General features: G+C 54.5%; 99 protein-coding genes and 1 tRNA gene (1 of these 100 running past the window's edge). 32 read left to right on the top strand and 68 right to left on the bottom strand.

What is annotated here, in order from left to right:
* Together JIN87_RS05170 and JIN87_RS05165 are read left to right on the top strand one after the other, a co-directional pair.
* On the top strand, positions 1-563 hold the 3' portion of the coding sequence (locus tag JIN87_RS05170; RefSeq protein WP_200354463.1) for a hypothetical protein. Its footprint begins 40 nt before the window's first position; only the last 563 of its 603 coding nucleotides appear in the window; its start codon lies beyond the left edge, outside the window; the stop codon is at positions 561-563.
* Positions 564-679: 116 nt separating this feature from the next.
* Positions 680-1,855 carry a LamG domain-containing protein gene (locus JIN87_RS05165; RefSeq protein WP_200354462.1) on the top strand — a complete coding sequence of 392 codons (1,176 nt, stop codon included), beginning with the start codon at positions 680-682 and terminating at the stop codon, positions 1,853-1,855.
* A gap of 32 nt (positions 1,856-1,887) precedes the next feature.
* On the opposite strand, the gene hypE is transcribed toward JIN87_RS05165, so the two are convergent.
* The 15 genes from hypE to JIN87_RS05090 form a co-directional block, all read right to left on the bottom strand.
* Positions 1,888-2,922, bottom strand: coding sequence for a hydrogenase expression/formation protein HypE (gene hypE / locus JIN87_RS05160; RefSeq protein ID WP_200354461.1), 1,035 nt, complete (start codon positions 2,920-2,922; stop codon positions 1,888-1,890).
* Between the two features lie 9 nt (positions 2,923-2,931).
* Positions 2,932-4,047: a hydrogenase formation protein HypD gene (hypD, locus tag JIN87_RS05155; protein ID WP_200354460.1), complete on the bottom strand. Its 1,116-nt coding sequence runs from the start codon at positions 4,045-4,047 to the stop codon at positions 2,932-2,934.
* A complete protein-coding gene (locus JIN87_RS05150; RefSeq protein WP_200354459.1) occupies positions 4,044-4,298 on the bottom strand; it encodes a HypC/HybG/HupF family hydrogenase formation chaperone in 255 nt (84 codons plus the stop codon). Before JIN87_RS05150 ends, hypD begins: the two co-directional genes overlap by 4 nt.
* 85 nt (positions 4,299-4,383) lie before the next feature.
* Positions 4,384-6,666 carry a carbamoyltransferase HypF gene (gene hypF / locus JIN87_RS05145; RefSeq protein WP_200354458.1) on the bottom strand — a complete coding sequence of 761 codons (2,283 nt, stop codon included), beginning with the start codon at positions 6,664-6,666 and terminating at the stop codon, positions 4,384-4,386.
* A gap of 44 nt (positions 6,667-6,710) precedes the next feature.
* Entirely contained in the window at positions 6,711-6,971 is a 261-nt protein-coding gene (locus tag JIN87_RS05140; protein ID WP_200354457.1) for a hydrogenase maturation nickel metallochaperone HypA, read from the bottom strand.
* A gap of 49 nt (positions 6,972-7,020) precedes the next feature.
* Positions 7,021-7,479, bottom strand: a complete 459-nt coding sequence (locus JIN87_RS05135; RefSeq protein WP_200354456.1) for a hydrogenase maturation protease — start codon at positions 7,477-7,479, stop codon at positions 7,021-7,023.
* A gap of 2 nt (positions 7,480-7,481) precedes the next feature.
* Entirely contained in the window at positions 7,482-8,822 is a 1,341-nt protein-coding gene (locus JIN87_RS05130) for a Ni/Fe hydrogenase subunit alpha (RefSeq protein WP_200354455.1), read from the bottom strand.
* On the bottom strand, positions 8,812-9,594 hold the full coding sequence (locus JIN87_RS05125) for an NADH-quinone oxidoreductase subunit B family protein (RefSeq protein ID WP_200354454.1): 783 nt from the start codon (positions 9,592-9,594) through the stop codon (positions 8,812-8,814). Before JIN87_RS05125 ends, JIN87_RS05130 begins: the two co-directional genes overlap by 11 nt.
* Positions 9,594-10,436 (bottom strand): FAD/NAD(P)-binding protein, encoded by an 843-nt coding sequence (locus tag JIN87_RS05120; protein WP_200354453.1) that lies wholly within the window; start codon positions 10,434-10,436, stop codon positions 9,594-9,596. The genes JIN87_RS05125 and JIN87_RS05120 overlap by 1 nt, the downstream gene beginning before the upstream one ends.
* Before the next feature lie 22 nt (positions 10,437-10,458).
* Positions 10,459-10,911 (bottom strand): Crp/Fnr family transcriptional regulator, encoded by a 453-nt coding sequence (locus JIN87_RS05115; protein WP_200354452.1) that lies wholly within the window; start codon positions 10,909-10,911, stop codon positions 10,459-10,461.
* Positions 10,908-12,053, bottom strand: coding sequence for a 4Fe-4S dicluster domain-containing protein (locus tag JIN87_RS05110; protein WP_200354451.1), 1,146 nt, complete (start codon positions 12,051-12,053; stop codon positions 10,908-10,910). Before JIN87_RS05110 ends, JIN87_RS05115 begins: the two co-directional genes overlap by 4 nt.
* Positions 12,054-12,175: 122 nt before the next feature.
* Positions 12,176-14,911, bottom strand: coding sequence for a pyruvate, phosphate dikinase (gene ppdK / locus JIN87_RS05105; RefSeq protein WP_234033240.1), 2,736 nt, complete (start codon positions 14,909-14,911; stop codon positions 12,176-12,178).
* Between the two features lie 261 nt (positions 14,912-15,172).
* On the bottom strand, positions 15,173-15,640 hold the full coding sequence (locus JIN87_RS05100) for a cupin domain-containing protein (RefSeq protein ID WP_200354450.1): 468 nt from the start codon (positions 15,638-15,640) through the stop codon (positions 15,173-15,175).
* A 105-nt stretch (positions 15,641-15,745) separates the two neighbouring features.
* Positions 15,746-17,782: a sodium-translocating pyrophosphatase gene (locus JIN87_RS05095; RefSeq protein ID WP_200354449.1), complete on the bottom strand. Its 2,037-nt coding sequence runs from the start codon at positions 17,780-17,782 to the stop codon at positions 15,746-15,748.
* Between the two features lie 15 nt (positions 17,783-17,797).
* The gene (locus JIN87_RS05090; protein WP_200354448.1) at positions 17,798-18,574 is read right to left on the bottom strand and encodes a hypothetical protein; all 777 of its coding nucleotides are present in this window, start codon (positions 18,572-18,574) and stop codon (positions 17,798-17,800) included.
* 402 nt (positions 18,575-18,976) lie between these two features.
* Here JIN87_RS05090 and JIN87_RS05085 point away from each other — a divergent pair, with 402 nt between their 5' ends.
* From JIN87_RS05085 to JIN87_RS05065, 5 genes are all read left to right on the top strand, one after another.
* Positions 18,977-20,422: a sulfatase-like hydrolase/transferase gene (locus JIN87_RS05085; protein ID WP_200354447.1), complete on the top strand. Its 1,446-nt coding sequence runs from the start codon at positions 18,977-18,979 to the stop codon at positions 20,420-20,422.
* 503 nt (positions 20,423-20,925) lie between these two features.
* Positions 20,926-21,675: an energy transducer TonB gene (locus JIN87_RS05080; protein WP_200354446.1), complete on the top strand. Its 750-nt coding sequence runs from the start codon at positions 20,926-20,928 to the stop codon at positions 21,673-21,675.
* Between the two features lie 162 nt (positions 21,676-21,837).
* A complete protein-coding gene (locus JIN87_RS05075) occupies positions 21,838-23,397 on the top strand; it encodes a DUF5060 domain-containing protein (protein WP_200354445.1) in 1,560 nt (519 codons plus the stop codon).
* Between the two features lie 27 nt (positions 23,398-23,424).
* A complete protein-coding gene (locus JIN87_RS05070; protein WP_200354444.1) occupies positions 23,425-25,539 on the top strand; it encodes an alpha-L-rhamnosidase-related protein in 2,115 nt (704 codons plus the stop codon).
* Between the two features lie 49 nt (positions 25,540-25,588).
* Entirely contained in the window at positions 25,589-26,464 is an 876-nt protein-coding gene (locus JIN87_RS05065) for a DUF1295 domain-containing protein (RefSeq protein ID WP_200354443.1), read from the top strand.
* 110 nt (positions 26,465-26,574) lie between these two features.
* On the opposite strand, the gene dcm is transcribed toward JIN87_RS05065, so the two are convergent.
* Entirely contained in the window at positions 26,575-27,594 is a 1,020-nt protein-coding gene (dcm, locus tag JIN87_RS05060) for a DNA (cytosine-5-)-methyltransferase (protein WP_200354442.1), read from the bottom strand.
* 342 nt (positions 27,595-27,936) lie between these two features.
* Between dcm and JIN87_RS05055 the strand changes: the two genes are divergently transcribed.
* Positions 27,937-28,998: a glycoside hydrolase family protein gene (locus JIN87_RS05055; protein ID WP_200354441.1), complete on the top strand. Its 1,062-nt coding sequence runs from the start codon at positions 27,937-27,939 to the stop codon at positions 28,996-28,998.
* Between the two features lie 137 nt (positions 28,999-29,135).
* Here the strand turns inward: JIN87_RS05055 and JIN87_RS05050 are convergent, their stop codons facing one another.
* The 4 genes from JIN87_RS05050 to JIN87_RS05035 form a co-directional block, all read right to left on the bottom strand.
* A complete protein-coding gene (locus JIN87_RS05050) occupies positions 29,136-30,479 on the bottom strand; it encodes a S41 family peptidase (RefSeq protein ID WP_200354440.1) in 1,344 nt (447 codons plus the stop codon).
* Between the two features lie 184 nt (positions 30,480-30,663).
* Positions 30,664-30,855, bottom strand: coding sequence for a nitrate/nitrite transporter NrtS (nrtS, locus tag JIN87_RS05045; RefSeq protein WP_200354439.1), 192 nt, complete (start codon positions 30,853-30,855; stop codon positions 30,664-30,666).
* Between the two features lie 161 nt (positions 30,856-31,016).
* Positions 31,017-31,811, bottom strand: a complete 795-nt coding sequence (locus tag JIN87_RS05040) for a hypothetical protein (RefSeq protein ID WP_200354438.1) — start codon at positions 31,809-31,811, stop codon at positions 31,017-31,019.
* A gap of 26 nt (positions 31,812-31,837) precedes the next feature.
* Complete coding sequence (locus JIN87_RS05035; RefSeq protein WP_200354437.1) at positions 31,838-32,887, bottom strand: SAM hydroxide adenosyltransferase; 1,050 nt, start codon at positions 32,885-32,887, stop codon at positions 31,838-31,840.
* 304 nt (positions 32,888-33,191) lie between these two features.
* On the opposite strand from JIN87_RS05035, the gene JIN87_RS05030 reads away from it, so the two are divergent.
* From JIN87_RS05030 to JIN87_RS05015, 4 genes are all read left to right on the top strand, one after another.
* The gene (locus JIN87_RS05030) at positions 33,192-34,688 is read left to right on the top strand and encodes a TolB family protein (RefSeq protein WP_200354436.1); all 1,497 of its coding nucleotides are present in this window, start codon (positions 33,192-33,194) and stop codon (positions 34,686-34,688) included.
* Positions 34,689-34,995: 307 nt separating this feature from the next.
* Complete coding sequence (locus JIN87_RS05025) at positions 34,996-36,078, top strand: hypothetical protein (RefSeq protein WP_200354435.1); 1,083 nt, start codon at positions 34,996-34,998, stop codon at positions 36,076-36,078.
* 41 nt (positions 36,079-36,119) lie between these two features.
* Positions 36,120-37,937: an SUMF1/EgtB/PvdO family nonheme iron enzyme gene (locus tag JIN87_RS05020; protein WP_200354434.1), complete on the top strand. Its 1,818-nt coding sequence runs from the start codon at positions 36,120-36,122 to the stop codon at positions 37,935-37,937.
* 127 nt (positions 37,938-38,064) lie between these two features.
* Positions 38,065-39,219: a hypothetical protein gene (locus tag JIN87_RS05015; RefSeq protein WP_200354433.1), complete on the top strand. Its 1,155-nt coding sequence runs from the start codon at positions 38,065-38,067 to the stop codon at positions 39,217-39,219.
* A 12-nt stretch (positions 39,220-39,231) separates the two neighbouring features.
* On the opposite strand, the gene radD is transcribed toward JIN87_RS05015, so the two are convergent.
* The 20 genes from radD to JIN87_RS04915 all read right to left on the bottom strand — a co-directional run bounded on the left by radD (position 39,232) and on the right by JIN87_RS04915 (position 63,072).
* The gene (gene radD, locus JIN87_RS05010; protein ID WP_200354432.1) at positions 39,232-40,974 is read right to left on the bottom strand and encodes a DNA repair helicase RadD; all 1,743 of its coding nucleotides are present in this window, start codon (positions 40,972-40,974) and stop codon (positions 39,232-39,234) included.
* A 211-nt stretch (positions 40,975-41,185) separates the two neighbouring features.
* Positions 41,186-43,252, bottom strand: coding sequence for a carbohydrate binding domain-containing protein (locus tag JIN87_RS05005; RefSeq protein WP_200354431.1), 2,067 nt, complete (start codon positions 43,250-43,252; stop codon positions 41,186-41,188).
* A gap of 955 nt (positions 43,253-44,207) precedes the next feature.
* Entirely contained in the window at positions 44,208-44,696 is a 489-nt protein-coding gene (locus JIN87_RS05000) for a hypothetical protein (protein ID WP_200354430.1), read from the bottom strand.
* A 172-nt stretch (positions 44,697-44,868) separates the two neighbouring features.
* On the bottom strand, positions 44,869-45,594 hold the full coding sequence (locus tag JIN87_RS04995) for a hypothetical protein (RefSeq protein WP_200354429.1): 726 nt from the start codon (positions 45,592-45,594) through the stop codon (positions 44,869-44,871).
* A 12-nt stretch (positions 45,595-45,606) separates the two neighbouring features.
* A complete protein-coding gene (locus JIN87_RS04990; protein WP_200354428.1) occupies positions 45,607-46,323 on the bottom strand; it encodes a hypothetical protein in 717 nt (238 codons plus the stop codon).
* A 46-nt stretch (positions 46,324-46,369) separates the two neighbouring features.
* The gene (locus tag JIN87_RS04985) at positions 46,370-46,684 is read right to left on the bottom strand and encodes a hypothetical protein (protein ID WP_200354427.1); all 315 of its coding nucleotides are present in this window, start codon (positions 46,682-46,684) and stop codon (positions 46,370-46,372) included.
* A gap of 51 nt (positions 46,685-46,735) precedes the next feature.
* Positions 46,736-47,383 carry a CatB-related O-acetyltransferase gene (locus tag JIN87_RS04980; RefSeq protein WP_200354426.1) on the bottom strand — a complete coding sequence of 216 codons (648 nt, stop codon included), beginning with the start codon at positions 47,381-47,383 and terminating at the stop codon, positions 46,736-46,738.
* A 1-nt stretch (position 47,384) separates the two neighbouring features.
* The gene (locus JIN87_RS04975; RefSeq protein ID WP_200354425.1) at positions 47,385-47,837 is read right to left on the bottom strand and encodes an NUDIX domain-containing protein; all 453 of its coding nucleotides are present in this window, start codon (positions 47,835-47,837) and stop codon (positions 47,385-47,387) included.
* Positions 47,838-48,033: 196 nt separating this feature from the next.
* Positions 48,034-49,212 carry a Rid family hydrolase gene (locus tag JIN87_RS04970; RefSeq protein WP_200354424.1) on the bottom strand — a complete coding sequence of 393 codons (1,179 nt, stop codon included), beginning with the start codon at positions 49,210-49,212 and terminating at the stop codon, positions 48,034-48,036.
* A gap of 59 nt (positions 49,213-49,271) precedes the next feature.
* Positions 49,272-51,620 (bottom strand): PPC domain-containing protein, encoded by a 2,349-nt coding sequence (locus JIN87_RS04965; RefSeq protein WP_200354423.1) that lies wholly within the window; start codon positions 51,618-51,620, stop codon positions 49,272-49,274.
* Between the two features lie 16 nt (positions 51,621-51,636).
* The gene (locus tag JIN87_RS04960) at positions 51,637-52,968 is read right to left on the bottom strand and encodes a DUF1501 domain-containing protein (protein ID WP_200354422.1); all 1,332 of its coding nucleotides are present in this window, start codon (positions 52,966-52,968) and stop codon (positions 51,637-51,639) included.
* 48 nt (positions 52,969-53,016) lie between these two features.
* Positions 53,017-54,576, bottom strand: a complete 1,560-nt coding sequence (locus tag JIN87_RS04955) for a DUF1553 domain-containing protein (protein WP_200354421.1) — start codon at positions 54,574-54,576, stop codon at positions 53,017-53,019.
* A 204-nt stretch (positions 54,577-54,780) separates the two neighbouring features.
* The gene (locus JIN87_RS04950; protein WP_200354420.1) at positions 54,781-55,725 is read right to left on the bottom strand and encodes an alpha/beta hydrolase-fold protein; all 945 of its coding nucleotides are present in this window, start codon (positions 55,723-55,725) and stop codon (positions 54,781-54,783) included.
* A 183-nt stretch (positions 55,726-55,908) separates the two neighbouring features.
* Positions 55,909-56,316, bottom strand: a complete 408-nt coding sequence (locus JIN87_RS04945; protein ID WP_200354419.1) for a Dabb family protein — start codon at positions 56,314-56,316, stop codon at positions 55,909-55,911.
* Positions 56,317-56,393: 77 nt separating this feature from the next.
* Positions 56,394-56,885 (bottom strand): GlcG/HbpS family heme-binding protein, encoded by a 492-nt coding sequence (locus JIN87_RS04940; protein WP_200354418.1) that lies wholly within the window; start codon positions 56,883-56,885, stop codon positions 56,394-56,396.
* A gap of 95 nt (positions 56,886-56,980) precedes the next feature.
* Positions 56,981-58,183: a lactonase family protein gene (locus JIN87_RS04935; protein ID WP_200354417.1), complete on the bottom strand. Its 1,203-nt coding sequence runs from the start codon at positions 58,181-58,183 to the stop codon at positions 56,981-56,983.
* Between the two features lie 66 nt (positions 58,184-58,249).
* Positions 58,250-58,888 (bottom strand): response regulator transcription factor, encoded by a 639-nt coding sequence (locus JIN87_RS04930; protein ID WP_200354416.1) that lies wholly within the window; start codon positions 58,886-58,888, stop codon positions 58,250-58,252.
* Positions 58,885-60,972 carry an ATP-binding protein gene (locus JIN87_RS04925; protein WP_200354415.1) on the bottom strand — a complete coding sequence of 696 codons (2,088 nt, stop codon included), beginning with the start codon at positions 60,970-60,972 and terminating at the stop codon, positions 58,885-58,887. Before JIN87_RS04925 ends, JIN87_RS04930 begins: the two co-directional genes overlap by 4 nt.
* A 157-nt stretch (positions 60,973-61,129) precedes the next feature.
* The gene (locus JIN87_RS04920; protein WP_200354414.1) at positions 61,130-61,453 is read right to left on the bottom strand and encodes a hypothetical protein; all 324 of its coding nucleotides are present in this window, start codon (positions 61,451-61,453) and stop codon (positions 61,130-61,132) included.
* A gap of 113 nt (positions 61,454-61,566) precedes the next feature.
* The gene (locus tag JIN87_RS04915; protein WP_200354413.1) at positions 61,567-63,072 is read right to left on the bottom strand and encodes a nucleoside hydrolase-like domain-containing protein; all 1,506 of its coding nucleotides are present in this window, start codon (positions 63,070-63,072) and stop codon (positions 61,567-61,569) included.
* 376 nt (positions 63,073-63,448) lie between these two features.
* Here JIN87_RS04915 and JIN87_RS04910 point away from each other — a divergent pair, with 376 nt between their 5' ends.
* Positions 63,449-64,216, top strand: coding sequence for a hypothetical protein (locus JIN87_RS04910; RefSeq protein WP_200354412.1), 768 nt, complete (start codon positions 63,449-63,451; stop codon positions 64,214-64,216).
* 109 nt (positions 64,217-64,325) lie between these two features.
* Here the strand turns inward: JIN87_RS04910 and JIN87_RS04905 are convergent, their stop codons facing one another.
* The 8 genes from JIN87_RS04905 to JIN87_RS04875 all read right to left on the bottom strand — a co-directional run bounded on the left by JIN87_RS04905 (position 64,326) and on the right by JIN87_RS04875 (position 71,549).
* Positions 64,326-64,721, bottom strand: coding sequence for a hypothetical protein (locus tag JIN87_RS04905; RefSeq protein WP_200354411.1), 396 nt, complete (start codon positions 64,719-64,721; stop codon positions 64,326-64,328).
* A gap of 16 nt (positions 64,722-64,737) precedes the next feature.
* Positions 64,738-65,976 (bottom strand): hypothetical protein, encoded by a 1,239-nt coding sequence (locus tag JIN87_RS04900; protein WP_200354410.1) that lies wholly within the window; start codon positions 65,974-65,976, stop codon positions 64,738-64,740.
* A gap of 38 nt (positions 65,977-66,014) precedes the next feature.
* Complete coding sequence (locus tag JIN87_RS04895; RefSeq protein ID WP_200354409.1) at positions 66,015-67,514, bottom strand: sulfatase family protein; 1,500 nt, start codon at positions 67,512-67,514, stop codon at positions 66,015-66,017.
* 131 nt (positions 67,515-67,645) lie between these two features.
* Complete coding sequence (locus JIN87_RS04890) at positions 67,646-68,689, bottom strand: nucleoside hydrolase-like domain-containing protein (RefSeq protein ID WP_200354408.1); 1,044 nt, start codon at positions 68,687-68,689, stop codon at positions 67,646-67,648.
* The gene (locus tag JIN87_RS04885) at positions 68,686-69,180 is read right to left on the bottom strand and encodes a GNAT family N-acetyltransferase (RefSeq protein ID WP_200354407.1); all 495 of its coding nucleotides are present in this window, start codon (positions 69,178-69,180) and stop codon (positions 68,686-68,688) included. The genes JIN87_RS04890 and JIN87_RS04885 overlap by 4 nt, the downstream gene beginning before the upstream one ends.
* The gene (locus JIN87_RS28540) at positions 69,181-69,306 is read right to left on the bottom strand and encodes a hypothetical protein (protein WP_267909354.1); all 126 of its coding nucleotides are present in this window, start codon (positions 69,304-69,306) and stop codon (positions 69,181-69,183) included.
* A gap of 193 nt (positions 69,307-69,499) precedes the next feature.
* Complete coding sequence (locus JIN87_RS04880; protein WP_200354406.1) at positions 69,500-69,880, bottom strand: VOC family protein; 381 nt, start codon at positions 69,878-69,880, stop codon at positions 69,500-69,502.
* Between the two features lie 181 nt (positions 69,881-70,061).
* A complete protein-coding gene (locus JIN87_RS04875) occupies positions 70,062-71,549 on the bottom strand; it encodes a pyruvate carboxylase subunit B (RefSeq protein WP_200354405.1) in 1,488 nt (495 codons plus the stop codon).
* A 302-nt stretch (positions 71,550-71,851) separates the two neighbouring features.
* Here JIN87_RS04875 and JIN87_RS04870 point away from each other — a divergent pair, with 302 nt between their 5' ends.
* Positions 71,852-72,607 (top strand): class I SAM-dependent methyltransferase, encoded by a 756-nt coding sequence (locus tag JIN87_RS04870; protein WP_200354404.1) that lies wholly within the window; start codon positions 71,852-71,854, stop codon positions 72,605-72,607.
* Between the two features lie 9 nt (positions 72,608-72,616).
* On the opposite strand, the gene JIN87_RS04865 is transcribed toward JIN87_RS04870, so the two are convergent.
* Together JIN87_RS04865 and JIN87_RS04860 are read right to left on the bottom strand one after the other, a co-directional pair.
* On the bottom strand, positions 72,617-73,810 hold the full coding sequence (locus JIN87_RS04865; RefSeq protein WP_200354403.1) for an ABC transporter permease: 1,194 nt from the start codon (positions 73,808-73,810) through the stop codon (positions 72,617-72,619).
* A gap of 73 nt (positions 73,811-73,883) precedes the next feature.
* Positions 73,884-74,648, bottom strand: a complete 765-nt coding sequence (locus JIN87_RS04860; protein WP_200354402.1) for an ABC transporter ATP-binding protein — start codon at positions 74,646-74,648, stop codon at positions 73,884-73,886.
* A gap of 590 nt (positions 74,649-75,238) precedes the next feature.
* Here JIN87_RS04860 and ribB point away from each other — a divergent pair.
* The 4 genes from ribB (at position 75,239) to ftsY (ending at position 78,316) form a co-directional block, all read left to right on the top strand.
* The gene (gene ribB, locus JIN87_RS04855) at positions 75,239-76,321 is read left to right on the top strand and encodes a 3,4-dihydroxy-2-butanone-4-phosphate synthase (RefSeq protein WP_200354401.1); all 1,083 of its coding nucleotides are present in this window, start codon (positions 75,239-75,241) and stop codon (positions 76,319-76,321) included.
* A 102-nt stretch (positions 76,322-76,423) separates the two neighbouring features.
* On the top strand, positions 76,424-76,894 hold the full coding sequence (ribH, locus tag JIN87_RS04850; RefSeq protein WP_200354400.1) for a 6,7-dimethyl-8-ribityllumazine synthase: 471 nt from the start codon (positions 76,424-76,426) through the stop codon (positions 76,892-76,894).
* 1 nt (position 76,895) lies between these two features.
* A complete protein-coding gene (nusB, locus tag JIN87_RS04845) occupies positions 76,896-77,345 on the top strand; it encodes a transcription antitermination factor NusB (RefSeq protein ID WP_200354399.1) in 450 nt (149 codons plus the stop codon).
* Positions 77,346-77,383: 38 nt separating this feature from the next.
* Positions 77,384-78,316, top strand: coding sequence for a signal recognition particle-docking protein FtsY (ftsY, locus tag JIN87_RS04840; protein ID WP_200354398.1), 933 nt, complete (start codon positions 77,384-77,386; stop codon positions 78,314-78,316).
* 104 nt (positions 78,317-78,420) lie between these two features.
* On the opposite strand, the gene JIN87_RS04835 is transcribed toward ftsY, so the two are convergent.
* Complete coding sequence (locus JIN87_RS04835; protein ID WP_200354397.1) at positions 78,421-78,669, bottom strand: toprim domain-containing protein; 249 nt, start codon at positions 78,667-78,669, stop codon at positions 78,421-78,423.
* Positions 78,670-78,750: 81 nt separating this feature from the next.
* Complete coding sequence (locus JIN87_RS04830; protein WP_200354396.1) at positions 78,751-80,562, bottom strand: SulP family inorganic anion transporter; 1,812 nt, start codon at positions 80,560-80,562, stop codon at positions 78,751-78,753.
* A 206-nt stretch (positions 80,563-80,768) separates the two neighbouring features.
* Here JIN87_RS04830 and ispH point away from each other — a divergent pair, with 206 nt between their 5' ends.
* The 6 genes from ispH (at position 80,769) to JIN87_RS04800 (ending at position 87,896) form a co-directional block, all read left to right on the top strand.
* Entirely contained in the window at positions 80,769-82,481 is a 1,713-nt protein-coding gene (gene ispH / locus JIN87_RS04825; RefSeq protein WP_234033238.1) for a 4-hydroxy-3-methylbut-2-enyl diphosphate reductase, read from the top strand.
* 163 nt (positions 82,482-82,644) lie between these two features.
* Positions 82,645-84,258 carry an SLC13 family permease gene (locus tag JIN87_RS04820; protein ID WP_200354395.1) on the top strand — a complete coding sequence of 538 codons (1,614 nt, stop codon included), beginning with the start codon at positions 82,645-82,647 and terminating at the stop codon, positions 84,256-84,258.
* 21 nt (positions 84,259-84,279) lie between these two features.
* Positions 84,280-84,777 carry a response regulator gene (locus JIN87_RS04815; RefSeq protein WP_200354394.1) on the top strand — a complete coding sequence of 166 codons (498 nt, stop codon included), beginning with the start codon at positions 84,280-84,282 and terminating at the stop codon, positions 84,775-84,777.
* 10 nt (positions 84,778-84,787) lie between these two features.
* Complete coding sequence (locus JIN87_RS04810; protein WP_200354393.1) at positions 84,788-86,227, top strand: sensor histidine kinase; 1,440 nt, start codon at positions 84,788-84,790, stop codon at positions 86,225-86,227.
* 83 nt (positions 86,228-86,310) lie between these two features.
* Positions 86,311-86,850, top strand: a complete 540-nt coding sequence (locus JIN87_RS04805) for an FmdB family zinc ribbon protein (protein WP_200354392.1) — start codon at positions 86,311-86,313, stop codon at positions 86,848-86,850.
* A gap of 344 nt (positions 86,851-87,194) precedes the next feature.
* Entirely contained in the window at positions 87,195-87,896 is a 702-nt protein-coding gene (locus JIN87_RS04800) for a class I SAM-dependent methyltransferase (protein WP_200354391.1), read from the top strand.
* Positions 87,897-87,926: 30 nt separating this feature from the next.
* Here JIN87_RS04800 and JIN87_RS04795 read toward each other — a convergent pair whose 3' ends face one another.
* Positions 87,927-88,994 carry an AI-2E family transporter gene (locus JIN87_RS04795; RefSeq protein WP_200354390.1) on the bottom strand — a complete coding sequence of 356 codons (1,068 nt, stop codon included), beginning with the start codon at positions 88,992-88,994 and terminating at the stop codon, positions 87,927-87,929.
* A gap of 375 nt (positions 88,995-89,369) precedes the next feature.
* On the opposite strand from JIN87_RS04795, the gene JIN87_RS04790 reads away from it, so the two are divergent.
* The 3 genes from JIN87_RS04790 (at position 89,370) to JIN87_RS04780 (ending at position 92,698) form a co-directional block, all read left to right on the top strand.
* Entirely contained in the window at positions 89,370-90,071 is a 702-nt protein-coding gene (locus JIN87_RS04790) for a hypothetical protein (protein ID WP_200354389.1), read from the top strand.
* A 99-nt stretch (positions 90,072-90,170) separates the two neighbouring features.
* The gene (gene hisC / locus JIN87_RS04785) at positions 90,171-91,271 is read left to right on the top strand and encodes a histidinol-phosphate transaminase (RefSeq protein ID WP_200354388.1); all 1,101 of its coding nucleotides are present in this window, start codon (positions 90,171-90,173) and stop codon (positions 91,269-91,271) included.
* A 50-nt stretch (positions 91,272-91,321) separates the two neighbouring features.
* Complete coding sequence (locus tag JIN87_RS04780; protein ID WP_200354387.1) at positions 91,322-92,698, top strand: hemolysin family protein; 1,377 nt, start codon at positions 91,322-91,324, stop codon at positions 92,696-92,698.
* A 154-nt stretch (positions 92,699-92,852) separates the two neighbouring features.
* On the opposite strand, the gene JIN87_RS04775 is transcribed toward JIN87_RS04780, so the two are convergent.
* Positions 92,853-93,836: an L-threonylcarbamoyladenylate synthase gene (locus tag JIN87_RS04775; RefSeq protein WP_200354386.1), complete on the bottom strand. Its 984-nt coding sequence runs from the start codon at positions 93,834-93,836 to the stop codon at positions 92,853-92,855.
* Between the two features lie 67 nt (positions 93,837-93,903).
* Positions 93,904-94,095, bottom strand: coding sequence for a 30S ribosomal protein S18 (gene rpsR, locus JIN87_RS04770; protein WP_200354385.1), 192 nt, complete (start codon positions 94,093-94,095; stop codon positions 93,904-93,906).
* A 140-nt stretch (positions 94,096-94,235) separates the two neighbouring features.
* Here rpsR and JIN87_RS04765 point away from each other — a divergent pair.
* A tRNA-Arg gene (locus JIN87_RS04765) sits at positions 94,236-94,307 on the top strand.
* Between the two features lie 476 nt (positions 94,308-94,783).
* Complete coding sequence (locus tag JIN87_RS04760; RefSeq protein WP_200354384.1) at positions 94,784-97,285, top strand: sulfatase-like hydrolase/transferase; 2,502 nt, start codon at positions 94,784-94,786, stop codon at positions 97,283-97,285.
* 24 nt (positions 97,286-97,309) lie between these two features.
* Here JIN87_RS04760 and JIN87_RS04755 read toward each other — a convergent pair whose 3' ends face one another.
* The 5 genes from JIN87_RS04755 to JIN87_RS04735 all read right to left on the bottom strand — a co-directional run bounded on the left by JIN87_RS04755 (position 97,310) and on the right by JIN87_RS04735 (position 102,668).
* Complete coding sequence (locus JIN87_RS04755) at positions 97,310-97,693, bottom strand: VOC family protein (RefSeq protein WP_200354383.1); 384 nt, start codon at positions 97,691-97,693, stop codon at positions 97,310-97,312.
* 12 nt (positions 97,694-97,705) lie between these two features.
* A complete protein-coding gene (locus JIN87_RS04750) occupies positions 97,706-98,350 on the bottom strand; it encodes an SGNH/GDSL hydrolase family protein (RefSeq protein ID WP_200354382.1) in 645 nt (214 codons plus the stop codon).
* A gap of 2 nt (positions 98,351-98,352) precedes the next feature.
* Positions 98,353-98,685, bottom strand: a complete 333-nt coding sequence (locus JIN87_RS04745) for a low molecular weight protein tyrosine phosphatase family protein (protein ID WP_200354381.1) — start codon at positions 98,683-98,685, stop codon at positions 98,353-98,355.
* Positions 98,686-98,872: 187 nt separating this feature from the next.
* Complete coding sequence (locus JIN87_RS04740; RefSeq protein ID WP_200354380.1) at positions 98,873-100,756, bottom strand: ABC transporter ATP-binding protein; 1,884 nt, start codon at positions 100,754-100,756, stop codon at positions 98,873-98,875.
* Between the two features lie 46 nt (positions 100,757-100,802).
* Positions 100,803-102,668, bottom strand: coding sequence for an ABC transporter ATP-binding protein (locus JIN87_RS04735; RefSeq protein ID WP_200354379.1), 1,866 nt, complete (start codon positions 102,666-102,668; stop codon positions 100,803-100,805).
* A 381-nt stretch (positions 102,669-103,049) separates the two neighbouring features.
* On the opposite strand from JIN87_RS04735, the gene gluQRS reads away from it, so the two are divergent.
* A complete protein-coding gene (gene gluQRS / locus JIN87_RS04730; RefSeq protein ID WP_200354378.1) occupies positions 103,050-103,874 on the top strand; it encodes a tRNA glutamyl-Q(34) synthetase GluQRS in 825 nt (274 codons plus the stop codon).
* 168 nt (positions 103,875-104,042) lie between these two features.
* Here gluQRS and ybeY read toward each other — a convergent pair whose 3' ends face one another.
* The 4 genes from ybeY to JIN87_RS04710 form a co-directional block, all read right to left on the bottom strand.
* A complete protein-coding gene (gene ybeY, locus JIN87_RS04725; protein ID WP_200354377.1) occupies positions 104,043-104,522 on the bottom strand; it encodes an rRNA maturation RNase YbeY in 480 nt (159 codons plus the stop codon).
* A complete protein-coding gene (locus tag JIN87_RS04720; RefSeq protein ID WP_200354376.1) occupies positions 104,479-106,839 on the bottom strand; it encodes an HD family phosphohydrolase in 2,361 nt (786 codons plus the stop codon). Before JIN87_RS04720 ends, ybeY begins: the two co-directional genes overlap by 44 nt.
* 123 nt (positions 106,840-106,962) lie before the next feature.
* Complete coding sequence (locus tag JIN87_RS04715) at positions 106,963-107,925, bottom strand: PhoH family protein (RefSeq protein ID WP_200354375.1); 963 nt, start codon at positions 107,923-107,925, stop codon at positions 106,963-106,965.
* Between the two features lie 76 nt (positions 107,926-108,001).
* Positions 108,002-108,493, bottom strand: coding sequence for an HIT family protein (locus tag JIN87_RS04710; protein WP_200354374.1), 492 nt, complete (start codon positions 108,491-108,493; stop codon positions 108,002-108,004).
* Between the two features lie 248 nt (positions 108,494-108,741).
* On the opposite strand from JIN87_RS04710, the gene JIN87_RS04705 reads away from it, so the two are divergent.
* Entirely contained in the window at positions 108,742-110,034 is a 1,293-nt protein-coding gene (locus JIN87_RS04705) for a 3-deoxy-D-manno-octulosonic acid transferase (RefSeq protein WP_345780784.1), read from the top strand.
* A gap of 48 nt (positions 110,035-110,082) precedes the next feature.
* Positions 110,083-110,319: a ferredoxin gene (locus JIN87_RS04700; protein ID WP_200354372.1), complete on the top strand. Its 237-nt coding sequence runs from the start codon at positions 110,083-110,085 to the stop codon at positions 110,317-110,319.
* 264 nt (positions 110,320-110,583) lie between these two features.
* On the opposite strand, the gene JIN87_RS04695 is transcribed toward JIN87_RS04700, so the two are convergent.
* The 4 genes from JIN87_RS04695 to JIN87_RS04680 all read right to left on the bottom strand — a co-directional run bounded on the left by JIN87_RS04695 (position 110,584) and on the right by JIN87_RS04680 (position 115,198).
* Entirely contained in the window at positions 110,584-111,360 is a 777-nt protein-coding gene (locus JIN87_RS04695) for a class I SAM-dependent methyltransferase (protein ID WP_200354371.1), read from the bottom strand.
* Between the two features lie 45 nt (positions 111,361-111,405).
* Positions 111,406-112,881 (bottom strand): TrkH family potassium uptake protein, encoded by a 1,476-nt coding sequence (locus JIN87_RS04690; RefSeq protein ID WP_200354370.1) that lies wholly within the window; start codon positions 112,879-112,881, stop codon positions 111,406-111,408.
* Positions 112,882-112,903: 22 nt separating this feature from the next.
* The gene (trkA, locus tag JIN87_RS04685; protein ID WP_200354369.1) at positions 112,904-114,265 is read right to left on the bottom strand and encodes a Trk system potassium transporter TrkA; all 1,362 of its coding nucleotides are present in this window, start codon (positions 114,263-114,265) and stop codon (positions 112,904-112,906) included.
* 102 nt (positions 114,266-114,367) lie between these two features.
* A complete protein-coding gene (locus JIN87_RS04680) occupies positions 114,368-115,198 on the bottom strand; it encodes an HAD family hydrolase (RefSeq protein WP_200354368.1) in 831 nt (276 codons plus the stop codon).
* Positions 115,199-115,343: the final 145 nt, after the last annotated feature.

Below are 115,343 nucleotides of genomic sequence, written 5' to 3'. Positions count from 1 at the left end.
TAGGGGTGGTCTTTGCTGCCTATCTTTTTCTCCTTCCTCAGGCGGAAGAGCCGCGTGAGAAGGAGTCTCCCTTGCCGACTTACGAGGATGTGTCGCCGGAGGATGCGGTCGAGGAGCAGGGGATTGAGAACAAGAACTTTAAGCCAGAGGTTTTCTCATTCCTCGAAGCAGGTGATCACGTTGAAGACGAGAAAAACCCACGATTGCTGCGGCATTATGGTGGGGAAGGGAGAAGCGGCAAAGACGATCTCCGATTGGTGCAAGGCGTTATTGAATTGTTTTGGCGGATGACTAAGGATCCCGATCAGCTCGTGCTCGGATCGAATCAGGATCTGTTGCGAAACCTGAGTGGGGCTAACTCGCTTGGCGTTCAGTATGTTTCACCAGATAATGATTATTTGAATACGTCAGGCGAATTGCTGGACAGGTGGGGGAGTCCGCTGTTTTTTCACGCGAACTCTGTAACCGATATTGAGATTCGCTCGAACGGTCCAGATCGCGAGCGCTACACCGAGGACGATATCGTGGTGCGGGTGCAGACGCCGATCCAGCCCAAGCGATGAGTCAGATAGGAAAAGGGGGATTATTTTAAACCAAAAAATGTCACCCTTTCACATAAACTGATTAAGAGATGCTTCGCTTGTTCTGAATGGAATAGTTTGGGAGTATGGGGAAACCAATGAAGAGACTCCCGATCTACACTCTTGCTGCCGCTCTTTGTGCAGGTACGCTCATGGCGATTCCACCGCAACCACCCGAAGGATATCGATGGGTGATCAACGAGCAGTTCTCCGACAATTTTGATGGAGACAAGCTCGATTCAAGTAAATGGATGGACCACTACAATGGCGGTTGGAAAGGGCGAGCTCCAGCCTGGTTCAATCCAGACGCGGTGTCAGTCGAAGGCGGCTTGCTTCGGATTCGTAGTGGAACATTGGATAAGCCGAAGGGAAGAAAGGGCGAGTTCACCATGTATGGTGGCGCGGTCTCGTCCAAGACTCGGGGCGCGCATTTCGGGTACTACGAATGCCGGGCCAAGGCGTCGCGTATCGGAATGTCGACGACCTTTTGGTTGTCCAATCAGAAGGAACCTTTTACGGAGAAAGGGGATTGCAAGACGGACACTTACAGCCAGGAGCTGGATATCCAGGAAGCTGTGGGCGGAAACGCAGCCTTCCCTAAATTCGAGTCGAGCATGAATTCAAACACGCACTTCCGCTATGTGAAGTGTGGAGCAAAAAAGGAGGAGTTTATCTCGGAAGGTTTGAGTGTGGAACTCGATAGCCCAGTCTACGCGGACTACCATGTCTATGGAGCCTGGTGGAAGAACGAGAACGAGGCCGCCTTTTATGCGAATGATAAACACACGGAGACGGTAGCGTTTCGTACAGATGTGTCGGATCGCCCCTTTGATCGTCCGATGCAGATCAACATGGTGGTTGAAACCTATGATTGGCAACCACCCCCAACCGCGGAAGAACTAGAGAACGCAGAGATCAACACCGCTCTCTACGATTGGGTTCGGAGCTATGAGCTCGTGCCGATTGGTGAAGAGGCGAAGATGACTCCTGAATTTAAGGTATTCGAAGAGACCGTGGAGTTTTCCACTGAGGCGGAAATAGATCGCTTGTCTATCGCCTATTCCTACAAGGCGAACGAGGATTGCTTCCTCGATTTAACGCTTGAAGCAGTAGATGGTGATGTCTTGCGCCACAGGAAAATTTCGGCGTATCAAGGATTCGGGCACGATACCTATTTGGAAATGATTAAGCCCGAACTTGTGGAAAGCATCACGATAAAGTTGATCTCCAAGAGCTCTGGTAGAGTTCTAGCCACGGCCAATACGGATAGCTAACTCTTCTTGGCTATCCCCTCCCTGACAGTCGCTTAGCAAATCCGCGGGAGTTGCTCGCCGCTTAGCATTGTTAGGATGCGGTGAGTGCCAATCGAGGTTTTAACGGTGACGAGTCCAGGGTCGCCGGAACTGACTTTGCCAATTATGCGAGCGTCATTTCCCAGCGGGTGGCTTCTAAGTGCCGCCAGTGCCTTGTCCTGTTTGGTCGCGGGTACGATTGCGATGAATCGTCCCTCGTTGGCGGTGTAGAAAGGATCGAGCCCGAGTATTTCGCAAACGCTACGCACGGATTTGCTGATGGGGACGGTCGATTCGTCTATTTCCATGGATAGGGAAGCAGTATCCATAATTTCGATGACACCGCTTGCTAGCCCACCTCGAGTGAGATCCCTAAGGCAATGGAGTTCGATCCCCGCGTCGATCAATGACATCACAGCCTCGTTGAGGAGAGCGCAGTCGCTCTTCAAAGTCGTTTCGAGCTCGAGTCCTTCTCTTGCTGCCATGATGGCGATTCCGTGGCGGCCGATGTCGCCCGAGAGTATGACAACGTCACCCGCTTGCACGCGAGTAGGAGCAGGTGGGGGATCGCATTTGATGACACCGACTCCGGAGGTGTTTATGTAGATCCCGTCTCCTTTTCCTTTTTCGACAACCTTGGTGTCACCCGTTACGATTTGCACTTTCGCATCGTCGGCAGTGCGTTTCATGGATTGCAGGACCTTCCAGAGATCATTGGTTGGGAATCCCTCCTCCAAGATGAAGCCGACGCTCAGGTAGCTTGGCTGTGCTCCGCACATGGCGATATCGTTTACCGTGCCGCAGATTGCGAGATGGCCGATGTCTCCCCCTGGGAAGAAAATGGGAGAGACCACGTGGGAGTCAGTGGAAAAGGCGAGCGAGTCGCCAGGGGTAATAAAGCTCGCTCCGTCATTCCTCTGGTCGAGTAAGGGGTTGCTGAATACGGGAGAAATGAGTTCGTCGATCAGCTTTTTGCTCAAGCTGCCTCCACCACCATGGGCCATGGTGATGTAGGGGTAGTCTGAGATTGGAAATGGGCAGGAGAGCATGGAGGAAGGTTACGGGTTACAGATACTAGGTGTGGGGGCTGTGTGGCGGCGGTGGATGTAGTAGGCGGAGCAGGCTCCTTCGGTGGAAACCATGGGCGCTCCGAGCGGGTGTTCTGGGGTGCAGCTCTTTCCGAAGGCAGGGCATTGGTGAGGTTTTATCGCTCCCCTGAGAATGTCGCCGGAGAGGCAGTCCGGACTTTCCTCAGCTTCGATGCTTTGCAGGGAGTATCTTTTGTCAGCGTCGAATGCCTGATATTCCTCTTTTAGCCCTAGTCCGCTCTGAGAGATCGGACCGATGCCACGCCATTTGCGAGTGACGACTTCAAACACTTCTCGCACCACCTTTTGAGCATGTGGATTTCCTTGTTTGGGAACGGATCGAATGTATTGATTTTCGACTACATGCCTCCCTTGTTCGAGTTGTTTAACGCAAAGATAGACTCCCTCTAGGATGTCGAGGGGCTCGAAACCTGTGATGACTATCGGGACTTTGTATTTCTCGGCGATTGGGTGGTATTCTTCTTCCCCCATGATTGCGCAGACATGGCCGGCAGCGAGGAAACCTTGCACCCTGTTGCCTTCAGCAGAGAGGAGCGTTTGCATGGCGGGCGGGACGAGAGCGTGTGATGTAAGAATCGAAAAGTTGTCGATCTTGTAGTTTTTTGCTTGGTACACCGCCATGGCGTTCGCAGGTGCGGTTGTCTCGAATCCGACGGCGAAAAAGACGACTTCGGAATCTGGGTTTTCTTTGGCAATTTTGAGCGCGTCGAGTGGGGAATAAACAACGCGGACATCACCGCCTTGGGCCTTGGCTGAAAGCAGATCCAAGCTTGAGCCCGGGACTCGAAGCATGTCGCCGAAGGAGCAGAGGATTAGCTTTTCGCGTTGAGCAAGAGCGATGGCTTTGTCGATGAGTTCGATCGGGGTAACGCAAACCGGGCAGCCCGGCCCATGGGCCAGAGTGACCTCATTGGGAAGCAAAGCGTCGAGACCGAAGCGTACGATCGCATGGGTCTGGCCGCCGCAGATTTCCATTAGCGTCCAAGGACGAGTGACGATTTTCCGAATCGCTCGGGCGTACCGCTTTACGGCTTCGGCGTCTCTGTATTCGTCGATGAACTTCACGGACTCTCCTCCTTTAGGTCTTCAAGCTCATCCATTTCGCGTAAGGTCTCGAATACGCTGTTCGCGTGTTCTTCGTTGATTTGACTGATGGCGAAGCCCACGTGCACGAGAACGTAGTCGCCATTTGTTGCCTCAGGAAGAAAGGAGAGGTTCACGCTATTTCGGATACCCTCGAAGTCGACGATGCCTTGTCGGTTGATGGCATCTTCTTCGGTGATCGAGACGATCTTTCCTGGAATGGCGAGACACATGGATTGGTGTTGGGTTCTGTGCGCTAGATTGTAGGGCGGGGCGGTGACCCGCCGGTATTGTCGCCTCGGCGCGGCGACTTACAGTTTAGGTTGTTAATTTAGAGTATTGGGTGGCGGCGATTTGGCCGAGGGCGATGCCGCCGTCGTTGGGCGGTACCTTCTGGTGCCAGTAAGGAGTAAAACCGGATTCTTCGAGTTTGCGAACCGTGAGCTCGCTTAGCAGTCGGTTTTGGAAGCACCCACCAGTGAGAACGACTTGCTTGGTTCCAAGCCGATTTGCGAGGTGAGCGGCTAGGTTCGCGAGTGCGTTGTGGAACTTTCGGGCAATTGCTTCTTTCGACTCACGGTTATTTATGTCCGCTAGAACTTCGTGTATAGCGGGTGCCCAGTCGATGATAGCGGGAAGCTTGTCGTTTTCTGGATCGTTCAGCCTGAACTGATAGCTGTCGCTTGTTTCAGAGTTCCTTGCGAGCCACTCCAGCTTCATGGCTGCTTGTCCTTCGTAGGTGGATACTTGTTGGAAGCCGAGAAGGGCGCTGATGGCGTCGAAGAGACGTCCCAAGCTGGAGGTGAGTGCGGTGTTGAGTTGCTTCTCAATAGCCTGGTGGAGAATCCTTAATTCGGATGGGGCGTAGTTGAGATGCTTCCATTCATGATTTTTCCCGGCCGAAAAGAGCAGGCCTAGTGCGGCTCGACGTGGGGCTTTGGCGGCCAGATCTCCGCCCAGAAGTGGGAAGGGGCGTAGAGTCGCGATCCGCCTCGCGGCTTCCTTGGATATCGCGAAACACTCTCCACCCCAGATCGTGCCGTCGGTTCCGTATCCGGTACCATCCCAGGAGAGTCCGCATACGTCTGGTTCGAGTTTGTTTTCCGCCATGCAGGAATAGACATGGGCGAGATGGTGTTGAACGGATTCTACTGGGATTCCCGACTGCTCCGCAAACTGAGTGCTGTGATAGTCGGGATGTTTGTCGCAGATGAATGCAGCAGGACTTAGCTCGTAGAGTCTCGGCAGGTCTTGTGTTGCATTTTTGAATACTCGGTACGATTCCTCGGTTTCGAGATTGCCAATGTGTTGGCTGAGGAAGACCTGATTGTGTTTCGCGATTGCTACTGTATTCTTAAGATGGCCGCCCACTGCTAGGAGGGGGTTGCAAGGCCTTCTGAGTTCAATGGGAAGGGGAGCGTAGCCACGAGCGCGACGAAGAACTTGCGGGAGTCCGTGGATGACTCGTGCTACCGAATCGTCAACGGGGCGTGCGATTGGCCGGTCGTGTAAGAGAAATGCGTCGGCAATGTCTTTAAGGCGATGAAGGGCTTCTTCGTTTGTGATGCAGATCGGCTCTTCGGATAGATTTCCACTTGTTGCGACTACGGGGAAATCGAGCGACGTCATGATGAGATGATGCAGCGGTGTGTACGGTAGCATCACACCCAGTTCGGGATTCCCCGGGGCGACACCTTCTAAGGTATCCTGCACTTTCCTGAGCAATACAATGGGGGCTTGAGAGGAAGTGAGGAGTTTAGCTTCTTCATCGGATATCTCACAGTGTGCTCGTGCTGAGTTGAGACTTGGGAATAGGGTGGCGAAGGGCTTTTCGCTGCGGTGCTTGCGTTTTCGCAATCGAGCAACCGCTTGGGCGTCTCTGGCGTCGACGAGGAGTTGGAATCCTCCCAAGCCTTTTAGAGCAAGGATCTTGCCGGCTTGGAGGGTTTTAACGGCGAGCGTGAGAGGTTCTTGATTTTGTTCTGTATGAGAAAGGGAGGAGGAAACGAAACTCAACATTGGACCGCAGTTGGGGCAGGCGGTGGGTTGAGCGTGGAAGCGGCGGTCGAGTGGATTTTCGTATTCGCGTCGGCAGTCTTCGCACAACTCGAACTCCCGCATCGTGGTGTTGGGGCGATCGTAGGGGAGTTCGTTGATGATGCTGAATCTGGGGCCGCAATGCGTGCAGTTGGTAAATGGATACAGGTAGCGACGGTTTTGGGGATCTAGGATCTCGGCGAGGCATTCGGGGCAGGTGGCGATGTCGGGTAGTATGAGGGCTGACTTCTCGCCGGAGTGGGAACTGGATCGGATTTCGAAGGGGGAGGAGGAGGAAAGGGGTTGGGGAGTGGACTGGACTGAGTTGATTTGGGAGTGGGCTGGGCGTTCGTTTAGAAGGCGGCGAGTGAAGGATTGGATCTTTTTCTGAGGACCCTCCACTTCGATGTGAACGCCTTCTGAGCAATTGGATACCCAGCCCGAGAGTTGGAGTTCGGTGGCGAGTCGGTAGATGTGGGGGCGAAATCCGACGCCCTGGACCGTGCCTTGGATTGTGAGCCGCTTTCGTTGGCGACGGGTCGTTTCTGTGGGAGCGATTGGCACAAGTTGTTTGGTTGTTCGGCAATTACGGAGTATTGCCCTCCTGTTTATTCCAATTCGATGGTTTGGAGGATCATTTCTTGGGCGTTGGGATCGTTGGGGTCGTCGTTTTGGAAAACGTCTAATTCCGCGTGTTCTGCGACTGTGCCAACTTTGGCTTCGTCGAAGTGTTCACGGAAGTGGCCTGGGGAAATGTGGGACAGCGCTCCGAGCTCCACGGAAATGTGGGTGGCTCGCTCTGCGTTGTTTTCCACCACGATCTGGTGAACCTTGTTCATCATATCGGCGAAGAGTGAGAGTTCGTGCATTTTTTTTGGTGGGTATTGGGTTGTGCGGCAACGACGGAGCGTTGCCCTCCTATGAATTGGAGAGGATGAGCTCGATAGCTGGCCTGATGGCGTCTTCGACTTCGGGGCTTAGGTTTGTGCCCATTTCGAAGCACATGCCTTCGATTCCGATGATAAGAAGGCTTTGGGGAAGTTGGCCTAGGTTTCGGGCGAGCTCGACTGCTTCGGCGAGGCCGAAGTCGTGGGTCGAGTATTGGCTGAACCAGTCTGTGGGGATTGGTTTTTCAATCGCATCGATACAGTGGATACAACCGACTTCTTGGCCAGAGCATACGGCATCGACGACGATGATCTTGGATGCCTGACCGAAACGTTCGATCAATTCCGTTGCTTCCCCTGAAGCTTCGATTGCGGTGATTTTGTCGGGCGACCACTCCTTGAGCTTTCGAGCGATGACAATGCCGATGCTGTCGTCCTGGCGTTCAGGATTTCCGATACCGATAACGAGAGTCTGTTCAGCAGCGACCATCGTTAAACCTTGGAAACCTTTCCATCTCGATCGACTGTGACTTTCAGGAAGTGGCAAGAGCAGGAAATGCAGGGATCATAGTTGCGCACGGCTTGCTCGCATTTCCACTTCAGGTCTTCGTCGGGGAGTTCGGTGTACTTTTCGGCGAAGTGCCAGAGGTCGTCCTCGATCATCTTTTGATTTTGCGATGTCGGAGGTGTGATAATCGCATCGGTGATCAAGCCTTCTTCATCGGTCTTGTAGCGATGGTAGAGAATACCCCGCGGGGCTTCCGTACAACCGTGCCCGGTGCCAGCCCTCGGGCTGTGCTCGATGTAGTCCTTTTCCGGTTTGCTGTAGTTGTCGATAATGCGAAGCGCTTCCTCTACGGCCCAAAGCGTTTCTACACTGCGAATGATGATGCTTTTGAAGGGATTGTAGCAGGTTTCTCCGAGGCCTGCTTGTTGAGCCGCTTCTTGAGCCAGCGGGCTGAGGCGATCGAAGTTTAGGCTGTACCTGGCCAATGGGCCGACGTGGTAAGCTCCGCGTTCTTTGATGCGAGCGTGGAGAGAAGTCGAGTGTTTGACTTGCTCTTCTTGGAAGTGGTCAAGGAATTCGGATACGTCGATATCGATCCCCTTGTTCGAAACGATCCGCCCCTGGTTGAGCGGATATTCGTACGGATGGCGCAGGCACACGTACTCGTAGTCCTGTTCGAATTCAGGGAACTCCAGTCCAGCGGTAACGGTGACCATTTCCTTGGCCAACTCCAGAGCCTCTTCTAAATGATTTTGTAGTGGGATCAGTTCCTTTTTGGTGGGGAGCTTGTAGAAGCCGCCGATGCGGACATTGATTGGATGGATTTCGCGTCCGCCGATCGTATTGACGATCTCGTTACCGATCTTTTTTAGGCGGAGTCCTTTCTTCACCAGATCGGGGTGGTCTTTGGACATGCGGATGGCATCCTGATATCCGAGGAAGTCTGGGGCATGAAGCATGTAGACGTGGAGAACATGGCTTTCGATCCATTCTCCACAATAGATCAATCGACGTAGCTCGCGAAGCGTGTCGGTGGGCTTAATGCCTACGATCGACTCGATCGCGTGAGTGGAGCTCATCTGATACGCGATGGGGCAGATTCCGCAGATTCGAGCGGTGATGTCGGGTGGCTCGGTATAGGAGCGTCCGCGTAGGAAAGCTTCGTAAAAGCGGGGCGGCTCAAAGATGTTGAGTTTAACGTCTTCGACTTTGCCGTTTCGGAAACGGATATCCAGACCCCCTTCGCCTTCGACGCGTGCCATGTAGTTGACGGTGATCTTCTTCCGTTTGCTTGGACCGCCTGGGTTTCGTTGACTATGGCTCATGAGTCGTCGCCTCCTTTTTAAATGCTTCGGCGTAAGCGTTGAAGGTTCGATAGGCATGAACGATGTCGCGATCGCTTGCTGAGAGGCCGTTGCTCCACTGGTGGCTGAGTGAGGACGTGTTGGGAGTTTCCTTTGGACCGAAGCAACCGAAGCAGCCACGATTGTATGAAGGGCAGAGTGCATCACACCCTGCGTGTGTCACAGGCCCTAGGCAGGGAACCTTGTTCGCGATCATCACGCAGGTGTTCCCACGAAGCTTGCATTCCACACATACGCTATGCGAGGAGATGTTAGGTTTCCTGTTGCCTAAAAAGGCGGAGATTAGCTCAACGAGCTGAACCTTGCTAATTGGGCAGCCTCTCAATTCGAAGTCGACGAAGACATGATCTGCGATCGGAGTCGAGTGAGGGAGTGTATCGATATAGTCAGGGCGGGCGTAAACGATCGATAGAAACTCCCGAACGTTGCGGAAGTTTCTCAGAGCCTGGATTCCGCCAGCGGTGGCGCAGGCTCCGATGGAAACGAGAAACTTGGATTGTTTTCTGATTGTTCGAATCCGTTCCGCATCGTGTGGGGTGGTGATCGAGCCTTCGACTAAGGATAGATCGTAGGGGCCTCGGGCGACTTCGCGTGACGCTTCAGGGAAGTTTGCGATTTCGACAACATCGGCGACAGCGAGGAGTTCGTCCTCGCAATCAAGCAAGGTCAGTTGGCAGCCGTCGCATGAGGCGAACTTCCATACCGCGAGTTTGGGTTTACGCCGGGCTTTCATCAGATTTCCACTAGGTTGAAAAGATGTTCGATTTTGTCGTATCTGAAGACGGGTCCATCCTTGCAGGTGAATGCGGGACCGTATTGGCAATGGCCGCAATGGCCGATCGCGCATTTCATGTTCCGTTCGATGGATACGTAAATGTCTTCGGCTTGGAGACCGCGAGTGCGGAGCTCTTGAACAGCGTAACGCATCATGATCTCCGGACCGCAGATCATGGCGATTGCATTGTCGCGGTGGAAGGGTGCCCGTTTAACAAGCGGAGTTACCACGCCTACGTTTCCTCTCCAGTTGCGGGTAGCCCGATCCACGGTAATGTAAACTTCGACATCGAAACGAGCCCTCCATTTCTCAAGGTGTTTGTTGTAGAGGATGTCCTCTGGGGTTCGAGCTCCGTAGAGGAGGATGATTCGGCGGTACTGTTGCCGGTGGGCGAGAAGCTTGTGCAGAGCAGGGCGGAGAGGGGCGAGGCCGATTCCTCCCGAGACGATAATGACGTCCTTACCTTTCGCTTGCTCGAGAGGCCATGAGCTTCCGTACGGGCCGCGGATTCCGATGGACTCGCCTTTGCGTAGCGCGCCCATCGCTCTTGTAACCGTTCCAACAATACGGGTGGTGTGACGGAGGCGTTTGGGTTTGGCGGGGTCGCCACTTATCGAGATCGGAGCCTCACCCACGCCAAAGACGTAGAGCATATTGAATTGCCCCGGTTCGAAACGGTAGGGAGATGCTTCGACCTCACTCGCTTTTAGATCGAGTGTGAAGGTGTCTTCAGTCTCTTTTTCGATTCTGGTAATGGTCCACGGTGTGGTGACCATCGGTGCCTGTGTGGGGGCGATCATCTCAAATAATTGGGCTAAGGTCCTAACCGTAGAGATCGAGGAGTTGCAGACGAGTGGCGACGAGCCGGTCGAGCATTACTTGGGCGATACGTTTCATCAGCTTGTATCCAAGTTCGTGATCCTGGTCGCACTTTTCGCGGACGCTTTCGGCGTCGAAGGCGATGACTTTGGTGGGTGAGGTGGCATGAGCGTCGAAATGCCATGCGTAGGGCGGGAATATCCAGGACCATCCCAAGGTATCTCCTTCTCCGAGAGTTAGGATAGTGATAGGGGAGTTATGAGGGGGCTGCACCTGGATAGAGACTGTGCCTTCGAGAATGATGAAGAAGGTTTCCGCAGAGCTGCCGCTTAAGGTGAGAAAGGATCCCTCTCCGTATTCACCTTCCTGGGCGCAGGATGTAAGCGCTTCAGTGTACTCGAGCGGGATACCTTCGAAGAGGGGATGATCGGCTATCAGTTGAGAGAGCTCTTTCATTTTTCGACGGAGTTGGTTGTTTTTTGAGAGTGGCTGTTTTGAAAGGCTGCGACTTCTTCGGTGATATCGATTCCTACTGGACACCACGTGATGCAGCGGCCGCATCCTACGCAGCCGGATACGCCGAACTGGTCGTGCCAGGTCGATAGCTTGTGGGTCATCCACTGGCGGTAGCGGCTCATGACGCTGGAGCGAACGTGTCCGCCGCTGATGTAAGTGAAGTCCATGGTGAAGCAGGAGTCCCATTGCCGCCAACGTTCCGCGTGATCTCCGGTGAGATCGGTGACGTCTTCCACGGTGGAGCAGAAGCAGGTCGGGCAGGCCATAGTGCAGTTGGCGCAGCTGAGGCAGCGCTCTGCGACTTCTTCCCAACGTGGATGGTTCGGTTGGCTTGCTAGAAGGGATTGGAGCCTATGCGTATCCATTGAGCGTCCCATCTGTGAAATGGTTTCCTGAATACGTTCATCTACTCTTTGCGAGTCTTCTGCTTCGACTGGGCGGTGTTGGAGCTCTTTGAGGATCTCCTCGCCACGTTCGCTGCCGCACTCGACTACGAATTCATGGCGTTGTTCGTCTATGATTTCCGTGAGAGCGAGATCGTAGTCCGACTCAGCTTTGGGTCCTGAGTTCATCGATGCGCAGAAGCAGGTCTCGTTCGCCTGCGTGCAGTTGACGGCCACGATGAATGCCCCCTCCCGGCGAGATTGATAGCATGGGTCTTTGTATCCACCGAGGAATACTTTGTCTTGGATGAGGATGGCTTTGAGTTCGCAGGCGCGGACTCCGATGAACGCGTATTTGGAAGGCGCGTAGTCCTCGGGATCGACTGTGAATCCGCCGCCCTCGGTTCGTTGGGCTTTCCATAAGCGTATGCGTGGGGGATTCAGATAACGCTTCCAGGATTGAGGGGCGGTGTTGTAGGCGAAGAGCGCTTCGTCGTCTCGTTTTATAAGCCGATAGGAGCCGGGGGCTTGGATATCGGTCCATCCGATTGGGAGGTCCTGCACGGACTCGATTTCGTCGTATACGATGGTATTGTCGCGAAGGGTGGGACCGATCGTGATGTAGCCCTTTTCGGTAAGGACGCTTAACAGCTGCCCTATGTCGGCGCGCTGTATAACTCCACCGGAATTGTTGCGCATGACGCATTAAATATGGCGCGTTTTCGACGGAAGTCGAACCGCTGAAAGGGAATTCGGGGAGGGGGAGTGAGCTGTAGGTCGCCGCGTTGAGGCGACATGATTTGGCGGGTCAAAGCCCCGCCCTACAATTCTGGGAGTTTCAGCGCGGCGTGGGCGGCGGCTAGTCGGGCGATGGGGACTCTGTAGGGCGAGCAACTGACGTAGTTGAAGCCTTGTTGATGGAAGAATTCGATGGAGGCCGGGTCGCCGCCGTGTTCCCCGCAAACGCCGATCTCCAGCCCATCCGTTGCGGCCCGGATCTCATCCACCGCGAGGTGGATCAAGCTGCCAACGCCTTCTGTATCGAGGCTTTGGAAGGGATTGGTGGGAAGGATTCCGTGGTCGAGGTAGTGGGGCAGGAAAGTACGCTCTGCATCATCGCGAGAGAACCCGAAGGTCATCTGAGTCAGGTCATTGGTGCCGAACGAGAAAAACGCGCTCTCTAGGGCCAGCCCGCCGGCGATCGTGCAGGCTCGGGGGATCTCGATCATGGATCCGATCGTATAGTCGACGGACACGCCAGACTGCTCGCAGCATTCACGTGCGACTCCCTCTATGATTTCCTTGGCGGCTCGGAATTCCTCCAGATGGCTGGTGAGAGGAATCATGATTTCCGGCCTTGCGTGGATGCCCTTGCGTTTCGCATTCACCGCTGCCTCGAGCATCGCTCGCACCTGCATGCGAATGATCTCGGGGTGGAGCAAGCTCAAGCGGACTCCGCGCAGGCCCATCATAGGATTACTCTCGTGATGGTGTTCGATCTGTTTGAGCAGTTTTTCCTTGGAGGAGAGTTCGTCGGATCTTCCGAGCACCCGCAGGTCGAAGATCTCGTCCGCTAAGGATTGTCGATCTGGTAGAAACTCGTGCAAAGGCGGGTCGATGAGACGGAAGACAACAGGGAGCCCGTCCATGGACTGGAACAAGCCCTCGAAGTCTTTGCGTTGGAATTCGAGGAGCGTGCGCAGCGCGTCGTCGCGCTCGGCCTTCGATTCGGTCAAAATCATGCGTTGCACATGCGGCAGTCGCTCGGGATCGAAGAACATGTGTTCGGTGCGGCACAGACCGATCCCGCTCGCTCCGTAGCGTCTGGCGATCTTTGCGTCGTGAGGTGTGTCGGCATTGGCCCGTATCTCGAGACTACGATAGGAGTCTGCCCAATCCAGCAGCTGTTTCAGGTAGCGATGTTCGTCCAGCTGGGTTTCGATTGTGGGGAGCGATCCTGAGATCACCTCGCCTGTAGTGCCGTCAATGGATACGAGTTCGCCTTCGGTGATACGAGTCCTTTGAGAAGTGAGGCAGCGGTTTTCGAGATCGATTTCTATTTGGCTCGCCCCGACGATGCAGGGCACTCCGAACTGGCGAGCGACCACTGCCGCGTGGCTGGTGGCGCCGCCTTCGCAGGTGACGATGCCTCTCGAGGCGAGCATACCATGAACGTCGTCCGGACGCGTGAAGGGCCGGACCATAATGACGTCGAGACCTTGCTTGCTGCCCCATTCTTCAGCTAGGTCTGCGTCAAAAGCTATTTTTCCCACCGCGGCTCCAGGAGAGGCGTTGATCCCGCGGGCGAGTAGTCGTTTCTCCTCTAGAGCTCTTCGCTTCGATTTGTGGTGGAAACGAGGATGGAGCAGGGCGTCGATCTGTTGTGGCTCGACGTGCAATACTGCCTCGCGACGCTTAATGGCTCCCGCGTTTGCCAAGTCGACTGCGATTCTCACGGAAGCTTCTGGTGTGCGTTTTCCGTTGCGCGTTTGCAGTAGCCAGAATTTTCCATTCTCGATTGTGAACTCTAGGTCCTGCATATCCGTGAAGTGCTCTTCTAGCTTCGCGCATGCCTTGAGAAAATCCTGATAGCAGGCCGGCATCTCGGTGGCGAGGCGTTCGATGGGCTTGGCATTGCGAGTCCCGGCTACGACATCCTCGCCTTGGGCATTGGTGAGGTACTCGCCAAAGATCTTCTTTTCTCCGGTGGAAGGATTGCGGGTAAAGGCGACGCCGGTCGCTGAGTTTTGTCCTAGATTTCCGAATACCATAGCCACCACGTTGCAGGCGGTACCGAGATGGTGCTCGATGTGGGTGGCGTTGCGGTAGTCGATCGCCCGCTTTCCATTCCAGCTTGAGAAGACGGCTTCGACCGCGCTGCGGATTTGAATGAGTGGATCATGAGGAAAGTCTTCTCCGGTCGCGCTACGGTAGATGGACTTAAATTGGTCGGTGATGAGTCGCCAGTCCGCCGCTGAAAAGTCAGCTTCGTTGCCGCCTTTTTTACGTCGTTGGGAAAGCGTCGCCTCAAACGGTTCGTCGTCGAGCCCACGGACGACGGTAGCGTACATCTGGATGAGGCGCCGGTAGCAGTCGAATGCGAAACGCGGATCTCCGGTGGCTTTGGAGAGGCCTTCCACTGTTTCGTCGTTAAGGCCAATGTTCAGCACGGTGTCCATCATTCCGGGCATTGAGTATCGCGCTCCGGAGCGGCAAGAGACCAGAAGTGGATTTTCGGGATTGCCGAGCTCCTTTTCGGTACGTTCTTCAAGATGCAGGATCCCTTCCTCGATCTGATTCCACATGTCTTGGCTGAGCTTTTTGTCCGTTTTCAGGAAATGCATGCAAGCCTCGGTCGTCACGGTGAAGCCGGGAGGGATTAGCAGCCCGATGCGGGCTATTTCCGCGAGGTTGGCTCCCTTGCCTCCTAGCAAGGTGAGTACACGTTCCTTGTCGCCGTCTAGCTTCTTGTAGACGGCTTCGACTTCGTCGAATGCCCACACCCATCGCGCCTTTTCATCAACAGCAATGGGGCCATGTCGTGTGTGCATGCTCATGTTGCCTCGAGGGTCGTGAGGTTGTGTCGCGGGCTTGGACGCGTGGGAAATAGGGGTGCGTGCGCTTCCTATAAATGTGCCACATGGGTGCACATTTTTCAATTTGGAGGGCGAGTTCGCTCCCCTCGGGACGAACTCTTTTTAGGAAGGCTAATCGAGCTTTAGAGAAACTTATCGATTCACAAATGAAGGGCGAAAAAGGGAGTTTCTGCTATAACGTCGAGGCAAGTTTTGATGTATAGAAAAAGTAGATACGAAAACTCAGTCGAACCACTCGTCCTCCGGGTCGAAGGCGGGTATGGGGATGTTGATTATTCTCATTTTGCCGACTGCACGATGTTTGCAGCCGGGTTTGATCAGAATGCTGGTCATCGGCTTTACCGGAATGAGCTCGCCATCGAGTTCCATGTGCCCCTCTCCCTCGAGGATTAAGTAAATTTCGGTCAACTTTTTATGGTAGTGAGTTCGGCTATCCTTGGAGATATCGACCATGTGAATGGATGCCACCGGGTTGTCTGGTTGAATGAAGGCGCGGCGTGTCGAGCCGCAGGGGCAGCTCGTAGGAGGTATCTCGGAGAGGTTTTCGATGATGTAATTTTTCACTCGGTTGCAGGGATCGAAGTTGAAAGGGGGCGTGTTGTAGAGATCTATCGGAGGGCGATTCTCTTTGGAAGTCCCGATTGAATCAGGGCTCGGCTTCGCGAGTCGCGACTGCTTTGTGGGCTGCATGGCGGAGACCCTCAGCTTCTCGTTCGTTGAGGCTCGCCGGAGCAAGTAAATGCTTCTCGGTTCCGATTCTTCGATACCGTTAAATGCTCGCGTGGATTCTGGGGCTCAGGTGCTTAGCATGGGAGCGATCACGAGGGAGACGATGGCCATCACGTTGATCAAGATGTTCATGGATGGGCCGGAGGTGTCTTTCAACGGGTCGCCGACAGTGTCTCCCACGACGCATGCATGATGAGCGTCGGAGTTCTTGCCTCCGAAGTTTCCTTTCTCGATGTACTTCTTAGCGTTGTCCCAGGCACCTCCGCTGTTGGCCATCATGAGGGCGAGCAGGACGCAGCCGAGCAGGGCGCCGACTAGTAGTCCTCCGAGAACTACGGGTCCCAATACGAAGCCGACGATGACTGGAAGTAGAACCGCGATTGCGGCGGGAAGAAACATTCTTTTGAGCGCGGCGTTGGTGGCGATCTTGATGCAACGTTCACTATCAGGATCGGCGTCGCCATCTAGCAGACCGGGGATTTCGCGGAACTGGCGGCGAATCTCTTCGATCATTTCAGCGGCTGATTCGCCAACCGCGTTCATGGTGATGGAACTCACTAGAAAGGGAGCGAGCCCTCCGAGGAAAATGCCCGTTAGCACGAGGGGATCGGAAAGGAGCAGGACGAAGTCAGGGTTGTTGGCGCTCACCACTTTTACGTAAGCGGCGATGATGGCGAGACTTGCGAGGGAGGCTGCCCCGATGGCGAAGCCTTTTCCGATGGCGGCGGTCGTGTTTCCGACTTCGTCGAGCTTGTCTGTAATCTCACGCGTCTTGCTGCCCAGACCAGACATTTCGGCGATGCCGCCGGCGTTGTCGGCGACAGGGCCGTAGGCGTCGATACTCATGGTGATGCCGATCGTGGCGAGCATTCCAACCGCTGCGACTGCTACACCGTACAAGCCGGCGAAATGGCTAGCGGCTATCAGAATTCCGGATACGGTTAAAAGAGGAAGAACGACCGACTGCATGCCTACGGCTAGCCCACTGATCATGACGGTGGCGACTCCAGTTTCGGAAGACTTTGCGATGTCGCGCATGGGTTTGCCGCCGGTGTAATGCTCTGTAGCGGCGCCTATCAAAACACCTCCACCGGTTCCGGTGAGAACGCAGAACCAAACGGAAGTCGAGATACCGAGCAGCTGAATCACTAGCAAAGATGCGAGCACGAAGGCGCTGGCTGCGCTTATGGTTCCGATACGCAGGGCCTTCTCAGGGGCGGCTGAGGCGAATCGATTCACGATCGCGACTCCACCAAGGGAGCAAATTAAACCGGTGGATGCGAGGGCGAGAGGGAGGAAGATGAGGCTGCTTGCGGTGCCGGAGTCGTGTATCAGCGCTTGTAGTACGCTTTCTCCTCCGACCTCTGCGGATAGGGAGGCGGCTATTGCCATGGTGGCGATCATGGAGTTGCAGTAGGATTCGAAAAGGTCGGATCCCATTCCGGCGACGTCACCTACGTTGTCGCCCACGTTGTCAGCGATTACGCCAGGGTTTCGGGGGTCGTCCTCGGGGATTCCGCTCTCGAGTTTTCCTACTAGATCTGCGCCCACGTCGGCTGCTTTTGTGAAGATGCCGCCGCCGACACGGAAGAAGATGGCGACAAGGGAGGCTCCCATGGCGAAGCCGTGGATCACATGCGTATCCGCTTCTGTCTTACCGAAAAAGACGAAGAGTCCACCAACGCCGAGCAGTCCCATGGAGGCGACGGTAATACCCATGATGGAACCGCCGAGAAAAGCGGTGGTTAGGGCTTGGTTTGGACCTTTTTCGTGAGCGGCGAGGGTGGTGCGTACGTTTGCTTTGGTGGCGGTGTACATGCCGATGAGGCCGGCGATGGAGCTAGCGATCGCTCCTAGGAAGAAGGCGAGGGACACCCAAGGGTCTTGAAAAAGCAGGAAGACTCCTACGACAACTGCGAAGATGGCGATGAGTTGGATCTCGCGGCGCATAAAGGCCATCGCTCCGTGGTGGATTTGATTGGCGATGGCTGCGACTTGCCCGTCCCCGCCGGACTGGCGTGTGATCACGCGGTAGATCATGAACGCGAAGAACAAGCCTGCTATGCCGAGAAGGGGAGCGATGTAAACTGAGAGAGAGTGCATGGGCGGTGGTGGTTGCTAGTAGCGATGGCTTTTGGTTGCCGAATTGAACCACCGTCGGTGTTTCGTTTCTCGTGATTCGTGGGACGGGAGCGGGTAGTAGGCGAAGTCGTCCTGATCTCCTACGAAGAATCCGTTTTCCATGACGGGATAGAGCCTTGAGGTGTCCATGTCTCGGGTGACGATCTTGGTCATCTTGTCGCTCTTGTGCTTGAGAACCGTGAGACACTCTCTCAGGTGAAGCAGGTTGCGATAGGGGAGGTTTCCGGCTGAGCTTCCTTCGGGATCCTGGGCGAGGCCGTTGATGCGAAGGTCGCAAAACGCGGCCCGGGGCAAGAATACAGGGTTGGCCGGATCGGTTATGTATTTGGCAAATTTCTTGGGGCTCAAGGGGCTGGCGACGCGCGGCTGAACCGGACAGATTTCTTGGTAGAGGTGAAGGCCGGGGTTGTTGGGAGGCTCTTTTTCGCTTCGTTCGATGGCGAGGGTCAATCCGTCGGATGTAGTTAGATAAAGAGTACCCAGATTTGATATGGGCACGTTCGCGAGCACCATGTAGACGCCTGCGTAGCTGGAGCGTCGCGGAGTCCCGTCGGGGTGACGTACGCACTTCTTGCGAGCTTCCTCCATGTTGAAGACATCGGTATCGAAATGGGAGTCGATCTCGAAGAAGATGGCGGGCCCGCTGGCGAGACGTTTGCTGCCGATCGACAGGTGTCTGCCGAATTGCTTCGGCGGTAGTTGCGAGAAGATGAGGGCTTCCGGGATCAGGCTTAGGTATAGGTGAGTTGACATAAGCAGGCCTACCTTGGGGTGAGTGAATCGCGTAGAGGGGTGAAGTTGGAAACTAAATCACGATTTCCGCTTTCGCAACTTCTTGAAGCTAAAGGTTGAGGAACGGGGCGGTTGGAGATTTCCGCTTTCGGTTTTGCTGAAGCCCTCGGTGGGCGTTTGGATGTACCTGTCTTTGAGAAAAATCCAGAAACTGAATACTGAAATATTGGATCTTCATCGTCTGGCCGTAGATTTGGCCGCTATTGAAAAATGGAATCCTTTCGCATGGGGATGTGGGGTGTACTGTTTAAGCGAACCTTTGCTCTGAATCCTGTCTCGTTTTGAGGATGAAGCGTTGCCTGATGTTTGTTGGACGGGTTTGATGGCTCGATGGATTGCGCAGTTTCTCTTCCCCGTTTTATCATGCGTTTGCTTGCTTGGGGCCCATTGCTTTTGTCGTTCGCGGGAACTGCTGCCGCTGGGCAGCGGCCGAATGTGGTGTTTATGATGCTCGATGATTTAAGCGCGGTGGAGCTTTCGAGTTATGCGACTGAGGAGCATCCGGCTGGAAACGAGACTCCGCTGATTGATCGCTTGGCTGACGAGGGACTGCTGTTCGAGACCTGCTGGGCGACTCCCTTGTGCAAGCCGACGCGTTGTCTGCTGATGTCGGGGAAATATGGGTACCGAACGGGCCAATTTGGAAATAGGCTCGGAAACGAGGATCGGTCGTTTTCGGAGGAGCATGAACTGTTGCCGGCGTTGATGCAGGAAGCCGGGTATCGAACTGGCATCGCGGGCAAGTGGCATTTGCCGGGTTCGCCTGAAGATGATGGCTGGGGCTGGGACGAGTATGCTCTTTTGGGCGGGTACCTGAATCACTATGGGCCAAACTTGTATTGGGATGGTTTGTGGTTTAGTTGGGAAGACGCGGCTAACGTGTTTCCCGAGACGGGATACATTGGGAAGGAGGCTCCTCGCTATCCGGCCATGTTTTGGAACGCGTGTGTCGTGCAAAACGGGAAGCTGCTGCCTAGCGATATGGAAACTTATGGCCCTGACCTCTGCCATGAGTTCGCGATGGGTTTTGTAGAGCGAAACAAGGACGAGCCGTTCTTTCTCTACTATCCGACGGTTCTGACGCACGACCCTTGGTTTGAGACGCCGGATCCGGAGAGTCCGGGCCAGAGGATTGAGCCAGGGATGGCTTCGCAGGTGAGCTATGTGCAGCGCCATATCGACGAGCTTGTGGTGCGGCTGAAGGAGCTTGGCCTTTATGAGAATACAGTTTTCTTCCTGACGTCTGACAATGCTACGCTTCGATACGGAAAGGGGTGTGTATCAGAAATTGGGGTACGCGTGCCATTGCTTGTTTTCGGTGGACCGGTAGAGGGACGTGGGCGCACACGGGCGTTGGTGGACTTTGCGGATATGCTGCCCACTATCTTGGAGGTCGCTGGGATTGATTCCGAGGAGGTGGATGATCTTGATGGCCGAAGCTTCAAGGCGGCCTTGGACGGCGATGCGGGTTTTGAGGGGAGACCGTATATCTTTAGCTATCTCGATGCGGAGCGCACGGTGCGGACTCCTGAGTTCATGATGGATGGCGCGGGTGGGATTTGGAAGTGTTCGCCATCCGGTAATCCGCAGGACCATGAGCTCTTGCCTGAAAAGGAGCAGGTTAAGGCTTTGCGGAGTGAGTTGTTAAGTTTGATCGAAGACTATGAGCTGCCGGATCCGAGCGATTTCCCACATCGTACATTTAAAGTGAAGGATGTGTCGGCGGCCCCAGGTATTCACAAAGCGACGAAACACTATTTGAATCTTGGTGACGATTGGATGGATATCCCCGAGCGCCGTGAGCCGTGATTGCCCCGGCTTATGCGTCGAATACGTGTATGAATTGAAGCTGAAGTGCAAATGTTGCCTACCTTCACGCTAAATTCTCTTCTCTTGATCATGCGCGAAGGGTTCGTTTCGAATAAATATCCCGCTAATTTTATAAATGCCTATTCGGAGCTAGATCGCCCCTCTACGAATTGACTGCTCTCGAGTTGGCTTAGTTCGTAGCGGAGACCCGGGCCAGTTGCTCTCTACAGGGCAAATTCAGGTTAGTGCTCTGCCGATGAAGTGTTTAGGTCGAGGCTAACTCTGATCAACTCGCTCTGAAGATATGAGGGGTCGGTCGTTTTTATGCTTTCTGCTCTCTCGGGCGGGTTTGTGAGTAACGCGCACTTCGGTGCGACTGCAGGATTCTGCAGCAGATCCACCTGCTCTTTCCTGAGTGAATTCTTAATTCTTGGTACGCTCGTTGCTAAGTTTTGAGTAACCAATCGGCGAGGAGCTGAGTATACGGAAAGAGGATACGACATATGAAGATTTTGAATGACATTACGAAACGGATACTCTTTGGCATCACACTGATAAGCGCCATGCTTTCTCCATTGGCGGCTTCTCCTGATGATGCTTTCGAGCCGGTTGCGGTTAAGCGTCAGATAGAGCCGAATTTTCCCAATAGGGCCTATTCAGAGGGGCTTAGTAAGGGGTATGCAGAGATCGCTTTCTATGTAGATGAAAAGGGTAAGGCCTCAGAGTTTTTGCCGGTAGAATATAGCCATGAGGCTTTTGCCGCTGAACTCGAAAGGGTGGTCAAAAAGTGGAAATTCGTTCCTGCCCATTACCATGGTCAAGCAGTTAAAAGTGTATGCCACGCCAAGTGGGAATTCTTGCCGGATCGTCCGGTCGTTATGCACAGCTTTGCTGGACTGGAAATGAGTCATGCTCGAAAGGGAGAAGAGGGATTTCGGAAGGTGTCTCTCTGTGATGAGAGCAACTTGGACTTCAAGGCTACGATGCTAGCGTTTTCGCCGATCTATGACGGATCAGTGGAGTCAGATAGCGATATCTCCCTAGACTACATCGTGGCTCAGTGTACGTTTTATTTGGATACTGAGGGTGGTGTGAAGTTGCCTGTCGTGGAGGCCTCCACAAATCCCGAGCTTGATGCGCTTGTTGTGGATTCGCTCAAGCGCTCCGCCTTTGAGCGCCCCACGTCTGAAGGTAGGCCGACCACTGTGAAGGTTCGTAAAACCTACAAGTTTCCAGTCGTCCGCGGGACGTGAAGAGTACTCGCCAAATGATGGTGGCTTTTCTTAGGAATTGGCGATGAATGCTAGCTAGTGGAGCCAACTTAGGCGTGGAGCCGGAGCGTTAACGGATTGAGTTAATTGCTTAGAAATTGTGTGGAGCCGCCTCGCTTACGGGTGTGTGCTTGGGGTAAAACCATGAAGCAGTATCTATTGCCCCTCTTTAGCTTTTGTTTGGTTTGGCAGAGTTTTGCCGGCCACGTTTTCGACGAGCGACACACTCGTGTTTTCGGACCTTTTCTTGAATGGGAAGTGGAGGTCGGGGCCTATGAAGGGAACCCCTTTGACTTAGAAGGAGTCGCGGTATTTAGGCACGAGGGGTCGGGCGAGCAGATTAGGACTGGCCTGTTTCACGCGGAGGAAGGCCGGTGGAAGTTTCGTTTTACGGCGACTCGTGCCGGGACTTGGCGATTTGAGACGTATTCGGATCATGGCGACATGAATGGCCATTTGGGGCAGGTTCGGGTTGCGGAAAGAGAAGGGGATACGGAGGGATTTATTGCTCGACTCCCGGAAGACAAATGGGGACGGGAAGGCACTTTGCGGGCGACGATTCCCAACTATCTAATGATTCCGAGGGATCCTAAATCCTGGGATGAGGAGGAAGAGATTGAGTACTGGCTGGATACCTTTATCGATGGGCACGGCTTCACTGGCTTGCATGTCGCCAACGTAGGCGCGGCGTGGTTCGATTTTGAGGTCGAACGTGGACGTTGGTCTGAGAACCAGCATTTGAATTCTCCTGATATTAATCCGGATCCTCGCACTTTCGACGCTCTGGAAAAGCTCATCCTCATGACGGAAGAGCGTGGTGGGCTCGTGCATTTTTGGCTCTGGGGGGACAAGGCCCGGACGCAAACGCTCAATAGCTGGGCGAGCTCGAAAACCGGGGGAATCAATGGCGTCGCGGACAAGCGTCTTCAGCGTTACATGGCAGCCCGACTCGGACCATTGAAGGGCTGGTCCGTGGGGTATGGTTTCGATTTGTTCGAATGGGTTAGCGACGACGAGCTTGATGAGTGGCATGGGTACATGCATGAGCAGATGGGGTGGCCCCATCTTTTGGGCGGACGAGGAAACAAGAATGAAACCTACCGTTCCCAGATTTCTGACAAGCTCGATTACGTTGCCTACGAGCATCACCCGCACCTGATGGACTACGCCGGATGGTTGGGAGTGATGCAGGATCGACCCGGTCGACTCAGTTTTTCAGAGGATCGATTCCGTATTCGCATGACGGATGCGCAGCCGAAGGACCTGAGTGGTACTGAGGAGACGAGACGATTGATGTGGGACTTGGCTATGGCGGGCGGGATCGCTGCTATTTGGGGTAATCTTGAACCTCGGCCGAAGCAATACGCGTCGCGTCCCTACGCGAACCCGGAGCAGCTGAAAACCTACCATAGGTTTTGGTTTGAGGAGGGGCGTTTTCGAGTTGGGGTCAATCCCAAGCCAGGTATGGTCAAGACTTCGGGAGCTCGAGCGATGGCTTCAGACGACGGGGATTTTCTGATTCTGACGATCAATGATGCGGAGCGAATCGAGTTTCGCGTAGATGGCCCGACTGAGCCTCTCCCGGCTATAGCGGTCGATATGGCGAAGGAGTATGCTGAGATTCCTCTCGGAGAAACGTCGGATGTAAATACTGTATTCGAGTTTCCATACAAGTCGGATTGGGCGGTGGTGGCTGGTCGCTAGGTCTCTGGCGTGTTAACCTTTACATCTATGACTGATCGCGAACCCCCGTCTTTCTTCCGTGCGAAGCCTGTTTGGGTGCGTGGTTTGCACGAACGGATGAATTCCACGGTCGGGTTTCATGTGTCTCTCGAGTATTTGGGGGACCCGCTTGTCCTGCGTCTCGCAGCGGCGAATACGTATCGGATTTGGTTGAATGGAAAGTGGTTCGCCTACGGGCCGGCGCGTGCAGCCCATGGGTATTTGCGGGTCGATGAGTGGGACTTGGCTTCGGCTCTAGTGGATGGGGCGAATAGCTTAGCGATCGAAGTCGTAGCCTATCGGGTGAATTCGTTTTCGGTGCTCAATGCACAGGGGTGCTTGATGGCAGAGGTGACGCGGGGAGAGGAGGCGGTGGCGTGGACCTGCGCTCGCACGGGGCGTTTTTGCCCGGGAGTGTTGGAGCATCGCGTGAGGCGGGTGAAGCGCTTTAGCTATCAGCGTCCGTTTGGTGAAGCGTATCGTTTGACGCCTCAGAGCGATACCTGGCGTGTTGAAGGTTGGGGGCAGCGTGATTGGCCACCGTATCTCGATAATTTGGAGGTTGTTCCGAAGTTGTTGCCGCGGCGTATGCCGTATCCAGAATTTCCATTGCGATCGCTTACGGAGGTGGGGCAAGGTCGGTTCACGATCGATGAGACGATCAAGGAATCTAAGAGCCTCGCTCGCTCGAATGTGGGGCTGAATCTGCTAGGCTTCGCGTCGGACGAGTTGGAGGTTCGACAGGGAGTCGATTGGGACCAATGTCGTTTTGGCCCTGTGGAATCGGGAGCGGACGTGCTTGGTGTTCTCTTGGAGCAGGGGACGTATGTTGACTTTGATTTGCCGGCTAATCTAACAGGCTTTTTGCGAGTGGTGGTGAGCTGTGAGGTGCCTGTTCGTCTGCTCGCCGGCTGGGCGGAGTTTAAGGAGAGCGAGCATCTTGATGTTTACCAGCAGGAGACGGATAACATTATTTCATGGGAGCTTGAGCCTGGGCGTTATGAGCTGGAGGGCTTTGAGGCCAATACGTTTCGTCATTTGAGGCTAGTGGCTAGAAAGGGCGCGGTGCGAATCCACTCGGTGGAACAGAGAGGCTATGAGGCGCCGGCGCGTTTGAGTTCTTATTCGGAAGATCCGGAATTGGCCGCGATCCAGCGAGCCGCGGTTTCGACTTATTGTCAGAATACGGTGGATACATTTATGGACTGTCCGTCGCGTGAGCGGGCAGGATGGCTGGGCGACAGCTTTTTTATTGGTCGGGCGGCTCAGGCTCTAGGGGAGTCGCTTGGGGCGGAGACGGCGTTTCTGGAGAATTACCTTTTGGCTCCGGATCCGTTTTTCAGTCTGCCGGATGGAATGTTTCCGATGTGTTATCCGAGCGAGCACTATTATCCCGAGTTTATTCCTCAGTGGTCGCTATGGTTGGTGATGCAAGTGGATGACTATCAGAAGCGAGGCGGGGATGCGGAACTGGTTGCTCGATACGAGTCGCGGTTAAGACGCTTGTTCGCTTGGTTTGCCAATTATGAGAACGGGATGGGCTTACTTGAGAAGCTGCCGGGGTGGAACTTCGTGGAATGGTCGAAGGCGAACGAGCTTGTCCAGGACGTGAACTTCCCGACGCAGTTTTTGTACGCGGCAGCTTTACGGGCATTCGCCGGCCTCTTTGGTGATACGGCCTTCGCGGCAAGGGCGGACGCGGTAGCGAAGGAGTCGTTGGCGTTTTCTCGATCGGAGGGCGAGAGATGGTTTCGCGATCGAGCTTTGCGCAAGGAGCGCGGGCTCGAGGTAACGGCGGACTCGACTGAGATCTGCCAGTACTCGCCATTCTTCTTCGATCTGATAAAACCCGAGGACGAACCGGAGCTTTGGCGGCGTTTGTTGAGCGAGTTTGGTCCTGGGATTGAGCACCCGGAAGTGCATCCGGCGAACTTGTTGTTTGGCTGGATAATGCGATTTGATTTGCTGAAACGCTACGGCCAGCGGGAGCAATTGCTTAAGGAAGTGAAGGCGATGTTCGGGCCGATGGCGCAAAAGACCGGGACGCTATGGGAGCACGACCAGGCGAAGGCGAGTCTTTGCCATGGCTTTGGGGCCTATGTGCTCGCTCTTATCTCTGAATAGGCGCGTTCGTTTGCATCTGAATGTGGGATCTAGTCGTTCCCATCTAAGTATGAATGCCGCTGAGAAGAAAGCCCTGAAGGGAACCCTGTTTGTGATTGTGTTGGGGATGGCGTTCGCTTTTGCGGGTAGTGACTCGGGGCTTACCGCCGGGGGCGTTTCTGTTTTCGCGATCTGCGTGATGATCGCGTTTGTGATGCAATGGATCGCGTTCGTGCCTGCCTACTTGCGGCAAACGGAGACGTTTTTCGATCTGACGGGAGGGCTGACCTATATCGTGACCGCCGTTGCGGCGTATGGCTTGAGCGGCACGTTTGACCTTCGTTCAACGGTGTTGTTTCTGATGGTTCTGATTTGGGCTACGCGATTGGCCTCGTTTCTTTTCAAGAGAGTTTTGCGCTCTGGAAAGGATGGTCGCTTCGATGAGCTGAAGCCTTCGTTCCTTAGATTTTTAGGGGCTTGGACGCTTCAAGGGTTGTGGGTGACCTTCACTTCAGCGGCAGCTTGGGCGGCGATGACGTCTGCTTCGGCTGAGCCTGCTGATGGGTGGCTGATCGTTGGTGTTGTGGTTTGGGGAGTTGGCTTTGGCATCGAGGCAGTCGCGGACTGGCAGAAAAAGCGTTTTTCGGCGAAGCGGGAGAACGAAGGGAAGTTCATTCAGGAGGGGCTCTGGGCCTGCTCTCGGCATCCGAACTATCTGGGGGAGATCGTTTTGTGGATCGGCGTGGCGCTGGTGGCTTTGCCTGTGCTCGAGGGGTGGCAATGGGTGACCTTGAGTTCGCCTTTCTTTGTAGCTCTTCTTCTGATACGCGTCAGCGGAATCCCTTTGCTAGAGAAGCGGGCTGACGAGAAGTGGGGAGGCGACGAGGAGTATGAGCGTTATAAACGGGAGACGCCGGTTTTGCTTTTCAAGTTCGGGAAGCGGTAAGGCTGCGGGAGCTTTGCGAGTGGTTGGGGGTTCTCGCGGGCGAAGCGTATATGGCCGTTGGGGACCCGCCTTTGCGTTAAGCTTCGGCGAGGCGAGCAACGGCCGCTAGCTTAGGCGCAGGCTGCGGGGCGCTCGACTTGTTCGAAGAGGTTTTCCAGCAGGGAGAGAACGACGTCTACAGTGAAGGCGTTTCCGGCTTGGTGTAGCAGATCCGATTCGGTGACGTTGTAGATGCGCTTCTGGTAAGGAGCTCCAAATCCTTGTAGAGCGAGACCCTCGAGCCCGGAGAGCTTTCGGAGCTCGCCATCTTTCACGTAGAGAAGGCCATGGCGCCCGGAGCGCAGTGTCGGACAGATTTTTTTGAAAACGCGAAGGTCGGACTGACGAGTGTCGATTACGGTGAAGTTGGGGAGCTTTTTGAGGTCTTCAACCGTTACGCCAGACTCTTTGTTGTATTTGTTGTTTAGATACTTTTCGAGATAGGCGTAACCTTCGTTTGAGACTGCGAACTTCGGATCCTTGGATTTCAGGTAGCTACGGAGGTGTTTGGTGCGCTTCACCTTTTCCGGGAACTCGAACTCGAAGTCGTCCGCTACCAGATCCTCGCGTATGCCGACGAAGTAGACGCGCTCTCTCATTTGGGGAACTCCGAAGTCGACCGAGGAAACGAGCTTCCAGGTGACCTTGTAGCCGGCTGAGCGGAGCTCGATTAGGATCTGACGAAGGGTTTCGCCTTTGTTGTGGCTCATCAGCCCTTTTACGTTTTCGAGGAGGAAATAATTTGGTTTCTTGGCGGCCAGGATGTCGCTGAGGGCGAAGATTATCTGGCCTCTGGGGTCCTTGAAGCCCTCGCGTCGACCGACGATTGAAAAGGTTTGGCAAGGGAAGCCGCCAAGCATGACGTCGAAATCCGGAACCTCTTTGGGGTCCATTTTGGTCAAGTCGCCAAGGTCCAGGAGAGGCTCCCAGAGAGTTTCGAGATCGTGGAGCATGCGGTAGGTCCGCTTCGCCTTCGGGTCGATCTCAGAGTAGCCAACGCATTCTCCACCAAGCTTTACCGCTGCGGCGTGGCCTGCTCCTATGCCGGCGCAGAAGTCGAGGAAGCGAAAGGTAGGGGAAGGGTGCATCATGTTCTAAGTCTATCGTGTGTGTCGGAGGTCGGCGTGCATCCAGATTGGGATTGGCTGACTGAGAGGCGAGGTTGTCTCTTGAATAGCGAGGCGGCAAGGCAGCATTTTCTGGATGTGCTGTTCCGACCATGAAAAGGAGATGGGGAAAGCTTGGCCTAGGGCCGATCTCAGGCGGATTCTGCGGCAAAAGGAGCGCTCTGTCTTTCTAGTCCAGTTGGCTGGTTAGGGGCGTTGATGGTCTATTTTCGTACTTTACTAAATGTAAAATGTTTAAGCTCCCTTGGGTGCGATTGTATGCAATATATCATTGGCTTTGATGGGTATTAGGTGTTGTCTTGTGACGTGACCTATATCCTACGCATCTGTTTGTCTGGTGTGCTTCTAACCGCTTTGGCCAAAGGGAAAGACACTGACGATTTTAATCTCTCTGCGATCATGCAGCCGGTCTCCGAGGAGAATATCTTCTACAACGAAGAGTTCTACAACTGGGGCTCTGGGATCGTTAAGGACGATGACGGAAAGTACCACTTGATCTACTCTCAGATGCCGAAGAAGCATGGGTTCTTCTGCTGGCTTACTGATGGAATCGTATCACGAGCGGTGGCGGATAAACCGACTGGTCCTTGGGAGCATGTAGAGGTCGTGCTCGAAGGGCGTGGCGATGGGCATTGGGACCAGTACACGGTGCACTGCCCGAAGGTCTACAAGTTTGATGGCAAGTACTACATTTACTACATGTCGACCAATACGGGAGATCTCGATCTCACGCCCGAGCAACTCGAGGAAGCGCGTCGAGCGAAGTGGAACAAGAGCGATATCCGTGGCATGATGCGATTGAATCAACGCATCGGTGTCGCGGTTGCGGATAGCATGGAGGGGCCTTGGAAGCGTTTTGATAAGCCTGTTTTCGAGCCACAGCTTCCAATCGCCAACATGTCCAACAACGTGACCGTGACCCAGCGTCCGGATGGAGGCTACTTGATGGTGATCCGCGGGGATCAGCCAGATCAGCCAGAAGGAACTATCCTTCGGATGCAAGCGGTCCTGCTCGCTGACCACCCGCTTGGCCCATGGGAGATGCAACCCAAGCCGGTCGTCATAAACTACAATTCCGAAGATCCGGAAGTCTGGTACGACGCGGAGCGTGAACGCTATTACTCCCTGTATCATGCATTTGGTTACATGGGGATGATTACCTCGACGGACGGTCTCAATTGGGAGCGGGCAAAAAACTACAAGGTTTCGGACAAGGCCTACACCAAGACCGATGGTACTACGGTTAAGGTCCACCGTTACGAGCGCCCGACCATTTATCACGAAAATGGTAAACCGCTCGTGATGACGGCCGGAATCAAACAGCTAGATGGCGATACGCACTCGCTGTTTATCCCGCTTCAGCAGTGAGGGCATTTGGTGCGCACCGTGCCTTATTGATGGGGTGTAGGCACGTTTGTTGACTGCGAGTTTCGATCGAAAGACCGAGCCAGTAGGATCGAAGCCAGAATGATCTTCGGCTCCACTATTTTTTGGTTTGTCTTCGGCTAGCCGTCGTTGACCAGTATGTCTCTCGTGACGGTTGTCGTGCGTTCCTCCATTTCGCCTGTATCGGGATTGCGACGGAGGTAGCGGATTTCGACTTGCGATCCTGGCGCTCCGCGGAGCGCTCCGATGGATTCTCTGAGCGACTTCCCGTAGAGGCTATGCGAGCCTCCATCGAGTTCTCTGGCTTCAACAATAAGGTCGCCGGCTTGCACATCGGTGTTTCTCAAGGCCCCTTCGGGCATGATTTGGTCAACCCGCAGGAAGCCGGATTCGATACCGACCTTTGCTCCAATGCCCTTGGGGGTAGCGTCGTATATTGATTGATAAGCGATGTCTCGTTCTGCGGGGTCGGCGAGTGAGTCAGCCCAGTTCATGGCGTCTAACGTTCCGCGCCTGGCGAGACTGCGGGAAAGGCTCTGGATTGCTGTTTCCCTCTGCGGACCGAGATCTATTTGATCCAGTTGCTCCAAGAGCCTATCCGGATTTCGGCTCGCCCAAGTTTGTATGATGAGGTCCGCTTGAGACTCTTCAAGCTTGTCACCACTGTTTTGATACCATTTCCATGCTTCGGCGGGTGCCTTTTGTGTCCATTGGAAGAGAAGGCTTTCGGAGAAGTTGCGGCGTTCCCACTCGGTCCAGTTTTGCGATTCGGCGAGGGCGGCTTGGATCTCTTCCGGACTGCCTCCGGCTGCCATGCGGGCTCTGATTTCCGAGCGGCCTGGGTGTTGGGAGAAGGTTTGTATCCAAGAATCCTTTACGGATTGAGGAACGTTGTCAGCGGAGAGGTAGGAAGATAGGGCTGCCTCGGTGCCGACGGGAGAACCTCGCCGGCCGAAGATTTGATCGGCCCGTGCTTGTGCCTCCTGTGAAGAGAGTCCGTTTGGTGTGCTCCACGCCGCCACGAGTGCGCGGAGGGCGATACTACGGGTCCTAGGCTCTTGCAGATTGGCCAGCTCGAGACTGAGCTCGGGTGTTTGAACGCTGGCAAGGTATTCGAATACCCCTCGGGTGTATTGGATTTGTTCCCGGCCGTTGAGAGTTTCAATCTGTCGAAGCGCAGACTCGATATCTGCCGCAGCTGCCTCAAAACCGCTTTCTTGCGGCGATCGTGTAGGAGTGGGTTCTTCTCTTTGAGGACTCTCGATCGGTGTCGACGTTTCCGGTACTTCTGGCTTTTCCGCTAAGGTCGCGACTTCTGTCGTCTCTGGGATCTCGGGGCTTTGTTCTATTTCGCGATCCTCTGACTTTGAGCTCCCTTGTTGGTAGCCGATTGCGAATGCTGCTCCTGCAATAAGGCCTGTGGCAGCGATTCTGATTAGTATCTGTTTAGCTTGATTCTCCATTTCTTCCCTCTGTCTTGTTTAGGTATTACGAAGAAAGGAGCTGTTTGGTCTCAGGGGCTGTCTAATAATTGTGGAAGCGTGCTTGCCACGCGATCGCTGGCTAATCGCGTGACAAGCACGCTCCCACCTTTTGGACAGTTTCTCGGAAACTGGATCGTCTATGGCCGCTGGATGGTGGCTGAGACTACTTCCTAGAACGAGACGCGTACATGGAGACGAGGAAGGGGACGAGGTAGCTCAAGAGCGATTTCGCTAAGCTGAATCCTTTGTCCCCCCAGATGGCGTCGTACTGGTTGATCAACGTTAGGATGCTTCCGACTACCAGAGCGGTGCGAATCGCATCTTTGAGGCGACGTTTCAAGAGAGACGGGTTCATGTAGGAGAGGCTGCTAGCAGTTGTTCCGCATTGCTGCAAAGCGTTTACGAAATAGACGTTCTGGCATTCGACTGCCGTCTGAGTGTACTGGAAGAGCTTATGGTAATCCGGGGCTGTCGTTTCGAAGTAGATCCTGCAGTCTGCTAGAAACCTTATGTTCGCTAAACACTCTTTTCCTTTGAATCAATCAGCTCGGCCAAAGTGGTCATTTCGCTGATCAACAGGCCCAGGCGACCACGGTGCATGGTAAAGAGTTTCTCTTCTTTGCTATATGGTCCTTCCGTGTATAGGAGCTTCTTGTTGGTGAGGCTCAGCCAGCCGTTTTTAGTCAATATTGGCGGGTAGTCGCGGTCGAAGTTAGATAGCGCTTCGACTCGTTCCTGAGTTAAGAAGGCTTGAACCTCGGTTTTGTTTGATCCCTTAACCTTGTAGCGAGCATCGAAATAGGCTGAGCCTGTAAGTATGTCGCCGATACGGCCGGGACCAAGATACCAGAAGAGGAGACCGAGCTTATCCCTTCGGGAAATACTGAACACAGGCAACGCGGGATTCTTGAGTTGCATTTGCGTTTTGTAATAGAAAACGGGCACGCCGCCACCGTGTCCACCGCGGGAATATGTATCCCAAGTTATTTTGAATTCGGTGTCATATCCGTTGATCGAATCCCGGAACGGTTTGAGCTCGTGAAAGTCCTTTTGTGCAAGCTCAGTCTTTCTCGCTCGATATAGAATGATATATCCGAGGTAGCTGCCATAACCCACGAAACACCAGCCGATTGTCTTGGCTGCTTCACCTTTGATGGGGGTTGACCCGCTTCTGCCCTTGAACTCGCCGTCTCTGACAATTGAGACTCCGAGGAGGATGAGCATTGCTGCTAGAAACATCCATCCGTAGGCGCTTCCAGTGTACTTGAGGTCTGGGTGAGGGGATGGTTTCGGGGGGCGTTTTCGTTTCAAATTGAGTTAGGCTTTGTTTGGTTTGCCTACCCTTCGGCAAGGGTCAGTTGAATTGTATCGCCCAAGCTGATACCTAGCGTAGATGCCGCATCAGCGAAGTTTCGGGATAGCAGATAGTAGCCGTCTGCTCTTTGAAAGAGGACCCATTCTCCCACCTTTACATCCCCATAACTTGTCCCAATCAAGCAGGCGTGAGATTGGTTTTGATAGGTGACTTTCACTCTGTCCCCGAGCTTTAGTCCAATCGCCTCTAAATCGCTACGAATTAAGTCGAGCGTTAGGTTTCCGTAGCTCTTTCTGATTTTTCTGATGGGAACATTGAGAACTCCATCGATGAGTTCAGTTCCCGATTTCTCCGGTGACATGTCGATGGTGCCGTCTCGGGTGAGCTCTATCTCTCCTTTTGCAAGCCACAGTTCTAATGCTTGGTTCGCCTGGAAACGTTCCTTTGTGTTGAGATTGACATGCCCATCTCGATCGACCTGCCAGAGCGCGGCATTCTTTCCGTTCTTGAGGGACTTTTTCTGGTAGGCGGCAGGTCCTTTAATTTCGCTACGATTGCTCAAGAAGAGCAGGGGAATGAGTGGCTGGTGTTTTAATGCTAAGGGGTTCTTTTCTTCTTTTAGGCGAAGAGCTGCTCCGGTTGCCAAGGCTGCATCAAACCTGCTTTGGTCTTGCTCGGCTATGAGTGATACAATCATGCCACCCATCGAGCTGCCATGCACGATGGTCAGCTCTGGTCTGTCGTATTCGTCTACTACCCAGTCATAGAGCAGCTCCAAGTCAGTAATCGCATCGCGAATGATCAGGCCATTTCGGCGGTAGCTCGTCGCTGCGACCATCCACCCCGATTCCAAGAAGAGTGCGAAGTGCTGGTCGTTCTTATTTAGCGGATCGAGTAAGGGGCGATCACCTGGAACGTAGCCGTGGGCGACTACGATGAGTTTCTTGTTCCAGAGTTCAGGATCGACCAAAACAGAGGCCTTGGCTCCTTCGATGACCGTTTGTTTTTGTTCGATTGCTCCTCTTGCATTTTGGTTGACGAAGAGGAGGAGGGTAACGAGTAACAGGCGCATGGTTGGAACTTTACTCGGAGTCACCGTCAATGCACGCAGGTTTTTGAAAAGATTGTGGGATTAGGGTAGAAGATTGTTTGAGGCTGTAAAAGAGAAGCGAATACAAGATTTCTTGTTAGGCTCTTTATTGAGGGAAATCCAGGGTGTCCGGTTGTTTCGGGATATGTCTTCACTCGATGGTAAGAGCTGAAATGTGACTGGCGTCACCTCCGATTCAGTGTTGAGTTTCTGTTCGGTCTTGGGGCTGTCTTTTCGGAGAGAGCCTCGTGGAAACCTAACCCCACCTTTCAGCGGAACTCTAGCTATGAACCCCTTCTTGCTTTCTTGTATCGTGATGACCTCGCAACTTCTTTCTTCGAATCTTTACTCTGCGGAAAAAGCCTTCTCAGCCAATGTTGATGTAGGGAGTCCTAAACTACAAGGGGCGCTTGCTTATGATGTTAGGGCCGACGAGTATACTCTGAGCGGCGCGGGTGAGAATATGTGGGCTGGCGAAGACCAGTTCCATTTCGCCTACAATAAGATGAAGGGTGATTTCATTGTGCGTGCGGAGATCGAGTTTAAGGGAGAGGGAAGTCATGAACATCGAAAGGCGGGTTGGATTATCCGAGAGTCTTTGGCAGGCGACTCTAAGCATGTGGCGGCATCGGTCCATGCGGGGGATGGGCTCACCTCGTTGCAGTTTCGTCGGGCGAAGGAAGGCGAAACTGAGGAGGTCAAATCTAGCGATCTCGGACCAAGCGTCGTCCAATTGGAACGGAGGGGTGGACGCTACATCATGTCGACAGCGGTATTTGGGCAGACGTTTGCGACTGTGGAGTCTAGCGAGATTGAGCTGCCCGATGAGGTTTATGTGGGGCTCTTTGTTTGTTCGCATGATGCGGATGAGCGGGAGTCTGTCGTTTTTCGGAACGTGCGAATCGTGCGTCCGGCCCCTGTCGATTTGGTTCAGTATGAGGAGTACATCGGTAGCCGGTTGGAGCTGCTCAATGTTTCGACCGGAAAGCGAACTGTAGTGCACACGGAGGAGGATTCGCTGCAGGCCCCGAATTGGACGGTCGATGGAAAGCACCTGATCTATAATCGAAACGGTAAGCTGTATCGGATGAGTCTATACACAAGGGAGGTTTCGTTGTTGGACACGGGATTTGCGGACTCGAACAATAACGACCATGTATTGTCGTTTGATGGGAAGTGGATCGGGATCAGTCATCATGTAGAGGAGGAGAACTGGAACTCGACTATCTACACACTTCCTGTGAGCGGAGGAGAGCCGAGGAAAGTTACGGACGTGAATCCGTCTTATCTTCATGGTTGGTCGCCAGATGGAACGTTTCTCATCTATACTGGGGGACGAAACGGAATCTATAACATCTATAAAATCCCTTCGTCTGGAGGAGAGGAGATCCAATTGACGGATACGCCGAGTTTAGATGACGGATCTGAGTATTCACCGGATGGGAAGTATATCTATTTCAATTCCGCTCGAACGGGGACGATGGAGATCTGGCGTATAGATGCTGATGGAGAGAATCCGACACAGATAACCAACGACGAGTTCAATAATTGGTTCCCTCACGTATCGCCCGACGGGAAGAAAATCGTCTATCTCTCCTATTCGAAAGAGGTGGCCGCTGATGCTCATCCATTTTACGAACACGTATACTTGTGGCTGATGGATATTGAGACGGGCGATGCAAAGGTGATCGCATACATCTATGGCGGGCAAGGCACGATCAATGTGCCGTCATGGTCGCCAGACAGTGAATACGTCGCTTTTGTTAGTAACAGCATCCTCTGAAGACGGCTTTCGCTGCCTCGGGTGAAGGGGGGAGCGTATGTGGTTTGGAGCGGCTTGGTGTCCGTTGGGGACAACGGACGCTACCTTAATGGCTAGTGCTGATCATCGTGTTGTAGGTTGCTGCCTGGATTCCGCTAAATGGTGAGGGGCCTTTGTGGCTGCTCGGGCGGTAGTACGTGATAGCCGTCAGGGCTGGAAAAATCGCTTAAGAAAACGGAGGTGCGGACGTCGTGAATTAGGTGAAAACTGCAGTGAGCGATTTGATGTTATGAGTTTGATAAGTAGATGCGCTAGATTGGCCGTTTTGATGGCGGTACTTCTGTTGGGTGGGCTGGGGCTTCGTGCGGATGTGAATATTCCAGTGGTGGACAAGTGCATGGCTGCTTTGAGAAGAGGAGAGCTCCCGACTTACACGACTCAGCGAGTGTGTCACCGGGAGTTCACCAAAACGTTCGAGATGTTGTGCGAGAAGTATGGCGTCGATGAAAACAGACTCTTCAAGGAGCCGGATCGAACGGACTTCTATCTCTATGCGGTCAAGATGTCGATGATCTACCCGGAAGAGCATGATGGCTGGCCGCTTTTTTCTAATCTTTCCTATATTTGTTCCAAAGTCTTGGAAGATCGCCTCAAGGTGAGAGAGGACCTTTTCAGTCGCTACAGCCTTTTATTCCGTGCGTTGGATGGAGGTAGAGGGGGTGTTGCCTTTGATCAGGTGAAGCGGCTCTGGAGCGAGGATCGCTTTCTTGCGGTGCAAGCGATTCGGTATCTAACCGTTGCTTACGAGGATTACTTTTGGGTGGCTGATTGTTTCGCGTATAGGGAGGCTTATGCGGACGCTTTGACTGTGGCGGAAATTGTTTCCAGCGTTGACGAAGTTAAGGGACTTCATGTGAAGGCTGACGTTCTCGCTAAAGCCGGTCGCCATGCTGAGGCTGAGCGGTGCTATATGCAATTGGCTAAGGAAAAGGGGCAATTGTACCCAATTGCTAGATACTACAGGAGTCACCCTGAGATTGTAGGGCTAAACGGGAAGTCGTATGGCACCCTTTTTGAGAACCTATACAGGAATGTGAACCCAAGGAGGGCTAAGCAATCGGCTGCAGTGGATACGCCTCCCAAGGAAGGCCTTGTCGTTGCCAACTCTGAGCCGACGCTCCACCAATCTCGGGTTTTTGATAGCTATATCATTGTGGCGGTGGATGGCTTTGAGGTTGGGAACTTGCACGACTATGCGGTCGTAGTTGCGAAGGATTACCAAAAAGAGACGATGGTGGTCACTTGCTGGAATGGTACGGAGTATGTCACTAAGACGGTCAAAGCGAGTGAACGCCGGATATTGGGGTGCGACTTGTTTGAGTATCGCGCTCCGAAGGGGCGTTCTGCGTAAGCCTCTGTTTTCGAACTCGGTCTAGCGAAGGAATTTTTACAATGAGTGTATCAAGCAAGCTGTTTTGGATCCTTGCCTCGATTGCGTTGATGCTGGTGAGCATCAATCTGAGCAATACTCTCGTGCAATCTCAGCAGGAGATACTGGCGGGTGGTTTGGCATTTGATGAGCGGAGTTCCTATCTCTTGCTCGTTGCGGACAGGCTACGTTATTTGGGTTTTGCTCTCTGGTTGTTTTTCGAGTCTAGGCATAGGGAAAAGCTGAGCGTTGGCTGGTTTGTGTTGGGTTTGTTCCTGGGGCCAATTGGGGTGGCTATCTTTTTTCTGGTGCGGGTTTCGGTGGGGAAAAGGCAAGGAGGGAGTTCGGCGACGCTAGAGGAGTCGGATGAAAGCGAATCTGAGAAGGCTTCGACTCGTTGGCTTAGACTGGGTGTTTTGTGCCTGGCGTTGCTTTTGGTAGGTGGAGCTGCGGTGTATAAGGTCGTTTCGAGAAAGGATGGAATGGCGAACGGGCGTCCAATGCTTGAGGCCTTGGAGCGTAGCTTTTCTGAATCTGAAAAGGACGAGCCTCAGCCAGGCAGTCGGCGTTCGATTTTTGGGAAGGGACGCGGCGCGATTGGGATTCGAGTGATTCCGGATGAGGCGGAGATTTTGGTAGGGGATGAACTGAAGGCAGTCGGCCAGATCAAAAACGAGTCACTTCCGATGGGGACTTACACTATCTCGGCGGAGGCTGAAGGCTATCGAGATCTGAACCTCACGGCGACGGTGGAGGAAGGCCGGATCACAAAACTGAATTTGGTTCGCATGGAGCGACTTACTGGAACTGTATCCATAAATAGCGTACCAACTGGCGCTAATGTGGTGATGGATGGTGAAGTGGTTGGAGTGACTCCGTACGAGATGGAGGAGGTGCCCACAGGTGAAGTCGAAGTGGTCCTTCAGTCCGATACTCACGAAAGCGTGCGGTTGAGCGGAGTCGTCTTGGAGGGCGAGAACCTCCAGCTTGCGGGCGCGATGAAGGAGCTAGATCGGATGGTCGAGAGGAGTGATTGGACGGTTCCGAATTTAGGGATTGAGATGAAGTGGATCGAGCCAGGCCGTTTTAATATGGGTAGCCCCAAGTGGGAGCCCGGACGTGATGGAGATGAAAGCCCTCGCCACGTCGTGGTGCTGAGCGACGGGTATTGGATGGGGAAGTTCGAAGTATCTCAGCGTGAGTGGAGTTTGATGAACGGAAAGCATCCGGCAGTGTTCAGGAAGGCGGGAGAGAACGCTCCGATTGAAAATATAACTTGGGAGCAGGCTAAGCGATTTTGTGAGGCGTTGACGAAACGGGAAAGAGAAGCGGGGAGGCTTTTGCCGGGGTACGAGTATACGCTTCCTACTGAAGCTCAATGGGAGTTCGCGTGTCGGGCGGGAAGCTCTAGTCCGGTGTATTCGGGGCCGATTAAGATTTCTGGCAAAAACAACATTCGGGAGCTCGACACAATCGCTTGGTACTCGGGGAACAGTGGTGTCGAATACAAGGGGGAAAGCAGTTTTAACTGGGAGGAAATGCAATACGCGCAGCCTTACAAGGGGACGCATGAAGTCGGGCTAAAGCAGCCCAATGCGTGGGGCTTGTATGATATGTTGGGCAATGTTTCGGAATGGTGTCTCGATTGGAAAGCGGACTACAAGCCGCACCTGCAGACGGACCCGAAAGGTCCGGAGATCGGATGGGAGCGCGTACATCGGGGAGGGAGCTGGCATCGCTATGCTCGATTCTGTCGGGCGGCTTATCGTGAAAGCGGAAATCCTGTAACTGAGCGTTCGGGCTTTATAGGAATGCGTCTTTGCCTTTCCAAGAAGAGTTGAGGGATTGAACGAGGTCGTTGAATTTCCAATACGCCGCAGCTGAATTTGACTGATTGCTTGATTGAGCCTATTTTGGCTTCGAGCTCGTGGTTGGACGCGTTTTTTGACCGCTTCTCTTGTTTGTCATATGAGATCTTTTGAAGACGTCTTTTCGGAGGAGGTTAGCGGTTTGCAAACTGCTATCGCTTCCATCCCGACGGAGCAGGCCCATATCGAGCGCTGTATGGAGCTCGCTCGTGCGGTGGTGTGGAGCGGTTCGAATGAGGGAAATGAAATCGGGAGACTCTTGGGCGGGAAGGGGGTGGCGATTTTCGATCGGGTCACGCAGCGCATTGATGCTTCGCTCTCATTGGAGAACGGCGAAGAGTTGCGGGATGCATCCCGGTTCTTGCTTTGGCTCATGCGTGTCCACGACATTGGGAAGTGTGACCGGGAGACTCTTCGCTATGTTGGTAGCGGGCATGAGGAACGCTCGGGAGACTATGTCTCGAATAAGGCTGCCGTACTGGTGAACGAACTACGATGGAGCGAGGAGAACGCTACCTTGCTTGTGGGGTTGAGTCGGTATCACAGCCACCTAGGGATAGCCCGCTTGGGAGAGGTTTCAAATGTGTTTCTCGAACCTGTCCTATTGGAGCTTCTCAAAATGAACACGCGGCGTAGGCGCTTGTTTTTGGATCTTCTGGTGGTGATGACTTGCTGCGATGCGGGAGCCAGCGGGGATTTCGGATCGCGAACGTTCTATCTGGATGAAAGCCGTATCGTATTTTACGCGGAAGTTGCCGAAGAGCTTTTCGGCATTGCAGAACGGTTTAGTGACGGCGATTCAACTGTAGCTCCTCAAGCCATCTTGGAGGATGCTGCTTCCTTGGAGCGTACGATCGTGCGTATCAGGAGAATGGTCACGGCTGATAATCGCTTAGAAACGCAGAGCAGCGAAGTGTCTCTTGCGCTCGAAGCTGTGATGGATCGGTCTTTGTTCGATCTAAAAGCGTTTGCCCTCACGCAGTTTGACCATGGCGCCTATGTGTTCGCTCCTCTTTTGGCTCGGCTGTTAGAAGAGGAGGGTTCGGTTGATCGAGCTGTAATGGAAAGGTTTCTCATCTTCCTCGGTCAACTCTGTACTAGGGATGGTTCTCGCAAAACGATCCAGTTTCGCGGCAGTTTCTCCATGAAAGCTGACTTGCAGGCTGCTAACGGTGAACGCTTTCGCCGTCTTTGTACGGCTGTGAAGAGTGGGGATCCAGTGAAGATTCAAGTCGTGCTCGAGCAAGCGGATTGAGGGTGCCGAGCCTTAACGTCCCAACTCTTCGGCGAAGATCTTTTCGGTGATCTTCCAGAATTTGCCTTGCTTGCGAGCGATGACGAAAGAGGGCATTCTGAGGTGTGGTTGAATTTTTAATACGTCGTCAACCGATCTGATGGGCACTCTTTGCTCGGGGGTTCTGAGATGAGATCTGAGAAAATTGATGTCGAATTTTTTTAGGGCGGTTGCGTTATTGAGATAGTGCATCTCTGAGAGGTAACGGGCGTCGTAGTCGTAGTACTTTACTTGCAGGTAGGGATTCCCGTTTTTGTCGCTTCGCTCTAGCATCTCGATTGAGTCGGGTGTTAGGACGTGGGCGTCTTTGGAGAGCTTGGCTTGCTTGAGCTTGGTGTCGGGGTCGATGAGTGTGTATCCACAGCGGCAGCACTCGCGAGCGGTGATGTCGTTCTCTGAGCCGCATTGATCGCAGATCTTGTAGCGGAAGCGATAACCGCAAGGTGTGAACTCGTAGGTTTCCGGTTTTTGGATCGCTCCGCGACATTTGCGCCCGAAGTGTTCGACTATTTTTCCCATCTCGTCGACGATACCCCAGAAGTCGTTTACGAAGCCGCACTCAGGACAGGCTACTTCGACGGGCACGGATTCGCGGGAGGGTTTCTTTTCGCCGACTTCAGGGGTGTAGATATTGTGACCCATACCGGTGTAGTCCAGGACGAGGCAGTCTTTTTTGTTTGTATCCAAACGGAGACCACGGCCGATGATCTGCTGGTAGAGGCTAACGGATTCGGTGGGGCGGAGGATGGCGATGACATCGACGTGCACGGCGTCGAAGCCGGTGGTCAGAACGGATACGTTTACCAGGTATTTGAATTCCTTGTTTTTGAAGGCTTCGATGATCTGGTCGCGTTCGCTGTCTTCGGTGTTGCCTAGGACGAGTCTGGCTTGCCCTTCGGGCAGGCTCTGCATGACTTCTTGAGCGTGATTGACGGTGGAGCTGAAGATCATCACTCCCTGCCGTTGATAACTCTCGGTGATGTCGACGATGTTCTTGATGATGAGGGGGGTGAGGCGTCGCTGCTGTTTCAGGACTTCCTCGAGCTGTGCCATGGTGTAGGATCCGCTGCCCTCGGTGAGCTCGGAGAAATCGTATGAGGTCACCGGTATGTCTACCTTCACGGGGGGCGTGAGGTATTTGTTTTTGATCATGTACTCGAGCGGCAACTCGTAGACGCAGTGCTTGAAGAAACGCATCTCGCGGGTCTTGAGTTCGCCGCGATGGGAGAAGTTGTAGATCCAGCCTAGGCCGAGGCGGTAGGGGGTGGCTGTGAGGCCGAGGATGGCGATCTTCTGGTTGTTTAGCTTTAGCCGTTTAATGACTTGGGCGTATTGGCTGTCAGGCTCGAGGCCGACGCGGTGGCACTCGTCGATGACGAGGAGGGTGAAGTCTTGGAAGAAGCTGTCTTCGGCGTTGGCGACGGATTGGATGCTGCCGAAGATGACCTTTTGGGTGCTGTCTTTCTGGTTGAGTCCGGCGGAATAGATGCCTGCTTCCAGTCCGTAGCTCTCGTACTTGAGGTGGTTTTGCTCGACCAGTTCCTTGACGTGGGCGAGGACGAGGACGCGTCCTTTGGCGATCTTGGCGAGTTCCGCTATGACCAGACTCTTGCCAGCTCCGGTAGGCAAAACGATGACTGCGGGCAGGCGCTTCTTCCTGAAGTAACTGAGCGTGCTGTCGACCGCTTGCTGTTGATAGGACCGGAGTTTGTACATAAGCCGGGAAAGCTAGATGGCAGGCGGGAGGCTGCGCAAGACGAAGTGCGGCAAAATCGTCCGTACGCCTTCTCGAAGAGGAGCTTCAGCTCTGGAATGGTATCCGGCGAGTCGATACTGTTGAGGCCCACGCAGGGAGCGTTTGGGCTCTGCCTGCGTGGGCCTCTGGAGTGGGGCGGGGGCTTTGGCCCCTGAAATGTTTTGTGCGACCCTAGTTCGCTTTGGAGAGGTTGACGTGGTCGATGTAGTACCAATCGCCCGCCTTGGCGTCGTCGGCGAACCAGAAGTAGAGTCTTCCGTCTGTGACTGGCGAGCTGAAGTTCTTGGTCGTGAAGTTGATGGTGAAGGTCTTCCAGCCTGTGGTGAGGTCCACTGGTACTCTGTTGAGGCCGTAGTTTTTGTAGGGCGATCCGTGCTGGTTGAGAGCCACTTTTAGATCGTGTCCGGAGTTCGAATAGGCGGCGAAGGTGAGCACGTATTCAGTGTTTGGTTCAAGCGGGACGCCGGATTGCAGCAGCTGTATGTTCGAGCCGGCGCTTCCGAGGGCTACCAGGAGCGCGTTGCCTGAGCCGTTGTAGTTCGAGAACGTTGTCTTGGTATAGCCGGATCCGCTCGTGTAGAAGCTCCAGTTTGCCATTCCGTTTTCGAAGCTGCCGTTTTGCAGGTCGTTTGAGCTCGGGGTGGGAGTGGGTTCAGGTTCAGGCTCTGGTTCCGGCTCTGGCTCTGGATCCGGAGTTGAGCCCGCGCTCGCTTCGGCGATCACGATGTTGTCGAGGCAGTACCGATCGCCGTTTTTCGCATCGTCGGAGAACCAGAACGAGATGCGCCCGTCTGAGACTTCGGAGCTGAAACCTTTGGTCGTGAAGGCGAGGGTGTGCTGAGTCCAACCCGATTTGATATCCACTTTCACCCGGTTCAAGCCGTAGTTGGTGTAAGGGGAGGTGTGCTTGTTTAGGAATATGCGCAGGTCGTTTCCGACGTTTGAGTACGCGAGAAAGGATAGGACGTATTCGGTGTTCGGTTTGAGAGGAATGCCGGATTGGTACAGTTGCGTGTTTGATCCGATCGAGTCGATTGAAACCTGGGCTACCTTGCCGGTGTTCCTATCCGATGGGGTCGTTGTATTCACGTCTCCAGACCCGTTGGTGTAGAACTTCCAATAGGATAGTCCGTCTTCGAACCCGCTGTTTTGCAGGACGTTGTCAGAAGGGGTGGGCTCTGGTTCTGGTTCTGGCTCCGGTTCCGGCTCAGGTTCTGGTTCCGAGCCCACTTCGACGATCTCAATGTTGTCGATGCAGTAGCGATCGCCATCTTTGGCGTGGTCGGCGAACCAGAATGAAATGCGGCCGTCCGATACGGTTGAATCGAAGCCTTTGGTGGTGAATTTAAAGCTATGCAGCTTCCAGCCGGTTGTGATGTCCACCGTCTTGCGATTGATACCGTAGCTGTTGTACGGAGGCCCATGCTTGCTGAGGGAGACGCTGAGGTCGTTTCCTGTGTTTGAATAGGCGGCGAAGGAGACCTCGTATTCGGTGTTCGGTTTGAGCCAGATGCCTGATTGGAAGAGTTGCGTGTTCGATCCTAAGCTATCGATCGAGACTTGGGCTGCGGTGCTGGAGCTTGCGTGACCCGGTGTTTTCGTTTTCGCGGTTCCGGTTCCGTTTGTGTAGAAGCTCCACGACTTCATGCCCGATTCGAATCCTCCGTTGGCGACGGTGGGACCGTCCGGCACTGGTTCGGGCTCTGGATTTGGCTCTGGGCTTACCCCATCGATGTAGTTGTGCCATCCGGAGAAGGTGCTTCCTTTCGACACGACGACGACGGTGTATCTGATGTCGAGTGGATACCACTTCTTGGGATCCTCTCCGTTCCAGTTCCACCCGAGGTAGTTGCTGACCGGGAGGCCTGAGCTAGTCTTTACGGCTACACCGTTTCGGTATCGAGCCCGCCACCATTCGATGGGCTTCCCGTCTTTTTTCCACATGTCGGATATGGCTTGGGAGGTGGTTACGACGGTGCCGGGAATGCCTTTTACGATTGGCATCTCGTCGGTACAGGTTTCCAGCTCGTAGTTGTAGCCGTCTTTCGCCTGCCAGACGCAAAATTGCAGATTCATCGACTGGGCGACGGGCTGGCTTTTGACTTCGATCCTGATGTGGAAGGTGCCGCCGGCGTAGTTTATCGGACTCACCCAATTGCCGTTTTCCATGGGTGGCGTGTTATGAGGGAATCCTCTGTATTTCTCGGTAATCGGCTCGTTCCAGTCGAAAACTTTCATTTCGGCTGCCGAAAGCAAGCCTGATGCGAAAAGTGTTAGCAGTATAATACTTAGTGATTTAGATAGGGAGGATCTCATGGTTCAGAATCAATAAAACGAGGGGCTTATATGATATAACGATGAATCGTTTACGTTTGTTAAATCAGTTGGATCCGCTTGTGTAAACAGGTCGGGCAGCTTTGGCTAGGCTCCCTGTTTCACGTTGGTGTTCGTTATCATATTTCGGGTTCTGTTCCATAATTATCGTGGAATGTGAAAAATAAAATAAGCCAATATTGAGTGGTGTGAAATATAGCGCTGAAGCGCTTTTTACGATAGTAGTAATGCTGCGATATTCGTGAGTATTGTATGTCGGGGTGACTCAATTCTTCTATATAGTATTTAACACTAAAGAATGTGTTAGGAGGTTTTAGATTAAACTCATTAGGGTGATTCGGAGGACGACTCCTTTTCAGGGGCTTTCTCGCAGCTTGATCGGGTTAGGGCTCTTGCTTGGAGTTTCGCTGTTGTTCGCTTGTTTAGGCTTGTTCCGGCATTGAGGCGTTCAGAGGGAGACTGGGGTAGAGTCCTCTTAGGCTGTCTGAGGAATTTGTTCTCGCTCATTGTCTTTTGCTGACGCGCTCGAGGGGAAATGTGAGTTACCGAGGAATAGCGGACTTACTCGATGGCAAATGGCAGTTCAGCTGCTGTGGGTGCTCAAGAGTAACGCGAAGGCTCCGGGCGAGCGCCTCAATTTATCGATCGAATCCCGCTTAAGCCTATCTACCAGTGAGGCCTGCGTCTTTGTTGAGGTTCGCCGGTTTGACCGTGTCCTGGGGACCTCGTAGGGATGCCCAAGGGCGGTTTCAGACCTTTGTCCGGTAAAGCCGTTTACAGTCTTCGCATTTGTAGCGGCGACCTCGGGTCTTGATGAGGTACATGGACCATAGGATTGGCAGGATCAGGATCCAGGTGATTAATACCACACGCAAAAAGCTTTGATTAAGTGGCGGAGGCTGAGATGCCTTGCAGCAAGGCGTCTTGTCCCCGAGCGGGCTGAAGCCCGGTGGGGACAAACAACGCCGCTGCAAGGCATCTCAGCCCCGTCCCCAAAGGGGATGCGTACGAAGCAAGAGCAGCACCACTTGATCAAATCTTTTTGCGTGTGGTATAGGAACCATGGCGAGTCTGCGTAGCTGTACCTCTTGCCATTCGTGCTGTTGCATACTGGGCACTTGGTTAGTGAATCGTAGTTATCTGCTATGGGACGAGTTAGAAGTTCCTGAGCTTGTTCGAGGTGCTGCTCGTCCACCTGGACTCCGTAGGATTCGCCTTTGCCTTCTGCAATGTCCCATACTCCTTGTGTATTGCGAACTACAATACAGTCGATGCCCGCTGCTAGCAGGGTGATTTGCGCGTCGTTGGCCTCTTCGTAGCCAGGGTAGGTCTCTGCCAGTCGTTTCAAGCTTTGTTCGTTTGTTGCACTGAATGGGTCTATCGACAAAAGACGTGAAGTTCTATCGGAATTTGGGATCTACACAGTTGTTGACTCTTGGATCTCTCTTGGAGTGATGAATGATCGGGAGATGGGTGTATTGGAAAAAGGAATACTAATAGAGAGTCGATTGGTGAGCTTGCTAAAGGTCGTGATTGTGTGGAATCGACTCTTTGTTGCCGCTCATTATCTTGTTGGGGTTCTCGTATCTGGGATAGCTCTCTAGTCTTCTCTGGAATCGTTGAAAACTGAGTTTCTTTCCGTTAATGTAAATGAGTCCGTCATAAACCGGATATACTATAACTCCCGTATAGTGATAGGAGAGTGAAATGAGCATATCAGGTTGCGTTTTTCTTTGAGGCAAACGCTTCTTAAATGATCGGGCACTCCTTAACTCCTCGTCGAGAAGCTTGTAGCCGATCCGTCCTCTCTGCCTATGGTAGGTGGACCTGTTTTCGGTCAATTCCCCGGATTCTTGGTCTATCGGGTAGACGCTTGTGAATAGAGATGAACTCTGCATTCGGAGAAGCCCAACCATTCCGTTGGTGTGTTTGATCATTGAGAGCTCTTCTTTGTGGTATGAATACGCACTATCGTTGTAATAGCAAAGTACTGCTGAGTCCTTTATTTTGCTCAGATCCCTATCGCTGTCTTCGGCCTTTATTTTCGAGATTTGCTCCTTAACCCTTGCGTGCGCTTCTTGATTCTGGAGGACGATCATAAGAAAGGGCTCAATGTACGTCACCTTCTTGACGCCATCTAGGTCCAGTATTTTTTCAAAACTCTTTGAGTGAGCATCTGGATTTAAGAAAGTTGAGCAGGCTAGCGATAAGACAGCTACAAGGAGGTTGAGGTGCGTCGTTTTCATGTCGTCAAGGTACTACGAGGCGGGCGATGTTGTTTCTGGAGTTAGGTCACCTTGATGTTTCATTTGCATCTTTAGCCTGCGAGCTAGGGTAAGAGCGGCTCCTTCCTCAAGGGCATCTCGTGGGAATGCTACTTGCTTATGGTTGCTGAACCAGATCGAAATCCTACTTTCGTCGATGGTATGCTTGTCGATCTCGGAGAATGGAATGAAGCGAGGCTTGAACAGCCATCTTTCGACGAGCAAGCCGTCGCTTTCCTCTTTGATCTGCTTGGGCGTATTCAAGGCTATGGAGATGAGCCTGCCTAGTAGGAGGCTACCTAAGATTGATGCCATGATCGCTCTGGTTTGGTTTGTGGAAAAGTCGGAGAAGTAGATGCAAATGACTAGAGCTATCAGGTAGCTCATCCCGAAGTAGGAAAGGACGAACAGCCATAACGCTACCTTGTAGAAGGGGGCGGATCTCCACTGGAAACGTCCTTTCTCGTCCTCGAATTGGGTCTCTTCCTTCTTCTTCTCTGTAATGAGGAGTCGAATACCGGATCCTCCGATTATCGCGAAGATCCCTATCAAGGTGCTGAACATTATGGGGTTTTGTTCGATCGTGATGGTTTCTGTGCTTCCAGTGTCGTCGCTGTCTGTGAAGGTAAACTCTCCATCTGAGAGGGCGTTCCACAGCAAAACGACAGACAGGGCGATATAGATGAGTCCACCTGCTTTTCTTCCGTTCATTTATAGCGAATTGGTAAGGTACTGCTTTGGAGGCTGCGGTGATTGTTCACTCGTCAACTTCCCATTCGCTTTTTAGCCCATCGTTGACGATGATATGGGCAACGACTGTCTCGCAGGTCTTGCGGTCCATTTGGGAGATGAAAAGATCTGGAGCTTCGAGGTAGTTTCCCTCCGCGTTTTCTCCGTCATCTCGAGTTTCTGAAATAGCCTTTTCGAAATAGCCGTAGGTCCATACGTTTAACGCGTAGCTCTTACCGTTCTGCAGGTCTATTTTCATGTTGAAGAAGTCGCACTTTGGATCGTCCCCTTCTTGAGAGGTCCAATGTTCAAATTCCAGCCAGAGTTCGAATGCGGTATCCATGATGCACTACGTTTGGGGGGGGAGGTGAGAGGAGCGTCGCTTTTGTAGCAGCTACTGCTCTTGGGCGAATTTGATTAGTTCGGAAACGTTTCCTTTTACCAGGGTCGGCATTGCTAACTCGATTTTCTCAATTTCCCAGTTCCACCATTGTAGGTCCAGCAGTGCTTCCTTCTCGTCGGCGGAGTATCGATCTCGAATGACTCTCGCTGGGTTTCCAGCAACTATGCTGTAAGGGGGGACATCTGAGGCGACAACTGACTGGGCGCCTACGATCGAACCGTGTCCGATACTGACTCCTGGCATGATGGTTACATCCATTCCGAGCCAAACGTCATTTCCTATGACAATGTCTTTGTATTTTTTGAATGGATATTCGGAAAGTGGAAGCGACTCAGCCCATTTCTCACCGAATACAGCAAAGGGGAAGGAGGTTATTCCGGAAGTGGAGTGGTTCGCGTCGGCCATCACAAACTTTACTCCGTGGGCGAAGGCGCAAAACTTGCCAATTCGAAGCGAGGTCTTGGAGATCCCGAAGTTGTACAAGACGCTTTCGGTAAGAAATTGCGTCGGGTCGTTGAAGTTGCTGTAGTAGCTGTATTCGCCAGCGAATACATTGCTTACGTCGCTCGCTTCGATAAGAGGCTTCAGGAGTACGGTGTTCTTGAAACCGTCAATCGGGTAAATTTTTTCGGGATTCATATCAGGTTTTGTATAGTTCAGGAATGTGTTCTGGAGATAAAAAGTGGCCGAGATCTCCCGTAAGCGTGAAGTCGGTGCTGATCTCCTGCCAGGAGAATTGAAAACGGATTCCCTGATCTAATCCCTCTCCTTGAACCGTATGTATCCACTCGGATCTTACTTTTTTTGGAGATTCTAAAACATAGCAGTGGCGTACGAGTATCTCGTTCGAATTCACGACAGACGGAACTTCAGAGATTCCTAGCTTTCGTTTTATCTTCAGGTTTGCCAATCCTGTCTCTTCGAGAACTTCACGATGGAGCGCGATTTCGAAGTCTTCGCCTTCTTCCACACTCCCGCCCGGAATCTGGATGGGAGCTTGAGGATGGTCTGGGTGGGTAAACAGAAGAAGCATGTCTGGGCGCTCTCGCTGCGGCTGGAGTATGAATGCCCCGACTTTGAATTTCCTCTTCATGTGCTTAGGTCGAACGACAAGGATTTGAGCTTAAGTATTTGGTCCAGTTGCTGGCGTCAACGATTTAGGCGACATCCACCACTTTCGTATTACCAAGGAACTGCCGCTCGTCCTCCTTATGAGAGTCTTGGAAGGAGCGCTTGTCGTATCAACACGATACTTCTTTCGTAGGGCGATCGAGACGATGGCTATGCCTCTAGAAAAAAGGGAGGTCGGGTTTGTCGGCTACGACGGTTGCGATTGACTCGATTTCGATGAGCCAGCCGGGGCGGCAGACGGGGGCGTGCACGAAGACGGTCGGTATGTCTGGGTGTCTCAGGGCGAGTTGCTCCTGAATGGCGAATTGATCGGCCATATCTCGTAGGTACACGATGAATACATTGTTGTCGCTCATCTTGGCTGAGGCTTGGGTGAGCAGTGCTTCGATGTTTTCAAGTGTCCGGTCGAGTTGTTTGAGCACATCCCCTTCGTGGAGAATCTTGCCTTGCCAGTCGATGCTGGCGGTCCCGGATACGAAGATATGTTTGCGGTCTTGGTAGGAGACGGCTGTTGCTCGCTCGAATGCGACTCCGTAAAGCTGGGTGGGGCTGAGGTGGTCGAGGGCTGAGATGAATTCGATCTGCTCGGGGCGGACTCCGCTGATGGCGTAGGCGTCCATGGCGACGCGTGCTTTGGTCTCGTGAAGTCCTCCGGCTATCCCGGTGCTGGCGATGTAATGCGTGTCGGCTGTGAGGCCCTCTTGGTCGAAAATGTGGTTTCGTGCGTCTACGAGACCTTGGTATTGGGTGTCGACGTCTTTGACGTAGAACCAGGTGCGAATGCAATGGTCGTATAGGGTGGCGTTCCGCTGGTCAAGGCGTTGGCAGTAGGTTTCGAGAATGTCTCTACTTTGCGAGTAGGAATCGTCAGCGCGAATTGAATACAGCTTTGTATCCCAGTGGTGGGTGAGTTCGCCTCGAGAAAGCGAGAGGGATGTGTTGGTCTTGACTGGAGCGAGTTCCGTGACGGGGTCAATGATGTGGTAGGCCCAGAGAGCGACTTTCGCGGGGTGAGCGGGTGCTTGGTTGACCCAGGAGATCGCGCAAGGGCTCTCGCTTGTTCTGGAATTGGCGTAGGCGTTGGCTTTAAGAACATCTGCCTGATTGGGAAGGTCGCTGCAGAAGAAGCGGCGAAGAACCGAGCTGTTGAGGTCTGTATCCAGATCTGTGAGCAGGTTGCGATAGGCTTGGGTGACTTGGTTGAGCTGCTCCTGGAAGGTCCCGTACTGATTGGGACAGATGATGATGTGAAGTTCTTTGACGCCACTTTTTCCTTGGAAGAGGGAATACTGTACTGAGACGGGGAGGGTGGAGTGAACTTGCTGATTTGTAATCATGATAGACGGGGAGGCATGAAGCGTGAAGGGGGCTCCGCGGCGTCGCGCGAGCGCGAGCCCTACATGGTGATTTTGTAGGGGACGGCGGGGAGGGTGCCGAGGTAGATGGTTTGGACTTTCTTGTTTTTGCTCTTCTGGTTTCTAAGCTTTGCGTAGACGTCGATGACGAGGTTGCCCTCGCTTGGCTTCTGGGGCTTGCTTTCCTGGATGAAGGAGAATTCTACGCTCCCGTGTTTGTCTTTGGTTTCAGTGAGCGTGACACCAGGGGGAGTGTTCCGAAGTTCGTATTCAAAGGATTCGACGTTATTTCGGCCGCTCGGCTGGGCGGAGGCCGCGTGCTTTTTGAATTTTAGGGAGAATGGGCCGCTATCTTTAAGCTCGATCGCTTCGGAGTGTGTGGAGGCGAAGGTGGTATTTCCTCGAGGCCAGCGGAGCGTCTCGATAAGAAATTCTCGGCTTTCGATGAGGTGGGGCGTAATGAAGGCTTGGGTACGCTGTTCGCAAGGAACGACTGGTCGCTGAATGTCTTCGATCTCACCTTCGCCAACGGCGATGAGTTTGATCTGGCGGATGGGTTTCGCGGTGCGTCGTGGCGCTGTGATCGTGAACTCGATCTCGTCTTGGCCTGCGGGAATGGTGGCGCCTGAGAGGGAGAACCCGTCTTTGTTCTGAGCGATCTCTAGATGAATAGGACCTTGGAATCCTTCGGTGCGATTTACTTTGGCGGTCATGACCATGCTTTGCCCAGCTCCGATTTGAACGATGGCTGGATAGGCCCAGATCTTGAAATCTGGTTCGGGATCTCCCACTTGTAGCCGGTATCCGTAAGCGGGGCCGCCTTGGTTTTGTGTATCTGATATTTGGAGATAGTAGGTTCCGTCTTTCGGGAACGTGGTGTCGAGCAATGAGTCGGCGTGATGTGTGAGGACGCCTACGTTGGGTTGAGCAGGGATGTCGTCGTTCCATGCTATTTGTACGCCATCGCTATCGAAAAGCTGCAGAGTCGAGTCGACTGGGCTATGGAGACGGCGAGCTCTTACCTCGGCAACTAGGGCCTGACCTGCTTGTCCTTCGATCTGGTAGACGTCGCGATCCCCAGCTTGGTCGATTCGACCGCTGATAGTGCAGGGGTACTGAACGGCTTGGGCAGCCTTTAATGAGTTGTTGTTGGTCTCGTCTTCCAGCAGGTTCAGGCCTCGGGTGGTTTCGTAGCGAACGAGGTTGGACAAGGCGATGTCGCTCTGGAGGTGGCTGGTGCTCGTGGTTGGAGTATGGGGCCGGCTTTTGAGTCTTAGCCTTTTGGAGGGCAAGTTCCAGCCTTCCACTTTGGCGACCAGTGGAACTCCAAGCTCTCCTCCCAACGGGTGGATGGAGGTTATGAAGGGGGACTCCGCGACTGAGATGCGGTAGACGAAGTCCTCGCGGCCACGGAAGATCGAGTCGCGAATTCTTGCTTCGTAAACGCCGTCTTCGGGGACGTCGAATAGGATGACGGGATCTGGGTGGAAGAGGTAGTCGTCGACGTAGGCGATCTCTTTTCCGTGTTCGTCGTGCAATGAGAGAATGGCTTGGAACCAGCCCGGAACCGCGTCGGCAAGGTAGGGGACGAGCTGGCGGGCTTGGGCGTTGAGTACGAGCTTTTGACCTTTTGTCGCGGTGAAGCGGATACGATCGAGATCGCCAGGCATGATCTGGCCATTTTGAGTGAAGGGCGGTTGGAGGGCGTCTCCTTTGGCCGCTTGGTCGTTGGGTTCGATTTCGATTTGCTCCGGCATGCCTCCGACCTGGAAGTAGATTGGATTGCTATAGCCGTTGTAGGAGCGGAGGCGTAGTTCTCGATTGCCGAGGGGAGCGTCCGGGGCGATGTGGATGCGTAGGGTTGCCAGTTCTGCGATCTCGTTGTTGGTCTGCACGCCTTCCATGGTCATGTACTTGTGGGCGACTTGCTGGAACTCTTCTGGCGTGAGGTGAGCGATGCGATTGAAGTAATGGTGGTCGGGGACCTTGAAGTCGCGGTTTCCTTGGGTGACGGTTTCGATGTCTTCTACCATGTCCTTGAACATGGCTTGGCGTTGCTGGGTATCGCCTTGTCGGAAGCCTTGTTCGCGGGCGACCTTGCCAGCGTTTTTCCTGACGTCGCGGAGGTAGGTTTTGTAACGGCGTTGGTAGTTGCCGAAGTGGTCGACGACCTCGGCCTTTACTCCCGCCCCGGTGATGAAGGCGTTTTTAGCTCCGCCCAAGTAGCGTCCGCCGATGGTGATTTCAATGGTGCTTCCTCTTTGGCCACCGGCGGGGTAGGCGTAGCCGAGGTGCGGAAGGTTTTGGCTTTTTTGTCCGAAAGAGAGCTGACACGCAAAGGCGAGGGCCAAGGAGAGGATGAGTGATCGTGTCGATAGGAGATATTTCATTGTATCTGAATCCTCGTTACATGATTTCGCTCAGGATTCCGGGGCCCTTGGACTTAGGGGTGAGGGGGATGTCTAATCCGAGGTTGTTCGGCATGCGTCCGGTGGGGGCGATGCCTAGGCGGTCGTATATGCTGCCGATGAGATCTTCCGGATAAACGGGACGATCTGCCACTTCTTCGCCAGTGCTGTTCGAGGCTCCTACGACTTGTCCGGCTTTGAAACCACCACCCGCTACGAGAGCGGAGAAACAACGGCCGAAGTGTCCACGACCGCCTTTCCAGGGCTCCTTCCATTGAACCTTGGGAGTGCGACCGAATTCGCCGCATACCCAAACGATGGTGGAATCGAGCATGCCACGTTCGTCCAGATCCTGAAGTAGGGAGGCGATGCCTTGGTCCATCTGGGGCATCTTTTGCTCCATGGTGGTGAAGTGCATTTTATGCGTGTCCCAGCCCTTTGCATTGAGGGTGACGTATTTCACCCCGTTTTCGACGAGACGGCGAGCCATGAGGCAGGATTGGCCGAAGGAGTGGCGTCCGTAGCGATCGCGGAGCTCGTCTTTCTCTTGAGAAAGGTCAAAGACTTCGCGGGCCTCGCCAAGGATCATGTCGTAGGCGTTGCTGGTTGAGGTGTCGAACTCGCGGAAGAGGGGGTGGTCGCCGTGTGTTTTTCCGAGCGTATCCAGGTTTTGGAGAAGTTGGCGTCGCTTGGTTTGGCGTTGATCGCTTATGGATCGAGAGATGATGCCTTCGACCATAAAACGTTGAGCGTTTGGGTCGCCTCCGGTGGCGAAGGGCTTGAAACTTGGGCCAAGGAATCCTTCTTCAGAGAAACGGCCGTGGGTGGAAGTGAGAGCGATGTAGGGTGGCAGTAGGCCTTGATATCCTGCTTCGTATCCGGTGAGTTTGGAGACGACGGCTCCGATGCTCGGATAGACATGAGCTCCGCCTGACTCCCGCCCTGTCTGTACTCGGTAGGTGGCGGTTTCATGGGCATTGATCCCGTGGGTCATGCTGCGGATCAGCGAGTACTTGTCTGCTTGCTTTGCGAGCAGGGGGAGGCGGGAATTGATACGGATGCCGTCGACGTTGGTTTTTATGGCCTCGGAGTATGGACCGCAGAATTCTGCTCCGGCTTCGGGTTTGGGATCGAAGGTGTCGAGGTGAGAGGGACCGCCCCACATCCAGATTTCAATGACGGAGGTCGCTCGTTGTTTTGGGGCGTGAGCGAGCGTGGCCCCGAGCGATTCGTTGAGGCGAAAGAATGGCAGCCCGAGTGAGAAGAGGATCCCGGAGCGAATGAGGTCGCGCCGGCTCATGAAGTACTGTGTGGAGGGGTGATGGCGCATGGGAGTTTGGAGTGTGAAGTGTTGTGGCAACGACGGAGCGTTGCCCTCCTAATGTTTGTAGAGGAATTCTTTGGAGTTGATGAGGGCCCAGGCGACGTCGAGGGCCGCGTGACGGGATTGCTTGCCTGCCTGATTGATATAGCGGAGAGCTGTATCCAGTTCTGCCTTATTGGGATAACGGGAGAGCACGGCGAGATAGGTTGCTTGGACTACTTTGGATGGGTTTTTCCGAAGCGGTTTTCCGATCTGGCGGAAAAGAGGGCTGTTGCTGATCTGGCCTTGGATTTCTGAGGAGTTCAGCAGGGAGAGGCGTTGAGCGTCGTTGGGGATCTGGTTCCGTTCGTCGAGTCTACCGGTGTCACGACTGGGACGGCCGAAGGTTTCAAGAAACTGGCTGGTGATAGAGCCGTCGGCGAGAGCGATGCTTCGGTTCGCTTCAGGGATGAAGGTGAAGGGTTCGGGGATGGGGCTTGAGTAGCGTTCGGAGGAATTCGTCAGTTGGTTGAGGGCATCGACGAGGACCTCTGCTTCGAGTGGACGTAGGTTGTATTCAGCGTAACTGAGTTGCGGCTTCTTGGGGATGCTTCTTTGGTAGGTCTTCGAACTGACGATGCTAGCGATAAGGGCTCGTTGATCGTAGCCGGAGAGGATGAACGCCTGCTCGAGCTGGGCGAGAAGCTGGCTGTTTTGAGCTGGGTTGTGGGGTCCGAAGTCGTCAGCAGGGCTTACGATGCCAGACCCCATTAGCCAGTACCAGATGCGGTTGACGGCTACGCGGGCAAAGAACGGGTTCGTATCATCGATGAGCCAGTCTGCAAAGATCTGGCGTGGATCGGTATGAGCCTCTATTGTTATGGCTGTTCCGTCTGGGAAACGGGTTTTGACCTCCTCTGGAGAGCGGGTGTCGAAGTAGACGATTTCTTCTTTCCACTCGGCGGTTCGCTTGAAGGCGACTTTGGAAAAGAACTCGGCGAACTGGTTTTGTTTTTCAGTATCCCAGTTTTCGATACGTGTCCCTAGGAAAGTGAGCGCGGTGGCCGCTGATATCGAATGGGCGGTTGGCTCTTGGACGGCTCGGTAAAAATTGACCGCGGGGACGCGGTAGTTGCTACCGGAAGAGGTGAGCAGTTCGTGGGCGAAGAGGTCGTAGGGTTTGTTGGTGGCGATGCTTTGGCGGATGAAGCGATGGTAGGCTTGTACGCCGTTGGGCCAAAGGTTGATGGGATACTCGGATTTGACTCGGAGCAGGTCGCACCACTTGAGAGTCCAGTAATCGACGTGGTTTTCGCTAGAGAGTAGCCGCTCGACAAGGGCTGAGCGTTTGTCGGAGGATTTGTTGGAGAGGAAGGTGCGCGTCTCTTGGAGGGTAGGGAGTGTGCCAGTGAGATCGAAGTAGACGCGTCGGAGGAAAGTGGCGTCGTTGGTGAGCGGAGCAGGTTTGGCGTTTGTCGCTCGATAGGCGCGGTTGATGATGCGGTCTATCTGCTGAGCGGTTTCGTCAGGTCCGGCATGGAGGGAGGCTAGACCGAGCAGAAATAGAAGGCTGAAAACTGACCAGAATGAGCTCGCTAGCTGAGTTGAGTGCCGCTTTGAGAGGGGTGTTTTCATCGTCGGGGAGTACTCTAATCTTAAAGATTAGAACGACGTGATCAGCAACTCTATGAAGGGGGCAAGAAAGGGTTAATCACTCAGGTTTGACGAGTGATTAGGGAGGCTAATTGGTTGTATTCAGAAATCAGTATGGATCTGTAGGATGGATGACCGACAGTGGGTATTTGAGTGGGGGTGCCGTGAGCGACAGCTCGGCGAGGATCACTTTGAGTCGAGGAGGAAGATGAGTGGTTCGTGGAGGCGGGCGTTCCAGGCGATCTCAGAATGGTCTGTGCCGGGAAAGCGCTTGGAGATCCAGTTGGAGTCGTCGTAGCCGTGGCGGCGGAGGATCTTGTCGACTTGGACTTGGTGTGGCTCGTAGAGAGCGTCGAGTGTTTGGTCGCCTAGGTCGAAATAGAGTCGGACTTTGTTGGGATCAGGAAGATTGGCGTCCAGATAGGTGAAAAGAGCTTGGGGGATCGGATTGTCCTCGTTTGTGAAAATGCCTGGCCAGTGTGTGGATAAGCACGCAGCTCCGCCAAAGGTGTCAGGGTATTCGCAAAGCGCATACGTCGATATGAGCCCTCCCATGCTGGATCCGGAGATGAAGGTGGAGTCTCGGTCCGAGATCGTGGAGTAGGTCTTGTCGATGAAGGGCTTTAGTTCTTCGACGATGAAGCGAAGGTACTTGTCGGAGATTGGTTCCCCTGGGAACGCGGGATGACTTTGTCCCTTGCGAGTTCCCTGGAGGACTGCCTCGACATCATTTTCGGATAGGTTTTCGAAGGCTTTTTGCGGGAAGTACTCGCGGTGTCGGAGTTCGGGGCCTCCGTTCCAGATGCCAACGATGATGAAGGGAGGGGTCTTGCCGTCGCGTATCAGTTTCGTGGCGACATCGTCAGCGTCCCATGTTTGGCCATTCCAGGTTGCGTTGGAGTCATAGAGCATTTGCCCGTCGTGCATGTAGAGGACGGGGAGCGGCTCGTTGGGAGCAGCGCGAGGCGGGAGCCAAACGTCGATGTTGCGGGCGGCGACATGCTGGGATTCGAAGTTGGCATGTCTGATTAGCTTGCCTGCCACTACCTCTGGTAATTCGGAGGCGTGTGATGGGGCGAAAAGGGTGAGTAGAGAGAGAGTCAGGCTGGAGAATAGGGGTAAGCGTTTCACTCCTGGGACTATGGGGAATCGTCTATTTGGGAGCGAGTGGCTTTGGTTTGGGTTCTCTTGGAATGTTAGGACAAAACTTGGGTTGTGGAGTGTGGGGGGGATTGGGTTGTGTTGTGGCAATGACGGAGCATTGCCCTCCGGTGGGAGGGGCCGCCCCTGAGGGGAGGCGGCTTGGGAGTGATGTTATTTTGACCAGTAGTCGACTACGAGGACGTCCTCGAGGAGGGGGCCTACTTTGTCGACGAGGGCGACGTGGTCAGGGTGTGGCAAGTAGATGTCGCGGCCGGCTTCGTCGGCGAATGTCATGGTGATGACTTGGGTGAAACCCTTGTTTTTACCTTCGACGCTCACTTCTTCGCCGAGCTCGAGATACTTGAGCTCTTTGATCTTATTGGGCAGGTCGTAGATGTCCTTGATGACATCCGCCTTTTGCTCGGCAGTGACGTCGTCCTTGTACTTGAGGCAAACGACGTGACGGAGCACTCGGCCTTCGGCTGCTTCGCCGGCGTCGCATTCGGTGCATCCGGAGAATGCGCCAAGGGCGAGTATGGCGAGGATCAAACTGCTGAGAATGGTGAGTGATTTTTTCATGATAGTGAAATGATGGTTGAATGAGGGAGGTGTGGCGTGCCGGCGAGTGGCCGCCTTGCTGCGAATTGGGTTTGTCCTTATTTTTTGAGTACGGAATTGGCTCCGGAGTTCGCGACTTCGATGTCGTTCTCGACGGTGCCGCCGCTAACGCCGATGGCTCCGATGACATTCCCGTCTTTGTCCTTGATCGGGACTCCGCCGCCGAACGTGATCAGACCATCGTTTGAGTGCTCAATGTTGTAGATGGGCTGTCCGGGTTGGGTGAGCTTTCCGAGATTGTGAGTTGGGGTGTCGAAGTAACGAGCGGTTTTAGCCTTCTTGATCGCTACGTCGATGCTGCCGAGGTAGGAGCCATCCATGCGGATGAATGCTTTGAGGTTAGCTCCCGAGTCGACCACGGCGATATTCATGAGGGTGCCTTGTTCTTCGGCCTTCTTCTGAGCGGCGTGCAAGGCTTTGAACGCTTGCTCGTGGGTGAGTTCGGCCGCGGAGAGTTGCAGCGTGCCGAAGAGGCATAGCAACGCGCTGGTGATGCTTAGGGTGAGTGCTTTTGTTATTCGGTTGTTCATGGTGAAGCGATTTGGTTGTGATTGAAATGAAAGATGGGTGGCGGGTCGGCGCCCCGCCCTACAGAGGGTGAGAGATGTAATGGAAAGTGGATACTTTATTCCATTTCGAGTTGGATGCTTTGGAGGAAGCTGTGGTCTCTCGATCCGGCGAAGAGGAATATGTTTCCGTCGATCTGAGTTGAGGTCATCCCATTGTAGACGGGGAAATTCGACTCGTAGGTAGTGGAGGGGGTGAGGACACCCTCTGCGTTTAAGGTGCAGATCTGGATGGTTTGCTCGTCGCGGGTCGCGATCGCTACCACGGCTTGAGTCTCGTCGATCTTTTGGATTTCGATGCGAGTTTGGCCTTTGATCTTTACGTCTGGATTGTAGGTCAGGACGGAGTGAGGTATCAGTTTTCCGTATTGGTCGACCTTGAAGACGGATACGCCGTCGCCATGGTGAACGAAGCCCTTTCGCTTAATGAATTGGGAACGCTTGTAGTAGCTGTGGTGCCTGTGACCGGCGACGACGTAGTGGTTGTCTCCGAGTTGTACCGTGCTGAGTGGGTACGTGCCGTTGAGGTAGCGTGTGAGGTCGTCGCCGACGTTGCTGGTGTTTAGAAAATGCCCGTCGTCGAATACTTGGAATCCGCTAACGCCGCTGTCTTGAAATCCACCGGTGAAGAGGTAGGTCTTGCCTTCGATTTTGTGGATTCCCATTCCGATGATTCCGTCGGTGAAGATGTCCTCCGTGTCGGCCATGGATTGGACATGAGTGAGAGAGCCGTCGTTGTTGATGCGATAGGAGGTGAGGCCTGGCGTTTTTTCGAGTCCACCAGCGAACAGATAGGCCTGGTCCTTCATGTGGATGACTTGAAGTGTGATGATGACTCCTAGGTGGGTCTCGTCGGTATCGTGTTCGACGTGGACGCGTTCGAGCGTGCCGTCATTTTGGATACGGTGAACTTCGATGGCGTTGCCGAACTTGTTGCCGACGAAGAGGTAGTCGGTTCCGGCGATGGTGGAGGTTACGAGTCCGCGAGCGGGGCCTTTTTCGTTCCAAAGGCTGTAAGACTTAAGCGGGGTCAGTTTTCCGTCCTTGGCGACTTTGAAGGAGTCTAGCTCTGCATCTTGTCCACCGGAATAGGCGTAGTGCTGGCCGTCCTTTTCGTGAATGATGACGGTGACCATGGTTCCCGAGGTCGGCTGGGAGTCGACCTGTTCCGCATGGATCGCGGGAGCTGCGTGTTCCGATTCTCCGTAAAGGGGAGAGAGTGCGGCGGCGAGAAGTAGGGGAAGCTTCTGTACTAATTTCATTGCCCCGATTCTGCTCTAAATCGAGGAACTCGCCTAGTCACCTAAATCGATGACACTCGCTTGGCGTTATTCAATGATGCCGCTTCGCAGCGCTTTGGCGACGGCTCCTGACTGGGATTGCACGTCGAGTTTGCTGTAGATGCGCCGGAGGTAAGTGGAGACTGTGGCCTGGGAGATTTCGAGGGAGGATGATATCTCTTTAACGGAGTGACCGAGCGAGAGCTTGTGCAGCACTTCGATTTCGCGGGCAGCGAGTTTAAAGTCGTTGGCGAGGGCTGGCTTTCGGTATTCCTCCAAAACGAAACGAGCCACGGAGGCGCTAAGCGGGGTGCCACCCCAGACGGCGTCTTGGATTCCTTTTCGGATTTCTGCGGTGGTCGCGGTCTTCAGCAAGTAACCGGAAGCTCCGGCTTCCAAGGCTTCGAGAACCTTTTCTTTTTCTCCGAATACGGTGAGCACTATGACAGCTATGTCGGGAGCGTTTTGGGAAAGCTCTTTGATGCCTGTGATCCCGCTCATTCGTGGAAGCCCGAGATCCATCAATACGGCATGAGGGTGTTTCTCCGTTTTAATCGCATCCAAAAAAGAGATACAGCTTGGGAAATCCCTGCAGGACGCGATTTGTGGCGAACGATCAAGAACGCGGGTGAGCATGCGCCGATAATCGGCATCGTCTTCGACTATCCAAACGTCTATCGAGTTCATACGTTTGATGTTTTGTAGCCGTGGGTTGGCTCTTGGGAAAGTGACGCGAGAGGCGTTTTAAGATGGATGGAGGTGCCTGCTCCGGGGGTAGATTCGATCATGATCTCTCCTCTCATTTCGTCGGCTCGCTGTTTCATGTTGTCCAAGCCCCAACCTCTCTGGATTTGGGATGGTTCGAACCCGATTCCATTGTCCTTGATCTGCAGATACAAAAACTGGGAGTCGGAGCTTACGATTATGGAAAGTTCGGTGGCTTGGGAGTGGCGGGCGCAATTGTGTATCGCCTCCTTGAAGAGCATCGAAATGTGTCGCTTGATGCTCAGCGGAATCTCCTGCTCGGGAAGTTCTTCGGAGATTTGGTAACTTAGACTAACTCCTCGCAGGACTTTGGATGCTCGTTCCGATAGGCTGTCGAAAAGTTCCGCTAGGGAGACGTCCTGCTGGGATTTGACTTTGATGATTTCGCGAAGAGACGCGGTCGCTTCGCGGGCCATCAGGGACAGATCGTCTAGGTCGTTGGCGAGCTGTTTGTCGTCGCTCGTTTCGGTGAGCTCTTCGGCGAGTAGGCTTATGCTGCCCAGACTGCTGCCGACCTCGTCGTGCAGATCGCGGGTGATGCGTTCCGCTTGTTTGGAGAGTTCACGTTTCTTGCGTATCTGTTGATAGAATACGACGACGCTCACGAGAACGCAGAATAGAATCGCTGCTGCAACCAGGAGGCGGTCGCGCAAGTATCCCCAGATCACCTGAGTGCTCGCCAGTTCGGCTTCAAGGGCGGCGATCCGGCTCTCGAGCGGCTTACGTTGGGCGAGTGCTTCAATCCACTTCAGGTCGGGCAGGATTCGTTTACCGAAACAGTAGCCGTCGAGAAGGCGTGCTACCTGATTGGTGAAATGCATCGGAATGCCGTCGTGCTTGACGATCTCTCCGCTGACGAGGTTGCCTTCAACATCGTACATGGCTATTTCCCCGAGGCCGAGGATGCGGGCGTCGTTCTGGATCTGAAGCCCCTCCAGAGTGACCCGGAGATAGCGGACATTTGGCGGTTTTATGCAGACGGAAAAGAGAGCCCCGTACTGGCCCTTGTCGGCTTCGCCCGTGGGCTTGATCGCGGTGAAATCCTCGAAGGACGGATCGTTTGATACTTCGACCTTTACCGACTGCGGAAAGCCGACTCCCGGGAGGGCTAGACCGTCAGGCGCTTTTGCAGGCCAGAGATCGAATCGGCCGATGCGTTGGCTCTTTCCGAGGTCGATGGTCAGTTCAACCGTTTCGGAGATTTGGGCTCCCTCTTCGGAGCGGATCATCAGGTCCTCGCGATGCTCGTCGATTTTGCTCAGAGGGAAGCCCAAGCCACTGACGCCGTCCTTCAGGAATTCGAGGTCCCACTTCGGAGGGAGGGAGAAATTGCTCGATGCGGAGACGCGCGTGCTTGTCCAGAGGGCGACGTTGTCGACGAGGAAATTGTTTGTAGTCCCGCCCCAGATGTAGAACTCACCGAGGGCGAAGTAGTTGCTTGGATCTTCCTCTCCTTTTGCGACCGTTAGGCGAATCTTGTTGGTGACTCTTTCAATGTCCGAGAAGAAAAGAGGGTAGCGACCAGGGCTTGGGAAGTCTCGCTCCATCCAGTTCACGAGCGTTTCGAACTCGTTGGTATCCGGATCTCGGAATTCGATTTTAAAGCGCTTGGGGAAGGCGTAGGCGTTTCGCTCTTGCTCGGAAGGGTGATAGGCTGGAACGAGGGCGACGGAGCGGACGCGGAAATTCTTTGATAGATTGAAATCGATCGTATGCTGAGCCGCCTCGGTGTCACCGTCGAAGGACGAGTGGTAGCCAATCCTGTTTTGGGAGAGGATCGGATAGAGGTACGGAAGCTCTTCGAGTTCGTTGCGGAGCTGACCCAATTCCGCTTCGAGTTGCCGGATTTTGAGGTGGGGAAGGGGGGACCAATTGTTGTTAAGCTCGCTCGATGCTTCGTCGGCTGCCGCTGGTGTGTGAGGGTCGCTTGCGTAGCCCAAGCTGAGAGAGCCAGCGAGTGTCAGACTGGCGAACAGGGGTTTGAGCTGGTGGGTTAGCAATCGCATCGGAGATATAAATCGAGACCCATTCGGTACGGTTTTGCGAGATCTTTGATTTCAGGGAGGTAGTGAGTGAGGTGGGCCGTGACTGTTAGGCCCGACGTCGATGCGGCCCGCCTCTTCTTTAACTGATGGCTTTTGCGGCTCGCCCGGCGGTCGAGCCCTACCTTGTTTTCAAAGAGGTAATCTCGGGGAATGAGGACGATTTAGCCACGATCGGTTCGTCCTTGAAGTATGTTGTCTCTATGGAAGGTCCTCGGAGGTTTATGCGCTGGCAGTTGGTGAATTGGATCGGCGGATTCTTTTCATCGGTGTGCCCTTCGATCTTGAGGTACTTGATGAGCACATCGTGTGTATTCGAAATTTGGATGGGGGCTTCGCAGTTTTTGGCGACACCGCTGCTGAGCGTGAGAAAGGCGTGCCCGCGTGGACTGTTGCTGGTTCGCAGCAGGTTTTTGCAGCTAACTGCGGTTATCTTCTCTAGCATGACGTTCGTATTGGAAGCGCTTTCGCCACGATGGTCTTGTACGTCGACGGCGTAGGGGGCGTTCTCTGCGTAGACTTTACGGACGAATATGTTGTCGACCCCGTCGCTAACTTCTACGGCACCGCGTCGGTAGCTCTTTTCGAGACGAACGTTTTCGACGAGAACGTTGCGAACTTTTTGCCCCCGGAGATGGATACGGCATCGCGGCCGATCCGGTAGGCTTTTATATCGCGAACTATTCCGCCGATGATGTCGTCGCTACCTTCTAGTGGATTGATCTCCACTCCATCCTTTGAGCTATCGTAAAAGGAGCAGCGTTCCACCCGAAAGTCGCCTGCGTGTATACTGATCAGCGGAGATCGAACTTCTTGATCGACGCTGTCGTAGTTCCCGTGCAGCTCTAGGTCGGTGAGCTTTACGCCCTCGGACTCGACGACTATCAATTGCGTGCTGCCGAGCCCATCCGGTAAGCGAGCGTTAAGGCCCTTTAATGTAATCGCTTTGTCGATACGGATCGGTTCCTGTAAGGTGAATTGTTGCGTTGGGTCGCAGGAGATAACGGATCCAGCGGGAGCGGAGTCGATTGCTTTTTGCAATTGAGTTGGGCTGCCTGTGAAGTCGATGGTTTTGCCTTGGGGGCGCTGACCGGCGGCCGCGATGGCCCGCTCTTCGAGCAATGCGAAAATTTTCGGGCGATCGGCGCAAAGCAGTGCGTTGGCTTCCTCTTGGTTAGCGACGATCCCGTTGGTGCTGTGGTAGTCGAGGCCTCCGCCGAATCCCATCAGAACGAGGAAGGTCGCTCCGTCCGAAAAGTCGGGCATGCCTTTTTGGCGGCCGTAGCCGATCCACTTGGTGTCGAGGTAACGCCCGATACGGCTGTTGAGCATCAGTTCACGATCGAGCTCGCCGGCGGTTTGGCAGATGTTTTCGGCCATGCCTTGTTGCCCGCTGGGACCGAGCTCGTACATGATGACTTCCGGATGATTTTCGGCTTGGTCGTGAATGTAGTTGCAAGCGTCGTTGTCGGTATCGCAATTCCAGCGTCCGTGGCGTTGTGTCCAGTGACTGATGATGCGGAGGTTTTTGAGGGTGTCGATCTTACCTTGTTCGAGGCAATATTTGACGGCTAGAGAGAGCTCGGTGAGCAAGCCCCAGTTTAAAACATAAAGGGGACCTTCTTCTGCAGCTGCGATCATGTCGCGAATGGATGGATACAGGTCGAGGAATTCGTCGAACTGAGTTTCTGGATGAAGCTCGCTGAAGACATGTCCGGACGTGCTCGCCATGTGGAATCCGATCTCTGTTTGGTATGCTCCGTCGAAGACAGCATTCAGGTTGTCCACTTCGCGGAGGTAGTCGGCGTAGAATGTCTCTTCGCACCAGATTTTTGTGCCGCCCGAGTAGCGGTCGGAAGAGCCGACGGTTATGCCTTCGATCTGGTAGTGGTCAGCCAGCAGCAGGAAGGCGCCCATCGTGACATCGTCGTCGGGGTCTCCATGTCCTCCGACTTGGATATCTGTGACGACCCAGACGCGAGGCTTTTCGGGAGTCTTGGCGGCAGAGTAAGAGCAAAAGAGAGCGAGTGAGAGGAGGGGCAGGACCAGGCGATTGAGGAACATTGTTTGTTTGGGATAGGGTACCGCATCGGATGGGGCGAGTGATCAGGAACTGCTTCATTTAAGTGTAGGCACACATTCCGCGCATGGCTGCCTTTACAACTTGTGAGCGGGATCGATGCACGTTCGGAAAAAGGCCCCTACGTACCTGGGGCGAAGCGCTGGAAAAACGCGTGTTTTGGCTGTGGGCGCATTGTGAATTGGTTCAAAGCGCGGTAAACTCCCGCCTGCCCGGCCGCTGGGGTTTCGGCCTCAGTGTTGGGCGTGCCAAGTAATTCATTTTCCAGACCAGAACGGGCGATGTGTGTGAACCGGGGGCCTGTAGCTGAGGCTGCAGTTTTTTAAGTACCTGTTCTAATCCAAATTGGAGATATATTGTATGAAAAAAGCACTACGCTGTTGTTTGTTGTCAGCTGCTTTGGTGGCGGCTGTTGGTTTCGTTTCCCCGAGTTTTGCCGAAGAATCCAACCCTCTGTTGCAGGTCCGAATTATAGAAGTGAAGCCTGACCGTGTTGGGGAGTTTTGGGATCTTCAAAAAGAGATGCGCGATAAGAGAGTTGCGACTGGGCAGGATGCTCGTGGTGTTTGGAGAGAGTCGCGGGGCGCGGTGAACGTTTTTCATATTGTTGAAGAGCATGACAATTTCGCCAGTTTCGATGACACAGGGAATCCTGTGATGGAAAAGGATGAATGGGCGCGTTGGCTGGCTCGTATACAAGATACGATCGATTCTCACGAACTCGTAAACATAAAGCTGTACGCCGATTTGCGGATCCCCCCTGCAGAAGAAAAGGATCCCAAGCTTTTGATGCTTCGTTATCGCACGGTAGCGGCTGGCAAGATTGGTACGATGGAGGATTGGTTGAGCGAAAAGCTTGTACCGGCGTTGCGCGACGCGAACGAGTCAGGAATCACTTTTGGCAGAATCACGCTCGGTGGTAACCCAAGAACCTTTATCAGCGCGTCTCGCTTCGATGTTTGGAACGAGATGGATGAGCCTGGACCGTTCGCTGATATGAGCGACGAAGAGAGCGAGGCGTTTTTCGCTGAGTACAACGAGTGTGTCGTCGATGCCCGAAACTTGGTTCTACGTTACGTACCGGCTTTGAGCCATAAGGCGCCTGAAGAGCTTGCATCTACGGACTGAGCTCGCTCGTAGCATTTCATTGATCAGACGGGAGCCCTTTTAGGAGGGCTTCCTTTTTTTTGGGGGTATGCGGTAGTGGCGGCGAGCGTCAGCCTTGCTGGAGTGTGGGTTAATTTTGGATACGGGTTTCGTGCCGTACTTTTCCGTCTTCTCCGCGGTAGTAGTAGACGTCCTTGGTCATGGAGAGGATTTCCGCGGTGATGGGTTTTCCGTTTAGAGGGTGGTCCGGCTGATTGACGAATTTACCGATGTAGGTGAGGGTTCGTCCTTCGATGCTCCAGGTTCCTCGCGTTTCGAACTCTTCGACGAGCTCGTCCTTGATGGTGACGGTGCCGTGGCCGGTGAACGTGCCGTCGGGATTGTAGACGCTCGTGCCGTCGATCACGAGGTTGTTCTCTTCGTGGTAGGTGAACTTCCAGGTGCCGATGAGGAGCTCGGGATCGACGTCTCCGTGGAGGGTGAAAAGGGCGGATAGGAAGGCGAGGGAGAAGAGTTTGGTTAGCATGACTGGGGAGTTTCTCCTAGGGTGCCTGAAAACGGGGGTGGGTGGCTAGCAGAATTTCCAGGATATCGCGCTTTTGGTTTTGGGAGATGTGGGTGTATCCACTCTCGTTCACATCCGAGTTGAGGATGCGTTTGAGCTCGGGCCAAAGGTAGTCTTGGGCTTCCGTGGGGAGCTGCAGCATGGCTTGGGAATAGACAAGGTAGCTGAGTTGGTAGCGGAACATTCGGCGGTTCATGCGGAGCTGATAGAGAGAGCGTCCATGGGGATCGGCCGGCCGGTCGTCTTGGAAGGCTTGAGCGAAATTCGAGGGTGCGAGATCAATGCGGGGGATTCGGGCTTCGTCGGTAAAGAAGAGATACGAGAGAAGCTCGTCGGCAGTATGCTTGATGCGGCGGATGGTGGAGTCCGAGAGGGGGGCTTCGCGTTTTAGGAGTTCGTCGAGGATTTTTTGGTCGTGAAGTGCGCGTTGGGTATTGATGGCGAGTTTCGCGATAAGCGTGTGAGCGTGGGCTTGGTGTTCTAAAACGAGCAGGGCGACGACATCGCTGCTAGGAGCCAGGTATCCGTTTTCTGGAACATTCGTGAGAATATGATGGCTGGATATGGATGCGCCGTCGGCAGTTTCTTGATAGAGCTTGTTGCCGAAGTGTTCTTGGTCGGTGCCGGTGACGATCCAGCCTCCCCATCTTTTTTCGAAGGGGGTTGTGTGGTCGACGGTCCGAGAGCCCGCCTTGAAAATTGGGTGTCCGGATTCAGATGGGAATACGGAGCGTATGACGTGTCCGGGGACTTCTCTCGTGAAGGATTCTCCGTGGCAGCGGAGGCAATCGTCTGTCTCGCGTAGAAGTTGCGGGCTTTGTTGGTCGTTATTGAGGGTGTAGAAGTTGGTGCCTACTTTGGGATTTGCGACCGAGATTTCGAGGATCGATCCTCCAGGCACCCAACCGACGTACATCTCGTCGTTGAAGTAGATGGCTCGAGGCGTTTGGGGAGAAATGCGGTCGGCTTGCAGGCTTGTCTTGGAGAAGACGAGCACCTGAGATTCGACTGGGATGTCGAATGCGTCCAGAAACGAACGCAGGTAGCCGGACGGTCCTGCGTGTTCCCAGGTTTTTAGGTTTCCCGTTTGAGCGAAGTAGGAGCTTACGGAGTCTGGGCTCAGGTCGCTCTCGTAGTTGATCGGCTCCTGATCGTAGAATTTCTGGGCGAGCAGCGATGCGGGGAGCAGGAGAGTTAGGAGAGCGAATTTGAGCATAGGGAAGAAGGCAACTAGGTATTGCCCTCCGTGGGGGATTAGGAATCTGGGCGGTCTTCCGCAATGCCCATCTTGATCATTTCGGCCTTGTTGGGGCGAGGGCGAATACGGGCTGGAGTGGCGAGACCGGTTTCGCGATCGAACTCGTCTGGAGTCACGATCTTCGGTATCCAATCATTGGTGACGATTTGCCACTCTCGGAGCGTGTTGCGCATGGTCTTGAGGACGTCGGCGTATTCGGGGTCTTTTGCTAGATTGTTGGCTTCGAAGGGATCTTCTGCGCAGTGGTAAAGCTCTTCGATGGGGCGTGGGTTGAGGAAGATGTTTTTCTGGGCCTGGTTGAGTTTTCCGGTCCCGCGGAGGGCAAGGGCTTCTTGGTAGGCTGGGCTCCGGACGCCATCGGCGGATGGGGTGCCCATTTGGTTGGGAAGGTAGTTACGGATGTATTTGAATTCACCGGTTGTTACAGCGCGAACTTGGTCGTTGTAGTCGTGCCAGTGCTTTTCGGCGAACGCGAACTTTCGGATTTGGGTGTTGGGATCCTGAAGGGCGGGGACGAAGCTGTGCCCTTCGAATTCGGAGGGGATTTTGACGCCTGCGAGTTCGAGGAAGGTCGGACCGATGTCCACGGCGCTAACGACGCTATCGCTGACAAGCCCGGCTTCGATGCCAGCGGGCCAGCGGAGAATCCAGGGGGACTTGATGCCGCTATCGTAGAGGGTTGTTTTGGCGCGGATGAAAGGTTGGCCGTTGTCGCTCATGATAAGGACGAGCGTATTGTCGTCGACGCCTTGGGCTTCGAGCTCGTCCATTACGGCGCCGATGTAGGTGTCGAAGCGTGTGATTTCGTCGTAGTAGAGGGCGAGGTCTTTGCGGACCTCGGGCGTGTCGACCATGAATGGCGGCACGAATACATCGTCGGGGGAGTGAGGTTTGGGGATGATGTTTTCCGAGTAAGGACGGTGGGCGTCGAGGGATGCGAGCCAGAGGAAGAAGGGCTTGTCTTTGGGGCGGTCCTTGAGGATGGGGACCCAATCTTGGCTGCCGCTACGGGCGTCGCCGGCCATGGTTTCTTTGAAGCCGCCGGTGCCGCCTTGTGGTATCTGGTAACCGGATACGTCCGCTTCTCGTACTTCGTGGAAGTCGCTTTTCACTGCTTCGCCGAGGTGCCACTTGCCAGCGGCTCCGGTCCAGTAGCCAGCTTCTTTGAGGAGGCGGACGAAGGTGGTCTTGTCGCCGGTCATTTCCCAGTGTAGCTGCTCGGCGTCGGTGTTGTGCGGATAGAGGCCTGAGATGATGGAGGAGCGGCTAGGGCTGCAGGAGGCGATGGTGACGAATCCGTTGTTGAAGCGTATGCCTTCTTTGGCGATGCGGTCGATGTGGGGGGATTGAACGGTTTTGTTGCCGTAGGCGCCTAGGTCGTAGGTGGCGATGTCGTCTGCGATGATGAGGACGATGTTGGGTTTCAGGGGCGCTTTGGAGCAGCCGGAGAGGAAGGCGATGGCGAGCGTCAGGCCGAAGGCGATGGTGCGTAGCATAGTTGTTTTGAGGGGGTAAGTTGGTAAGGCGTTGGCGGATGGGTTTCTGCCGATTAGCGAATCCCATTTGTTCTCTGACTGAGACGCAAGAGCGGGTGGATTTAACTACTTAAATCGTTGAGGCGTGGGGGCTATTCCTCTGGGCTGTGGTACAGGGAGTCGAGTTTCTGTAGGGTGGCCTTGTACATGAGGGGCCGGCGTTCCTCGAGCGTGGCCTTGGAGGCTTGCAGCACTTGCTCGTGGTTTTGCCAAGTGGCGCAGGGGGCGGCGTAGTCCCACTCGATCGATTCGCTGATGTCGGTGAAATAGTGGGGGCGCTCTTGTGGAAAGGGCTTTTGGTAGCGACCGGCCCAGCTGCCGTGAGTGGGGTCGTCGAAATCGTTCTGAGGATCGATCAGGTAGAGGACGGTGGGGGTGTCGCCCGCACGGAAGTATTGGGCCCAGCTTTCTTTTTTGACGACGTCCTTCATGTGTTTGCCAAGGGCTCCGTACTTTGCGAGCTTGGGGAGGAGCTGTCTGGGTTCGTCGCCGGTGAACATGCCGTTGTAGGTCCAGTTCATCTCTAGCCACCACATGTCTTTGAAGCGTGGGTCGTCGAAGAGCTCGTTTCGTCCGGCGGCATTCCAGTTCATTTGCTTGCAGGGAGCGTTCTTTTCCCAATTGGCGGGGACGTGTTTGATATCCCGCTCGAGCATGAGGCCGGTCCCGATGGTGAGGACGCGGAGGTTGGGGGCGATTTCGGGACGTTGCAGGAGGGCGTCGCGGAAGCCGCGCATGTTGCCCCAGATGAGGACGTAGAGGGGGGAGTCTTCACGGGTGGCCGCTCGGTGGAAATTGGTGATGGCGCTTTCTTTGGAGTCGGCGAGACAGCTACGGAGGGATTTCGGTGAGGTGAAGCCTTTGCTCTCGAGGGAGAGGGCTTGGAAGTCTTTTTGGTAGGCGTCGATGACTAGTTGGCAGGCTTCGAAGCCACCGGCGTCGAGTCTTTCGGGTACGATGCCTTCGATTTCGAGGATGTCGCAGTACCAGAGGAGGTGGATCAGCGACTGCCGGTCGTCGGGATCGCCTGAGTCGATGTTGATATCCGTAAAAACGAAGACGCGAGGGCGTTCTTTTGCGGATAGCGTGCTACTAAGTGAGAGAAAAAGTGCGAGGAGGGGGAGGGCGATTCTCATGAGGCTGCGTCTTCAGCATCCTTGAACGCGTCGGCATAGCCAATGGAAAATTTGTCTTCTGTATGAGTCCAGCGGAGGGCTCGAAAGTAGTCGTTGCCAGGATCGTAGGGGCAGCTCGGGTTCGGGGTGGCTGCAAATCCGAAGCGCTCGTAGAAATGGGGGTCGCCGAGTACGAAGACGGGGGCGTTGCGGATGGGATCGAGCTGGAGCGTGGTTTCGATCAAGTGGCTGCCGTAGCCCTTGTCTTGGCAATCGGGCCTAACGGCGACTGGGGCCAGGTGGTAGCCGATTGGCAGGGCGTCCTTAAGGGCGGGGGTGTAGAGAATACAGGCGAGGATGTGGTTGTCTTCTTCGCTTACCCAGCAGTGGTAGGGGATGGGGCCGGAGAAAACCCGTTCGGCTAGTCTCGACTCGTAGACGCTTGGTTTGAAGGCGTCGTCGAAGAGGGACTTGATGGCGGGTAGGTCGGTTGGCGTCGCGGGACGGATCACTTAGCGTTTCAGAAAGACAGCTAGACAAGCGAGAGAGAGTACGAGCGCGGCCGCGGCTACGATCTGTACTGCTCCCACAATGTTTCCTGTGTAGAGACGCAGTTTATTGAACAAGGTGCTGGTCATATTAGGGGATTCCGGGAAATACGAATGTAGTTTTACCTAGGCCTGTCAACTAGAAGCTTCTGCAAACTTAAACCATAAACGGGAGAACTCCGTCAGATAAATTGCGGTAATTATCTAGATCCGAGCTCGCCTATCGGTTTTTCCCGGTGATCGGGGGCTGGCTGTTCCTTGAACGGCGCGAGGCGGGTCTTCCTTAAGTCAGGTCGTAGGTCGTGACTTCGACGGTGATTCCGTCCGGATCTTTCAGATAGATGGAGAGAGCGACCTCATGGTCTTGCTCTTCGAAGGGGACGCTTTTGCTCGAAAGCGATTCTTTGACCTTTTCGTAGTCTGCCCGTGTCTCGGCACCAAAGGCGAAATGGTCGATTCGCGGTCCTTTGCGGGGAGCTGTCGGACTATCTGGAGAGGCTTGGAAGAGGGCGATTTGGGCTCCGCCTTTTTTGAGGAAGTAGGGGTTGTTGTCCCATTTCCCACGGAAGATCCATTCCATCTCGAAGACTGTTTCGTACCACTTCTTGGAGCGCTTGGAATCTGAGCAGACGAGGGCGACGTGATCGAGTTTGGAGAGCTTCATGGGTCGGCTTGAGGGAGGAGAGGATGCGCTAGCTTGCGGCGTTCTTCAAGTTTCGGGCGTGGCTGCTTCGAACCTTGCCTGCCCGCAGGGGACAGCGGGCTCTACCTATCCTCAGGAGCTGTAGAAAAGGCCCGCCGAGGGGGCGGGCCTGATTTGATTGAAAACTGTAGTTGTGCGGTTGTTACACCTCCTCGACCGCGACTGTGTACTTCTTGCCTTGGACGGCGATGTTGTAGTGGCGGGCGCTGTCGCTGAGGGTGACGCTTTCCGCTGGACCGGCTTTGGCTGGCGCTGCTGCGGCTGGCTTGGGCGCGGCGGCCGCTGCTGGCTGGTCTTTGGTCTTGTAGTAGGCGTCGAGCTCTTGCGGGAACATGGCTTGGATGACGCAGTGTTCGTCATCGGTTGGCATGTCTTTTACCGCGAGCGCTTTGCGGAGATCGTCCATGCCTGGATCCTTAAGGTCGGCGGGACGAACGGTGATCGGATCCTTGCCGGACTTTTGAGCGGCGATCTTTTGCACCTCGGGATTAACGGGGGCAGGTGTGCGTCCGTAGTAACCGAGGGCGATGTCGGTGGCTTGTGGAGAGAAGTTTTTCCAGCGTCCGAATTTGACATTGAGCATGGCTTGTACGCCGACGATCTGGGAGGTTGGCGTTACGAGGGGGATCCAGCCGAGCGCTTCGCGAACAACTGGGATTTCCTTAAACACGTCCTCGAACTTGTCTTCCATGCCTTGCTCTTTGAGTTGGTTACGGAAGTTGGAGAGCATGCCGCCGGGGACTTGATACTTGAGGGCATCGGAGTCGACGCGCTCGTTTGAGAAGCTGGTGAAGTCGCTCAGCTCTTCGTAGACCTTGGTGAAGTGTTCGCGGAGGAACTGAAGGGCGTCGAGGTCGTATTTCGGGCAGCGCGGGTGGTTCTCCAGCATGGAGAGCATGCGTGCTGTATCCGGTTGGCCGGTACCGTTTGCGAATGGGATGATTGATGTATCCACGTAGTCGACACCTGCTTCGATGCCGGCGTAGTAGGTTGTCGCTCCGAGACCTGCGGTTTCGTGGGTGTGGAGAACGATGGGAATCTTAACCCGGTCCTTGAGGCCCTTGATGATGTCGTAGGCTTGTTGAGGAGGCACGAGGCCTGCCATGTCCTTCAAGCAGAGGGAGGCGCAGCCTGACTCCTCGAGCTCCTGGCCGAGCTTGACGAAGGCCTCGGTGGTGTGGACGGGGGAGGTGGTGTAGCAGATGACGCCTTGAGCTTCCTTGCCTGCTTCCTTGGCCGCCTTGATGGCGGTCTGCATGTTGCGGGGGTCGTTGAGGGCGTCGAAGATACGGAAGATGTCCATTCCGTGTTTCGCCGAAGTCTTGATGAAGGTCTCGACGATATCGTCTGGGAAGTGGGCGTATTGCACGATGTTTTGGCCGCGCAGCAGCATCATGTGCTTGGACTTGGTTTTGGCGCGGATCGCGTCGAGACGATCGAATGGGAATTCTTTGAGGAAGCGAAGTCCGGCGTCGATGGTGGCTCCGCCCCAAGTCTCGAGACAGCCAAAGCCGAGATTGTCGAGAGCTTCGAGCGCGGGGAGCATTTGCTCGGTGCGCATGCGGGTGGCGGCGAGTGATTGGTGGCCGTCGCGCAGAACGGTGTTATTGAAAATGACTGGTTTGCTCATGCGAGGGATGTTTTTTGGTGATGGTGGATTCTGTTGCTCGGCGAGTTGCTGGGCGCTCGCTTGGTAATTAGTAAATGTGAAACGGTGGAGTAGCGTAGGCTTTAGTGAGGTAAATGCAAACGCTTATTCTGGGGTTGTGATTAGATTAGGGTTTCTAATGAAGATAAAAGGGTAATTTATAGAGGGTAGTAGGGCAAGTCTTATGAAATGCGCAGAGTCGGGGGTTGTTCGTTTAAGTCTGGGTTTTAAGTGGAGGTGGGCTTGCTATTGGAAGGGGCTGTGACTATCAGGCTCGATTTTGTATGCCTTTTCGTGTTCTGAAATCTCTTTTCGCCAAGGATGAAAGCTCTGTTGTGGAGAGTTCTGATACTGTTGACGGTTTGCCGGTTCCATCGACCCAGTTGATCGAGTGGGTGACGGGCCAGGAGAGTTTGGAGGTGTTTTTGGAAAGCGGGAAGCTGGGCGTGGAGGCGATCGAAGGCGTGCTCGAGCGCAATGGGCTTTCTTTTAAGGGAATGGAGGCTGTCCTCGATTTTGGCTGCGGCTGCGGTCGCGTGCTACGGTATCTCCAGAATTTTGATACAGTGCGTTTGCATGGGACTGACATTAACCGGGAGGCGATTGCGTGGGCGGATGTGAACTTGAACTTCGCCGAATTCTGCAGCAATCGATTGGTGCCGCCGTTGCGGTACCGAGTCGCTTCCTTCGATTTGGTCTACGCTTTCTCCGTTTTCACGCATTTACCTGAAAACCTGCAGTCCGAGTGGATGGCTGAGCTGCGTCGCGTTTTGAGAAAAGGCGGGCACTTGATCGTGTCGTTGCATGGCGACCATTATCTGCCGCATGTCCCGGAGGACCAAAAGCCACGCTATGAAGAGGGCGGGCTCGTCGTGCGGCATTCGACGAAGGCGGGCTTGAACGAGTGCGCCGCGTTTCACCCGGAGAGCTATGTGCGCGAGCGTTTGGCGGGTGAAAACGGATTTGAGGTGGTGGACTTTATCCCGGAGGGAGCTCTGGGAAATCCGAAGCAGGATCTCTACTTGTTGAAGCGAGTGTAGTCTTCCGCTTCAGGAGCGGAAGAGGATGGTTTCGCGTTGGAAGAGATTTGCGGTGAGCTTGATGGAGGCCCAAGCGTAGGCGAGCGAGCTAGCCAGGGCGACACTGAAGAAGGGCAGATCGAACGCGTTGCTGAGCAGTTGCTTCATGGAAAGGGCGATGTTGAGCACGGGAATGAGTCCGGTGTAGAGTGGGCTTTCGGCTCCGAATACGAAGGAGAGGGCAGCCGGGAAGAGGAAGACGGCTACGAAGGGGAAGATGTAGGCTTGGGCTTCCTTTTGATTGCGAGCGAAGGCTGAGACGATGAGTAAGGCCGCCGAGCTGAGCAGGGCGAGCGGGATCACGATCACTACGAGCGCGGCGAGGTTGGTGTAGGAGATTTGAGGGATTTCGCCGAATATGGTTTCGATGATCTGGCCGCCGAAAGAGAGGGCGAGAACGATGCCGAGGATGGAGCAGATCGAGGAGATGAGGCTGATGACGAAGATGGTGTAGAGCTTGCCGCTGACGATTTGGGTGCGTGAGGCGGGGGAGACGAGGAGGGTTTCCATGGTGCCGCGTTCCTTCTCGCCGGCGCAGAGGTCGAAGGCGGTGTTTAGGCCTCCGAAAGCGGCGCCCATGATAACGATGTAAGGGAGGAACATGGAGAGGGCGAATCCGACGACGGCTGACTTTTCGGCGATGCTGGTGGATTTGATCTCGGTGGGCTTGATGAAGCTGGGATCGAGAGAGGAGGCGGTGAGGCGGTTCTCGGTTTGCTCGCGGTTGAACTGGTTGAGCAGGCCGCGTAGGCGGTTGTGGGCGTTGCCGGAGTTTTCGTTGGCTTGGTCGTAGATTATTTCGATGGGTGCGGTGCCGTTTGATTGGAAGACGATGCGCGCGTTGTGGGGGATGGCGACGACGGCTCTGGCTTTGTAGTCGCGAATGGCTTGGATGGCGTCTTCGCGAGAGTCGTAGCGAGTGACCTCAAGCTTCTCGTTGGACTCGATGTGGTTGGTGAGCTCGGGGAAGGCGGCTTCTTGGTAGATGCCGACGTCGAGGGTGGCTTGTTGTTGCTCGACCGCCTTTTTGCTTCCGAAGAACATGATGGCGCCCATGAGGGCGGGGGTGAGCAGTAGTGGTGAAATAATTACGCCGAGAATGACGCGTTTGTCACGTAGGGTCTCGCGGAGCTCTTTGAGAAAGATTACTTTGGTCAGGGACATTGGAAGGGATGGTGTGGGATGTAGGAGGTGGGGCTGGGGATCCGCTTGAGGTGCCCGCTGGGCACAGCGGGCGCTACCTTGTGAGTTCGGCTTCGGCTTGGGCGTCGAGTTGGTGGGCGATCTTGAGGAATGCGTTTTCGAGGACGTCTTCGCCGGTTTGCGCTTTTATTTCTGATACGGTGCCTTCGGTGGCTATCTTGCCGTGGTGCACGATGGCGACTTCGTCGCAGAGACGCTCCACTTCGCTCATGATGTGGGTGGAGAAGACCACGGTGAGCCCGTCGTCGCGGCATCGCTCGATGAAGTTCATGATGGTTTGGGAGGTCATGACGTCGAGGCCGGTGGTGGGCTCGTCGAAAATCATGACGGGCGGGCGGTGGATGATGGAGCGGGCGATGGAGACGCGCTGCTTTTGGCCGGTGGAAAGTTTGTCGCAACGGCCGTTTTGGAATTCGCCGATTTCGAGCTGTTCGATGAGCTCGTCGACGCGGGAGCGAAGCTGGGAGTTGTGGATGCCGTTGAGTCGTCCGAAGTACTCGAGCATCTCGCGAGCGGTGAGCCGGCCGTAGAGGGCGGTGCCGTTTGAGAGGAAGCCGATGGAGCGGCGCACGTCTTCGGGGTGTTTGGCGACGTCGTAGCCGGCGACGGTGGCGGTGCCTCGGGTGGGCTCGAGCAGGGTGCCGAGCATGCGGAGCGTGGTGGTCTTGCCGGCTCCGTTGGCTCCGAGCAGTCCGAAGATTTGGCCGGGCTGGCAATTGAAGGAGACTCGGTCGACGGCGCGGACGAGTCCGCGTTTTCGGTCGCGGAAGGTTTTTGTGAGCTTGTTGGCTTCGATCACGGCTAGGGGAATCGGCTAAAGGGCGTGGGTAGTGAAAGGTTTTAGCGGGAGTTTGGAAATTGTTTTCGGAGTAATCTAGCGTGCGCGTGTTACCGGCGTGTTACTTGAGCCCTCCATCCCGATCGCGAATGGAAGTCGGCTCGTTCGCGTCTCAACAGGTCGCGCGAAGGGCGTGCGCGCTTTGCTACGTAACGTTTCGTTCATTTCTGCGCAGAGCTAGGGATGGGAGGGATTGAGGTGTGGATTGTCGGTGAGCTGGTGGGTTATTGGAGAGAAACTAGGGTGTAGTCCGGGGCGAGTGAGCGCTTTTCTTCATTTTGCTGGGAAATTGCCTAAAGCTGGACTGAGTAGGATCCGTTCAGCTAAGTCCGGAGGGGTAGTTATCTCCGGGATTTTTACAACGTTAGGTATTGTTCCTAAAAGAGATGGATTCTTTGGAGCGGAGCTGGTGATGCGGCTCCGCTTCTTTGTGCGTGAATCTCTGGGATCGAGTTTCGGAGGTAAAGGGCAGGGGGTGAAGGGCTTTGATTTTACGGTCGACTCGTATTCGAGTTGTCAGCTCGAGGGGCGGCGGTTTTGCTGGCGGGATTATGGCTGATAACGCAGCAGACGAAATTTTTGATTCAGTGGAAGAGGCGATTGCTGAGATCGCGGCTGGCCGTCCGGTAATCGTGACCGATGACGAGGATCGCGAGAATGAGGGGGACTTGATTTTTGCGGCTTCGAAGGCGTCGGTGGAAAACGTGAACATGATGATTCAGCATGCTCGCGGTCTGATTTGCGTCCCTTGCACGCCTCACCATCTGCAACGTCTGGGGATCAGCCCGATGGTCCAGGAGAACCGGGAGTCGCATAAGACGGATTTCACGATCTCGGTCGATGCGGCGGAGGGGATCACCACTGGGATCAGCGCTTACGATCGCTACCATACGATCAAGCTGCTGGCGAATCCTGACACGCGCCCGGACGAGTTGGTTGCCCCGGGGCATATCTTTCCGCTTAAGGCGAAGTCGGGCGGCGTCTTGGAGCGTGCGGGGCATACGGAAGCGGCGGTGGATTTGGCCTCGCTAGCGGGAGAGTTCCCGTGTGGCGTGATTTGCGAGATCGTCAATGACGACGGTTCGATGGCTCGTACTCCCGAACTGGTGGAGTTTAAGAAGAAATTTGGCCTAAAAATGATCTCGATCGCGGCCTTGATCGAATATCGCCACAAGCGTGAGAACTTGGTGGAGCTGGTGCGTGAGGAAGCGTTTTCCAGCGAGCACGGGGAATTTTCGATGAAGGTGTTTCGCAGCTTGCTCGATGGGCGCGAGCACGTGGCTTTGGTGGCGGGCGAAATCACTGGCGAGCCGACTTTGGTGCGGGTGCATGCCGAGAACGTGTTGAAGGACTTGTTTCACCCGGCAAACGGGAAGAGCGAGGATTCGATTGGCTTGGCGATGAAGCGGATCGCGGAAGAGGGGAGCGGGGCGATCGTGTATATCCGCCGTCCGGGCGGGGGTCTGGTCGACAATCCCGAGGAAAAGACCATGAGCTTGCGAGAGTACGGGATCGGAGCCCAGATCTTGTCTTCCCTAGGTATTCGCAAGATCCGTTTGTTGTCTCAGCACAGCAAGAACTTGGTGGCTTTGGATGGTTATGGTCTCGAGATCGTCGAGACGGTGGGCTTGTAGGGTGGCGGTTCTGGAGATGATTCGCCTTTTGCCTTTACAAGACTAAGCAGGGAGGCAAGTTGCCTTCTCCTCTCACGTCGCTGTTCTTAACTCGTTCTTACTATGAGCCAATTATCGCCTTCCTCGCTGCAAATTGATGGATCCGATTTCCGGATTGGGATCGTTGCGGCACGATTTAACGAGGAGTATGTCGCAGGCCTGCTCGATGGAGCGGTTGCAGCGCTCAAGAGTTCTGGTGTGGCGGATGACGCGATCGTGGTGGAGCGAGTGCCGGGCTCGAACGAGTTGCCGGTGGCGGCGAAGTTTCTGGTGGAGTCAGGCAAGTTTGACGCGGTGATCGCGCTCGGCGTGGTGATCGCTGGCGGGACGCGTCACTATGAAATGGTATCGGACTCGGCGAACTATGGTTTGCAGGAAGTGGCGATTACCACTGGGACTCCGGTGGTGGCTGGCTTGATCGTGGGAGACAACGAGGAGCAGGTGCGCGAGCGCTGTATCGGGTCTATCCCGAAGGGAACTGAGTTTGGGCAATGTGCCTTGGAAATGGCGCAGCTGCGTCGCAACTATTCTTAATATGTCTGAGAGTAAAAAGTCTCAACGCAGACTGTGTCGAGTGGCGGCGATGCAATATGTCTATGCCTGGTCGATCAATCGTCCGAAGGATTTGACGGATGACTTGAGGATTTTCTTCGAGGGTCTTGAGGAGGAGCGCGACTATTATAATTTCGCCGAAGAGCTGGTGCATGGGATCGTCGAGTATTCCGACGAGATCGACGATAAGATCATGAGCCTAGCCAAGAACTGGGATTTCGAACGTATCGCAAAGATCGACTTAGCGATTTTGCGTTTGGCGGTTTACGAGTTGTTGCACCGTAAGGACATCCCGCCTGTGGTTACGATCAACGAGGCGATCGATCTGAGCAAGGAGTTCTCCACTTCGGAGTCGCGTCGTTTCGTAAACGGGATCTTGGACCGCCTGAAAGGCGAGCTTGATCGTCCGTCTCGCACAGCGAGTTGGGAGTAATCGAAAAGCGGATACGATAGGAAGGGAATAGGCATCCGATGTTATCGATTTTTAAGAAGTTCAAGGATGGGCTAGCCAAGTCGGCGAAGAGCATCGCTGAAAAGACGGGCGGGATCTTCGGCCGCAAGAAGCTGGACGCTTCGTCGATCGAAGAATTGGAGGAAGCTCTTTTTGCTTCCGACTTTGGCTACGAGACGACGGAGGAGATCATCGAGGAAACGCAGAAGGCTTATAAGAAAGACAAGGATCTGCGTGGCAAGGATGTCGCGGCGATCGGGGGCTCCGTACTTAAGCGTGTTCTCGATGGTTCGGAAGGGCGTATCCAGTTTTTGGAAGACAAGCCGACTGTGATCTGTTTGATCGGAGTCAATGGCTCTGGGAAGACGACTACGACGGCGAAGCTCGGCTACCAGTACAAGCAGGATGGTCGAAACCCGATGGTGGCTGCTTGCGATACGTTCCGTGCGGCGGCGATAGAGCAGCTTAAGGAGTGGTCGGGGCGTCTCGGTTTGGAGATCGTAGCGGGGCAGCATGGCGCGGATTCCGCCGCGGTGGCGTTTGACGCTTACCAGGCGGCGAAGTCGCGTGGACATGATACGCTGATTATCGATACGGCGGGGCGTCTGCATACGAAGAGTAATTTGATGGACGAGCTGGCGAAGATTCGCCGCGTCCTGCAGAAGCACGACGAGGCAGCTCCACACTATAGCCTGCTCGTGGTGGATGGTAGCTTGGGCTCGAACTCGATTGAGCAGGCTCGGGTCTTCAATGAAAAGTTTGGCCTCGATGGTTTGGTGGTTACCAAGCTGGATGGCACGAGTCGCGGCGGCGCTTTGGTTGGGATTTACCGTGAGCTGAAGCTGCCGATTTATTTCCTAGGTTTCGGTGAGAAGCCGGAGGACCTGCAAGAGTATCGAGTTGATAACTACGTGGATGCGATCTTCGGCGACGAGGAAGACGAGGGAGAATAGGTTATCTCGTAGAGCGGTGCTTTAGCCCGCTAGCCGTTTATTAGAGGAAGAGCCTATGGCCTCCTGTATTGCTGACGCGGGCTGAAGCACCGCGCTACCGGAGGCTATTTCGTGATTCGCAGGGCGATGCGGATGAGGGCGGACGTGAGGAGGGTGGCGGCTATGGTGATGTAGATGCTGATGCCGTAGTAAAAGTTGGCTCCGGAATCGGCGGTGGTGAGGATCCCGAATGGGCTGTAGAGCTTTTGGTGAAGGAGGGAGAGAGCCGCTAGGATGCCGGTGATGAGGAAGAGTAGGAACATCACCGCTGTCATGACGTTGTGGGTACGGTCTCCGCTTTTGTGTACGTGCATCTTGATCCTGCAACTCGGCAACGACGGTACCGAGGAACGATAGTGACGACACTCGAGCAACGCCGAAGACACGTTGCCCTCCTACCTTTTGTCTTTGGCGTAGATGGAGACTTTTGGCGTTTGGCCTCCGAGGATTTGACGGGCTCTCTTGAGGGCTTTGGCGGTGGAGAGCGTGGGGTTGCTTTCTTCGTCCGCGAATAGATTGATCGGGTTGATCACTTTATTGAGACCGGAATTTTCGAAGATGCGCATGGTGTCGGGGCGGACTTCGCTCACAAGGAGAATACGGTCGCGCTCGTTCATGTATTTGATGAGCTCTTCGAGGGCCATGCAGCTGGTGGCGTCGAGATTGTAGGCGTTGCGTAGTTTCATGACCACTACCTTGAGATTGACGTCATCGGAGACGCGTCGCATCTGATCGCGGAAGAGTTCGGCGGCGCCGAAGAAGAGTTCGCCTTCGACGTGGACGATGGAGACTTCGGGGTCGGAGCGTTGCTGCTTGTCTTGTAGTTGGCCCATTTGGCCGGCGTCGTCGACGGCGACTTCTTTGATTTCGGGGCTGGCCACTTTTTTGAGGAAGAGGGCGATGGATACGCAGGTGCCGATGTAGATGGCGAAGTCGAGCGCGAAGACGAGTCCGGTGGCGCAGGTGACGTAGAAGGTGATGGTGTCGGATCTTGTGCTCTTGGTGACGAGTTTGAGCTGGTGCTTGTTGATGAGCGAGATGCCGATGGAGATGACTACCACTGCGAGGGCGGCGGTCGGGATGTATTGAATGTAGTCGGCCAGAGCAAACGCTCCTGCAACGATGATGATGCCTGAGTAAAGGCCTGAGAGGGGAGTGAAGGCGCCGGAGTTTACATTGAGTTGGGAGCGGGTGAGGGACCCGGAGGCGGCCATGCCGGAGAAGAGGGCGCAGCCGAAGTTTGCCATGCCGGCGGAGAACATTTCCTGGTTGCTGTTGAGGCGGGCTCCGTCGCGGGCGGCGAGGGACTTGCCGATGGAGTTGCCCTCGAGGGTGCACAGCAGAGCGATCGCGATGGCTGGCGAGATCAGCATGTTGATGGTGTCGATGCTGAGGTTTGTGGGAAGGGTGAGTCCCCACTCGCTGGCGTTCAATGCTGGGAGGAGGGCGACGGAGAATCCGTCGATGTACTTTGTCGCTAGATACGCGAAAACGGAGGAAAGGATGAGGGTGACGGCGACGTTGGGGAGGCGTTTGAAGAACTTTCCGATGAAGAGGAAGCAGAGGGCGGTCGCTAGGCTGAGACCTAGGGTTGGCCAGTGGACTTCGGGGAGGTGCCGGGCTGTGAGATAAACGACTTCGAAGAAGGTGGAGGAGTCGGCTTTTTCCTCGGGTGTGAAATCGAAGCCGAGGGTTTTGCGCAGCTGGTTGGCGATAATGAGAGAGGCCGCTGCGGTAATGTAGCCTGTAATGACGGTTCGAGATACGTACTGGATCAGGCTAGCGACTCGGAGGAGCGATCCTACTACTAGCACGAAGCCGACAAGGATGAGCAGTAGGGACATGTTTGATACGGCCTCTTGCTCGGAGACGATTCCCAGGGCGGTGAAGGAGCTAAGCACCATGACCGAGGTGGCGTTGGTGGGGCCGAGGGTGATGTACTTGGAGCCGGCGAAAAAGGTGCCGATGACGGTGGCGACGACGGAACCGAAGATGCCGTAGCGGAGCGGGAGTCCGGCGATGGCGGCGTAGGCCATGCCTTGAGGGAAGGCGAGGAGGGCTACGTTGAATGCGGCGCGCGCGTCGCCGGCGAACTTTGCGCTGTCGTAGCCGGCGGCCGTTTTGCGGAGCGGAGCGATATCGATGTCCAGTCGTCGCTTCTTTTCGGTCTGATCTGATGATGAGTCGCTAGCAGATGAATCTGACATAGTGATGGGAGAACGGTGGAGGTCGTTCAGCGGTCTGTTGTTTGAAGCTGGGAGTTTTAGAGATCTGGTGAAGGCAGGCGAGAGCAATGTTCGCTTAACGGGTAAGGAGTATTTGGTACAATCGAAATTCCTCTGTACGAGGCGCTTTGGTTTCCGGTGGAATCTGTGTTTGCGGTGTGTGGGAGCCTCGTTTGAATGGGCGGCTGATGAGTTCTGACCAACCAGTCCAGCCTGCCCAAATCTCCGTCGAAGAGACGACCGTTTGCTTGTTTTTAGGCAACAGCAAGATAGTGACCCGCCGTGGCAAGAACTGCGGAAAGCTCAAGCCGTTTGCGTTTGGCGAGGAAGCGGTTGCTCAGGCGTCGAAGACGCTCCGAGCCATGGGGCGCGAGGAGAGGCTCGTGTCGATTGAGGAGGGGCTCTTTTTCGTGGCCTTGGATGACATGGAGTTGCCGCCGGATATGGCGGAGGGCGGTTGGCTGGCGACCTCGTTGCGGGAGTTTTACAAGGAGACGAAGCTGCCGGAGCTTTGCGTGGCTCGTTTGCGGGCGAACGCGATCCGGGTGCCGTATTTGTATCTGAACGCCAACGACTACATTTATCGCTTCCGGGCGGAGAAGGAGCGGAACCGGAAGGTTTACCAAGTCGACGATACGTCGGTCGCGCTTTACCACAGCGCTTTGTGTGACGCGATCAAGGCGGTGAAGCGGGCGAAGGAGCGTTCTGCGACGAGCCCGGCCCGCTTGGATTTCGGAGCGGCTGAATATTTGTTGCCCAGTCATTTCGGTTTTTGTCTGGGGGTGCAAAACGCGATCGAGCGCGCTTACGAGACTTTGGCGGCTAACCCTGGTAAGCGGGTGTTCATGCTGAGCGAGCTCATTCACAATCCTTTCGTTAACCAGGATTTGCAGGAGCGAGGCTTGAAGTACTTGCAGAGCGACAAGGGGGTGCCGGTGATCGAGGAGGCGACGGGGCTTCCATACTGGGAGGGGCTGAGCGATCAGGATATCGTGATCATCCCGGCCTTTGGAGCTCGGGACGAGGATAAGCTGCGCTTGATCGAGCGGGGCTTGCCGATCCGTCAATACGACGCGACCTGCATGCTGGTGGAAAAGGTCTGGAAGGCGGCGCGGCGGTACGGGCAGCAGGGGTACACGATCGTGATCCATGGCAAGGCTGAGCATGAGGAGACGAAGGCGACCTTCTCCAACAGCGCCAAGTACGCCCCTTCGGTGGTGATCCGCGACATGAAGGAAGCGGCCCAGTTGGGTGAGGTGATCTTGGCGGAGACAAAGGAAGACAAACAGCGTCTCTTTGCTCCGTTTGTCTCGCGGGCTTCGGTGGGATTTGACCCGAGCAAGGATCTGGATCGTCTCGCTTTGGTTAACCAGACTACGCTGCTGCGAAATGAGACACTCAAGATTATCGCTTACTTGGAAGAGACGCTGACGGCGGCCTACGGGGAGGCGCATATCACCGAGCATCTAGCTATGAGCAGCAAGGGGGATACGCTTTGCTACGCGACTCAAGTGAATCAGGACGCGTTGGCGAAGGCTCTCGATGAGGATATCGACGCGGCGATCGTGGTTGGTGGTAAGAACAGTTCGAATACGTTTCAGCTGTTCCGTCTTTGCCAGGAGCGTTTTGGGGATCGGGCGTTCTATATCCAGTCGGAAGGGAACATCCGATCGAAGTCTGAGGTGGAGCATTTCATTTTTCCCTACGACCCGAAGAACCCCAAGCAGGGGGGCATGGAAACGCGGCCGTTTTTGCCCGAGAAAGAGCGTGTTCGAGTTTTGGTGACGGGCGGCGCCTCGTGTCCGGATGGAATCCTGCAGCAGATCATAGCGCGGATAAATGGATTCTTTCCGGAGGACCGCGTGCGCAGCGTCGAATCTGTATTGGCGGAGATCGAATAAGCTCGGTCGGGCTGGTTTATTCTCGACGCAAAGTATCTTCTAAGCGTCTTTAGGATTGATTATAGGGAAATGACGAGTAGTTATTCTTTTATTGAACGACGCGTCGATAAGCGACGCTAATTGAATCCGGCTCACGCGCCGCTTTTACACAGATATTATTGGAATGAAACTTAAGACTTTTCTCGGTCTTTTAGTGGGAATTGCAGGCTTGTTGGCTGCTATCTTTATACCGATCCCGGGGTTGGGGCTGCCGGCGCAGATCACTTTGGGCATCTTCATTTTGGCCGCGGTTTTCTGGATCATGGAGCCGATTCCTATCTACGCGACTTCGATGATGGTGATCTTTTTGCAGATCATGTTGCTGAGTAGCCAGGGCTTCATCTTTTCGGTTCGCACGGCTCCGCTGGCGGAGGTTTCGGTGAACGAGACGGGGGCTTTGCTTGTGCCTGCTGAGAGTTTGGGCGAGGATGGTTCGCTTTATCTCAACAAGTCGAACAAGGCGCTTCAGGTTGTACGGCCGAGCGAGGTCGTGGATCTCGGCGATGGCACGCTGGCGGTTCGGGGAGAGGGGCTCAATGAGAACTCGCTGGTGATCGCGGATCCTGAGCATCGCTCCATAACGGCGGGAGCGACTTCGTACACGGCGTTCTACCACACGCTAGCGAGTCCGATCATCATGTTGTTTCTTGGCGGCTTCGCTTTGGCGGCGGCAGCGGTGAAGTTTGGTTTGGATAGGAGTTTGACGCGGGTCTTGCTTAAGCCGTTTGGGAAGCGTCCCGCGATGGTTTGTCTGGGCTTGATGTTGTGTACGGCGACGCTTTCCGCGTTTATGAGCAACACGGCGACGACTGCTATGATGATGACGGTAGTGCTTCCGATCGTGGCTAGCATCTCGTCGACTGACCCGTTTCGGAAGTGCGTCGCTTTGGCGATTCCGGTGGCTGCCAATATCGGCGGGATCGCGACTCCGATCGGAACGCCGCCGAATGCGGTGGCGTTGGCTGCTCTCAAGGAGTCTGGCATCAATATCTCCTTCTCGACTTGGATGGTGATGGCCGTTCCGTTCACTATCGTTTTGCTTGTATTTGCTTGGTGGGTACTGCTCGCGCTGTTCAAGCCGCAGGCGAATACTCTGGAAATCAAGCTTGCGGGCAGCTTCGACAAATCTGCCAAGGCGATCGCGTCTTATGTGATTTTCGCGGTTACGGTTTTGCTGTGGGTGACGGAGAAGTTGCATGGGATTTCGACGACGATGATCGCGTTTCTCCCGGTGGCTATTTTGCCGGCTTTAGGTGTTTTGGATAAGAAGGACATTCGCGGATTTTCTTGGGAGGTGCTCTGGCTGGTGGGAGGTGGCATCTCGCTTGGGTTGTCGCTCAAGGAGACTGGATTGGCTGCGTGGCTGATCGGCTTGGTGTCCTGGAACTCCCTAGGAGCGCTCGGGGTGATCGTGGTGTTTGGAGTGGTCGGCTATCTGATCGCGAATTTGATTTCGCACACGGTTTCGGCTACTATGATTATGCCATTGGCGATCACGGTTGGAGCAGCTCTAGCAGCCGCCGGAGACTTCAATTTAGTGGCTTCGATCGTTTCGATCACGGCGATTATCAGTATCGCCATGGTCTTGCCGATTTCGACGCCGCCAAATGCGATCGCGATGGCGACTGGAATCATTGAAACGAAGGATATGGCGAAAGTAGGGGTGATCGTAGGCGTGGCAGGCGTGTTGCTCGCTATCGTTTGCGGTATCGCTTACTGGCCTTTGATTGTGAGCTAAACTCGAATATTGGATACGAAGATGAATCAGATATATATTCTTTGCGTTGATGACGAGGCGGATGTTCTCGAAGCGGTCGAGCGAGACTTGGCGACTATGGAAGAGGTGTTCCCGCTTGAGATCGCGTCTTCAGCTGACGAGGCGCGTCAAGTCTTGGAGCGGATCGATGCTCAGGGCGCTGAGCTCGGGCTTATTTTCTGCGACCACGTGATGCCTAAGGAGACGGGTGGCGAATTTTTGAGTTGGCTCGATGGGCAGCCGCAGTGGAAGCGTTCTCGGAAGGCTTTGCTTACTGGGCAGGCTGGATTGGAAGCGACAGTTTCGGCGATCAACAATGCTGGTCTGGATTTTTACGTGTCGAAACCTTGGACCCAGGAAGGCCTTTTGCAGGCGGCGAAGCGTTTGCTGACGGATTATGTGATTTCAAGGAACATTGATCCGCTTCCGTATATGTCGATTTTGGACGCGACTCGTTTGGCGGAGCACTCCTACAAGCGTGGTTTAATTTCGGATACGTGATCTGATCAGTATGGATGACTCGCTAAAGAGCGTTTTTTCGGAGTCGACGCTTTCGGAAGAAGGTATGCGGGCTTTGGTGGAGGCGTTGCCTCAGCTCAAGGGATCGCGTCGCCGCTTTCAGGAAGGGGAAACGATCTTACGTGAGGGCGAGCTTAACGATAGCCTGATCATTCTCATGGAGGGGCGGGCTCGCCTGCTGAAATTGGACGAGTCGGGGTGTTCCTTGGAGGTTGATACGTTTGGACCGGGGGCGTTGTTGGGCTTGACTAGCTTCTGGGGGAAAACGGAGGTGTTTGCCAGTGTGGTGGCGGATACGGAGATCGCGTGCGTATCGATTGATCGCCAGCTGTTTGATTCGCTCACGGCGGAGCGTCCGGATTTTGTTCGCGCGGTACAGGGCTTGTTCGTGCGCAATTTGTCAGATCGCTACCGCAACATGATTCGCTCTCAGGTGGCTCGAGACAAACTCTCTGCTCAGCTCGAGAGCGAACGTAACCAATTGCGTGATACGCTCAAACGGCTGGAGGAAACGACGAACCGTTTGGTGAACCAGGAAAAGCTAGCCACGATGGGGCAGTTGTTGGCCGGTATCGCTCATGAGATCAACAATCCCGTGGGAGCCTTGCTGCGAGGGATCGAATCAGCGAAGGATGCTTTGGAAAAGGCGGTTCGCATGGAGAGTGAAGGGGAGGTGGAGCAGGAGTTGATTCGCGAGGGCTGGGAGTGTCCGTATTGGAGTCCGGAAGAGAAGCGTACGCGGATGGATGCGGTGATGGTGGACTTTCAGGGAGTGGGGCGGCCGATGGCGCGTCGCATGGCTCAGCTAACCGATCCGGCTTTGAAGTTGATTGGCCCGTATGTGAAGAGGAAGTCTAAGGATCTGGATCGCTTGCTTGCTGTTTACGAGCTTGGGGTCTGCTTCAGGGCGGTCCGTCTGTCTGGTGGGCGTATCGGAAAAATCGTTACGAGTTTGCGTAACTATGGCAAGCAAGGCGGATCGGAGTGGGAAGATAGCGATTTGGTGGAAGGGATTCGTGATACGCTGACCGTGCTGAACAATCGCCTGAAGCGTTATGAGTTGAGTCTGGACTTAAGTCCTTTGCCGAAGGTTTCCTGCAATTTGGGAGAGGTGAATCAGATTTGGACGAACTTGTTGGCGAACGCGATGGATGCGACGGAAGAGGGAGGGGAGATCTGCGTGACTGCGATTCAGGAAGGCGAAGAGGTGTTGGTACGGATCGAAGATAGCGGATCGGGGATCGATCCTGACAAGCTGGAGAAGGTGTTCGAGGCGAACTTTACGACCAAGAATTCCAGCGGGAGTTTTGGTTTGGGGTTGGGGCTGTCGATTTCGAAGGAGATTGTGGAGAAGCATGGCGGGAGTTTGGTCGCGTCGAACCGAAGCCAAGGGGGTGCCTGTTTTGAGGCGCGTTTTCCGGTAGTTGGGTAGCGTTGGGGACGAGGCGAGGGACGGCACCCACGCCCTACCTTTTCCGCTTGCCATCTGTGGGTGGGATTCTTTCGAAGATTGGTATGCCGATCTACGAGTTTTACTGCCCTGAGAATAATACGACTTACTCTTTTCTCGCGAAGTCGCTTTCCTATGGCGACAAGACGCCTCGTTGTCCGGAGAATGCGGAGTACACCATGCAGAAGAAGGTGAGCAGCTTCGCATTCGTTGGGAATGCCAAGGATCCGGCTGATGCGGATGCTTTGGACGATATGGACGATGCGAAGATGGAGCGGGTGATGGCTGAGCTCGAGCGGGACATGGCTGGCATGGACGAGGATAATCCGGACCCGAAACAGATGGCTCACCTCATGCGTAAGATGACGGACCTCACGGGCGAGAAGATGCCTGAGGAGATGAATGAGATGATCGGCCGTCTTGAAGCAGGTGAAGACCCGGAGGCGCTGGAGGATGAGTTTGGCGATGCGTTGGATGGGATGGACGACCTTGGCGGAGAGGGCGGAGACTCTAGCGCTGCGGGGAAGATCCGCCGGCTTCGTCGCCGGTTGTTGGGAAGCAAGAAGGATCCTAACTTGTACGACATGTCTGAGTATTGCGACTGAGCGGGCGCGCTTTCGTGCTTGTCATTGCAGCTCTGTTTATTTCAGATCGCCGAACGATGAAACTTTCAGCCACCTTTGTAACCTTCGCGAACGTCCTTCTTTCGATGGGCGCGTGGTGGCGTGGTTCTAAGGTTCGGCGATGGCGAAGCTAAGAGCTTCCTGCTAACGAATTGCCGAACCTGCTATCCGAATGGGAGAGCAGGTTTTTTTGTATCCAAATTTTGGTCGTCGCATGCATGGCGAACCATCGATATGGTCGTTGGGGACAACGGCCGCTACCTTTTAGATTCTACTAATGATCAACCCTTCTTTGCGAAAGGGGTAACACTAGAGTCACTTTTATCATGTCACAGAATATTTTTGAGCTTACTTCTATCTACTTTTTTGGCCGTCCGTATGAGGAGCTTTTGAGATGCTTCGGTCTCGATGAAAGAGACTTGTTCGGGAAGTCCGTATTGGAATGTCCGTCAGGTCCGTCGTCGTTTGTGGCGGAAGCGAATGCGGTGGGGATTAGAGCGATCGGAGTCGATCCGATTTTTTATCGTAGTCCGGCTGCGGTCCGCGATCTGGCGATGGCGGACTTTCGGTTGATGTTCGATAGGGTACGTCTGGCTCCGCCGGATACGTTCGTAGAGCGAACGTATCGGTCGATCGACGAGGCGGAGGCTGTTCGCTTCGTAGGTTTGCTCCGTTTTTTAGCGGACTACTCCACTGGTAAGGCTTTGGGGCGTTATCGAGAAGGAAGTCTGCCGTATTTGGAATTCGAAGACAGGGCTTTCGATGTGGTGCTTTGCGGGCACTTGTTGTTTATCTACTCGGATACTCTCGATTTGGAGTTTCACCGTGCGGCGTTTAAGGAGTTGTGTCGCGTGGCGAAGGAGGAGGCGCGGATCCACCCGGTGGTGGATAATGGGAGCGAGCGGTATCCGTATCTCGATGAGTTGTTGGAGCTTGCGGATGTGTTGGGCTTTGACTCGTGTATTCAGGAGGTGGATCACGAGTTTTTTAAGGGGACGAATCGGACGCTGGTGTTGAGGCGTCGGTAGGGCGAGAATGCCCGTTGGGGGCAAGGGGCGCTACCTTTGCTCTTCTGGTTTCCGTTTTCCGCGGACGCGTCCGTTAGCGGAGAGGAGGACGGCGAAGGGGCGTGTCTGGGGGAAATGGGAGCAGACGATCATGGTGATGACGGTGATTGGCACGCAGAGGAACATGCCGGTGACTCCCCAGAGAGCGCCCCAGAGGCTGAGGGAGAAGAGGATGACCAGCGGGCTGAGGTTGAGGGTGTTGCCCATGAGCTTCGGTTCGAGGACGTTGCCGACGAGGACTTGGGTCGCGGTGACGCCGCCTACGACTCCGATGATCGGGAGGGGTGATTGGAAGACTAGCAGCGAGAGGAGGGAGGGGAAGATGGTAGCGAGGATGGAGCCGACGGTGGGGATGAAGTTTAGGAAGAAGATGAGCACTCCCCAGAAGGCTGCGAAATCGAGTCCGATGGCTGCCATGATGCTGAAGCTGACAATGCCGGTGATGGCGCTGGTCAGGGTCTTTATGCCGATGTAGGTGCGAATGTCTTGGTCGATCTCGGTGATGATTTCGAAGATTTCGCTTGATGAGGTGCTGGTGTTGCCTCGGGTCATGCCTCGGATTTTTGGGCCGAAGCTGCGTTGTTCGAGAAAGAGGAAGATGACGTAGATGGCGATGATGCTGGCGTTGCTGGCGATGCCGGCGAGGGAGGAGGCGAGCCCGGAAATAATGGTATTTAAGTCGAACTGTGCGATGAATTCCCTGAGGCTGGGGGGCTCTTCGAGGGGAAACCAGCCGAGGGCCTTGTCGATGAGGGGTTGAAGCCGGGCTTGGTATTCCGGAGCGACGCTGATGACTTGGCTGACGTTTTGTGTGATGAAATTGAATAGGGTCGCCAGGGCGGCGACGATGACCAACGCGGACGCGAGATAGCGAAGACTTGCGGGAAGTGTCCGCCCGCGGATGTTGAGCTTCATGATCGCGGTGGAGAGGACGTTGATCAGGTACCAAATGAACACGGCGTGGACAAAGGGGATGATCAGTTCCTTGCCGCTGGTGAGTATCCAGAAGGAGAGCAGGGTGGTGGAAAGGACGAGGAATACGCGCAGGAGGGGGCTCATAATGAAGTAGTTGGAGGGATTGGGGAGTAGATTGGTGGGATGTTCGGTCAATTTCCAGAACGAAGCTGCTCCTGTGGATTACCCGCGCGTGAGAAAACGAATTTTCAAAGCTCGTGAGTTTTTCGTCAAAAAGAGGAAACAGAAAATTTCTTTTCCGGTCTCATTCAGGCATAGCAGTTGTTCGTTCTACCATTCGTTCCAATATGGTTAGAACAATTTTTCTGGTGTGGATTTGAGGAACCCAGAAAAACTAGAGGAGGGCCCGGGCGGATGGGGATTCGCCCGGGTTTTTCTATGCGGTTGTCGCGGTTGGTTGATCCGTTGAGAGGTTGGGATATTGACAGAAGCGCTTAGTCCGTGAGAGAGGTTTAGCGTATGATCCGTCCTCTTGTTTTATCCCTTGTTTCGATGTTTTTTCTGGTTGCCTGCGACACGACGAGCCAGGTGGGGAGTGGTGGTAAATTCAGTCAGACGACCCAAGCGAAAGCGGGGGAGGGGTATGTGATGTTTTCGGTTAACGGGCACGGGTTTCACGAAAACCTGAAGGCGGATGCTTTCGAGTCGCATCAGGGGTTTCGGTATCATGGCTACCTATTCCAGTATCGGAGCGTGGAGCTCTTTCCGCGATTGGAGGAGTTCGGGATCGGTTCGCGAACCGCTCAGTACCCCGAGGCTGATTTTGAGGAGTTGGGCGGCTTTGGGGTGGTCGTGTGTCAAGCGGTGCCTGCGGGCGAGTATGAGATATACGGATACACGTTGAGGCAAATGGACTATCCAAACGATCGTATCTGGAGTGGTCGGCTTCCGAAGCCGATAACCTTTACTGTTGAGGAAGGGAAGATCACCTACCTAGGGGCGGTTCGGGCGGAGAACAAGTTTAAGGAAGGCGATGACCAGCTTTGGTATCCGGACGGGGTGGAGTTTAGCGTGAGCGACGAGTTTTATCGAGACAACACGGCGGGATTCATAAAGTGGCCTTATCTCATGTCGGTTCCCTTTCGGAAGGAAGTGATTTCGAGTGGGGTGAAAGCGTTGAATGTGCCGGCGGTTGAGACGGGCGGCGGGTCGTTTTTCTAGGCTGTTTTAGAGTCGTCCCAAGGGCGGGAAGCGGCGGGCTCCGTTTCTGCAGGGAAGACTGGCTTGATCTCGGCGAGGGGTTTCTCCTGAATGCGGGGCATGTCGACAAGCTATACAGATCTCGTGAAGCCGGAGTTGCTTTCCCAGCCGATTTACCAGCCGGGTAAGCCGATCGAGGAGGTCGCTCGCGAGCTTGGGCTCGATCCGCATGGGATCGTCAAGCTTGCGTCCAATGAAAATCCGTTGGGAGCTTCTGAAGCGGCGATTGAAGCTGGAAAGAACGCGATGGAGGAGGTCGAGCTGTATCCAGATGGTGGATGCTACGAGTTGAAGAAAGCGTTGGCGGCTTACCGGGGGCTCGATCCTGAGCAGTTCATCGTCGGCAACGGTTCGAATGAGGTGTTGGAAATTCTTGGGCATGCCATTTTGGGGCCTGGAGACGAGGCGGTTATGGGCAAGGGCGCGTTTATCGTCTATAAGCTGGTGACGCTGCTCTTTGGAGCGACGCCGGTGGAGGTGCCGATGCGCAACTTCACGCACGACTTGGATGCGATGGCTGCGGCGGTGACCGAGAAGACGAAGGTGGTCTTCTTGCCGAGTCCGGACAATCCGAGCGGCACGGCGAACTCGGAGGCGGAGATCCGGGCGTTCATTGATAAATTGCCGGAGAACGTGCTTTTCGTTTTGGACGAAGCGTATGCGGAGTATGTGGACAAGGCTCCGGATTTGCGGGATTTGATCGCGGCGGGGCGGAAGGTTTTTTGTACGAGGACTTTTTCGAAGATCTTTGGACTGGCCGGTCTGCGGATCGGATATGGTTATGGTTCGCCTGAGCTCGTGTCCTTGCTTAACCGGGCGCGAGAGCCCTTTAACGTTAACTCGATCGCTCAGGCGGCGGCGATTGCGGCTCTGGGGGATCGTGAGTTTGTAGAGGATTGCCGGGCGGCGAACGAGATCGGCAGGATGCAGCTTGAGACTGGGTTTATGTCTTTGGGCTGTGAATACATCCGGAGTTTCGCGAATTTCGTGACGGTCAAGGTGGGAGATGGTGTAGGCTGTTTCGAGGAACTGCAGAAGCAGAGCGTGATTGTGCGTCCGCTGGCTCCTTATGGGATGCCGGAGTGGGTGCGGGTGAGCATCGGTTTGCCGGAGCAGAATGAGGTCGCTTTGAAGGCGCTCACTTCGTTCTTGAAATCCTAGGGGCGAACCGAGCATCTTAGTGGCCTGCTTGGGAGCGTCGAACGCTTCCGATGGCGATCCTTCGCCGCAGCGACTCACTAGTGACTCCAACACATATTTATTCTACCTTCGAACTGACGACTTGCGCGGTTGGCGCAACGCTGCTCCTCGCGTTGAACGCGATTTTTGTGGGTGCTGAGTTCAGTCTTGTGAAGCTTCGCTTTACGCGATTTGGGTCGGCACGCATGATTGAGGTCCGCGAATCTGAGCGAGTGGGCGCTCTGCTCGACGATATGAGCTCGACGATCAAGCTGCTGCGCTTGGGGATTTCGGTGTTTTCGATCGGGGCGGCGTTTCTTGTTTTGCCTTTGGCTTATTCGCTGACGCTCCGCATGGGGTGGGCGCCGGGCATGGAGCTGAGGACATCGCTGGTGATGAGTTTGCTGGTGGCGGTGACGGCTCACTTCGTTTTGGGTGAGCTGGTGCCTCGAGCGATGGCTTTGCAGCATCCGGTCTCCACGATTCGCTGGTCTTTGCCTTTCGTGCTTGTCTTTCGATTCTTGGCGAAGCCGCTTTCTGCGACTTTGAATTTCTTTTCCGGGCTTGTCCTGAAGGTGCTGCGGCTGGATCCGGATTTGGATTTGAATCTTCTCGATGTGGAGGCTCAGATCCGATCTTTGGTGAACGAGGGGGACGAGTTGCCTCCGATGGCTGAGAACATCATGAGTAATGCCTTGGAGCTACGGAAGCGGGTGGCGCATGATATCATGATTCCTCGGAACCAGCTGCGTTATATCGATTTGGAGGATACGGCGGAGGAGAGTTTGGAGATCGCTCGCAAGACGGGGCACACGCGCTTTCCGCTTTGTAATGGGGATCTGGATGATTGCGTCGGCATCGTGCATATCAAGGATGCGTTTCGTAGCGGGCAGGAGGGAACGAATATTGATTGGGGAGCTTTGAAGCGTCCGATGATCACGTTTTCGATGGATGAGCCGTTAGAGACGGTTTTGCAGCGGTTTTTGAAAACTCGGAAGCACTTTGCCCTTTTGAAGGACGAGTTTGGGGGAACGGTGGGAGCTGTGACGATGGAAGACGTGCTTGAGGAGTTGGTGGGAGATATTCAGGACGAATTTGACAAGGAGGAAGCCTTGGTGACCGAAAAGTCGGGCGGGATTTTCCAGGTCGATGGCCTGACTGCTTTGCACGATTTGGCCGATGAAATTGGAGTCGAGTTTGAAGCAGAGGAAGTGTCCACTTTTGGTGGATACATTACTTATCAGCTTGGCCGCATGCCTCAGCAGGGGGAGTCGGTTCGCATCAATGATTTGGAAATCCTAGTGAGCGAGGTGGATGAACGTCGTATCCTCGCCGCTCAAGTCAGAGTGCTTACCGAGGAGGAGAAAGAGGCGGAAGCCGTCTCGGAGAATCAGGGCGGGGAAGAATAGGAACTCGTCATACATAGAGCGTCGAATGTGGTAGTGCGGTGCTTCAGCCCGCATCCTCAATGAGAATAGCCCTGCTGCTGTGACGCGGGCTGAAGCACCGCGCTACGTTTCACGCATGAGACGATACTAGGGCCTTTGTAGACCCAGCTAGGCTCTACCTGAACGAGGCGCGGCGCAGGCGATCGTTGATGGCGAGTCCGAGTCCGAGTTCTGGGGCTTCTTCGGCGAGAATTTTATCGAAACCGGATTCGTCGAGCTCTCTCATCTTTGCGTAGAGACTGGACGCGATATCGGCGAGTTTGCCGTCTTCGGAAAGCCAGAACACGTTTGCGGGCGTATCGCCTGCGGGACGGGAAAGTAGCAGCGCGGCTTCGTTGTCTGCCAGATTTTCGAGATCCTCCGGCGAGAGTCCGCCGCGGAGCTCGAGCGGAGTTCGGGGACTGTAGTGTTTGGGGAGGGCTCCGGGCGCGAGATGCTGGACGGACTCGTCAGCGGTCGTGACGGCTGGTTTGTCGATAGAGCGGCCGAGCTCGACTTCGATCTCTTCGATGGGCAGAGCGCCGTAGCGGAGGATGCGTGGATTGGATTCGTCTCGCAGGTCGATGATGGTCGATTCGACGCCGAATTGGCAGGGGCCGCCGTCCAGAATGAAATTGATTTTGCTGCCGAGGCTCGCTTCGACGTGCTGAGCGGTGGTCGGGCTGATGTAGGCGAATGGATTCGCGCTTGGGGCGGCTATGGGGAACTCGCATTGCTCGACCAATCGATGAAAGTCCGGGTGGGCGGAGCAGCGGACGGCGACTGAGCCGAGTCCGGCGGTCACGATGTCCGGAATCGTGTCCTTTTTGGGGAGCACGAAGGTGAGGGCTCCGGGCCAAAAGCGTTTGGCGAGTCGGAGGGCCAGCGGGTTGGTTTCGCAGATCTTTTCCAGCGCTTTGACATCTGGCACGTGGCAGATGAGGGGATCGTTCGCGGGGCGTTGTTTGACCTCGAAGATCTTGGAGCAGGCTTCCGGATCGAAGGCGTTGGCGGCGAGGCCGTAGACGGTTTCGGTGGGGACGCCGGCTAAGCCCCCAAAAAGCAAAAACTTACGCAGGTCGCGTAAGTTTTCCTCGGTAGGTTGGAGTATGTTCGCCATGTGCGTGAAGAGCGAGCGGGCCAACCAGGTCCCGCGTGCGTAGTAAGTCTCGCTTCGAGAGCGGGAACTACTTCATCAAGCGCAAGTTGCGAGCGCGCTTGATTGCCTTTGTGATCTTACGCTGCTGCTTCGCGTTGATGCGATTCATCTTAGCTGGCAGGATCTTGCCAGTCTCGGTGACGTAGCGAGCGAGGATGTGAGCGTGGTGGAAGTCCAGCTCTTGTGGCGTTAGGCTCTGTGATTTTTTCTCTGTGCTCATAAGGAACGGCGGAAACTAGGCCTTCGCGGACCCTTGTCAATATCGGAAAACGAGATTTTCGCAGCAGCTAATTCTTTACAGTGAAGGGCCCATGGGACAGAAATCTGCCAGCTCGGCTTTTTTGACGGCCGACCCGTGCTGGGGCCATAGTTCAACGGATAGAACAAGAGTTTCCTAAACTTTAGATCTGGGTTCGATTCCCGGTGGCCCTAGTGGAGTGTGTAGCATTTCCAGTAGATCGGCGAGTCACTCGCTCGTTTCGTTTCTAGAGATGGGAATCTCACCTTCGGTGTTCCGGCCCTGCTGTGCAGTCCGGTCTTGTCGCTTCGCTCGGAACGATGCCCCCCTTTGGTCGGGCTCGGTACCCGGTGGCCCTAGAAGCGCGTAGGAGGACCGCAGCTTGATTGCTGTGGGGGTGCAAAAGGTAGCGCGGAGCTTTAGCCCGCGTCCAAAAAGGGCGGATCCTGCAGCGGTGAAGCGGGCTAAAGCACCGCGCTACGAGTTGCTACGTTCGGCACCGTGTTAGGACTTTTGGAAATGTTGAGGTGCCCCGCAGTCTGGGGCGATGTCTCGCGTTCGGGCGTTAGGGTAAGAAATCACCGTTTCTGGTTAAGTGACTCCATTTTGTATTTGGGCATAGCTGTGCTAGGCTGAGCCTCGTCCTTTTGATTTCCTGAAATTAGCTGCTATGAAATTTGCTCCTCGCTTCCTCGCTTTTCTCCTCACCCTAACTGCCTCGATGCTTTTTGAGACAATGGATTGTTCGGCTGCCCCGAGTCGACCCAATGTCGTTTTGATCATAGTGGATGATCTTGGATGGGCGGACGTGGGTGTATACGGAAGCGACCTACACCAGACTCCCAATGTGGACCGCTTAGCCCAAGACGGAACGCTCTTCACCGACGCGTATGCGGCTTGTACTGTTTGTTCGCCGACACGGTCTAGCATAATGACCGGCAAGTATCCGGGGCGCAGCAATGTGACGGATTGGATCACGGGCCATGTTAAGCCGTATGCGAAGCTCGGGGTGCCGGATTGGACGATGGAGATGAAGCCGGAGGAGGTAACCTTAGCGGAAGAGCTTCAAGATGCAGGCTACAAGACGATCCACATTGGTAAGTGGCATGTTGGAGAAGAGCCGAAGCACTGGCCGGAGAATCAAGGGTTCGACGAAAACATCGGCGGATGGAAAGCCGGTTCGCCCAAAGCGCATGGGGGCGGTGGTTATTTTAGCCCGTACACCAATCCTCGTATGGATGATGGACCGGATGGGGAGTATCTCACGGAGCGATTGGCGAAGGAGGCGAAGAATTACATTTTGCAAAACGCGAAGAGCGATCAGCCGTTCTTCCTGAACTTCTGGCTCTACAATGTTCATACGCCGCTTCAGGCCAGTGAAGAGAAGATCGCGAAGTATCAAGCGCTCACGAAGAAAGGAGCAACTCACACGAATCCGGTTTATGCTGCCATGGTTGAGCACATGGACGATGCGGTAGGTGATGTGATGATGGCTTTGAGGAAGGCGAAGATCGAAGAGGAAACGATTGTTATATTCAGCAGCGATAATGGTGGGCTTTGTGGGAACTACGAAAACAACCGAAAGAAGGTAACCAAGAATGGGCCGCTTCGCTCTGGTAAAGGAGACATGTTTGAAGGTGGGGTGCGGGTGCCACTGATTGTCAGTTGGCCGGGAAAAATTGCGAAGGGAAAGACCTCGGGTGAGTTGGCGATATCTCCTGACTTGTATTCGACGATCTTGGACATGACGGGGGTAAAGGGGGCCGATGCTTTGGGACCGGAGGTGGATGGATTCAGTTTCAAGGAGCATCTACTAACTGGAAGAGATGCTGGCCGCGAAGCAATCTACTGGCACTATCCGCACTATCATCTGGAGGGAGCAAAGCCGCATAGCGCGGTTCGCAAAGGGGATTGGAAGCTGATCCATGTTTACGAAGAAGCTCTGCCTCAATTATACAATCTGAAGAATGACATCGGGGAGCAAAAAGATTTGTTTGCTAGCTCTCCGGAAAAAGCGGCTGAATTGATGGGAGACCTTAATCAATGGCGAAAGGAAGTGGGAGCTCAGGATCCTGTATTCAATCAGAACTATGATCCGCAAAAAGAAGATAGCTGGATCATCACGAGTGCGGCGACAATTGAGTCTATGAAGGAGAAACCAGAGCCTCGCAAAAAGAAGAAACACCAATCTAATTTGTATCAGGATGGAAAATACAAGGAGTCGAACTTCAGCAAGGCGCTCAGTGGAGGCACACGAATCCTCGAAGAGGAAGGTTGGAATGTTTGGGGGACTTCGCCGATCTGGGGAGACGATGGAAAGCTGCATGTCTTCTTTTCGCGTTGGCCGGGAGGACATAGTAATTGGCTGCGAAATAGCGAGATCGCTCATGCTGTCGCCGATTCGCCGGAAGGGCCTTACGAAGTTTTGGGTACTGTTTTAAAAGGGCGAGGACCCGGGCATTGGGATGCGGATACGATTCATAATCCAACCATTCACAAGGTAGGAGATCGGTATGCTCTGTTCTTCATTGGAAACAATCTGGAGGTTGCGAATCAGACCGGTGCCCATCATGCGTCGACTCAAAGGGTAGGCTTGGCGCTTGCCGATAGCTTGTATGGCCCTTGGGAAAGAGTTGGCGATGATCCGATCATCGAAACGAGTAAGGATCTCAAGGATTGGGATAGCTTCTTAACTACGAATCCTGCGTTCCTGCAGAAAAGTGACGAACAGTATTGGCTCTATTACAAAGCTTGGGACAAGCACAACGACAACTTGCGTAAGATGGGCTTAGCAGTCGCTGATAGGATAGAAGGCCCTTACAAGAAGCTGCCCAAGAATCCGCTCGTTAGTTTTTCTCATTTGGGCAAGCAGGTGGAGGATGCTTATGTTTTTGAATACAAAAAGAAGTATTATATGGTGATGCGTGACATGGGGGTGATCCACGCGCATGTCGGTCTTCTGCTTGAGTCGGAAGATGGCGTCAATTGGTCCGAACCGATGCTAGGTTACCATACGAGCAAGCACTACCTCGGTGGGGAGGTAGAACGTTTCGAGCGCCCTCAGATCTTGTTCACCGACGGCAAGCCGACTCACCTGTTTCTCGCACTTATGGGAGGGAAGTACCACACCTCAACAGCAGCGGTCTTGAAGATTGATGCTGATCGGCTCTAGAGCAGGCTACCTGCGAGGTGGAATCTAGATCATTGGGGTCTTCCGGCAACAAAGCTGGATTGCGAGGCCCCAAGGGTCGCGAAGCATCACGAGACGATCGCCGGCAGGTGTCGTTTCGTCTACCACGAAGGTTGCCCCAGCTGCTTCGAGGCGAGATCGGTCCGCGTCAGCATTTTCGGATACGAACGCGAAGTGAAGTATCAGAGGATGCTGATCAGCGTAGTTGGGGATAGCCGCCTTGGGATTGTTGTAGATCTCGACCAGTGTGTTGCCACTTGAGTCTGATAGGAAATGGACCTCTGCAGGGCCGCCAACTTCGCGGGCGATTTTCATGTCGCAGTTCTTGATGTACCAAGCTGCTACTTCTTTGGGTTGAGCGACGTTAATTGCAATGTGTTCGATGCGCATGTTTAGGCGTATTTATAAACTGGAAAGGAAAGCTTGGGCGATGGCCATGTGACCGACAGTGCCAGGGTGGACGCGATCTTCTGCGATTTCGAGTGGGTCGAGGTGTTTCATAAGACGATCGAGGGCGATTTGAGAGTCTACGAGAGTCGCCTCGTATTCGCTAGCGAATGTGATGACATGTTGGCGGTATTCATCCATGCGAGCCCGCATCGGGTCAAGTGAGTCGGTATGCAAATAGTAGGGGGTGATGAGGAAAAGGCGTTTCACCTTAGGCCGTGTCAGTTCGAGTAGCTCGCGGTATGTGGATTCGAACTCGTCCGGTAGGACGTGGACGTGCGGACTGCGAGGGGAGTCGAACTGACGCCAAACATCGTTGATACCTATTTTTATTGAAAGCCAATCTGGCTGGAGATGGATGACATCGCGTTGCCAGCGTTGAGCAAGATCTCTGACAGTGTTGCCGCCGATGCCACGATTTAGTATCCGGACATTGGATTCGGGGTGTTGGTTTTGAATAAGTCCATTGAGGAGGTCGACGTAGCCGTTACCGAGGTTGGTGGGAATATCCCAAGGAGAGTCGGGTGTTCGGCGCTCGCGACCGCAGTCCGTTATCGAGTCACCGATGAAGAGGAGTTTTATGTTGTCCGGGATGGGCATGCCTAGGTGAGTAAAGGATCTGTTTTCGTTCGCAGGAGATTGATCAAATCAGGATCACCGAATTTGTAGTCGTCTGGAATGTCGAGCACGATCGGCTTCTTGAATTCGGTTTCTCGTGGAAACTCCGCTCGGAGGCGTTGGGCGTGCTTTCGCTCCATGACGAAGATTTGATCGGCCCATTGTAGGTCTTTGACCGATACGTGACGGACCGCTTTTTTGCTGGTTCCACGAGAGCGGGTGGCGTAGCCGGAGTATTTGCGGAAGACTGATTCCGCAGTAGGGCTACGCCACTGATTGCGTGAGCAGATGAAGAGGAGGTTAGTTTGATCCTGCACTGTTTGTTTCACCCACGAAGGGCACTAAGACGTACCAAGCTACTTCTAGAGCTTTTTCTTTTGGATAGACGCGGATAATCGCGTGACAAGCACGCTCCCACAAGGACTTGCTTCTTAAGAAATGCTACAGAACAAATGAAAAATGCTCTAATCTTCGTGAGACTTCGTGTTCTTCGTGGGCAGTATTCTATCCGGCTTCTTCGATGGCGAGGGTTTCGCCTTCGCGTCTGAACTGGTTGACGTAGAGCTCGTAGTAGTGGCCGCGGTTGGCGAGGAGCTCTTGGTGGGTACCTTGCTCTTCGATTTCACCCTTATTGATCACCAGGATCTGATCGGCGGATCGGATCGTTGAGAGTCGGTGGGCGATCACGAAACTGATTCGACCGTCGAAGACACGTTGCATGCCGTCCTGGATAAGCTTCTCGGTTTCGGTATCGATGGAGGAGGTCGCTTCGTCCATGATGAAGATCTGCGGATTCGCGATAAGCGCTCGGGCAAAGGAGATGAGTTGTCGCTCTCCGGTAGAGAGTCGTGCTCCCCCTTCGCCTATTGTGGTATCGTATCCGTTCTCCAACTTCATGATGAAATCATGGGCATTGACCAGTTGGGCTGCATCGCGAATTTCTTCGTCCGTAGCTTCCAAACGCCCGTAGCGGATATTCTCTTTAACAGATCCGTTGAAGAGGTGCGGTGTTTGCAGGACGATACCGAGTTGGCCTTGGAGCCACTCAAGCGAGCGTTGCCGGTAGTCGGTACCGTTGAGACGCACCTCGCCGGAATCCGGTTCGTAGAATCTGGAGACTAAGGACACGATCGTGCTTTTCCCTCCTCCGGATGGCCCAACGAGAGCGATGGTTTGGCCTCGCTTTACAGTGAGGTTGAAGCGCTTGAGGACTTGTTCCTTTTCGTTGTAGGAGAAGGTGACATCGGCGAACTGGATTTCGTTGATGTGGGTGGCGTATCCGTCGATGGCGAGTGTTGCGATTTGGGTTGATGGATCCTGCAACGGGGTCGCGGGCTGAAGCTCCGCGCTACGTTGGGCGATCTTTTGAAGGACTTCTGGGGAGTCTTTAATCTTCGGCTCGGTTGCGAGCAGACTCATGACGCGCTCTCCGGCGGCTTGGGCTCCTTGGATTTCCGCCAGGATCGTAGCGATCTGGTTGATCGGGTGAAAGAAGTTGCCGGCGTAGCTGATGAAGGCGACGAGTACACCGAGACTGATCGTTTCGTCGAGCACATCGAGGCCACCGTACCACAGGGCGAGTCCCGAGCCGACACTGCCGATCAACATAACGAGGGGCAGGTAGACGGCACTGAGAAAGGCGCGACGGACGGACGCGGAGTACATGTCCTCGGACATGCCTTCGAATTCGTTAAGGTTCTCGGTTTCGCGACCGAGTGTCTTGGTCGTTTTTACGCCGGCGATTCCCTCGTTATAGGATGCGGTTATCCGGGCGTTGTGTTTACGGATCAGCCGAGAGGTGAGCAGCATTCGCTTCTGAAAGTAGACGCTAATCGCGATGAGTGGCGGAAGGGTCGCGAGCACGATAAGGGCGAGTTTCCAATTGATGATCAGCATTGTGATCGTCATCGCGAACACGAAGAAAGAGCCCCACATCACGTCGAGAAAACCCCAGGCCATGATCCGTGAAAGGCGATCGCAGTCCGCGGTGAGTCGGGAGATGAGCCAACCGGTTGGCTGCTTGTCGTAGAACGCGAACTCGAGTTCCTGAAGGCGTTTGAAACAATCTCGTTTGATGTCGTAAGCGATATGGTGAGAGATACCGCCAGCGCAGCGGATGAACACATAGACGAGTGCGGCGAGAGTGACGGATAGTCCGAGAAACAGGAGGGCGGGAGGTATCAGGTCTTTGGCGACACCGCCGTTGTGAACGATATCCACGGCCATCATGGTGATGATCGGGTAGGCGGCATCGATTAGACTGAGTACGATGGCGCTTGCAGCAAGCGGTATGAGAAGTCGCTTGTGGTTGAGGGCGAATCTGAAGATTCGTCGCCAGAGATCGAAATTGATCTTTGATTGGAATTCTTCTTCGGGTGGGTTGGTCATTGGATGAGTTGGTTTTGTGCTGTGCGGCTCGCCCGGCGGTCGAGCCCTACCTTTGGGTTTCGGCGGCTAGGGTTTCTTCGAGTTTTGTTTGGATGTTCCAGAGGCGTTGGTAGAGACCGTCTTCTTCTGTCAGGGTTTTGTGGGTACCGAACTGAGTGATCCGGCCGCCTTCCAGGACGACGATTTTGTCCGCGTGGGCTAGGGTGGATAGCCTGTGGGCGATCACTATGGTCGTAGATTTCCCGCGGCGCGATTGTAGGGCTTGGATGATCGAAGACTCTGTTTCGTTGTCCACGGCGCTGAGGGCGTCGTCGAGGAGGAGGATTGGCGGGTTTCGCAAAAGCGCTCGAGAGATCGCGACGCGTTGACGCTGTCCACCGGATAGGGTGATGCCCTTTTCTCCGATCTCGGTTTCATAACCGTCGGTGAATGTTTGTATGGTATCGTGAATACAGGCCATGCGAGCCGCTTCCTCGATTTCGATTTGATTCGCTTGAGAGACACCGAACTGGATGTTGCTGCGAATGGAACGAGAGTAGAGGAATGGCTCTTGTAGAACGACACCGAACTGAGCTCGTAAGTAGGAACGATCGAGCGTTTTAATGTCATTTCCGTCGAGCTTGATGGTTCCGCTATCGCAGTCGTAGAAACGAAGCAGAAGGTGCATCAAGGTCGTCTTGCCCGAACCGGATGGTCCGAGGATTGCGAGTGTTTCTCCTGGAGATACGGAGAGACTGATGTCCTCGACTGTCTTGGAATCGGAGGAGTGCGAGAAGCTGACTTGATCGAGCTCTATGCTGCCTTGGGCCGCAGTGTCCGGTTTGCAGGAGATATCGTCGGTCTCGGTTTCAAACGGTTGGGTAAGGATCTCGTTGATACGCTTGAGGGCGACGGAAGTTTTTCCGAAATCGGTGAGGATGCGTCCGATCATGCGAACGGGCCAAAGCACCATGTTGATCAGCGCGAGGAATGCGAAAATCGTGCCCACCGATACGCTACCTTGGATCGCGAGGTAAGCGGAAGCGATGAGAGCGATACCGATCTGGGTAAGGCTGACGATGTCGGAGATCGACCAGAACCAAGACATTGTGTTGATCAGCTTGAGGGAGGTGTCTCGATACTCGCTGTTTGGCTTTTCGAACTTTTCGATTTCGTAGTCGTGTCGACCAAACGCTCGTACGACGCGGATTCCGGTGATGTTCTCCTGAACGAGCGAGGTGAGGCGGCCCTCCGCTTCGTCGACTTCGGTGAAGAGGTGTTTGACCTTCTTTATATAGAGGTAGCTGTAGAGAATGATGATCGGCAGGAGTCCCAGCGAGGCGATGGTGAGCCCGACATGCATTGAGAGCATGATTGGGAGCACGGTTAACACGAGGATCACGGAGCGACCGATTTCGACAACGTGAGCGGCGAGGAAGATACGGGTGGTTTCCACGTCCGAGGTACAACGTTGCACGAGATCCCCGGTCTGGGTGTCGTGGTCGAGGTAGCGATTGGTCAGGCGTTGAATGTGATCGTAGAGCTGATCTTTCATCCGCTTGCAGATGCCGTCTGATGCTTTGGCGGCGGCTAGCTTCTGGTAATAATTGAAGAGACCGCCGAGAGCAGCGAATATGACCATAGCGATCAGTGGGATCCAGAGACGCGTGGACACGAGCTCTTCGCCGCCGATCAGGTCCATGACGTAGCGGAGCAAAGGGCTTGAGTTTGCTGTTTTTCCTGCCTCGGGCTCGGTGAGCACGTAGTCGATGGTCGCGCTCCCGATGAGAGGGATTATGAACTGGAATGATGTGGAGATGAAGAGGGCAAGGGCTGCCCAGAGGTACATGCTCCGATAGCCGGCGATAAGCTGCCAGACTAGTTTGGGACCGGATAGGGTTTCACCGGCGTCGTTGTGTAGTTTGAGTGACATGTCCGCTTGGAGAGTTGGATTGAACGGTGATCGCGGTGGATCGACTTCAAAAGCGGGCAAAGAGAAAGGCCCGCTTTGCAGCGGGCCTTAAGGGATGGGAGGGAAATTGGTATCTAGCGGCCCGCTGGGAGTTTTTTGCGAGCCTTCTGAGAGAATTAAGTTCCTAGAAAAGCTCGTTCCTCATAGAGGATACTCGGTTGTGAATATATGCCGTGAGCTTCATAGTTCTTAATCAATCAGTTAGTCTGATAAGTTAAGTGTGGTGACTAAAGGGGGCAGAATTGATTCAGGCAAGAAAAAGTTTTGCTAAACTACAAATGTAGTGCCGGGGGTATGACAGGCTTGAGTGGGGAGTGGGGAGTGTTAAATGTGGATTTCTCGATGAACTCAGCAGCGAATTATGTGGGACGGGTGGCTCCGACACCGACTGGATATATGCATTTGGGACATGCCTGTACGTTTTTGCAGGCACAGAGGCGTGCGAAGGATGCGGGCGGGAAGTTGCTGCTTCGTATCGAGGATCTGGATCAAGCTCGTTGCAAATCGGATTTTGTCGATGCCCTGGAGGAGGATCTGGCTTGGGCGGGACTGAATTGGGAAGGGGAAGTGGTAAAACAGAGCGAGCGACTTGATTGGTTTCGCGAGGTTTTAGGACGTTTGAGGAAAGCAGGAGTGGTGTATCCTTGCTCTTGCTCGCGAAAGGATGTGGCGGAAGCAGTGAGAGCTCCGCATGTAGAAGGTGGGGAGTTGATTTATCCGGGGACGTGTCGGCAAAGAGAGGATGCGTTCCAGAGCGAGGCGGATGCTTTGGCGATCAATTGGAGGTTTCGAGTGCCGGATGGGGAAACGATTTGGTTTGTGGATGGCCGGATGGGTGAGCAATCGTTCGTGGCTGGAGTGGATTTCGGTGATTTTCTGGTTTGGAGAAAGGATGGCTTTCCATCGTACGAACTGGCTGTGGTGGCGGATGATGTCGCCCAGAAAGTGACCGAAGTCGTGCGTGGCGCGGACTTGTTAATGTCTACCGCGAGGCAGTTGCTTTTGTATGCGGCCTTGGGTGAAGTTGCTCCGGCGTTTTACCATTGTGCTCTGATTTTGGATACGGAAGGGCGTCGCTTGGCTAAGCGAGCAGGGGCTCTAGGGCTGAGGGAAATGCGTGCCGCGGGAGTGTTGCCCGAGGAGTTGGAGGGGATGGGGCGGAGATAAGGGCACTGGGGGATCCTGCATCGGAGATGGCCATTGGGGACAATGGCCGCTACCTTGATCCTGCACTGGAAAGGGATGTCGGTGACCTGCTTGTTGCGGCAATGTCGGAGCATTGCCCTCCTTTGGGCGTTAGCGCGAGGAACTGAGTCGCTCGGATGCGGACGAGGCCTACCTTTTGAGTTCGAAGGTAGGGAGGACTTTGGCGTTTCGAGCGATTTCTAGGGCTTGTTGCTCGGCTGTGCGCATTTGTGCTCGATCGTCGTCTTGGATGTCGTCGAAGCCGCAGAGGTGCAGGTATCCGTGGATGACATACAGGGCGAGTTCGTCTGAAAATTCGAGACCCTCTTTGTCTGCGTACTCTTGGGCGACTTGAGGGCAGACGCAAATCTCGCCGGCGAGGTCGAAATCGGGATCGCCGGGGAAAGTGATGACGTCCGTCGGAGTCGGGTCGCTCATGAACTCGTCGTGCAGACGAGCGATTTCCTCTTTGTCTACGAATGCGAGGGAGAGTTCGCCAGCTGGGGCATCGAAAGCTCCGGCTTTGTCGAGGGTGAGGATGAGTTGCTCGATGTCATCCTCTTCGTAGAAGAGGTTTGGGCAGAGGTTATTTGCTTGGATTCGCTTCGGCTCTTTCGGTCTTTCGTTCATCCTTTTTACGGGCAGGCTTTTCAATCGGTTTTTGGCCGGGGTAGGCAATGCGGGTATGCAAGGAGTTGAGAAGAGAGAAAATGAAGGATTCTCGGACCTTGGCGACTTCGGCGATGGTGATAGGGCAATCGCTGAGCTGCCCGTCGTCGATATTGGAAGCGAAAATGCGGTCGACGAGTTCTTCGACGTTTTGCGGCGTGACTTTCGCGAGAGAGCGTGAGGCGGCTTCGACTGAGTCGGCGAGCAGGATGACAGCGGATTCCTTGAACTGCGGCTTGGGGCCGTCGTAGCGGTAGGTCGATTCCTGGACGTGGCTGGGTTCGTCGGCTTGCTGCTTGGCTTTGTGGAAGAAGAAGCGGATGAGATTTGTGCCGTGGTGTTGGCGAATCACATCGATAATCGGGCGCGGCAGTTTGTAGGTTAGGCCGAGGTCTACGCCTTCTTTGACGTGGGATTTGATGATGAGCGCCGAGAAGGAAGGCGTCTTTTCGTCGTGCGGATTGTAGCCGTCGAGTTGGTTCTCTGTGAAGTATTCCGGTTTTACGAGTTTGCCGATGTCGTGGAACATGCAGGATACGCGAGCAAGCAAGCCGTTGGCTCCGATGACGTTACATGCGTTTTCGGCGAGGTTGGCGACCATGAGGGAGTGATGCCAGGTGCCGGGCGCCTCGAGTTGCATGCGACGGAGGACGGGGTGATTGTAGTCGGAGAGCTCGAGTAGGGTAATGTCGGTGGTGCGCTTGAAGAGTCCTTCGAGGATTGGGAGGACGCCGACGACGACAACTCCAGCGATCAATCCGGTGGCTAGGCCTCCTGTCATTTGGTAAATGATTGTAGACCAGGGGATCCCGTCTGCCCGGTTGAAGAGCAGGGTGAAGACCGCGACGCTGACGCCTGCTGCGAAACCGGCGGTGACGACGCGCCCGCGTTTGCGGAGGTTTCGAGAAAAGTAGATGCCGACGGTTGCGGCGAGGAAGGACATGACCAGCAGGTCGAGTCGGTTGCCGAACATGACCGCGGTGAAGAGGCTGATCATCAGGGCGACTAGCAAGGCCGGGCCTGTGCCGAGGAGGATGGCAACCAGCATGGGGGCCAAAATGGTGGGCGTGATGTAGGGGATGATGGCGGAGAGCTGGCTATCGTAGAGGAAGGCCTCGACATTCGCGAGTTCGAAGCAGGTGCGGACGAGCAGCAGATTGGTGATGACTAGGAGGGCGAGCAGGGCGAGTCGGCCATTGCTGCGGAAGGTATTTCTGTGCTCGAGGCGGATATAGAAGGTGGCGGCGAAGACCATGGCCAGAACCAGCAGCATTCTGCCGAAGAGTTGCTGATCTACGGTACTGACGTCGCGATCCGCGATATGGCGTTGGTAGGCGAGGAGTTGTTCGTGTTGCTCCTGAGTGACTGCCTGGCCGGGCTCGATGATGGACTCTCCTTCTTGTACGTGCTCGATTACGGGCTTGAAGGTGTTTAGGAGCTCTTGGCGGAGCGTTTCCATTTCTGGGGCGCTCTTCTTGAGATTTGGCTTGAGGGCGTCGCGGAAGATGCGGATGGCGGCTTCGGCGGTTTCGGGCGCAACGTTGGAGGCGCTTATGTTGATGCGGACGGAGCGGAGTGCGTCCTCGATGGACTCGACCCGTTTTTGGCCGATCTTGTTCTCCTGGTTCGCGATGTGGAAGATGGCGACGGCTCCTTGTCCGAAGGTGAAGGTGGGGTCGTCCTCGTCGTAGATTCCGAGTTTGAAGCTTTCTTTGATGCTGATCAGGCCGGTGTTGACGAGCTCGTTGATGGTATCGAGATCGGCGGTGGAGAGGATAGTGGTGATGCTCTCGGGGGAGACGCGGTAGTTGCCCTTGGCGTTGAAGTCGCTGGTGAAGCTATCGATGCGGCGTTGAGCCTGGGCGGCGGAGAGGTCTTCCTCGATTCCCTTGAAGTCCTCCATGTCCTTGATCAGCTCGCGGGCGTGCTGTTCGAAGGTGTCGTAGGGTTCCATGTCGATTTTGTAGACATGGGGGGCGGCTTCCAGGAGTTGCTGGCGTTTGCGCTCGGTTTGGATCTCGGAGCGGTATGAGAAGGCTTCGGCCGCTACGATGCGGATGGATGGGATCTGATTTGGTAGGATCTGGAATCCGCTTGGTTTGATCCCGACAAAGCTGGTGATGACGATGAGGGCAACGGTCGTCAGAAAGACCAAAGCACCTACCAACGAGCTTTCCTCGAGGTATTTGGGCAAGGTCGAAGGCGTTTCCGTGCGACGTTTCCGTTTTTTGGGAAAGGTCTTTTGGAACCACGCCTTTATCTGCTCGGATACAGGCATATCAGGAGAGACTCTCTGTGGATCAAATGATTCAATTTAGGACACGTGTTTCTTGCGCTTTGTTTAGTGAAGGTTGGCTGAACTGTCCGTAATCGTATCGGCTGCAAGCCTCTTTTTTGGAGGTCAATGATGGGTGTCGCGGTAGCGGTCGTAGGCTTGGATGATTTTTTGCACCAGGTGGTGGCGTACCACGTCGGTGTCTTCGAAGAAGTGGAAGTTTATGCCTTTCAGGTTCTTAAGGATGTTTTTGACTTCGAGGAGACCGGAGGAGCGGGACTTGGGGATATCGACTTGAGTGAGGTCGCCGGTGATGACCATGCGGCTTCCTTCCCCTAGTCGGGTGAGGAACATCATCATTTGTTCTGAGGTAGTATTTTGGGCTTCGTCAAGGATGACAAAGGAATTACTTAAGGTGCGGCCACGCATGTAGGCGAGGGGGGCAATCTCTATGACTCCGCGTTCGGTGAGCTTTTCTACGTCGGAGGGGCTGAGCATGTCTCCGAGGGCGTCGTAGAGGGGGCGAAGGTAGGGCAGAATCTTCTCCTGCAGGTCGCCTGGAAGGAATCCGAGGGTTTCGCCAGCTTCGACGGCGGGACGGCTGAGGATGATGCGTTCGACTTTGCCTTCCAGTAGAAGGGAGACGGCCGCGGCCATGGCGAGGTAGGTCTTGCCTGTTCCGGCAGGGCCGATGCCGAAGACGATGTCGTGGTCGAATATCGAGCGAAGGTAGCGTTTTTGACCTAAGGTCTTGGGAACAATGCTTTTACGCTTCGTCTTTATGACGGATCCCCGTTCGAAGAGGGACGCGAGCTCTTCTTTTTGCCCAGCTGCGACGCCTTCGACTGTCTTTTGGAAGTCTCCGTCTTTGATGGCGAGGCCTTGTTCGCGGCCCTCTTGAAGGAGAGAAAACACGTCGGCGACAGAATCGATGATCTCTTCTTCGTCAGCGTCGATTTGAACCCAGTTGTCTCGGGCGACGACTTTTGCGGAAAAGGTTTTTTCGAGCAGTTCGAGGTTTTCCTCGTGGCTGCAGTAGAGCTCGCTGAGTTGGCGAGGGCTCTGGAAATGGATCTTACGGGAGGGCATTGGGTAAGAGTTTGGAGTAGCGAGTGTGAAGTTGTGAGTTTTTGATCAGGTACGTGTGGCGAAGCTAAATCACCATCTACCATTCACTCCTTAACACTTCCTTCAGGTGGTCCCACATGGCTTCGAGGGACTGGGGGAGGACGCGGGTGGAACCGAGAACAGGCATGAAGTTGGTATCTCCGCTCCAGCGAGGTACTACGTGCTGGTGCAGGTGTTTGGGAACGCCCGCTCCAGCGGCTTCGCCAAGATTGATGCCGATGTTGAAGCCGTTGGGATTCAATGCTTTGGCGAGGAGTTGTTTGGCTTTTAGGGTCGTTTTAGTGAAGCAAAGCAGTTCCTCGTCGCTAAGGTCTTCAAGGTCAGGAACTTCTCGATAGGGGAGAATGAGGAGGTGGCCCGCGTTGTAGGGGTAGCGGTTCATCAAGATGAAGCTATGCTGCTCGCGAGAAAGAACCAGGGTAGCCCGGTCGTCGTCCATTTTCGGCAAATCGACAAAGGGGTGCCGTTCAGCAGGCGTTTTTTCCTGCTTCACGTACTCCATTCTCCAGTATGCGTGAAGGTGATCCATATTTTGAAAGGCGGAGCATAGGTCGGGCCAACGGCTTGTCAATGAGGGGGTAAGGGGAAAGGAGAGCCGACGGTGGGGTTGTACAAGGTAGGGCTCGACGGCCCGGCGAGACGCAGGGGGCTTGATCCTGCAATGCGGTCCGCCACTCCTTCGCCAGAGGCTACGGCGGCGCGCGGCCAGCGGGCGGACCCTACCTTTGCGCATGGAGCAGGCTTGCTTTGGGGGAAAAGAGTTGGTTTTGAAGGCGGGTGTTTATCTGGATCTATAGAGTCCTCTTTTTACCGCTGTGGTTGCTGACGCTGCCGAGCTATGTGCTGCACATGCGCAAGCGAGGTGGTTACCGAGAACGTTTTGGAACTCGTTTCGGAAAAGGCATGAACGTGCCTGAAAAGAAAAAGGGAGTGCGAAGAATCTGGATACAGGCGGTGAGTCTAGGCGAAATGCTTGCGATCGAGCCATTGTTGAAAGCTCTCTCGGAAGAGGAGAGTATCGAGATTTATCTTACGGTCACAACGAGCACAGGGTATGCTCTGGCTAAGGAAAAGTATGCTGACTTAGCGGTTGGAATTTCCTACTTTCCGGTCGATTTCTATTTTTTCAGTAAGTGCGTGTGGGATCAGATTTCCCCTGATGTTGCCATTTGCGCTGAGACTGAGCTCTGGCCTGAGCATATACGGCAAGCTCGGAATCATGGAACGCCGTTTGTTTTGGTGAATGGGCGTCTGTCTGATCGCTCTTTGCGTAGGGCCAGCAAAATCAAGGGAGTCTTTCGTAGTATGCTCGTGGATACTACCTGCGTTTATGCCTGCTCTGAGATGGATCGAGAGCGTTTTATCGCCCTAGGGGCGGCTGCGGAAAGAGTGAAGACGACGGGGAATATCAAGGTGGATGTGATGATCGAGCCGATCCTTGATGTCGCGACACGATCTACGATGCGTGGAGAATTGGAGCTGGGCGATGGTTTTGTTTTGCTTGGATCTTCAACTTGGCCGGGTGAGGAGGAGATGTTGATCAAGGCCTATCGCGCTATCCGTGAGAAGGATGCATCGGCGAAGCTGCTTATCGTGCCGCGGCACGCGGAACGTCGTCATGAGATCGAGGCGATGCTGAAGGTGGCAGCAGAGGATTTACGTTGGCATTTCAAGAGTCGTGGAGCTCCGGAGCGTGAGATCGATATCCTGATTGCGGATACGCATGGAGAGCTGAGGGCGTTGACGCAGCTCGCGGACTTGGCCTTTGTCGGGAAGTCGCTCGCGCCGCACACCGAGGGCCAGACCCCGGTCGAATGCGGAGTTCTCGGCAAGGCGATGGTTTTTGGTACGGGAATGTCGAATTTCCGCAGTATTCGGGAAGGTTTGATTCAACACGGCGCGGCTCGAGAGGTCTCCACGGAGGAGGAGGCTGTTGAGGCTTTGTTGGAATTGAGTCAGGATTCCGAAGCGCGTTCGAGGATGGGTGAGGGAGGTCGTGCTTGGCACTCAGCCAGTCGTGGGGCGGTTGCCCGCACGGTTGAGGGGGTGATGAGCTGGCTTGATCGCTAGGCGTTCGCCTCTTGACAGAGGGGGGCAGATTTCGATTTATACGCAATTATGGCAGACAAATCCGAAAAGTGGTCAGACAACGCAGCCGGAAAGTTTTACGTAGACGAGCAGTGCATCGACTGTGACCTTTGCCGTGAAACAGCCCCAGATTTCTTCACTCGCAACGACGACGAAGCTTACTCGTTCGTGTTCAAGCAGCCAGAAGACCAAGCAGGTATCGACCTTTGCATGGAAGCTCTCGAAGGCTGCCCGGTCGAAGCGATCGGCGACGATGGCGAAGAATAGTCCGTTCCGCTTCAAGCAACATCGATTTTCGAAACGCGTCTCCCGAGGGAGTCGCGTTTTTTTGTGCCCGAGTCCTCGTTCGCCCGCGGAGCGGCCGAACCACCTTTTTGGGGGGATCTGCTCGAGAGGCGCTAATTCCCAGGCCTAGCGTCGTTCTTCTTTTGAATAGGCGTATTCATCCTAAGATCGGAAGGTAGGGCGGCCTCGCCGTAGAGCCTTGATCCTGCATCGCGGCTGACTGGGCCAGTCAGCCCTACCCCGCGCCTATTCATAAGAGAAATGCTCGAGGTGTCCGATGTAGAGGGTGGTCTGATATTCGAAGCTGACGGATCCGTTTTCGGCGTTGCGGTCGAAGATTTCGCGTAATCCTTCGAAGAAACTGTCGTGACCAGCAGTGCCCTCCGCTGGAACGTAGGAGCTGGATTGGCAGCGGCCGCTTAGGCCCTCGTAGTCGAAGAGCTGCTGGTTAGGGAAACGGACTATTTCGATAGGGTTTGGTTGGAAAAAGCTCTCGATGTCCTCGTCGGTGATATTGGAGTGATTCACCGTTTGATAATCGGTGGCTCGAGTTTGGAGTAGTGCTTCGTACTCTCGGAGAAATGGAGATGAATCGGTGAGGCGTTCATTCCAAATCAAGGCGAGTTGGCCGCCCGGCTTCAGGATGCGGACAAACTCCATTTTCGTCGGCTCGAGCTCGAACCAGTGAAATGACTGAGCGGCTACTATGAGATCAACTGAACTGTCAGGTAATTGGGTCGCGTCCGAGCGGCCGTTCACGCTGCGGAAGTTCGGATAGCGAGAGAGCTGTTGCTCAGCTGCTTCTCTCATCGGGGTGTTGGGTTCCACACCGAAGACGGTGTGCCCTCGCTCCAGCAATAGTTGGGTCGATATGCCGGTCCCAGAACCGATGTCGGCAATCGTAATGGGTTTACCATTACACGTGATCTTTTCTAGGGAGTCGAGAGTGTCGGAGGGGTAGCTGGGGCGGTATTTGATGTAGCTTTCGACTCGGTCGGAGAATCGCTTTGTGCTGTCGGACATTTGAGTTGGGGTTGGCTCGGTCCGCCCGGCGGTCGGACCCTACCTTTACGAGAACCGCTTCCAGAGGGAAGGGGCGAAGAGGGCGAGGATGGCGTACAGCTCGAGGCGGCCCATAACCATCAGCAGGGACAAAAAGAGTTTCGTATGCGAGTGTAGGAAACCGAAGTTTTCGGATGGGCCTACTTCGGCGATGCCAGGGCCGACGTTGAAGAGTGTCGCGTAGACGACAGAGAGGCAGGTGTCTACCTCGTGGGTGGTTTCGAAAATGGAGACCAAGATGATTGACCCGCAAATGACGCTTCCGATGAGCACGAGATAGGCGGTCACTTCGTTGACCGCTTGTTGGCTAAGCGTGTTTCCGTTGAGTCGGATTTGGCGAACGACGCGGGTACGAAACGAGCGCTCGACGCTCACGAAGGTGAGGCGGACTGCGATCACCAGCCGCGAGATTTTAATGCCACCAGCGGTTGACCCAGAGCAGCCTCCGATCACCATCAGGAGGAGCAGCATCATTTGAGGCAAGGCGCTCCAGACGGCGAAGTCTTCTGTCGAGAACCCGGTGGTGGTCATGATCGAGACCACCTGGAAGGTGCCGGAACGGAAGGCGTGTTCAGCATCCCAGGCAGTACCATCGAGCATGAGATAGAGGCTAACCATCACGGAGGAAACGACCATGATGATGATGTAGGCTACAAACTCGGTATTCCGCTTTGCGAAGCGCACTTTGCCCATGACGAGGCGGAGAAGTAGCAGGAAGTTCAGTCCGGCAAGCATCATGAAGATGATGGCGATCCACTCGATGGTGGGATTTTCGAATGCGGCAAAACTGTCGGTACGGGTACTGAATCCTGCGGTGGAAACCGTGGTGAAGGTGTGGTTGATCGCGTCGAACCAGTTCATGCCTGCACCCCAGTAGGACAGGCAGCACGCGATGGATAATCCAAGGTACACCCATACAAGTCGCGCCACCGTAGATTGGATACGGCTTTCCTCGAACTCGGAAACGGTGCCGGAAGCTTCGTTCGCGTAGAGCATTTTTGCTCCGACTCCAATGAAGCCCAATACTGCCACGAAGAATACAACGACTCCCATCCCGCCGATCCATTGGCTCAAACAGCGCCAGAACATGAGGCTTGGTGGGAATGTCTCAAGGTTTGTGAAAACGGAAGCACCTGTTGTGGTGAGCCCTGATGTACTCTCGAATATCGCATCTGCTAAGGTCGCGTATTCGAGAATCATTACATAAGGCATGGAGCCGATCAGACTCGCGAGAATCCAAGCGAGTCCAATTGTGCAAAGGGCTTCCTTGCGAAAGAACTTCTTGGAGTGAGTTCGACCTATCCAAAAGAAGAGTATCGCTCCGAAGATGGATACACCGATGGTGGTATAGTAGGCGAGAGTTGTGGTGCCGACGACTTCCTCTGAATCGAGCCCGTACGCGACGCCAAGACAGATCATAAATGCGATCGTGAGAATGAGCATCACGATGCCGATCAGTTTGGATACGAGTGGGAAGTTCATTGTGAAGGGGTCGTTCCGATCGCTACTTCGTGAGCTTTAGCAGCTCTTTGATCCGATTTTTGCAAATGATAGCGATGATCGAATCTCCGGCTTGCAAGACGTCGTCGCCTGTCGGCGTCTTGGGCATGTAATTGTGCTCGTGACCTACGAGTACACACTCGTCTGGCCATTCGATATCGCGTATCCGCTTGTTTACTACAGCGGATTTTTCGGCGATATCGAGCTCGATGATGTAGTTGTTGTCGAGCTCTTGGTGCTCGTGATCTTCTAGTTCGATAAATGGTTTTTTGCCGATGTAGCGAAGCACTTCATTCGTAGCGGCGACACGTGGAGAAACGGCGAGTTCGATTCCGAGGTTGTCGTTTAGTTTCTCCAGAATCTCGATGTAGTCGGCTCGATTGATGGCAAGCATGCTGTGCTTGGCTCCCAGCTTGAAAGCCTGGAGACAAGTCATGATGTTGTCCTCGTCATCCTTGCGGCAGGCGACGAAGAAGTCGGAGTGACCCACTTCCTCTTCCTCGAGAACGCGGAGGGAAGTGCCGTCGCCGTGAATCATGGTCACGCTCGGAAGGCGTTCTGCCAAGGTGTGGCAGAGTTTGAGGTCCTTTTCGATGATACGGATCTTGAAACGCGGATTTGAAAGTAGGCGAGCGAGAGAGATTGCGATTTCGGATCCGCTCAGGATCGTAACTGTGATCTTGGCAGAGCCTTTCGACTTGGGGTCGAAAAGGGCCTTGGTTTCGAAAAGGGAGTCTGGATGACCGAAAACTGTTACCTGATCTCCGACTGAGAGGGTTGTGTTGGCGTTGGCGACAATGTTCTCCTCTCCCCGCTGGATGAGGCCGATGCGGATGTTTCCGGGGAGGCGAAGGTCTTTGAGCGGAGTGTTGCAGACTTTGGCCCCGGGTTGGATTTCGATGGATTTTACCTCGATTTGTCCGCGTCCGAAATCCTCGACAGCGACCCGTCCGGGGTTGCGGATTCGCTTGGCGAGTTCGACCGCGGCAAGGGCTTCCGGGTTGACCAGGTGGTCGATTCCGAAGTGACGCTGGTGGTTGATGAGGGAATTGTCCCGGTAGGTGGCGTCGTGGGCGCGGGCGAAGGTTTTCGTCGCTCCGAGAGCTTTGGCGAGTGAAGCGGAAACGAGGTTCGTTTCGTCGGACGAGGTCATCGCAAGGAAGAAGTCGCATTTGCTCGCCCCCGCCTTGAGCAGTGTGCCCGCAGAGGCTCCATTGCCTTTAACTACGCGGACATCAACGGTTTCCGAGAGCGTGTTTGCGAGCGTGTCGTCGCGTTCGATCACCGTCACGTCGTGGTCGTCGACGCTTAGGGTTTCGCTCAAATGGGTGCCGACTTCGCCAGCTCCAACGATAACGATTTTCATCGGAGAGAGCGTTTAGGGGATCGGGCGGAGCTCGGCAAGAACAGGTTTAGGGTGACAGTTGCTAGGCGTGAGAGTGGCCGTTGGGGACAACTGCTGCTACCTTTAACTAGAGAAGTGGGCCTTCATCGCTTCGATGGCGCGGGCGAAGGAGGTTTCTGGAGGGCCATCGGGGGATGAAAGGGTGGCAGCGGCTTTGACGTTTGGATTCGCGCGATCCATAGCTGTTGAGAAGCCGGAGTACTCGAACATCGGAATGTCGTTGTTGGCGTCGCCGAAGGTGGCCAGCTCCTCTGGCTTGATGCCTAGCTTGGCCATGAGCGGGGCAAGGCCGGAGGCCTTGCTGGTGGTCGGGTCCGCTTGCTCGAAGATATTCGGCAGGCTACGGACGGTGTAGAGATGGCTGTTTTTGAGGAACGGATGCTCCTGGATCTCGTCGAGACGTTCAACTGATTCGAAGTAGGAGACTTTGAAAACAGGTTGGGAAAGGACTTCCTCTTTTGTGGATCGGGTCGATTCGAGGCCCGCTAGATCGTTGTAGTAGTCGATCCACTTGCCGGTGCTGAGAGTATGGATGCCGCTAGCAGTGTAGACGACGATGGAGAGTCCGTGTTCGAGACCGAAGTCGATAGCCTTAGCCGCGTCCTCCGTGGGCATATGGGTCTCGTGGATGGTTTGCGTGTCATCTACGTCTGATGCGTAGGCTCCCTGTGCTGAAACCATGTAGCGAACCTGAGGGAGAGAGCGGGCGTAGGGGAGCATGCTCACGTAGTGTCGCCCAGAGGCCAGGATGATTTCGACTCCTGCCTCGTGAAGTTCCTCCAGTGCGGCTCGGTTTCCCTCGCTGATTGAATAGTCAGGCGAGAGGAGGGTTCCGTCGAGATCGATGGCGACTGCCTTGATTGGATGAAAGGGGGACCGCTCGTTACTGCTCATGGCACAGGAAGAACATGCGATCGTGGCGACAGAGCGAGGAAAATGTTGTTACGAGTTAGAGTGGACGGGGCACCGCGGAATGCGCTGAGTGCACGGAATGAACTGCTAGGGTGGTGTCGTGTATGTAAGGTAGCGCGGTGCTTTA

Origin of the sequence: Pelagicoccus mobilis, assembly GCF_016595505.1 — a bacterium.
Taxonomy (GTDB): domain Bacteria; phylum Verrucomicrobiota; class Verrucomicrobiia; order Opitutales; family Opitutaceae; genus Pelagicoccus; species Pelagicoccus mobilis.
The sequence above is the reverse complement of the archived record's forward strand: the minus strand, read 5'-3'. Positions and strand labels throughout refer to the sequence as shown.

What these genes read in the sequence shown, in the direction of transcription:
- ribB (WP_200354401.1), top strand. Translation starts at nt 75,239, where the DNA reads ATGGCTGATAACGCAGCAGACGAAATTTTTGATTCAGTGGAAGAGGCG.
- JIN87_RS04870 (WP_200354404.1), top strand. Translation starts at nt 71,852, where the DNA reads ATGCCTTTTCGTGTTCTGAAATCTCTTTTCGCCAAGGATGAAAGCTCT.
- JIN87_RS04755 (WP_200354383.1), bottom strand. Translation starts at nt 97,693, where the DNA reads ATGCGCATCGAACACATTGCAATTAACGTCGCTCAACCCAAAGAAGTA.
- JIN87_RS04880 (WP_200354406.1), bottom strand. Translation starts at nt 69,880, where the DNA reads ATGAAGCTCTCCAAACTCGATCACGTCGCCCTCGTCTGCTCAGATTCC.
- trkA (WP_200354369.1), bottom strand. Translation starts at nt 114,265, where the DNA reads ATGAAAATCGTTATCGTTGGAGCTGGCGAAGTCGGCACCCATTTGAGC.
- JIN87_RS04700 (WP_200354372.1), top strand. Translation starts at nt 110,083, where the DNA reads ATGGCAGACAAATCCGAAAAGTGGTCAGACAACGCAGCCGGAAAGTTT.
- JIN87_RS05065 (WP_200354443.1), top strand. Translation starts at nt 25,589, where the DNA reads ATGAATGCCGCTGAGAAGAAAGCCCTGAAGGGAACCCTGTTTGTGATT.
- JIN87_RS05150 (WP_200354459.1), bottom strand. Translation starts at nt 4,298, where the DNA reads ATGTGTCTCGCCATTCCAGGAAAGATCGTCTCGATCACCGAAGAAGAT.
- JIN87_RS04960 (WP_200354422.1), bottom strand. Translation starts at nt 52,968, where the DNA reads ATGCGCCATCACCCCTCCACACAGTACTTCATGAGCCGGCGCGACCTC.
- JIN87_RS04740 (WP_200354380.1), bottom strand. Translation starts at nt 100,756, where the DNA reads ATGACCAACCCACCCGAAGAAGAATTCCAATCAAAGATCAATTTCGAT.
- ribH (WP_200354400.1), top strand. Translation starts at nt 76,424, where the DNA reads ATGAGCCAATTATCGCCTTCCTCGCTGCAAATTGATGGATCCGATTTC.
- JIN87_RS04695 (WP_200354371.1), bottom strand. Translation starts at nt 111,360, where the DNA reads ATGTCCGACAGCACAAAGCGATTCTCCGACCGAGTCGAAAGCTACATC.
- JIN87_RS05035 (WP_200354437.1), bottom strand. Translation starts at nt 32,887, where the DNA reads ATGCGCCTGTTACTCGTTACCCTCCTCCTCTTCGTCAACCAAAATGCA.
- JIN87_RS04735 (WP_200354379.1), bottom strand. Translation starts at nt 102,668, where the DNA reads ATGTCACTCAAACTACACAACGACGCCGGTGAAACCCTATCCGGTCCC.
- JIN87_RS04910 (WP_200354412.1), top strand. Translation starts at nt 63,449, where the DNA reads ATGAAAAAAGCACTACGCTGTTGTTTGTTGTCAGCTGCTTTGGTGGCG.
- JIN87_RS04900 (WP_200354410.1), bottom strand. Translation starts at nt 65,976, where the DNA reads ATGCTCAAATTCGCTCTCCTAACTCTCCTGCTCCCCGCATCGCTGCTC.
- JIN87_RS04815 (WP_200354394.1), top strand. Translation starts at nt 84,280, where the DNA reads ATGAATCAGATATATATTCTTTGCGTTGATGACGAGGCGGATGTTCTC.
- JIN87_RS04975 (WP_200354425.1), bottom strand. Translation starts at nt 47,837, where the DNA reads ATGAAGAGGAAATTCAAAGTCGGGGCATTCATACTCCAGCCGCAGCGA.
- JIN87_RS05120 (WP_200354453.1), bottom strand. Translation starts at nt 10,436, where the DNA reads ATGATCGCCCCCACACAGGCACCGATGGTCACCACACCGTGGACCATT.
- ybeY (WP_200354377.1), bottom strand. Translation starts at nt 104,522, where the DNA reads ATGAACGAAAGACCGAAAGAGCCGAAGCGAATCCAAGCAAATAACCTC.
- JIN87_RS04915 (WP_200354413.1), bottom strand. Translation starts at nt 63,072, where the DNA reads ATGTTCCTCAATCGCCTGGTCCTGCCCCTCCTCTCACTCGCTCTCTTT.
- JIN87_RS04965 (WP_200354423.1), bottom strand. Translation starts at nt 51,620, where the DNA reads ATGAAATATCTCCTATCGACACGATCACTCATCCTCTCCTTGGCCCTC.
- JIN87_RS04970 (WP_200354424.1), bottom strand. Translation starts at nt 49,212, where the DNA reads ATGATTACAAATCAGCAAGTTCACTCCACCCTCCCCGTCTCAGTACAG.
- JIN87_RS05125 (WP_200354454.1), bottom strand. Translation starts at nt 9,594, where the DNA reads ATGAAAGCCCGGCGTAAACCCAAACTCGCGGTATGGAAGTTCGCCTCA.
- JIN87_RS05015 (WP_200354433.1), top strand. Translation starts at nt 38,065, where the DNA reads ATGAGATCTTTTGAAGACGTCTTTTCGGAGGAGGTTAGCGGTTTGCAA.
- JIN87_RS04690 (WP_200354370.1), bottom strand. Translation starts at nt 112,881, where the DNA reads ATGAACTTCCCACTCGTATCCAAACTGATCGGCATCGTGATGCTCATT.
- dcm (WP_200354442.1), bottom strand. Translation starts at nt 27,594, where the DNA reads ATGATGCACCCTTCCCCTACCTTTCGCTTCCTCGACTTCTGCGCCGGC.
- JIN87_RS04715 (WP_200354375.1), bottom strand. Translation starts at nt 107,925, where the DNA reads ATGCCCTCCCGTAAGATCCATTTCCAGAGCCCTCGCCAACTCAGCGAG.
- JIN87_RS04955 (WP_200354421.1), bottom strand. Translation starts at nt 54,576, where the DNA reads ATGAAAACACCCCTCTCAAAGCGGCACTCAACTCAGCTAGCGAGCTCA.
- ispH (WP_234033238.1), top strand. Translation starts at nt 80,769, where the DNA reads ATGAGTTCTGACCAACCAGTCCAGCCTGCCCAAATCTCCGTCGAAGAG.
- JIN87_RS05020 (WP_200354434.1), top strand. Translation starts at nt 36,120, where the DNA reads ATGAGTGTATCAAGCAAGCTGTTTTGGATCCTTGCCTCGATTGCGTTG.
- JIN87_RS04720 (WP_200354376.1), bottom strand. Translation starts at nt 106,839, where the DNA reads ATGCCTGTATCCGAGCAGATAAAGGCGTGGTTCCAAAAGACCTTTCCC.
- JIN87_RS04985 (WP_200354427.1), bottom strand. Translation starts at nt 46,684, where the DNA reads ATGGATACCGCATTCGAACTCTGGCTGGAATTTGAACATTGGACCTCT.
- JIN87_RS04790 (WP_200354389.1), top strand. Translation starts at nt 89,370, where the DNA reads ATGATCCGTCCTCTTGTTTTATCCCTTGTTTCGATGTTTTTTCTGGTT.
- JIN87_RS04750 (WP_200354382.1), bottom strand. Translation starts at nt 98,350, where the DNA reads ATGCCCATCCCGGACAACATAAAACTCCTCTTCATCGGTGACTCGATA.
- JIN87_RS04830 (WP_200354396.1), bottom strand. Translation starts at nt 80,562, where the DNA reads ATGTCAGATTCATCTGCTAGCGACTCATCATCAGATCAGACCGAAAAG.
- JIN87_RS04865 (WP_200354403.1), bottom strand. Translation starts at nt 73,810, where the DNA reads ATGTCCCTGACCAAAGTAATCTTTCTCAAAGAGCTCCGCGAGACCCTA.
- JIN87_RS05050 (WP_200354440.1), bottom strand. Translation starts at nt 30,479, where the DNA reads ATGGAGAATCAAGCTAAACAGATACTAATCAGAATCGCTGCCACAGGC.
- gluQRS (WP_200354378.1), top strand. Translation starts at nt 103,050, where the DNA reads ATGAACTCAGCAGCGAATTATGTGGGACGGGTGGCTCCGACACCGACT.
- JIN87_RS05115 (WP_200354452.1), bottom strand. Translation starts at nt 10,911, where the DNA reads ATGAAAGAGCTCTCTCAACTGATAGCCGATCATCCCCTCTTCGAAGGT.
- JIN87_RS04760 (WP_200354384.1), top strand. Translation starts at nt 94,784, where the DNA reads ATGAAATTTGCTCCTCGCTTCCTCGCTTTTCTCCTCACCCTAACTGCC.
- JIN87_RS04920 (WP_200354414.1), bottom strand. Translation starts at nt 61,453, where the DNA reads ATGCTAGAGAAGATAACCGCAGTTAGCTGCAAAAACCTGCTGCGAACC.
- JIN87_RS04820 (WP_200354395.1), top strand. Translation starts at nt 82,645, where the DNA reads ATGAAACTTAAGACTTTTCTCGGTCTTTTAGTGGGAATTGCAGGCTTG.
- JIN87_RS05090 (WP_200354448.1), bottom strand. Translation starts at nt 18,574, where the DNA reads ATGTCAACTCACCTATACCTAAGCCTGATCCCGGAAGCCCTCATCTTC.
- JIN87_RS05070 (WP_200354444.1), top strand. Translation starts at nt 23,425, where the DNA reads ATGACTGATCGCGAACCCCCGTCTTTCTTCCGTGCGAAGCCTGTTTGG.
- JIN87_RS05025 (WP_200354435.1), top strand. Translation starts at nt 34,996, where the DNA reads ATGGCGGTACTTCTGTTGGGTGGGCTGGGGCTTCGTGCGGATGTGAAT.
- hisC (WP_200354388.1), top strand. Translation starts at nt 90,171, where the DNA reads ATGTCGACAAGCTATACAGATCTCGTGAAGCCGGAGTTGCTTTCCCAG.
- JIN87_RS04995 (WP_200354429.1), bottom strand. Translation starts at nt 45,594, where the DNA reads ATGAAAACGACGCACCTCAACCTCCTTGTAGCTGTCTTATCGCTAGCC.
- JIN87_RS04930 (WP_200354416.1), bottom strand. Translation starts at nt 58,888, where the DNA reads ATGAACTCGATAGACGTTTGGATAGTCGAAGACGATGCCGATTATCGG.
- JIN87_RS04775 (WP_200354386.1), bottom strand. Translation starts at nt 93,836, where the DNA reads ATGGCGAACATACTCCAACCTACCGAGGAAAACTTACGCGACCTGCGT.
- JIN87_RS04710 (WP_200354374.1), bottom strand. Translation starts at nt 108,493, where the DNA reads ATGGATCACCTTCACGCATACTGGAGAATGGAGTACGTGAAGCAGGAA.
- JIN87_RS05140 (WP_200354457.1), bottom strand. Translation starts at nt 6,971, where the DNA reads ATGCACGAACTCTCACTCTTCGCCGATATGATGAACAAGGTTCACCAG.
- JIN87_RS05100 (WP_200354450.1), bottom strand. Translation starts at nt 15,640, where the DNA reads ATGCAGCCCACAAAGCAGTCGCGACTCGCGAAGCCGAGCCCTGATTCA.
- ftsY (WP_200354398.1), top strand. Translation starts at nt 77,384, where the DNA reads ATGTTATCGATTTTTAAGAAGTTCAAGGATGGGCTAGCCAAGTCGGCG.
- JIN87_RS04990 (WP_200354428.1), bottom strand. Translation starts at nt 46,323, where the DNA reads ATGAACGGAAGAAAAGCAGGTGGACTCATCTATATCGCCCTGTCTGTC.
- JIN87_RS04905 (WP_200354411.1), bottom strand. Translation starts at nt 64,721, where the DNA reads ATGCTAACCAAACTCTTCTCCCTCGCCTTCCTATCCGCCCTTTTCACC.
- JIN87_RS04935 (WP_200354417.1), bottom strand. Translation starts at nt 58,183, where the DNA reads ATGAAATTAGTACAGAAGCTTCCCCTACTTCTCGCCGCCGCACTCTCT.
- JIN87_RS04800 (WP_200354391.1), top strand. Translation starts at nt 87,195, where the DNA reads ATGTCACAGAATATTTTTGAGCTTACTTCTATCTACTTTTTTGGCCGT.
- JIN87_RS04810 (WP_200354393.1), top strand. Translation starts at nt 84,788, where the DNA reads ATGGATGACTCGCTAAAGAGCGTTTTTTCGGAGTCGACGCTTTCGGAA.
- rpsR (WP_200354385.1), bottom strand. Translation starts at nt 94,095, where the DNA reads ATGAGCACAGAGAAAAAATCACAGAGCCTAACGCCACAAGAGCTGGAC.
- JIN87_RS05005 (WP_200354431.1), bottom strand. Translation starts at nt 43,252, where the DNA reads ATGAAAGTTTTCGACTGGAACGAGCCGATTACCGAGAAATACAGAGGA.
- JIN87_RS05075 (WP_200354445.1), top strand. Translation starts at nt 21,838, where the DNA reads ATGAAGCAGTATCTATTGCCCCTCTTTAGCTTTTGTTTGGTTTGGCAG.
- JIN87_RS04895 (WP_200354409.1), bottom strand. Translation starts at nt 67,514, where the DNA reads ATGCTACGCACCATCGCCTTCGGCCTGACGCTCGCCATCGCCTTCCTC.
- hypE (WP_200354461.1), bottom strand. Translation starts at nt 2,922, where the DNA reads ATGCTCTCCTGCCCATTTCCAATCTCAGACTACCCCTACATCACCATG.
- JIN87_RS04940 (WP_200354418.1), bottom strand. Translation starts at nt 56,885, where the DNA reads ATGAACAACCGAATAACAAAAGCACTCACCCTAAGCATCACCAGCGCG.
- JIN87_RS04980 (WP_200354426.1), bottom strand. Translation starts at nt 47,383, where the DNA reads ATGAATCCCGAAAAAATTTACCCGATTGACGGTTTCAAGAACACCGTA.
- JIN87_RS28540 (WP_267909354.1), bottom strand. Translation starts at nt 69,306, where the DNA reads ATGACCAGCACCTTGTTCAATAAACTGCGTCTCTACACAGGAAACATT.
- JIN87_RS04945 (WP_200354419.1), bottom strand. Translation starts at nt 56,316, where the DNA reads ATGAAAAAATCACTCACCATTCTCAGCAGTTTGATCCTCGCCATACTC.
- JIN87_RS04680 (WP_200354368.1), bottom strand. Translation starts at nt 115,198, where the DNA reads ATGAGCAGTAACGAGCGGTCCCCCTTTCATCCAATCAAGGCAGTCGCC.
- nrtS (WP_200354439.1), bottom strand. Translation starts at nt 30,855, where the DNA reads ATGAACCCGTCTCTCTTGAAACGTCGCCTCAAAGATGCGATTCGCACC.
- JIN87_RS04835 (WP_200354397.1), bottom strand. Translation starts at nt 78,669, where the DNA reads ATGCACGTACACAAAAGCGGAGACCGTACCCACAACGTCATGACAGCG.
- JIN87_RS05085 (WP_200354447.1), top strand. Translation starts at nt 18,977, where the DNA reads ATGCGTTTGCTTGCTTGGGGCCCATTGCTTTTGTCGTTCGCGGGAACT.
- JIN87_RS05165 (WP_200354462.1), top strand. Translation starts at nt 680, where the DNA reads ATGAAGAGACTCCCGATCTACACTCTTGCTGCCGCTCTTTGTGCAGGT.
- JIN87_RS04780 (WP_200354387.1), top strand. Translation starts at nt 91,322, where the DNA reads ATGGCGATCCTTCGCCGCAGCGACTCACTAGTGACTCCAACACATATT.
- JIN87_RS05135 (WP_200354456.1), bottom strand. Translation starts at nt 7,479, where the DNA reads ATGGTCGCTGCTGAACAGACTCTCGTTATCGGTATCGGAAATCCTGAA.
- JIN87_RS05080 (WP_200354446.1), top strand. Translation starts at nt 20,926, where the DNA reads ATGAAGATTTTGAATGACATTACGAAACGGATACTCTTTGGCATCACA.
- JIN87_RS05095 (WP_200354449.1), bottom strand. Translation starts at nt 17,782, where the DNA reads ATGCACTCTCTCTCAGTTTACATCGCTCCCCTTCTCGGCATAGCAGGC.
- ppdK (WP_234033240.1), bottom strand. Translation starts at nt 14,911, where the DNA reads ATGAGCATGCACACACGACATGGCCCCATTGCTGTTGATGAAAAGGCG.
- JIN87_RS04925 (WP_200354415.1), bottom strand. Translation starts at nt 60,972, where the DNA reads ATGCGATTGCTAACCCACCAGCTCAAACCCCTGTTCGCCAGTCTGACA.
- JIN87_RS05030 (WP_200354436.1), top strand. Translation starts at nt 33,192, where the DNA reads ATGAACCCCTTCTTGCTTTCTTGTATCGTGATGACCTCGCAACTTCTT.
- JIN87_RS04795 (WP_200354390.1), bottom strand. Translation starts at nt 88,994, where the DNA reads ATGAGCCCCCTCCTGCGCGTATTCCTCGTCCTTTCCACCACCCTGCTC.
- JIN87_RS04875 (WP_200354405.1), bottom strand. Translation starts at nt 71,549, where the DNA reads ATGAGCAAACCAGTCATTTTCAATAACACCGTTCTGCGCGACGGCCAC.
- JIN87_RS05130 (WP_200354455.1), bottom strand. Translation starts at nt 8,822, where the DNA reads ATGAGCCATAGTCAACGAAACCCAGGCGGTCCAAGCAAACGGAAGAAG.
- JIN87_RS05110 (WP_200354451.1), bottom strand. Translation starts at nt 12,053, where the DNA reads ATGCGCAACAATTCCGGTGGAGTTATACAGCGCGCCGACATAGGGCAG.
- JIN87_RS04890 (WP_200354408.1), bottom strand. Translation starts at nt 68,689, where the DNA reads ATGAGAATCGCCCTCCCCCTCCTCGCACTTTTTCTCTCACTTAGTAGC.
- nusB (WP_200354399.1), top strand. Translation starts at nt 76,896, where the DNA reads ATGTCTGAGAGTAAAAAGTCTCAACGCAGACTGTGTCGAGTGGCGGCG.
- JIN87_RS04805 (WP_200354392.1), top strand. Translation starts at nt 86,311, where the DNA reads ATGCCGATCTACGAGTTTTACTGCCCTGAGAATAATACGACTTACTCT.
- radD (WP_200354432.1), bottom strand. Translation starts at nt 40,974, where the DNA reads ATGTACAAACTCCGGTCCTATCAACAGCAAGCGGTCGACAGCACGCTC.